Source organism: Mesorhizobium sp. M0208, from assembly GCF_040322015.1.
Classification (GTDB): Bacteria; Pseudomonadota; Alphaproteobacteria; order Rhizobiales; family Rhizobiaceae; genus Mesorhizobium.
Genome location: NZ_JAMYSP010000022.1, coordinates 1 through 109,619, shown reverse-complemented (window position 1 = coordinate 109,619; position 109,619 = coordinate 1). Strand labels below are relative to the sequence as shown.

The following is a 109,619-nucleotide window of genomic DNA, read 5'->3' as shown; positions in this document are numbered from 1 at the left end:
CCACACCCCCCTGCCCCCCGCCGCGCGGCCCGCCCCCTACAACATTGGTTCCCCCCCCCCCCCCCCTCCCCCCCCCCCCCCCCCCGGGGGCGGCCGGGCGCCCCGCCCCCCCCCCCCCCCCCGGTACTCAACGCTTACTTCAGTTCAACCTTGGCGCCGGCTGCTTCCAGCTGGGCCTTGAACTTGTCCGCGTCGGCCTTGGAAACGCCTTCCTTGACCGGCTTCGGAGCCGCCTCGACCAGGTCCTTGGCTTCCTTGAGGCCAAGACCGGTGATGGCGCGAACTTCCTTGATGACGTTGATCTTCTGAGCGCCTGCCTCGGTGAGGACGACGTCGAATTCCGTCTTTTCCTCGACAGGAGCAGCAGCGGCCGCAGCGCCGCCGGCAGCGGCAACCGCCACCGGAGCAGCGGCGGAAACGCCCCACTTTTCTTCAAGAAGCTTCGACAGCTCGGCCGCCTCGAGGACGGTCAGCTTCGAAAGGTCGTCTACGATCTTTGCCAGATCAGCCATTGCAATGTTCCTTCATAAGGTTCGAACGTGTGTTTGTGATAGCGAGGAACGGCCTCATGCCGCCTCGTCCTTCCGGGCGTAAGCGCCGATGACGCGCGCGACCGAGGCCGCAGGCGCATTGACGATCTGGGCGATCCGGGTTGCCGGCGTGGCGATCATGCCAACCAGCCTGGCGCGCAGCTCATCGAGCGACGGGAGTGTGGCGAGTGCCTTCACACCGTCGGCGTTGAGCGAGGTGGTGCCCATTGCGCCACCGAGAATGACGAGCTTGTCATTTCCCTTGGCGAAATCGGACGCGACCTTCGGCGCCGCAATCGGATCCTCCGAATAGGCGATCAGCGTCTGTCCCTTGAACAGCTCGATGATCGATGCGGAGTCCGTGCCCTGAAGAGCGATTTTGGCGAGACGGTTCTTCGCGACTTTGACGGTGCCACCGGCGGCGCGCATTTTCGACCGAAGGTCGTTCATTTGCGCGACGGTGATACCGGCGTAGTGGGCCACGACGACTGAACCAGCGCTTGAAAACGCATCATTCAGGCCCGTGACGAGTTCGCGTTTTTCCGCTCTGTCCACTGCCTATCTCCAGTTGACCCCTGCCCTCTACGAAGGACAGGCGTCGGGTTGCCTTTTGCCGGCCGGGCCATCCAGTAACGGATCTCCCGAACGACGCTCGAGGATCCTGCCCCCTTTCGCCACACCTGCCGGCTAGCCGGACGGTGCGCAGACAAAAGGCAAACACGGTTCGAACCTTTCATTGGAGCTTTCGCCCCTTTGTCCGGTCTTCACCCGTCTCATGCAGGCCCACATGAATTAAGGCCCACATCACCTAAGGCTTGGGGCCGCCTGCAATCTCGGACAGGATGTCCGGAAGCCTTTCGACTTCCGGTACCGGGCCACCGACAGGTCGGAGGCCCGGAATTCTTTCACGGATCAGCGTTTTAGCGGCCGATCCAATTGTTCGTATCAGGACGCTGCGAGCGTCGAGACATCGAGCTTGAGGCCCGGGCCCATCGTCGAGGTGACCGACACCTTCTTGACGTAGTTGCCCTTGGCCCCAGCCGGCTTTGCCCTGGTCACCGCGTCTGCGAAGGCGCGGACGTTTTCTTCCAGCGCCTTGACGTCGAACGACACCTTGCCGACGCCGGCATGAACGATGCCGGCCTTCTCGACGCGGAACTCGACGGCGCCGCCCTTCGATGCCTTGACAGCGGCGGCAACGTCAGTGGTGACGGTGCCGACCTTCGGGTTCGGCATCATGCCGCGCGGACCGAGCACTTTGCCGAGACGGCCGACCAGCGGCATCATGTCCGGCGTGGCGATGCAACGGTCAAAGTCGATCGTGCCCTTCTGGACGATGTCGACCAGGTCCTCGGCTCCGACGATGTCGGCGCCGGCGGCCTTGGCCTCTTCGGCCTTGTCGCCGCGCGCGAACACGGCGACGCGAACGCTGCGGCCGGTGCCGTTCGGCAGATTGACCACGCCGCGGACCATCTGGTCGGCATGGCGGGGATCGACGCCGAGGTTCATCGCGACCTCGACGGTCTCATCAAACTTCACCGAGGAGCGATCCTTGAGCAGCTTCAGCGCCTCACCCAAAGCGTAAGCCTTGTTGGGATCGATGCCTTCGCGGGTCTTCGATACACGCTTTGCAATCTTTGCCATGATCTCAGCCCACCACTTCCAGACCCATCGAGCGGGCGGAGCCCTCGACCATGCGCATGGCCGCCTCGACGTCGTTTGCGTTCAGATCCTTCATCTTCTGCTCGGCGATGGCGCGCACCTTGTCGCGGCCGATCGTACCGGCCTTGAGCTTGCCCGGCTCCTTGGAACCCGACTTCAGGTTGGCGGCCTTCTTCAGGAAATAGCTCACCGGCGGCGTCTTCATGACAAAGGTGAACGACTTGTCCTGGTAGTAGGTGATGACGACCGGAACCGGCGAACCCTTTTCCATTTCCTGGGTCTGCGCGTTGAACGCCTTGCAGAACTCCATGATGTTGATGCCACGCTGACCAAGCGCCGGGCCGATCGGGGGCGACGGCGTGGCCGATCCCGCGGAAACCTGGAGCTTGAGCTGGCCTGCAATCTTCTTAGCCATCTCTCTTCCTGCCTTTTCTCATGCCGGTCTTGCCGGCGGTTGCAGTCTGGTGGTGCGGTCCGCGCGGCCGGCTAAAGCCGCATTCGCCTCCCACCCGTTTTTGGCCGCGCGATCTCCGCGCCGCCTTCCCTGCCGCCGAAACCGGTGCAGGGATTTCGGATCAGCCCTTCTCGACCTGTCCGAATTCCAGATCGACCGGCACGGCGCGCCCGAAGATCGATACTTCCACCTTGAGCCGCGCCCGCTCTTCGTCCACTTCCTGGACGAAACCGTTGAACGACGCGAATGGTCCATCCGAAACGCGGATCGCTTCGCCGATCTCGAACGTCACCGACGGCTTCGGCCGCTCGACGCCTTCCTGAACCTGGTTCAGGATACGCTGGGCTTCGGCTTCGGTGATCGGCACCGGCTTGGAGTCGCCCAGGAAACCGGTGACCTTCGGCGTGTTCTTGACGAGCGAGAACACGGCATCGGTCAGATTGGCTTTCAGCAGCACATAGCCCGGAAAGAACTTGCGCTCGGCATCGACCTTGCGGCCGCGGCGGATCTCGACGACCTTCTCGGTCGGCACCACGATCTGCTCGATGTCGGCGGACAGGCCCTTCTGCTTGGCCTTGTTCTCGATGTCCTCGGCGACCTTCTTTTCAAAGTTCGAGTAGGCGTGGACGATGTACCACCGCGCGGTCATTTCAAGACTTCTCCGTAATCGCCGGACTTACTGTCCGAGGCCGAGGATTTTTTCGACCGCAAAGCCCATGGCCACGTCTGCGGTAAAGAAAAAGATCATCGCGATGACCGCGAACACAAGGACCATCACCGTCGAGATCATCGTTTCGCGCCGCGACGGCCAAGTGACCTTGGCGGTCTCCGCGCGAACCTGCTGGAGAAAGGTGAAAGGATTTGTGGTTTTCGAAGCCATATGCCGCTCTGTCTGCAAGACCCGTTGGCCGGGTCTCCTGGATGATCCCGCTGGCCGGGACGTGCCGCTTGAGCGTGCGTTCGCGCCGAATCAGCGCAATCATTTCGCCCATGCAAATCAGACGCGTAAAGCCGGCTTCCCAGCTCCACGCGTCGCGTGTCTGTTTCGTCTACATAAAACCGATTCTTGATCCACGCAAGTGGCAAGTGTCCGCTTTATGCCCAAACGCCGCCTCGGAACCATCCAGTCGTTCCGTCCCGGCTATGCGGCCCTTATGCCGCAACTTATGCTATATGGCAAGTCACAAGCCGGTTTTCAAAGGCCGCACTGCAAAAGAATCGTTTTAGGTATCCATTCGAAGAATGGCACGGGCAGCAGGGCTCGAACCTACGACCTGCGGTTTTGGAGACCGCCGCTCTACCAACTGAGCTATGCCCGTATGCGCATGTCGGCGCAGCAGGCGCTTCCTAAAAGCTTCCGCGCGCTCTGTAAAGAGCGACGTGCGCTACCCGGCCTTCATCTTCGAAAGTCCAGGCGTCCTCCCGGCCATTTCCCGTCGATCCGTTGATTGCTGACGATCAAGCCGACCCATGGACGCACGATTTTCGGGTCGGTCAGATTGATGTATTTTCCCACCAGCCCTTTCGCACCCTGGCGCCGGGCATCGATGAGCCCCTTGCGCACGCCATTATGCCAATCGAACAGCAGGTAAACCCTCTCTCCCGCCGTCTTCACCTCGCCCCGGCCAGACTTCCATTTATCCTCGGTATCGCCCGGGATCGTGGGATCGGCACCGCCGTTCCAACGGCTGGACCAGCTGCCTTCGATGGTGTCGTTGCGGTCGCGGTCGCTTTCGGTGCCCCAGGCCTCGGCATTTTCATCGCTTGGAGTTCCCTCCAGTTTCACGCCGGCGGCGAACGCCGACACCTCCTCGTCGTCGGGAGTGGGGACGTCCATGACGCCAAACGGATTTCGGATTCCGCGGTCGCTGTCAAAGACGCTGTTTGAATTTTTCTTGCCTTCCGATCTCATCGCAAAGCCTCCGGTTTTCAATGTGGCCGCGCCATTCGACGGCGACTTTAAACCGTTAGCCTGGAGGACCGAGACCTCCATAGCCACCCGTTTTCCTGGCCGGCAGGCTTTCGACCGATTCGCGCGCGGTCAGGTTCCCGAAGGCGGCTTGTAAGGCCCGCCCGGCACCCCCCAACCCCAGGCCGGCATTGGTTCCGTCTCGGGATCGCAGGTCGGGCCCTTGTTGGAATTCATCCTGGCCAGCCGCGATCCCCATTCGACATAGGCCATGAAAGCCGAGCGGAATTCGGGATCGTCAGGCAGCCCGATCTCGTCGGCGGCGTCGGCGAGAAGATTGATCCAGCGCCGGCGCTGCTCCTCGGTCAGATGCTTGCCGAGATGGTGCATCACCATCTCGCGATGGCCGCCATGCTTTTCGCTGTAGGTTTTCGGTCCACCGAAAACTTCGCCGATGAAGGCCGCGACGTGAGCGGGATGGTCCGGCGACATGTGCTTGAACACCGGCCCGACGATGGGATCCCGAGAGACGTTGTCGTAGAAGGTTTGGGTCAGGCGGTTCAGCGCTTCGGTGCCACCGGCCCATTCGAACAATGTCGGGGCATCCTGGCTCATTTGCGATCCCTCCCATGCTGGTCTTCAACCGCGCTGGACGATAGCGGAAGCACCGAGCGACCGCTCAACCTGCCTCGATGGGCAGTGCAAGGTTACGCTAAAGCTTCGCCGGAGTCTCTGCCTCGGCGCTGGCGGACGGCAGAACGCGGCAGTTGTCGGGCTTCGGCGACGGCTTGCAGATGGTGGCGCCCGTCAGCGCGTCCACCGATTGCGGCCCCGTCGTCAGTCCAACCTTCAGCATTAGGTCGGGTTCGAGCTGGCGCTCGACCGAGCGCTGCTCGAGCGCGGCGAATAGACCGGGACCAATCGCCATGTCCTCGAGATAGGGCTTAATTATCTGCTGCTGTCCCATCAGGTACATGCCGAGCCGCGCTTGCGGACCGACAAACCGTCTGACGCCGCCGGCAAGCATGAGCGCGCACGCCGAATCGCATACCGCTCCCGAATCGACGGTCAGGCCGGCATAGGCGCCCTCTTTAGCCAAGCAACTCCACTCTCCCGGGTCGCAGCCAACAAAATCGGTGCGGGCGACGGCGATGTCGAGCTTCTTTTCGTGGATAAGTCGCCCCACCGCCAGAGCACTGAACAGGTCGCCTCCTTGTGAGCTGACCACCACCGGCAGCCGTCGGTTGCCAAGCATGGCGAGCAACTGGCGCAGCTTCTGCGGGGTCTGAGGCGCAATCGCGCCTTCGGCCGAGATCCATTCCGGGCAGTTTGGATTGCAAAGCGGGTTGCTGCCGCGGACCAGGACGAAGCGCATGTCTGCGACCTCCTTCGGCCGCGGGGTTTCGAGCCCTGCGGGTGCAGGCTCGGCTTTCGCCACCACTTCGCCGGCCGGCTTCGTGATATTCGCCGGCGCCGGCACCTCCCTGCAACTCGCCGGCAACGGATCGGACGTGCATAGGGTTGGCGCGGTCAGCAGGTCGACGGCATCCCGGCTGGTGACGAGATTCATTTGCAGCATGTCGTAGGGAGCCAATTGCTGGATACCGCTGGCCGGTGTGCTTTTCATGGTCTCGAGCACACCCAGGCCGACGCCCATCTCCTTCAGATAGGCCGCCAGCTTCCGCTCCAGCGGCTTGTTCATCTCATAGGTCTTGTAGCTGCCGGCGTTCTTCCGGCTGACGACCCTGGTGCTGAGTATCTTCTTCTTGCCTTTCACCATGCGATAAGTGGTGCGGTACAGCAATTTCGTCCGGATATAGGTCGTGGTGATCTGATGGACGCCGAGAAAGGCCCATTCCCCGACCACGCGCCGGATGCCACCGGAAAACATCAACGGACAGGCGGAATTGCAGATGGCGCCATCGGCATAAGCATTGCCAAAATAACGGGCGCCCTTGCCGTCGTTTTCCTTGCAGTTCTTCACATCTGGCAGACAGCCGACGAAGCGGGTTTTGCCAACGGCGATATCGAGCTTGTTCTTGCGGATCAGGCGACCAAGTGTCAGCGCCGCTTCGACATTGCCGCCGGGGGAATCGACGACGATCGGCAGCTTTCGGCCGCCAAGCGCTTTCAGCGCGCGTTTGAACAGGGCCGGTGTGCCGGCTTCTATCGAGCCTTCCGCCGATATCCATTCCGGACAGGTCGGCTCGCAGCCCGGCGCGCTGCTGCGGACGACGACGAACCGCATCGTCGGGCCGAAATCCGGCGCGGATTTTTCCGGCGTGGATTTCTTTGCATCCGCTGCGAAGGCAGCGTGGCCCATGGCAAGCAACGACACCAGGCAGATCAGCCCTAGCGACCACCATGCCTGACTATGCAAACGGCGCCATGGAACCATTCGGGCAGCCCCCCTCGATGCAACCTATACTAGTTATGGCAGAGGCGCTTGCAACAGGATTTGAAGCAATGCGGTTAATCCATTGCCAGAATATCAGAATCAAAAGGGCGGCCCGAAGACCGCCCCTTTGCATCCGATCTCAACCGGCAGCGCCGGCGATTACTCTTTGATGGTGACGACGATGCCGGCACCGACGGTGCGGCCGCCTTCACGGATGGCGAAGCGCAGCTTCTCTTCCATGGCGATCGGCACGATCAGCTCGACATCGACGGTGATGTTGTCGCCCGGCATCACCATCTCGGTGCCTTCCGGCAGCGACACGATGCCGGTCACGTCCGTCGTGCGGAAATAGAACTGCGGACGGTAGTTGGTGAAGAACGGCGTGTGGCGGCCGCCCTCGTCCTTGGTCAGGATGTAGGCTTCGGCAACGAACTTCTTGTGCGGCTTGACGGTGCCGGGCTTGGCCAGGACCTGGCCGCGCTCGACGCCCTCACGGTCGACACCGCGCAGCAGCGCGCCGATGTTGTCGCCGGCCTGGCCCTGGTCGAGCAGCTTGCGGAACATCTCGACGCCCGTGCAGGTCGTCTTGGTGGTCGGACGGATGCCGACGATCTCCAGCTCCTCGCCGACCTTGACGACGCCGCGCTCGACGCGGCCGGTCACAACCGTGCCACGGCCCGAGATCGAGAACACGTCCTCGATCGGCATCAGGAACGGCTTGTCGAGCGGACGAACCGGCGTCGGGATGTAGGCATCGACCGCAGCCATCAGTTCGCGGATGGCGTCCTCGCCGATCTTCTTGTCGCTATCTTCAAGGGCGGCAAGCGCCGAACCCTTGACGATCGGAATGTCGTCGCCGGGGAACTCGTTCTTGGTCAAAAGCTCACGCACCTCGAGCTCGACCAGCTCGAGCAGCTCGGCGTCGTCGACCTGGTCGACCTTGTTCAAGAACACCACGATCGAGGGCACGCCGACCTGGCGGGCGAGCAGGATGTGCTCGCGCGTCTGCGGCATCGGGCCGTCGGCGGCCGACACCACCAGGATCGCGCCGTCCATCTGCGCGGCACCGGTGATCATGTTCTTCACATAGTCAGCGTGGCCGGGGCAGTCGACATGGGCGTAGTGGCGGTTGGCGGTCTCGTATTCGACGTGCGCCGTCGAGATGGTGATGCCGCGCGCCTTCTCTTCGGGCGCCGCATCGATCTGGTCATAGCGCTTGTATTCGCCAAAATACTTGGTGATCGCCGCCGTCAGCGACGTCTTGCCATGGTCGACGTGACCAATCGTGCCAATGTTCACATGAGGCTTAGTGCGCTCGAATTTACCTTTTGCCATAGTCTCTTTCCTTGGACGGCCTGGGGACGGCCTGGACCTTCAGTTCAGTCGAATGCGGGGCGATTAGCGACTAAGGCCGAAAAACACAAGTGCCTTGTCGCCGAGCGCGCTCGCCCGCCCGAACGCGTGATCCGGTTTCGGAGAATGTGGCGCGGATATAGGAACGAACAAGGGCAATTGGAATGGTTGTGGCGGCGGCTGACGGCTTTGACGGATTTACAGCCGGATCTGGCCCATTGCCGCCCTGGCGCCGGTCTGATTTCGTGGGCCGATGCATTTCATCCCGACTGCCATACGAGGCCCGCTGTTCATGGTCGTTTCGACCGGGTCCTACATCGTCAACGACACGATGATGAAGCTCGCAACCGCGGGACTGCCGCCCTATGAGGTGCTGTTCCTGCGCGGCGCTGCGGCAACATTGTGGGGCATTCCGCTGCTGTTCATGCTGGGCTATGGCAAGCAGATCCGGCTGATCCTCGACGCCAAGGTTTTGCGCAGGAACATGCTCGAACTGGGTGCGATCCTTTGCTACGTGGTGGCGCTCGCCAACATGCAGATCGCCGATTCGACCGCGCTCGGGCAGATCACGCCCTTGCTGATGCTGGTCGGCTCCTCGATGCTGTTTGGCGAACGGATCGGTGGGCTGCGCCTGGCGCTGATCGGGCTCGGCTTTATCGGCGCAGTGATGGTGGCACAACCGACAATGCAGGGGATTTCGGTCTATGCCCTGCTGGCGCTAGGCAATGCCGCCCTGTCCGCGGCGCGCGATCTGGCCGGACGCAAGGTCGCCGCCGACGTGCCGGGAATGGTTGTAGCTATTTCCGCGGTGATTGTCGTGCTCGCGGGCGCCGGCGTTGCGCATCTGGTTTCCGAGCAGTGGGTGGTGCCTGAAATCCGTCACCTGCTGCTGATGGGCGGCGCCGGACTGTTCCTGATCTTCGGCCACTTCTTCATCTTCATGGCCTATCGCGTCGGGCCGACCAGCGTGGTGGCGCCGTTCTACTATTGCTTTACCGTCTGGGCGGTGATTTCAGGCGTGGTGGTATTCCGGCAACTCCCGAATGCGCTGGCCATCTGCGGCATCCTGCTGGTGGTCGCCAGCGGGTTGACCATCGTCTCGCTCGACGAGCGCAAGCGCCGGTTGACCGTCGTCGCTTGAAACTGAAATCGGCCTGCACAATAGGAGGAGCGCGTGGCAAGCCCGGATGACAACCAGAATTCACGCAACCGCAGGCTTATCGGAAAGTGTCTGTGCGGCGCCGTTCAGTACGCGGTGGCAGACGGGTTCGTCTACGCCGCGAACTGCCACTGCTCGAACTGCCGGCGCACCACCGGCTCGGCGTTCAAGCCATTCGCCGGCATCGAGCGCGACAGGCTGAGCCTGACCAAGGGCGAGGACAATCTCACGATCTTCGGCGATGAAACCGGCCATGACGCGCACTGCAAGACCTGCGGCTCGTTGCTCTATTCGGTGGTCCGCGACGGTGCCTTCGTGCATGTCGCCATGGGAACCCTCGTCGACGAGCCGACCATCCGGCCGATGCAGCACATCTTCGTCGGCTCGAAGGCGAAGTGGTTCACGATCACCGACGATCTGCCGCAATACAGAGAACACGCGGTCGCCGGAGATGCCGGCGAATAGCTGACCGTTAGAAAACGCTCAACCAAATTATCGTTTCGTTTTCGCGTGGGCCGCCAAGGAAACTATACTGTGCTCCGTCACTGAACTTATGTCGCGGGGATTTCTGTGGCATTGCCGCCCGACTGGTTGCCCAATGTTGCGATGAAGCGCGTCATTTGCCACTGGACGGCCGGCTCGCATTCGGCCGGCGATACCGACAGGGATGCGTATCACATACTGGTCGAGGGGAATGGCCGCCTGGTCAGGGGCCGGCCTTCGATCGCGCTCAATTCGGGCCGGGTAAAACCGGGATATGCCGCGCACACGCTCAACTGCAACGGCGGCTCGATCGGGGTTTCGCTCTGCTGCATGGCCGGGGCGGAGGAAAGGCCGTTCGATGCCGGCGGCTATCCGATGACCAGGGCGCAGTGGGACGCGATGACCGCGGTTGTCGCCGAACTCTGCAAATACTACCGCATCAAGGTCACGCCCAAAACGGTGCTGTCGCATGCCGAAGTCGAGAGCAATCTCGGCATCGAGCAGCGCGGAAAATGGGATTTCACCCGGCTGCCCTTCGATCCGACGATCAGCGGCGCAAGCGCCTGTGGCGAGCGGCTGCGCCGCGACGTGACGGCGGCAATGGGCGCGATGCCAAATCTGCCGGTGAGGATTGGGCGCGATGCCGCATGGCAGCGACTGCTCGAGGAATTATGGCCGATCATGGTGAGAGGGCTGGAAGCCGGCCTCAACACGCTGATCCGCGAAATCCTCAAAAGGATCAGATAGGGGGTCGGCATTCACCCGAATGCCGACGCAACTGCCGGACGGCTTCTACAGTGCCCTCTTGCCGCTGAACTGATGATAGGCCCACAGGACAACCACGGCACCGACCACGGCGACGATCAGGCTATAGATGTTGAGCCCGGTAACGCCCGACGCGCCAAAGGCGCTGAAGATGAGCCCGCCGACGATGGCGCCGACAATCCCGAGCACGATGTCGAGCACCAGGCCTTGCCCGCTTTTATTGACGATCTTGCTGCCTATGAAGCCGGCGATGACGCCGAGAATAATCCAGCTTAATATTGACATTTTTCCTCTCTGTTCCCCGCACCCGATTACTTCCACATTATTAAGCAAAGCTCAAGCCAACTTGAAAATCATGATTACGGAAAGCTCAAACCGGCTTGAAATTCGCCATGGATGCGTCATTGTTGGAGACGGACGGGCAATTTGACATGGAGATCCACAATGGGACTGTTTGACAATGCCGTTCCCGGCGGCAACGTCGCCAAGCCGCTGATGATCGCGCTCGGCGCACTTTTGGTGGGAAAAATGCTGAGCGGTGGAAGTTCCGCCCAGCCGGAGGCGGCGCAGAGCCCTGCCCCCGTCCCGCCTGATACAACCGCATCCGCCGATGGCGGACTGCTCGGCGGTCTGGGCGGACTGCTCGACAAACTGAAGGATGCCGGCCACGGCAACGTCGCCAATTCGTGGGTCGGCACCGGTCAGAACCAGCCGATCAACCCCAACGATCTGGGCAGCGCTCTCGGGCCGCAAATCATTCAGGAGATCGCGCAAAGGACGGGCCTGAATCAGCAGGAATTGCTCCAGCAATTGTCCGCGGCCTTGCCGGGACTTGTCGACCAGCTGACGCCGAACGGGCAAGTGCCGCAGCAGAACCAGCTCGCGTCCATTTTCAGCAAATTCGCGAGCTGACGCCTGTCGCCCAACGCCGCCTGCGGTTCGGGACAACGATATGCGTAAAACACAGATTAAGATGCGCGTCCTTCTGGACGCGCATTGAACGCTCTGAACTATCGGCAACGCGCTTCGCTTGGCGCTGCCTGCTTCGGGATCGTGCGCGAGGTGCGCCGTGGCCTTGGGGAAAATCTGGAGCGGGTAGCGGGAATCGAACCCGCATATTCAGCTTGGAAGGCTGCTGCTCTACCACTGAGCTATACCCGCGCCTTTCAGTCAAGCATCGGATCCGCTCCGACGCTCGCGCTGCGTTCTAGGGCTTCCGGGCCGGCAGTGGTGGAGAGGGTTGGATTTGAACCAACGTAGGCATAGCCAACGGATTTACAGTCCGTCCCCTTTAACCACTCGGGCACCTCTCCAGTCTGCCGCCGGAGCCATGCAACGAGGCATCGACGCGTCGCGGCCGCCAAAGCAGCCTTTCCGCGCAGCGCCTTATGGCGGGAGCGTCCAAAACTGTCAACCGCAACAGCCCGGCAAAAAGCGCTGAATTTCACACCTCGCCCGACAAGCAGCTTGTGCGGCTGTATCCATGACCGGACGACACGGCTATAGAAGCCGGCCATGAGCAACGATAACAAATCCAAGACCCCTAAAGACACCCACTACGCCAAGCTGCGCCGCGCGCATCGCGACGAGAAGAGCGGCGGCGCGCCAGCGTTCAGGCCGCGCCAGCCGGTGCCGCCCGGCGAGAACCCGGCGGATGGGCTGGTGCGGCTCTACGGGCTGCACACGGTGCGGGCCGCACTCGACAATCCGCGCCGCAAAATCAAGAAGATGCTGGTGACGCGCAACGCTGCCGAGCGACTGGCAATCGCCGATCTCGGCGCTTTGCCCTTCAAGGCGGAACTGGTCGAACCAAGGGACATCGACAAGGTCACCGGCTCCGATGCCGTGCACCAGGGCGTGCTGATCGAGGCCGAGCCGCTGAAACCGAAACGCCTCGATGCGCTCGGCGACACCAGGCTGGTGCTGGTGCTCGACCAGATCACCGATCCGCACAATGTCGGCGCGATCCTGCGCTCGGCGGTCGCCTTCGGCGCCGGCGCACTGATCACCACGGCGCGCCACAGCCCGCAGGAATCCGGCGTGCTGGCAAAGTCGGCTTCCGGCGCGCTCGAACACATCGATCAGATCGAGGTGAAGAACCTCGCCGATGCGCTGGAGCAGCTGCACGAGGCCGGATTCCAGACGATCGGCCTGGATTCAGACGGGCCGGCGGAGCTCGAAACGAGCTTTGCCGGAGAAAAGATCGCGTTGGTACTTGGCGCCGAGGGCAAAGGCCTGCGCCAGAAAACGCGCGAGACGGTGACGACGCTGGCCCGGCTCGACATGCCCGGCGCCATCCGCTCGCTCAACGTGTCGAATGCCGCGGCGGTGGCGCTTTATGCGGCGAGGAAATTTTTGAAAGAGTGAATGGTGAATGGTGAATGGTGAATGGTGAATGGTGAATGGTGAGACTGTGCGTAAGTCGTGACCAATTTACTACCAACTACTCACCTATCTGCAACTGACTACCTATTCACTATTCACTATTCACTATTCACCCACTTCACATCCCGCCATTCGCTCCAGCGCCTTGACCAGCGCCGAATGATCCTCCTTTGACCCGCCATTCGCCGCGCACGAGTTGAACAATTGCTGCGTCGTTGAAGTGTTGGGCAGGGCGACGCCGAGCGCTTTCGCGCCTTCAAGGGCGAGATTCAGGTCCTTCTGGTGGAGTTCGATGCGGAAGCCGGGCGCGAAAGTGCGCTTGATCATACGCTCGCCATGCACTTCCAGGATGCGCGAGTTTGCGAGCCCGCCCAGCAGCGCCTGCCTGACCTTGGCCGGGTCGGCGCCGGCTTTCGATGCAAAAACCAGCGCTTCGGCGACGGCCTCGATGGTCAGCGCGACGACGATCTGATTGGCGACCTTGGTGATCTGGCCGACGCCGTTGGGTCCGACCAAAGTGATGTTCTTGCCTATCTTCTCGAAGATAGGCCTGGCGCGTTCGAAGGCTGTTTCCTCGCCGCCGACCATGATGGTCAGCGACGCCGCCTTGGCGCCGACCTCGCCGCCCGACACCGGCGCATCGAGATAGTCGCAGCCGACATCGTTGATCTTTTTTGCGAATTCCTTGGTCTCGATCGGCGAGATCGAGCTCATGTCGATGATCAGCTTGCCTCTTGTCAGCCCGGACGCGACGCCGTTTTCGCCGAACAGCACATCGGCCACCTGCGGCGTGTCGGGAACCATGGTGATGACAATGTCCGCCGTTTTCGCGACGGCGCTGTGGCCAGAGACGGTCTTCAGACCCTTGGCGACGAGATCGGCCGGCGGCTTCGAGCGATGATTGCTGGCGACGACGGTGTAGCCCGCATCGAGCAGATGCCCCGCCATCGGCGCACCCATGATGCCGAGGCCGATAAAGCCGATGGTGTCCATTGTTGTTCTCCGCTTCTTGTTAAGGCGGCGATGCGTAGCGTCTATGCCGCCGCCTGCCCGGCCAACTCCCGAAACCACCCCAGTCCGGCTTCCGTTCCGCCCTTCGGCTTGTATTCCGCCCCAACCCAACCGGAATAGCCGATGCGGTCGATGTGGCTGTACAGGAAGGGAAAATTGATCTCGCCCGTCCCCGGCTCATGACGGCCGGGATTGTCCGCAAGCTGGATATGCGCGATGCGGTCGAGGTTTGCCTCGATGGTACGGGCGAGATCCCCCTCCATGATCTGCATGTGATAGATGTCGTATTGCAGGAACAGGTTCTTCGAGCCGACGCGGTCGATCAGCGCCAGGGCCTGATCCGAGTAATTCAGGAAGAAGCCCGGAATGTCGCGGGTGTTGATCGGCTCGATCAGCAGCCTGATGCCGGCCTGCTCCAGCTTTTCCGCCGCGAAAGCCAGGTTTTCGGCAAACACGTCTTCCAGCACGGAGCGATCGACGCCCTGCGGCGCGATGCCGGCGAGGCAATTGACCTGCTCGCAGCCGAGCGCGTGCGCATAGGTGACGACCTTGGCAATGCCTTGCCGGAACTCCGGGATGCGGTCCGGCAGGATCGCAATGCCGCGCTCGCCCTTGGCCCAGTCGCCGGCAGGCAGGTTGAACAGGACCTGCGTCAACCCGTTCTTCTTCAACCTGGCCGCGACGACATCCGGCGCATGGTCATAGGGACCGATATACTCGACGCCCTTGAAGCCCGCGCGGGCAGCGGCATCGAAGCGGTCGAGAAAGTCATGCTCGCCAAAGAGCATCGAAAGATTGGCTGAAAACCGTGGCATGGCAGTAGTTCCTCATATGCGGCTTAATCGAGCATGACGATCGCCGTGGGGGCATCTTCATGGCGCTCGGCAAGCTCCTCGAATTCGGTGATCTTGTCGATTTCGGTGCCCATTGAAACATTGGTGACGCGCTCGAGGATGAATTCGAGCACCACCGGAACCTGGTGCTGGTTCATCAGGCGCTTTGCCTCTTCGAAGGCACCGGCGAATTCCTCCGGCCTGCGCACCCGGACTGCCTTGCAGCCCATCGCCTCGGCAACCGCGACGTGATCGACGCCATAGCCAGCTTCGGCATCGCCCTGTCGATTGACGTTCTCGAAGGCCAGGCTGACTTCGAAATCCATCGAAAACCCGCGCTGCGCCTGGCGGATCAGCCCGAGATAGGCGTTGTTCACCACGACATGGATGTAGGGCAATCTGTGCTGTGCGCCGGCCGCCAGTTCCTCGATCATGAACTGGAAATCATAGTCGCCGGACAATGCCACAATTGTGCGGTCCGGATCGGCGGCGCGAACGCCGAGCGCTGCCGGCAATGTCCAGCCGAGCGGTCCGGCCTGGCCGCAATTGATCCAGTTGCGCGGCTTGTAGACATGCAGGAATTGCGCCCCGGCGATCTGCGACAGGCCGATCGTGGTGACATAGGTGGTGTCGCGGCCGAACGCCTTGTTCATCTCCTCGTAGACGCGCTGCGGCTTCAGCGGCACCTGGTCGAAGTGGGTCTTGCGCTTCATCGTCTTCTTGCGCTGCCGGCATTCGCCGGCCCAGCCCGACCAGTCGCGCAATTTTCCGGCCGTCCTCCACTCGGTGGCGACGTCGAGCAGCATCTTAAGCGCTGCACCGGCATCCGAGACGACGCCAAGGTCCGGTGCGAAGACGCGGCCGATCTGCGTCGGCTCGATATCGACGTGGATGAACTTCTTGCCCTTGGTGTAGACATCGACCGAACCGGTGTGGCGGTTGGCCCAGCGGTTGCCGATGCCGAAAACGAGATCGGCCTCGAGCATCGTCGCATTGCCGTAGCGATGCGAGGTCTGCAGTCCGCACATGCCGGCCATCAGGCGGTGGTCGTCGGGGATCGCGCCCCAGCCCATCAGCGTCGGAATGACAGGCACACCAGTGACTTCGGCGAATTCTATCAACAGGTCCGACGCATCGGCGTTGATAATGCCGCCGCCAGCGACGATCACGGGCTTTTCCGCCGCGTCGAGCATCTTCAGCGCCTTCTCCGCCTGAGCGCGCGACATTGCCGGCTTGAACGGCACCAGCGGCTCGTAGGCATCGATGTCGAACTCGATCTCCGCCAGTTGCACATCGACCGGCAGGTCGACCAGCACCGGCCCCGGCCGCGACGAGCGCATCAGATGGAACGCCTTCTGCAGCGCCATCGGCACCAGATAAGGTTCCATGACGGTGACCGCCCATTTGGCCACGGGTGCGGCGATGGCCGCGATATCGACGGCCTGAAAATCCTCCTTGTTGAGACGCGCCCGCGGCGCCTGCCCGGTGATGCAGAGGATGGGGATAGAATCGGCGGCGGCCGAATAGAGGCCGGTGATCATGTCGGTGCCGGCCGGACCCGAAGTGCCGATGCACAGACCGATATTGCCCGATCTGGCGCGGGTAAACCCTTCCGCCATATGCGAGGCCGCCTCGACGTGCCGCGCAAGGATGTGGCGGATGGTGCCCCTCGCCTTCAGCGCCGAATAGAGCGGGTTGATCGCAGCACCCGGCACGCCGAAGGCACACGAGATGCCTTCCTTTTCGAGAACGAGAACCGCTGCGTCGACTGCGCGCATCTTGGCCATGTCAGCCTCCACGGAATTGTTGATGGCTGATGATGCCAGTGCGTCGATTATTTTTCAATTTTTTCAGAATATTTTTTCATTTCTAGGGAACGGCTCTTGCTGCTTGAATTGATTGGCCTTTCTGTTTTCCATAAATTAGCTTCGCCGGCGGATGAAAAACTTTTTCATTGCTTGTTGGGCGAACAGAGCGGAGAATGGCCTGATGGAAACCACCGAAAACCGGCCGCGCGGCCGGCCGCGCGCTTTCAACGGGCCGTCCGAGGCCGCCTCGGTGCAGTCGCTGGACCGGGCGCTGCGCATCCTGGCAATCGTCGCCGATGGCAGCGGCCTGTCGTTGAGCGAGATCGCCGCCGGTTCCGGCCTGCCGGCATCCACCGCCTACCGCATGCTGACGACGCTGGAGAACCATGGCATGGTCGAGTTCGAAGGCACCGACCAGCTGTGGTCGATCGGCGTCGAGACCTATCGCATGGGCGCAGCGTTCCTGCGCCGCCGCAAGCTGGTCGACCGCGCCCGTATCGTCATGCAGGAATTGATGGAGAAGACCGGCGAGACCGCCAATCTCGGCGTCGCCGAGGACGATTGCGTGGTCTTCGTCAGCCAGGTCGAGACGCACCAGGCGATCCGCGCCTTCTTCCGGCCGGGCACGCGAAGTTCCTTTCATGCCTCGGGCATCGGCAAGGCGGTGCTGGCGCATCTCGAGCCGGAGCGCGTTGCCACCATACTGCGCCAGGCCGGGCTGGAGCGCTTCACCGAAAACACGTTGTCCGACATCTCGGCGCTCGCCCGCGATCTGGTGACGATCAAGCTGCGCGGCTGGTCGGTCGATGACGAGGAGCGGCATCCAGGTATGCGCTGTGTCGCCGCCGCCATCTTCAACGAATTCGGCGAACCGATCGGCGGCGTCTCGGTCTCCGGGCCGACGGTACGGGTCACACCGGAGCGGCTGGCCGAAATCGGCCCGCTGGTGCGCGATGCAGCAGCGCAGGTGACTAGGATGATCGGCGGCCTGCCGACCCCTCCCGGCCTTGGCAGCGAACCGAGCGCATGGCAGCGCTGACCAGCGCCGAATGGTGCGACATCTGCCAGGATGGCCAGAGCTAGCCCCCGGGCACCGCGCTCTTGGTCGACAGGTCGTAGAAATCAAGCAGCATCGCCAGCCCAACTCCGCAGGCGGTGAAGATGAGGCCGGCAATGAAGATACGATTGGCGCGTTCATAAACGCGCCGTTGTAGAGACGTTATGTCGAGCAGCAACCGCAGCGCTCGTATCTGCAGGGCAATGCCGATCAAAATCGGCACGACGGCAGCCAGGTGATAGATTTCCCATGGTATCGGGTTGGCGGCCCAATGCGTGATGAAGCCCAGCGAGAACGCCAGCAGGATGCCGACGGTGGTGATTGTGCCGTTGCGGAAAACCGTCTCGATCGGCTCTTCGTTCGGATCGTGCTCGCCCAAGCGCCCTCTCTCCCTGTTTCGGCTCGGCAGTAGATTAGGCTGTCGGGAAATCCCTGTACATCGGCAAGAGTGTTGGTGAATGCTGAAGCGGCATCCGATCTCGCCTTAAGCGATGTTCGACAGGACAGAGAGGCTGACGGAGCGCGACTTTATTCCAGCTTGGGTTCCTCGCCCCACGGAGGTGGGGAGAGGAACCCAGGTCCTAAGAGGTCGGAGGAACAACCCCTCTGCCCTGCCACTCAGACACGCAGAAAAAGGGGCAGTGGGGGTGCCCCTTCTTCCGGTTGCCTGAAACGGTCGCCTCCTCTCAAGCTGGCATAGTGGCTCTCAAAGCCGGCAGCGATGGCGATAACCGTCGTAGCCGATATAGGTGTCCGAGTACGGGTCGTAGCTCTGGTAGCGATTGAGGCAGCGCCGGACGTGCCACGAGCCGCCGTCTTCCTCGATATAGACGGTGCGCGGCTGGGCCAGCGCACTGCCGAACAGGAAGCCGCCGACGCCTGCGGCAATACCGATGCCGAGGTGCTTGTGGTTTTGATGGGCGGCCGAAGGCTGACGGGTGCCGAGCAGTGTGCTGGCGGCGACGGCGGTGGCGATGACGCCGGAAACGAGTGTGCGTGTGAACATGACGATCTCCTTGCTTCGTTGACCGAGGCGATCCATCCGCCTCTTGATGATCTGTCGTCGCGGCAAGGACAAAGGTTCGAATCTTTTTTTCGATTTTCTTGGAGCGGCTTGGTTCGCCTGGGCCGAATTCGTGCTGGCGGCGAGTTCGACCTGCAAGAGATTGGCGAGGACGTTGGCTATGGCCAATCTCCCCCTTTGCGGTACGAGCGTTCACTCGTCGGGCTCATTGTCTTTGCGGTCGCCGCGTAGCTCGAAAGCGGTGTCCCCGTCGCCCTGTTGCGTCGCCGTTTGCGGTGCTCGAATAGGCGATGGCAGTCGAGAACCACATGCACCGTCGAGATCGGTGGTCTGTGCACATCGGGATACAGCCGCGCCAACCGCTCGCGTATCTTCGGTGCACCCCATGTCGGCTTGTCCTGCTTCGGTCGCACAATCAGCTTCTCGATTTGAAACGGAAGCTAATTGGCGTGGCGATACGGTCGCCGCGAGCGGTCCGTCAGCCCCTCCAGGCCACTGTCGTTGTAGCGCGTGAGGATCTTGTAGCCGGTCTTGCGCGAGATATCGAACTCCCGGCAAAGCACCGCCATCTTCTCGCCGTCCAGCAGCCGGGCGATGAACTTCAGCCGCTCTTCCATGACGTTACACTACTTCCAGGCACCTTGCTCTCCTTGCAAAGGGCCGAAAATGTAACCCATGTCTCCGGAACGAACTGTCACCCACTCTCGGGAAGGGCACCGCAGCAGAGGACGCACACGTCAACGGAACGGTCGAACCAAGCCATCTTTCTCCGGTTGCTGTGGCGCAACTGTCACAGCATAAAATGCGATGCTGCTGATTGTTCATCACAATAATAATTTAAGAGGGGTTTTATGCGGGCGATCATTTTTACGGCGGCGAGTTTTGTGGCTGCACTCACTACTTCCGCATTATCGGCGGATGCCGTGATGGAAGAGCCGGTAGCCACTTCTTTCAACTGGACGGGGGCCTATATTGGTCTGGAAGCCGGATATAGTTGGGCGAAATCAAAGGCTGATTATACCGCCTTTTTGGCGATTGATGCTCCGATGGACCCGAAGGGCTTCGTTGGCGGCATCTACGGAGGTTACAACTTCCAGTTACGCAATAGCGTGGTGCTCGGCATCGAAGGCGACATCAACTACGCGGATGTTCACGGGTCAACCCCAACCCTCGAGGGGGGCGTTCCGATTGCTGGCCAGAGCTTCGATGGGAAAGTTGACTGGACGGCGTCAATACGGGGTCGTGTCGGCTATAGTATCAATAGGTTTCTGCCCTACGTTACTGCGGGCGGTGCATTTGCTCACTATGATGTCGGGAACACTGCCGGCGGGGTAACAGAACATGCCTTCGACAGAACTTTGAGCGGGTGGACAGTAGGCGTCGGCGCGGATTATGCATTTACCGACAACCTTATCGGCCGTGTGGAATATCGCTACGCCGATTTCGGGACGAAGAGCGCTGGAGCCGTTCTCTTTGAGAACTACGACGTGGATCTGAAGACTAACGACCTTCGGATTGGCCTAGCCTATAAGTTCTGAATCAGATTCCTTCTTCTGTGGTTCGTTCGGCCCGTGGCGCGGACTTTTTGCGCCACAAGCACTCTCTTGGCAATGCAGATTTGGCAGGCTTCGTCAGCATAACGAATCACACGGTATCCCGTCGCTGCCCCGATTGGGCCTGCCGCCCCAAGGGCGTTCTCAAGATACCACCGTGCTTCGCCGCAAGAGGTGATTTGCGAACACGTTAACCGCGGCGACAGGATCAAGCCTGCGCGAGCACCGTCGGCCAGATGATCATTAGCGAGAATTGGCTTCGGTGCTCGGCACGACGCTTCGCATTTCGATTGTGTACCCCCCGCGCAATGACGAGCCACTCACGGACAAACGTGACAGTGCCGTCACCAAAACCGATCACCAATTGCCTCATAGTCCCTGTCTCACGCCTTTCGCATATCGCCCGCTTCCTTTGACATGACCAAACCTGGTGAGAAGCGGTGTTCACAGGCCACGGCCTTTAGCTCGGTCGCCTGGATGTAGGCCCAAGGCAGCAGGTCATCGATCTGCCTGTTCGGATGGCCGTTGACGATCCTGGTAAGTACGTCGGCGAGATAGTCGAGGGGCTCGACGCCATTGAGTGGTTTCGACTCCGCGATGATCCGTGCCTCGTCATCCACCGACCAATGACGCCGACCGCCGGCACCGTTGATCACCTCGAAACGCCGAGGCTGCCGCTCCGGGTCAAGCGTAAGGTCAAGTCGCAAAAGGGCGGCCGAAGCGGCCCTCTTGGGAAATTGGGGGCCTCCATCAGAGGAAAATGACCCCTTGCCGTGCCTATGGCGAGGAGTGCGCTTGAACATGATGATCTCCTGGATCTTTTGATCGAGGCGACCCATTCGCCTCTGACCCTCAGTCGGTGCGGCGCGGGAAAGGTGGAGATCAGAAGGAGCGAATAGCGAATAGCGAGCAGGGAAAGCCAGGAACGCCACGTACCACTCGCTACGTTGCTATTCGCTATTCACTATTCGCTACTCGCTCTTTTCACATCCCCGTGACATGGCGCAGCCAGAAGGCGAGCGCGATGAAGCCGATGATGGTGGTGACGCCGGTCCAGTCGACATTGGCCTTCTTCACATCTCTGATGATCTTCACCAGCAGCATCCAGGCCACGAAGATGATCGGGAGAATGATGACAAATCTGATCATGCGGCACCCCTGCTCGAAGCGATTGCACCGTTTCCATATGTAGGAAGCAATCAGGCGCTTTTCAGGATGCCCCTCGCCGACGGCCCATGTGACATGCCGGGCAAAACGGAGTTTTGTCTTTACTGGCGCAGCAAATATGTTAACCGGAGCGCCGTGCCCTTGTAGCTCAGCTGGTAGAGCAGCGGTTTTGTAAACCGAAGGTCGGCGGTTCGATCCCGTCCGGGGGCACCAGCACGGGCTTCTTGAGACCTCCGGGGCGCTTGATATCTGCTCATCCCCGATATCCACAGGCCGGGGCCGTCAGGATCGGTAGCACATCAGCTTCAACGCATATATTCCCTGGCGGAAACCATAGTTCCCTAGCGGAAAACCTAGGAGTTGTCGTTGGAGCAGAAACGCACGACCGCCCCCTTCGTCAGCGGCATGTTTGGTGGCGTTGTCGTCTTCGCCTTGGCGTTCGGCTTCCGTTTCCTGGTAAGTCCCGATCCTGATCCTGCATCAAGAGCAACCACAAGCCTTTCGGTACTGGCATTCGCCATTTGCTTCGGCGCGGCATTCCTTCGCGAGCATCGACGCCAGATTGCCGCCGCCAGAGAATTCTTAAGCCGCCCAAGATCGTATTAGGCTGAGGACTCATAAGCGAAGCGACGATCTGATGATCGCCAAAGCCATGCTCGACAAGAAGGCGCCGCTGGCACTTTCATCGGTATTGACGGGCTTTGGCGCCAGCGGCCTGGCGGAGAAACTCTACGAACATTTCAATATGCCGCAAAGGCGATAGTGAAGGCAGCTTGGAGGCAACGCCTCGCGCGGGCGAGGACAATCGCCAGCGCCGAATGTCGGAATTGGGCGCCAGCTCGGCGCATTTCATGGCGCCTCCCTCACGCCCAGGCATGAAGCTGTCCTTGTTGACTCGAGGAGTATTTGCATGCGTGGTCATTGCTTATGCGGCGCTATTGCCTTTGAAGTCGATGGCCCGGCACAGGCCTGCGTGGTCTGTCATTGTGAAAGTTGTCGGCGGCAATGTTCTGCGCCGATGACCACCTATATTGGCGTCTTGAACGGCCAATGGCGATGGCTGGGCAAGCTACCGAAGGTATTCAACTCTTCTCCCGGTGTGGAAAGAACATTTTGCGATCACTGTGGTACGCCGCTGTCCTTCCGCTCAAAGAACATGTCTGATGTCATGCATTTTTTTGCGGCGGCGATGGAGGAGCCAGAAAAATTTGCACCTACGCTGCATGTCGCTTTTGAGGAGAAGCTCCCTTGGTTGAAACTCGCCGACAATCTACCGACTCGTTTTGGGCCTGACTATACGAAAGATTAGGACGGTACGTACCGGGAGCGTCGGGATCGCCAGAAAGTTCCCGTGAAATTGCCGGCTTAGCCTGAACCAGAACAGGCTCAAGCATCTCCTACCAGGAGACGCCGAGCTCATTCCTGTCTTGCTTTTTGCTGGGCCATAGGTTCGTCCCGCCTCCCGACGGCCACTTAACAGCATTCGATTAAATTGCTCCAGTGTATATTAGCACTCGCTCAATTAAGCGCGCCGACAATGCCCGTGCGGCGGGCCAAAAACCAAAGGTGTTGTCATGCGTAGTGATTTCGCCGCGGCGCGCGAGCTTTTGGAGTGCGCACAAAACCGCCTCTGCGGCGCGGATGAAACGAGCCAACGCGTCAACCAGGCCCTCGACGCGCTGATTGAAGAAATAGCCATCGCGGAATTCAGCAAGGCGCCACTGACGGTCGTGCCGTTTCCGCGAGCGCGCCCGCCTAAGCATGTCCGATAGAGCGCTGATCGCCCGCGTTGACGAAGAGCCGGCAACTAGTGTTTCCGCAATCGCTCGTTCGAGCGGTCGTTGAACCGCCAACCCGTTAACCGTAAGCTTGCCGGCAGCGGTGCTCTGAAACCCGGAGCTGATCCATGTCACGCTGTGGAGATGTCTACGAGAACAAGGTGACCGGCGAATATGCGGTCATCCTGCGTGGCACCGAAGACCGCGGCCAGGGACCTGGCATCGCTCATCTGACCGCCCGACCGGGAGCCGCAGTGGTGGGCGAGCACTACCACCCGAACCTGACGGAGCGGTTTGCCGTCCTCGGCGGCCGGCTCGACGCTCGCATGGCCGGGAAGACTTTGTCCCTGGGGCCCGGCCAATCCGCCACGGTCGAAGCAGGCGTCGCACATGATTGGTGGAACAGCAGCAAAACCGAAGAAGCGCATGTGCTGGTCGAAGTCGACCGGGCGCCAGGTGCAGACAATGTCGACCCGAACCGTTTCGAGCTGCTGATCGGCATGCTCTTCGGCCTGGCCAATGCCGGCAAGGTGGACAGAAAAGGCAGGCCTTCGCCGCTTCAGGCAGCGGTCATCGCCAGGGAATTTGCCGACGTGATCGTCTTCACGCACCCGCCACCTGCTATTCAGCGAGTGGCGCTGGGGATCCTGGCGCCACTCGGCCATCTGCTTGGCTATCGCGCGATCGACCCCGGCTACTGCAAGCCGCACGGGCATGTCACGCCGGCGCCTGAAATCCTCGCTCGAGCAGGCCTACAGGCCGGGTGATCCGGGTCGATGCAGCGCGCCCGGCATTTTTTGTCGGCTGCCATACATAGGGCTCGCGGCAAGCTCAGGAAGCACTCGCGACCCGACCGGATATCGCGGCCCGGTCGAACGTGTTTCTCACCCTGACCGACTTGTAGACGTAGGCGACCCAGATCCCGGTCAGGACAAAAGAAACTGCGGGCATTACCAGCGCATCCCCTGCAAGCACCAAGCTCACAGGAGCGCTCATAACCGCTGAGATCCATGTCGTGTCCAGAATAAATACGATTGGTATTGCAAACCATTGATACAGGAACAGCTGCTTGAAACGGGAACTCCGCCGGAGCATTGCAACGAACACAACCAGCTGGAGCACCAGAAACGCCAGCAACAGGGCGACCTCGCCGTAGACCGCCAAGGCGCCGTTGGGGAGCGTCATTAGCTGTCGATAGCCCCCGCTCGAAGAGAACAGCTCAGCCAGCGTGCGGAAAGGTGCCAAGCACTGTCCAATCGCCAGCAGCATAAGCCAGCCTCCAAAACCGACGAGAGCCGAAGGATCCTGTAATGGCTTTGCGGCTGACCGAACGGCAAAGAAAACGGGCACGCCGATCAGCAGCAGCAGTATAGCCCAATGCCAGATGGAAATCCGCATCCAATCCCTCCCTTGATGCCCGTTAAGGTTGTAGCAGATTTCAATCTCAACTCAAGAGGCAATATCGAGTGGAGCGCTGCTTGCAAGATCCGTCAACACTATATTTCTGGCACGACACTTTCCGGCAGGATGCCATGTCGCGAACTCTGATCGTCGTTGGTCTCAGCATAGTCGCCATAGGCCTGCTGTGGCCTTGGTTGGCCCGCTCCGGCCTTGGCAGGCTGCCCGGCGATATCGTGATCGAGCGTGAGAACTTCAGGCTTTATGTCCCTATCACCACGGCGATACTGGTCAGCATCGTGCTCTCGGCCATTCTATGGCTGATCAACCGTTAGGCGATACTCCGGCTGCGGCGATTTGTGTTGCTGGTCCTACTCGCCCTTGATCGTCTTACACCCCAATCGCCGCCACCAATATCCGGTTCTGCCTGCGTATCGCCGTGCGCAATTCTGCAATCCTCGCCTCCTCGCGCTTCACGAACTCGATGAACATCATGTTCATGTTGTTGAAGATGAGTTCGCCGAGTGCGGGACCATCGATGTCGCGGCGCACCAGGCCGAGCGCCTGTAGCCTGGCGATCAGCGCGCGAATCTGCTCGGTCAGTGCCCGGTCGAGCGCCGTGTAGGCCTGGCCGAACGGGCTGTCCGGCAGTTGCGTCGAGATCGCCATCGCCTGCCGCCACATCTCCTTGCTGAGATAATGCAGCGAATGTTCGATATAGATGCCGAGCAGCGTATCGAGAGCGTCGCCGACATTGGCTGGCGGGTTGGCGACGACGCCGCGCCCGGCATTCAGCACCTCGTTGACCTCCATCGAAACGATCGCGCCGAGGATGTCGCCCTTGTTCTGGTAGTAGTTGTAGATCGTGCCGACCGAGACTTCGGCCTGCGCGGCGATAGTTTCGATCTTAGCGCCTTCATAGCCGGCATCGCGGAAAAGCGCCGCCGCCGCCTCGATGATGCGGCGGTGCCGATCCGCCTTCTGCCTTGCCCGCAATCCGCTCATAGCGGCTGTTTGCCACAAAAACAGAATTGACTCAATTTTAGAATTGGTTCAATTTTTTGCTACAAGCCAAAAAGGCAAGGGAGAACACTCGATGTCCGTCAATCCAAAGACCCCCAATCCAACCGTCAGGAATCCGCTTTCTTTTCTGAAGAGCTATCTCCAAGGCGCGTGCGCCGCCGCAGCACTGCTGCTGGCGGCTGGCAGCCTCGCTCAGGCGCAGGACCTCAACGCGCTGATCTGGTGCGATCACGCCGATCCGGCGCTGTTGCAGCCGTTCGAGGAGGCGAACGGCGTCAAGGTCAATGTCAAGGAGTTCGAAGGCACCGGCGCCGGCCTGGCCATCGTCGAACAGTCGCAGCCGGGCGACTGGGACGTGATGGTGATCGACAGCATCGACATACCGCGGGGCGTCGAAAAAGGCCTGTTCGAACCGCTACCGGAAGATAAGCTGCCGTTGGCCGATCTGTTTCCGCAGGTGAAGATGGATAGCTCCACCGTCGTCGACGGCAAGCGTTACGGCATCACCGAAAAGTTCGGCTACAACACGATCGGCTACAACAAGACCAAGGTCGACCCGGCCGACATGCAGTCGCTTGCCGCGCTGACCGGCGACAAATACAAGGGCAAGATCGCCATCTACCATTATTACCTGCCGGTCATCGGCATGGCCGCACTGGCGATCGGTAAGAAGACTGCGGAACTGACCGAATCTGACCTTCCCGCCATCAAGGAAGAGCTGCTCAAAATGAAGGCCAACGCCAAGCTGGTCGGCGAAGTGACCGCCAGCCAGACGGCGCTGGCGACAGGCGAGGTCGACATACTGGTCGGCGGCGGCGAATGGGTGACGGCTGGGCTGGCCAAGGAAAACCCTGCCCTCGACTTCTCTATTCCGAAAGAAGGCGCGGTGCTGTGGTCGCAGTCGCTGGCAATGTTCAAGGATTCCAAGAACAAGGATCTGGCGCTTAAATTCATCCAGTACATTATGAGCCCCGAAGGGCAGGCGCGGCTCGCCACCTCGTCCTGCTATTGGGGCATGCCGGCCAACAGCAAGGCGGCCCTGAGCGACGAGCAGAAGAAGATCCTGCGCTTCGACGAGCAGCCGGAATTCCTCGCCCGCGCCCAGGCCTATCCGGCGCCGAATGCCGATCTCGACAAGAAGATGCAGGACGTCTGGACCGAAATGCTGCAGGCGCAATGACCGGCTGCCGGTCGTGAACGCCGCCAACAGCGGGCGCGCCCTGCCCTGGGCGCTGGTCACGCCGGCGCTCGGCTGGACGTTGCTGTTCTTCGTGCTGCCCTTCGTCGCCATGGCGGTATCTAGCCTGACGGCGCACGAAGGCGGCGGCTTCACGCTGTCCAACTACAGCCAATTCTTTGCCAATCAGTCCTACTGGCAGGCGATGGTGAACTCGCTACAGGTCACAGCGATCGTCACCATTATCTCGGTGCTGCTTGCCTATCCCTTTGCCTGGATTCTGGCCGAACAGGTGCCGGAGCGCTGGCAGCGGCTGGCGCTGATGCTGGCGGTGCTGCCCTTCTGGACCTCCTATGTCGTGCGCTCCTATTCGTGGCTGCTGGTGCTGGCACAGAACGGCGTCGTCAACCGCGCGTTGACCGGCTCCGGCCTGTTCGGCGAACCGCTGCAACTCGCCAATACGCGTTTGGCCACCATCACCGGCTTCGTGCATTTCTTCGTCATGCTGTTGACGCTGACGATCTTCGCCAATCTGAAGCAGCTCAGCCCCAGCTACCGCAAGGCCGCCGCCGACCTCGGCGCCGGGCCGCTGCGGACTTTCCTGCATGTCGTTCTGCCGCTGACCTTGCCTGGCATCATGGTCGGTGCCTTCCTCACCTTTGTGCTGTGCATCGGCGACTACATCACGCCGCAGATCCTCGGCGGCAACAACGAGCTTTTGATGCCGCAGCTCGTCATGATGCAGATCGGCCGGCGCGGCGACTTTCCGCTCGCCTCGGCGCTGTCGATCATCCTGATGGCGGTGGTCACCATCGCCTACCTCGCCTGCGCCCGCTGGCTGAAGATCGAGCGGGCCTGACCATGCGCGCTTTCATCCGCCTCGTCTCCGGCCTTTACGCCATCGCAATCTACGGCTTCATATTTCTGCCGGTCGTCGTTCTGGTGCTGTTTTCGCTGCAGGCAACCTCGTTTCCGATCCCGCCCTTCACCGGGCCGTCGCTGCGCTGGTACGAGGCCGTGCTCGCCGACACGCGGCTGACTTCGGCGCTGGTCAATTCGCTGCTGGTGGCGGTCGTCTCCTCGGCTGTCGCCGTCACGCTCGGCTTTCTCTCCGCCTGGGGTTTTGCGCGCTTCGCCTTGCCGGGCTCGGGCCTGATGCGCGGGCTGATCACCTTGCCCTTGACCGTCAGCTATCTCATCATCGGCATGGGGCTGCTGGTGCTGTTCAACTGGACCGGCATACCGAAATCGCTACTTGCCGCCGGCATCGGCCATGTCGTGATCAACCTGCCGCTCTGCTTTGCCATCATCTACAGCCAGATGGGCGACCACCAGATCAATATCGAGCGCGCCGCGCGCGATCTCGGCGCCGCCGAATGGAAGGTGCTGCTTTTGATTACCGTACCCGTTATGGCGCCGGCGATCTTCGCCGGCTTCTTCCTGTCGATGACCTTCTCCTGGGACGAATTCGTCATCGCGTTCCTGCTGACGCGCTTCGACACGACGCTGCCGGTCGAGATCTGGAACCTGCTGCGCTCCGGCCTCAATCCCAAGACCAACGCCGTCGGCTCGCTGGTCTTCGCCGTCTCCATCGTACTGGTGGTATTGTTCGAGCTGATGCTGTTGCGGAGGAAGCCGGCATGAGTGCGCCACTGGTCGATATAAGCTCGGTCTCGCATCGCTTCGGCCAGCTCACCGTGCTGAAGAACGTCTCGCTGACGATCGAGCCGGGCAGCTACACGATCCTGCTCGGGCCATCCGGCTCCGGCAAGACGACGCTTCTGTCCATCCTCGGCGGCTTCGTCACACCGAGCGAAGGCAAGGTGCTGATCCGCGGCGAGGACTGCACCGCAGTGCCACCGGCGAAGCGGCCGACGACGACCGTGTTCCAGGATTATGCGCTGTTCCCGCACATGAGCGTCGGCAGCAACGTCGGCTTCGGTCTGCGCATGCAGGGTGTCGATGGCGCAACCCGGGCAGCAAGGGCACGCGAGGCGCTGGCGCTGGTTGGCCTCGCCACCGCCTTCGACAAGAAGCCGCATCAGCTTTCCGGCGGCCAGCGGCAGCGCGTGGCGCTGGCGCGCGCCCTGGTGGTCGAGCCGGCGGTGCTGTTGCTCGACGAGCCGCTCGGCGCGCTCGACCTGAAATTGCGCCGGCAGATGCAGGACGAGTTGAAGGCGATCCAGAAACGCGTCGGCACCGCCTTCATCCACGTCACCCACGACCAGGAAGAGGCGATGGCGCTGGCCGATCATTGCGTGGTGATGAATGACGGGCGCATCGAGGACGAAGGACCGCCCGAGCGTGTCTATGCACGGCCGGCGACGCGCTTTTCCGCGACCTTCATGGGCGAAAGCACGCTGATATCGGGAACGGTGACGGAGGCGAAGAGCGGCAAGCTCACCGTCACCACGAAGCTTGGGTCGCTCTCCGTGCCTGGCACATTGCCGGCCGGCTCGACCGTTGCGCTGGCCGTCCGGCCGGAGCATCTTATCCTCGGCGCAACCAGTGGCGGCGTGGCGCTTGGCACGGTCAAGGTGAGCGATGTCGTCTTTCAGGGCAGCTTCAAGCGTGTTCTGGGGACCTCCGCGACCGACCCGGCGCTGCATTTCATCGCCAAGGTTCCCTCGGCATCGGCCGTCCAGCCGGGCGACGTGGTCGCGGTATCGTGCGATGCTGGCGACATCATCCTGCTTGCGGACTGAACATGAGCACGCTTCCAACCATCGACGCCGGCCACTGGTACGAAACGATCCGCATGGGAGATGACGTGACGCTGATCCACGAGCCGTGGATCAAGCCGTTCTTCCGCTGCAACATCTGGCATGTGCGCGGCCGCGACAGCGATCTTCTGTTCGACACCGGCCTCGGCCATTTCAGCTTGCGGCGCCACGTGCCGCTGCTGACGGAGCGCAAGCTCACCTGCGTGGCCAGCCACACGCATTTCGACCATATCGGCTGCCATCACGAATTTCCCGACCGCTGCGTGCACCCGGCCGAGGCCGGGATCCTCGCCGACCCGCGCAACGAATGGACGGTTGCCGACCGCTATGCCACCGACGAGATGTTCGACGGCATGCCGCAAGGCTGGGACACGAAGCGCTACCGGATCCTGCCCGCACCGGCCGACCGGTTGCTCGAGCAAGGCGATATCCTCGATCTCGGCGACCGTGCCTTCGAGGTGATCCACACGCCCGGTCATTCACCCGGCGGCGTTGCGCTCTACGAAAACAGGACGGGCATCCTGTTTTCCGGCGACATCATCTATGACGGCCCGCTGATCGACGACGTCTATCACTCCGATATCGACGACTATGTCGAAACGCTGCTGCGCCTGCGCGATTTCGATGTCTCGGTCGTGCATGGCGGCCATTTCCCGAGCTTCGGGAGAGTCCGCTATCGCCAGCTTGTCGACGAGTATCTCGCGCAAAAGCGCCAGGCCGGCTGTCATCTGCTCGCCCGTTAAGGACCAGCGTAGTAACGTCAAAGCGCCCTTTGCGGACAGGGTGTCCCCGCCGCGTCGCCGCAGCGTGAGGCGGTGGGCTGCGGTCTAAAACTCTTCTCTTCCGACTGGCGCACCAGTTCCGCGAAAGCCAGGGCAAAACTTGCCAGCATCAGGAAGACGATAATCAAGCGTGCCAGCGGCAATAGATCGGCCTCGACTGGTTAGCCCCCACGCCGCCCGTCCGCTGCCGGCTAACATGATCGATCCGGCTTTACGAGGGCTTAAGGCGGGCCTTAACCATCACATCATTTTGTCCTCCGACACGATGCGCGAGTGCGCCATGTTCGGCCGCCATATCAAGACACCTCCCGCCCTTTGCAGAAATGCCCACCCATGCTAACCCGGCGCTGGCGCGGCCCAGCAACCGGTCGCCGCCAATCGGTCGCCAAACGGTCGTCGCCAATCGGTTGTCGTTGAGAGCCATGAGCAAAACCGCCAACCGTTTCGCCTTCGTCTCATCCGGTACAGCCGACGCCAATGCGGCGCTGGAAAGCCTTTCTGCGCGTTACGGCCAGGCATCCGTCGAAGAAGCCGGGATCGTCGTGGCGCTCGGCGGCGACGGCTTTCTGCTGCAGACCCTGCGTGAGACGATGAGCACGGGAAAGAAGGTCTACGGCATGAACCGTGGCACCATCGGTTTCCTGATGAACGAATACCGCGCCAGCGGCTTGACCGGGCGCATCGCGGCGGCCATTGCCGAAACGATCCGCCCGCTGGAGATGCAGGCAGTTACGGCGGAGGGCGAGACGATTTCGGCGCTGGCGATCAACGAGGTCGCGCTTTGGCGCCAGTCCTACCAGACCGCCAAGATCCGCATCACCGTGGATGGGCAAGAGCGGCTGGAGGAATTGCACTGCGACGGCGTGATGATTGCGACGCCGGCCGGCTCGACCGCATACAATCTGTCCGCGCACGGGCCGATCCTGCCGCTCGACGCTCCGCTGCTGGCGCTGACTCCGGTCAGCCCGTTTCGTCCGCGCCGCTGGCGCGGCGCGCTGCTCTCCAACAAGGCGAGTGTGCGTTTCGACATTCTGGAGCCGGAAAAGCGGCCGGTGAACGCCGCCGCCGACCACACCGAGGTCAAGGCGGTGACGACGGTCACGGTAAGGGAATCGCCGACGGCAACGGCGACGCTGCTGTTCGATCCCAACCATTCGTGGAACGAGCGCATTCTCGCCGAACAGTTCAGGTATTAAACGACAAAAGTAAAACCCGGCACGAGGCCGGGTCCAGTGCAACACAAAGTCTCGCCGCAACCGATCCTTACGATTAGAACTTGTAGTTCAGGCCGACAACTCCGGTGTGTATCCGGACCTTTGCCTCGACATTCTCGCCGCCGTCGACCGTATAATCGCCCTTGCCTAGATCGAAATACTTGTATTCGCCCTTGAGCGACCAGTGATCATTAAAGGCATATTCCAGGCCCGCACCCAGCGTCCAGCCTGCTTTGGTCTTCGTGGTATCGTTCGTCCCGACGGGACCACTGGTGCCAATCTCTATGGTTCCATAGCCGAGACCACCGGTACCGTAAATCAGCAGCCTGTCCATCGTGTAGCCAATTCGACCCCGCAACGAACCGAGCATCTTTACATCGGACTCGCAAGTGTAGGCTGGGTTTGGGCAAGATGTGTCCCCATCGATCTTGGCGGCCGCGATATCCGCCTCGATACCATAGACTATATTTCCGCTCTGGAAATTGTAGCCGGCCTGAACGCCGCCTAGAGCACCGCTGCCATCGTGATCAGCCGTCGCCCCGTTAAGGCTATATTCCCAGTCCACCTTGCTTTTGCCGCCGCCGACATGCGCGCCTAAATAAAAGCCCGTCCAGTTGTATGTTGACGCAACCGGCAACTCCACGACGTCGGCCGCCATCGCCGGCATCAAGGCAAGTGCCACAAATGCGGCAGAGAGAAGAATTTTTTTCATGATGTGGCCCCTCGACTAAGAAAAATGGATGAATCATTCGTGTCAAGGTTTCTGCTCCAACTCAAATCCTAAATGCAATTTTGCCGTGCAATCGGGATGAATGCAGCAAGGCGTTGCTGATCCGCAACACTTGCGCTGGTGCGGAAAAAACTGTTGCCTTCCTGGAAAGTCGGCATCGGCGATGCGGTAACCATCGCGATTAAGGTTACGACTTCACAATCGTGCCAATGCCGCCCGTTTGTGTTGACAAATCGTGGGCTTGCGCCTACCTGCAATACCAATCTTGCAGGCGCGCGGCGCTTGCCGCGACTGCTTACGTTGCGCCCCCGAACCAGCCAAAGACCGCCAAACTTGTCCTCAGACACCCAGATCGCTCAAGAAGCGTTGACCTTCGCAGACCTCGGCCTGTCGCCGAAGGTCCTTTCCGCAGTTACCGATGCCGGCTACACCGAGCCGACGCCGATCCAGGCTGGTGCTATCCCGCACGCCTTGCTCGGCAAGGACGTGCTAGGCATTGCCCAGACCGGCACCGGCAAGACGGCGTCCTTTGTCCTGCCGATGCTCACCCGGCTGGAAAAGGGCCGCGCCCGCGCCCGCATGCCGCGCACGCTGATCCTCGAGCCGACGCGCGAGCTCGCCGCGCAGGTCGAGGAAAACTTCGTCAAATACGGCAAGAACCACAAGCTCAACATCGCGCTGCTGATCGGCGGCGTGTCCTTCGACGAGCAGGACAAGAAGCTCGAGCGCGGCGCCGACGTGCTGATCGCGACGCCAGGCCGCCTGCTCGACCATCGCGAACGCGGCAAGCTCCTGCTCAACGGCGTCGAGATCCTCGTCATCGACGAGGCCGACCGCATGCTCGACATGGGCTTTATCCCCGATATCGAGCGCATCTGCGAAATGATCCCGTTCACCAGGCAAACGCTGTTCTTCTCGGCGACGATGCCACCGGAAATCACCAAGCTCACCGAGAAATTCCTGCACGCGCCGGTGCGCGTCGAAGTGTCGAAGGCAGCATCGGCCGCCACCAACATCACCCAGCGGCTGGTGAAATCCGGGCCAAAACCCTGGGACAAGCGCGAGACGCTGCGCAATCTGATGAAGGCCGAGGATGCCGAGCTGAAGAACGCCATTATCTTCTGCAACCGCAAGATCGAAGTGTCGGAGCTGTTCCGCTCACTACTGAAATATGATTTCGACGCCGGCGCTCTGCACGGCGACATGGACCAGCGCGCGCGCATGCAGATGCTGGCCAATTTCCGTGACGGCAAGCTGCGCTACCTCGTCGCTTCGGACGTCGCGGCGCGCGGCCTCGACATTCCCGACGTCAGCCATGTCTTCAACTACGACGTGCCGATCCACGCCGAGGATTATGTCCACCGCATCGGCCGCACCGGCCGCGCCGGACGCTCGGGCAAATCCTTCACCATCGCGACCAAATCGGACACCAAATACATCGACGCCATCGAACGGCTGATCGGCACCAAGATCGAGTGGCATGACGGCGACCTGTCGACAGTCGTCGCCAGCGAGGGCGGCGAGGACGAGGCCCCGCGCCGTGGCCGTGGTGCGCCACGCCGCGCCGGGCGCAAGGACGACGCCAAGGACAGGGGCGAGCGCAAGCCGCGTGAACGCCACGCCAAGCGCAGCGAAGAAGCAGAGCCGGGAGCGGTTAGCGAGGAACAGCCGGTCGTGGCCGAAGCCGCAGTCGCCGACATCGGCGAGCGGCGTACCCGCAAGGAGGCGATCCGCTCGGAAAACAGCGAGCGCCAGGCTTCACCTGAACGGAAGGCTTCGCCCGATCGCAACGAACGGCGCGCGCCGGAACGTGGCGACACCAGGCCGCAGCGCGAGCGCCCTGCCCGCCAGCGCCAGGAAGACAACGACGCGACCGTCGGCTTCGGCGACGACATGCCGGCCTTCATGCGGATCGTCGCCAAGGTCTGATATCCAGCTTGCGCGTCCCATGGCCGCGCGAAGCGTTGCCGCCAGTCAGTCCGGCAGGCCCGCCTTGCGAAGACCTTCGATATATCTGCTGCGATCGTCCGGTCGATAAAACGGCGGCAGCACCTCGGCGAGATTCGAGAGCCGCAGCGAGGGATCGACCTCGCAGACCCGGGCCATAATCTGCTGCGCTTCCGACAGGCGCCCCGCCAGGGCATGACTCGCCGCCACTACACGCATCGCGCTCACGCAGTTCGGTTGGTACCGTAGCGACTTTCCCGCCCAAGCGGCGGCGTCATCGTAGTGGCCGGCACAAAAATGAGCGAGCCCGGTGTTGAATTGCCAAGCGAACAGACGTGGATCCAATGGGCTTAGGCGCATGGCAAGCGCGGCGTGCTCGACGGCCTTGCCTGGCTCGCCAGAGCAAGCCTTGACCCAGCTGCTTAGGCCCCACGCGGCCGCTAGATTCGGGTTGAGAACGAGCGCGCGATCGATGCAAGCCGCACTGTCGTCAAGGTCGCCACCTACGTAGCCGAGGACGTATCCACCGAAGGAAAGCGCAATCGCATCGTCCCTTCCGAGTTCGACCGCTCTCCTGGCCAGTCGAGTAGCCTCGGCATTCTCTTTCGCGCGGTCGACCATCCAGCCGTTGCTTTTTCGGGTGGCGTAGCACCGCGCCGCCCGCGCATAGGCTGCGGCAAACTCCCGGTCACGGTCGATCGCTTTCATGAAGAGGCGCAAGGCATCGTCGATGGCCGATCTACTAGTGATCGTCCGGTCAAAGGCCGCCAGCCCGCGGAGGTAGTAATCATAAGCGTGAGGCTTTCTGTCGGCTTGCGTTTGGCACGCTCGATCTCAGCCTCCTCCATTTTCGGTGTGATTGCACCGACAATACTCGAGGCGACCTGGTCCTGCAGATCGAAGACTTCGGCGAGCGTCCCGTCAAAACGGTCGGCCCAGAGATAGGCCTCCGTCGAGGTGTCGATGAGCTGCCCGGCGATGCGCAGGCGGTCGCCCGCCCGGCGAACACTTCCCTCGACCACATAGCGCACGCCCAGCTCACGCCCGACCTGCTTTATGTCTATGGACCGTCCCCTGTAGGTGAAGCTCGAATTCCGTGCGACTACGAACAGGTGCCGAAAGTGAGCCAAGGCGGTGACAATGTCTTCCACCATGCCGTCGGCAAAATATTCCTGCTCGATATCACCGCTTAGGTTCTGAAACGGCAGCACCGCAATCGATGGCTGGTCGTCGCGCCTCGTCGGGACTGCCAGAACCGGCGCCAGTGATGCGGCGCCAGAGCTTGGCTCCGGCCGCTGATGTTCAGGTCGTTCACGGGACTGCAGGGAAGCCGCCAGCGAGCTTGTCTGCTCTTCAGGCTCGGCGTTCAGATGTTTCCTTAAAGCTGCCCGACACAGCTCGAACTGACGCAAGGCGGCGTTTTCGTGGCCTCGATGAGCGTGGATGCGGATCAGCGCCCGATGGGCTGCCTCCGCCGTCGGATCCGAGGCGAGCAATCTCTCCGCGAGCCCTTCGCAGGCCGTCTTTTCGGCTGAGCCGGGTGCGGGCAGCGCCAGGCTCAGCCGGTCGACCAATTGCAGCGCCTTGCGCTGATACTTGCTCAGATACGGTCCAAACCACTCGTCCAGTTCGTCAGGGATGGCTTGCCCGGCAAGCAGCTCGCCGCGGTAGAGATCGGCGGCGAAGGCGAGATCGGCGGTTCGGCCCTGCTCCAATTTCCTGTCGAAGATCGAGATGTCCGCCTCATCCGGACCGGCAATAAGTGCAACGGTTTCCTGATCCCCATAGATGTAGACGGCTGCATCCGAGCTGGCGGGGAACGTGCGCCTGATGTCGACTAGCGCTTGCCGCAAACTATTGCGGGCCTGCCCGTTGCTTCGCCCCGGCCAAAAGGCTTCGGAAAGCTGCTCGCGACCATGGCCGCGGCGGCCCGCGAGAACCAGGGCAGCAAAAAGGAGCGAAGTCTTGCGTGTGGCGAACCGGACAGGCCGGTGCTCCGGGGAAGTAACCTCCAGGCCACCAAGCAACCGGATGCGCACAAATCGTCTCCAGACTTTGACCGCGGCGACAGAATAGCATCTCGGTGGATCGATTTAACACCGATTTAACGGCGGCTCGTCGGACTTCTCCCAGTTGTTCACGCTCAGCCGAACAGGCCGAAAACGTCTGCGTGGCACGCTCCCATGCGCAAACTCGAAATGGGAGACCAAAACAATGGCTCACTCGGAAACTCGCGCCGCCCGCAGCATGTCCAAACGCTTGCTTGGGTCTAGCCTGAAAGGCGCAGCAATGATGATCGCTGCCTTCACGGGATGGCGGCGGACCGCCGCAAGACGGAGGGCACTGGCAGATTTGACGACCGATCAGTTGAAGGACATCGGTCATTCGGAGGTCCATCAACCCGCACTCGATGCCGCCACGGCTGTTCTAGTCACGAACTTGATGTCAATGAGGTAAGCTCGGCGTTGAGTTTGGTCTGCGCCTAAAGGTTCTTGAGTTCCAGGCGGGATGCCAACAGGTCCAGAAAAGCGCGGACTTTGGCCGAGGATGATCTGCCTTCCGGCCACACGGCGTGTATCGGCACCGGCACTGGCTCGAATTCGGTCAGAGCCAGTTCCAGGCGGCCGTCGTCCACCAGGTGTTTTACCTGCCAAAGCGGCGAGTAGCCCAAACCCAATCCGTGAACCGCGGCTGCATAGATCGATATCATCAAATTTGACCGGAAGGTGCCCGCGACCTTCACCGGCCGGGGCTTGCCTTCTATCTGAAACATCCATTCGCCTGGGCGGCCGTCAACGGTTCGTACGATGCATTCATGCTCGCGCAATTCGAGCGGATGGGCCGGTCGGCCGTGTTGCTGGAAGTAGGCAGGTGCGCCGAACACCACGCGCCGCAGTGCGCCCAGGCGCTTCGCACGTAAATTGGAATCCGGCAAATTGCCGATCCTTACCGCCAGATCGAGACCCTCGGCATCGAGATCGACAAATTCATCGGAAAGCTGGAGGTCAACCTCGACCCGGGGATATGTCCGCATATAGTCGGCGATAACCGGCACGAGGAAGTCCGGGCCGAACAGAACCGGGGCGCTCATGCGCAGGATGCCGGACGGCTCGGATCGTCGGTTGGCCGCCTGAAGCCTGGCTTCGTTAATCTCCTCGACGGCGGGTTTGATGCGCTGGAAAAAGGCCGCTCCGGCTTCGCTCGGCGTCGAGCGGCGTGTGGTCCTGTGCAGAAGCTCGACCCCGATCGATTCCTCCAATGTCGCCAGGGACCGGCTGACCGACTGCAGCGAACGGTTCAGCCGGCGTGCGGCAGCCGTCAGGCTGCCATGCTCGACAATGGCAATGAAGGCTTCGAAATCGTCTATCCGGCTCATCGCCTATTTCTCCCGAAAATCGGGATAAACTATCGCAAAATCGATGAATTGTAACGCAGTCCGCTAGATTTTATCTTCCCTGCACAGGCCGAAAGGCAGACTCGAGGGAAGGAGATCGTCATGCGAACACCCAGTCCAACCGTCCTGGTCGTAGGCGCCGCAGGCCGCGTTGCCGGTTTGGTGGTGCCTGAACTCGTCCGCCGCAATGCCAGGATTCGGGCGCTTGTTCGTGACGCCGCGAGTGCCGAAAAAGCCCGGAAAGCCGGCGCATCCGAGATCGCGATCGGAGATCTGCGCAACCATCAGAGCCTTGAGCAGGCCGTGAAAGGTGTCGACGGTGTCTTTCACATCGGACCGGCCTTTGCTGCCGACGAAGCCGCCATGGGGGTTGCCATGGTTGAGGCAGCGGCGCGAGCGGGCGTTCGAAAGTTCGTCTTTTCGTCGGTGATCCAGCCGACCAATACGAGGCTGGAAAACCATGCAAGCAAGGTACCCGTCGAAGCTGCCCTCTATTCGACGAACATGGAATACACCATTCTGCACCCGGCCAATTTCATGCAAAATATCGCGGCGGCCTGGCCGTCCGTCGTCGAGCACGGCGTTTTCGCCGAGCCGTTTCCAAGGACGGCGAAGCTCGCCCGCGTCGACTATCGCGATGTGGCTGAAGTGGCGGCAATCGCATTGACCGAAGCGCGTTTGTCCTATGCGACCCTCGAGCTGTGCGCCGACGGTATGCACAGCCGCGAAGAGGTCGTCGCCATGATGAGCGAAGCGCTTGGCCGGCCGGTTTCGGCGGGCGAGCCGACATTTCAGGACTGGGCGGCGAAGGCCCGCCTTCCCTATACCGACAGGCAGTTGCAGATGCTGGCCAAAGTACACAGCCACTACGCCAAATACGGCCTCGGCGGGAACAGCCTGACGTTGCGTGCCGTGCTTGGCCGCGAGCCGCGTTCGCTGCGAAGCTTCATTCGGGAACTGGCGCTGCAGACGGCATATGCCGCCTGATCGTCCTCACAATAACGCCTACGCATATTTTCTGATTAGGAGACTTCGATGCAAGCATCACCGGACCAAGCCTTCAAGTTGAAAAAGCTGCCGCCCTCCTACGGCGCGGTGGTGATGCCGTTGGTTCTTTCGATTCTGATGTCGTCGATTGTCTCGGCGGTTTCGACGGCAATCGGCGCAGGCTGGACCAACGGGTTTATAGCGGCCTGGAGCTATGCATGGGGCGCTTCATGGCTTGTTGCGTTTCCCAGTCTGCTGATTGTGCTTCCGATCGTGCGCCGGATCGTTGCCGCGATTGTCGATCAACCGGCCCGGTCCTGACATCACGAATGAAGGGTGCCGGCGGCCATAGGGCCGGCCTAGCCATTAGAGCGGCCCCTTGCGAGGCCGCTGCCGGTTTGTGCGCTTGCCTCAGGTAAGCGGCGACAGCTGGATCTCGACGCGGCGGTTCTGAGCCCGGCCGGCAGCGGTCGCGTTGGAGGCGATCGGACGCGTCTTGCCGAAGCCGGTGACGGCGAAGCGGCGGGAATCGACGCCCTGTCCGGACAGATAGTTGGCGACCGCCAAAGCACGGCGCTGCGACAGGTCGAAATTGTGCTCGTCGCTGCCGGTCGAGTCGGTGTGGCCGAACACGTCGACCGTGGTCTGGCGGAACTTTTTCAGCACAAGGGCCACTGAATTCAGCACCGGATAGAAACCGGCCTTCACCGCGTCCTGGTCGACGTTGAAGGTAATGTCGGACGGCATATTGAGGATGATCTGGTCGCCGGTGCGGGTGACGCTGACGCCGGTGCCCTGAAGCTGTCGGCGCAGTTCGGCCTCGTTCTGGTCCATGGTGGCACCGATGGCACCGCCGGCAAGCGCGCCGATGCCCGCGCCGATCAGCGCGTTGCGGCGGTCGTTACCGCCGGCTAGCATGCCGAGCCCGGCACCCGCCAAAGCACCGAGACCGGCGCCGGCAGCGGTGTTGGAAACCTTCTGTTCCCCGGTGTAGGGATCGGTGGTGCATGCGCTCACGAGCACAGCCGTCGCCACGACGGCGAGCACAATCTTTTTCATATGGTGGTCCCTCTCCATTCCACGGCCGCGCAACGGCGCACCGCATCAGCCCTTCCAGCGACTTGTAACATGAAATGCGGCGAAAAGCGGACCAGCAAAAGCCGTTGCCGCGGCTTTTCCCGGCCCAATTCCACACGCCTGCGGCGGCTCGTGCGACCACCGCAATTCGACCGGCTACCAGAGATTCTTGCCGTCGATGACCACCACTTCGACCGTGTCGAGATCGAAATCGTCGAACAGCCGCGAGTTCACGCTGATCTTCGGATTGTCGAAATTCGGCTCGCCTGTCGACCAGTCCGGCGTCTCGGTGAAGGTGCCACAGCCGCAGGTGGCGCAAAAACCGTGTTTTATGGTTTTCGATCCCCACAGGTAGAACGAAACATTCTCCGGCGGGCTGGTGAGTCTGAATTGCGATGGGGTGTAATAGGCCCACAACGAACCGCGTTTCGAACAGAAGGAACAGGTGCATCGCGTCACTGTCTGCGGCGCTTGCGAAACCTCGAATGTCGTCGCCTTGCAGTGGCAGCTTGCCTTGATGGTCATGAATTGGTCCCTCACAATGCCGCCGCCCGTACGGCAAAGGCAGCATAAAGAAACGCTCCTGACAACTGCCGGTCAGCAGGCCTGTGAGCCTGCGATGCACAGGTTAACAGTGCTGGAGTGCCGATCGAAGGCTCATCGATCCAAAGCCGCCGCACACCCTCGGGTCACCCGTCGGCAAGCTTTGGGCGTCATGCGCTAATAGGACGATGGCGGCACGAACAGGCAGATGGTCTTTCCGTCATTGGCACCGGCAACGGAGCACCAATGATATTCGCCGTCGGGCGAATTCTTGATCCGCTTGTCGCTATAGGCCACGACCTCCCCGGTTCCTTTGATGACATAGCCCTCCGGACGTTCGCTGATCGATGTCTGAGAGACCTCGCGGCAATCATAGCCCGAGCAGCAGGAGAACGGATAGCTCCAGCCTTGCGGCATGGCCGCGGTCGGTTTGGCATCATGCGCCAGAGCAGGCGCCGCAAATGGAATGGCGGCAGCAATCAAAACCACTGCCGCGACAAGTGAATTCAGGAGTCGGCGCGCCGTGCGGGCGACTGAGGCCGGTCTGGTTGTGAGAGCAGGCATGAGCGCAGTTCCTATCAACGGTTGTCAAGCATCTCGCTTGCCCGTTCCCGGAACGTGTCTTCCCAGTGGCCGGATCGTCAGGTCGCAGATACGCCGCGTCCGGCCATAAATGCTTTTTCCTCCCCAGCGCATGAATGCTGGGCTGATTCCTTGGCTGGCGCAAGCAATTGCTGTCGCAACCGAACGCCGACCTCTGCAGTCGGAACCAACCTGCCGCCCTGATTGACGAAACCTGGTCAAGCCCGGCAACGGGATCGCCAATAACGGGATTTGGCTCGCGCTGGTTCCAGGCTTGGCACCGGCGGCCGGCGACATCCGCGTCAAAAGCGGAAATCGATCTTGAAGAATCCGATGAAAAACAAAGTTGTAGAACGACAGGTAAGTGCGAATTGAGAGCTCGTCACTCTCGCGCGGTGGCCGTAACGCTCGCGTGATGAACCCACGTTCCTGCCGGATTGGTGCCCGGCGCCTCAGTCGATATCGGCCACCGTTTCGCCGGCGCCACCTTCGATCCGCTGCGACAGCGAGGCTTCCATGAAATCGTCGAGGTCGCCGTCGAGCACGCTCGACGGGCTGGTGCTCTCGACGCCGGTGCGCAGATCTTTCACCAGCTGATAGGGCTGCAGCACGTAGGACCGTATCTGGTGGCCCCAGCCAATATCGCTCTTCGACGCTTCGGTGGCGTTCGCCACCGCTTCGCGCCTCTTCAGCTCTTCCTCGTAAAGCCGCGAGCGCAGCATTTCCCAGGCCTTGGCCTTGTTCTTGTGCTGGGAGCGCTCGGCCTGGCAGGCAACCGCGATACCGGTGGCGAGATGGGTTATGCGCACCGCCGAATCGGTGGTGTTGACGTGCTGGCCGCCCGATCCCGACGACCGATACGTGTCGATACGGACGTCGGATTCGGAAACGTCGATGTCGATCGTATCGTCGATGACGGGATAGACCCAGACGCTGGCGAAGGAGGTGTGGCGGCGCGCATTGCTGTCATAGGGCGAAATCCGCACGAGACGATGCACGCCCGATTCCGTCTTCAGCCAGCCATAGGCGTTGTGGCCCTTGATCAGCAGCGTGGCGGACTTGATGCCGGCTTCTTCGCCGTCATGCACTTCAAGCACCTCGACCTTGAAGCGCCGGCGCTCGGCCCAGCGCGTATACATGCGCAGAAGCATCGAGGCCCAGTCCTGGCTTTCGGTGCCGCCGGCGCCGGCATGGACCTCCAGATAGCTATCGTTGGCGTCAGCCTCGCCCGACAGCAGCGTCTCGATCTGGCGCGCCTTGGCCTCGCCGCGCATCGAGCGGATCGCCGCTTCGGCCTCCGCGATGACGCCCTCGTCGCCCTCTTCCTCGCCAAGCTCGATGAGGCCGATATTGTCTTCCAGGGCCTGGGTGAGGCCTTTGACCGCGGCAATGCCTTCCTCGAGGCCCTGACGCTCGCGCATCAGCTTTTGCGCTTCCAGCGGCTCGTTCCAGAGGCTCGAATCCTCGGCACGGACGTTCAGGTATTCAAGCCGCTTTATGGCTTGGTCCCAGTCAAAGATGCCTCCTCAGCAGGGTGATTGCCTGCCTGATCTCGTCGACAATGTTTTGCGTTTCCGCGCGCATGGCTGGCTGTTCTGTCCTGTTGCTGGATGGCGGTTTGGTGGCGCGATACATAGGGACGGCACAGTCTCCTGTAAAGCGCCGGCCCTGTAATGTACCGGCCCCTGTAAAGCGGAATGGACCGGCTCGACCATCATCGTCAAGCCGGTCCGACCCGATGCAGCGATTATCAGTAGAGCCCGCCGCCGCCCGACTGGATGGCCTGGTTGGCCTGCGGCGACAGCGCCCCGCCGGTGGCGTTGGAGCCGTCCGCACCCATGCCGATCACCCAATAACTGTCGGCGGGACCGGTACCCGGCTTGAAGGCTTCGATGATGGTTCCGGCGTCGCCCGCGTTGGCTCGCATGCCGGTCTTGCGATTGATCGCAATCAGCTTCATGCCTTCCGGAACCTTGAAGTCGACATTGGGCGTGCCGTCCAGCGCCACGCGCATGAAATCCTTGAAGATCGGCGCGGCGAGGCCGCCGCCGGTCGCGCCCTTGCCAAGGCCTTTCGGCTGATCGTAGCCCATATAAAGGCCGACAACGAGGTTCGGCGTATAGCCGATGAACCAGGCATCCTTTTCGTCGTTGGTCGTTCCGGTCTTGCCGGCGATGTGACGGCCGAGCTCGTTGATGGTGGCGCCGGTGCCGCGTTGCACGACGCCCTCCATCATCGATGTGATCTGGTAGGCGGTCATCGGATCGAGCACCTGCTCGGAATTGTCGACCAGCTCCGGCTCTGGCTGGTTCTGCCACTCGGCGGCGTTGCAGTTCGAGCATCCGCGTTCGTCCTGCCTAAAGACGGTCTTGCCGTAGCGGTCCTGGATGCGGTCGATCAGCGACGGCTTGATCGACTTGCCGCCATTGGCCATGATCGAATAGGCCGACACCATGCGCATCACCGTCGTCTCGCCTGATCCCAGCGCCATCGGCAGATACGGCGCCAGATGGTCGTAGACGCCGAAACGCTCGGCATACTCCACGACCAGCTTCATGCCCATGTCGTTGGCAAGCCGCACCGTCATCAGATTGCGCGATTTCTCGATACCGGAGCGCAAGGTCGCCGGGCCGGCAACCGTTCCGTCGTAATTCTTGGGCGTCCAGGTCGTGTTGCCGCTCTGGATGGTGATCGGCCCGTCCATGATCACGGAGGCGGGCGTATAGCCATTGTCGAGGGCGGCCGAATAGACGATCGGCTTGAACGACGATCCGGGCTGGCGCATGGCCTGCGTCGCCCGGTTGAACTCCGACTGCGCGTAGGAGAAACCGCCGACCATGGCCAGGACACGTCCGGTATGCGGATCCATGGCGATCAGGCCGCCTTCCACTTCGGGAACCTGGCGCAAGCTGTAGCTGTTGTCCGAGCCCTCGTTCTTCTGCACGAAAATCACGTCGCCCGGCTTCAGCACGTCGGCCGGCGACTTCGCCTTGACGGTCCTGCCGTCGACGACGTGGCGCATGGCGAAGCTCATGTCTTCCTTGCTGACGGTGCCTTCGACGCGGTCCTTGACGATTTCACCGGAGATCTGGCGCGTCGGCTGCAGGCCGATGGACAGGCCGGTGGCAGAGCTGTCGAGCACGACGGCGAGCGACCATTCCGGCACGTCCTCCAATCGCTTGACGTTGCCGAGCGGCACGCCCCAGTCGCCGGAAATGTCGATGCTCGTGACCGGCCCGCGGTAGCCGCGCAACGTGTCGAACTTCATGAGACCGTTCTGCATGGCCTTGCGGGCAATCAGCTGCATCTTCGGATCGAGCGTCGTGCGGACGGAAAGGCCGCCTTCGTAGAGCGCATTCTCGCCATAGCGCGCGATGATCTGGCGACGCACTTCCTCGGTGAAATACTCCCCGGCGAAGAGATAGTTGCCGGTGCGGCGCGGCGTGACGCCGAGCGGCTCGGCCTTGGCCTTCTCGCCTTCTTCATGCGTGACGTAGCCGTTCTCGACCATCTGGTCGATGACCCAGTTGCGGCGCTCCAAGGCGCGATCGGCATGCTTGAAGGGATGGTAGTTGTTCGGCCCCTTTGGCAGGGAGGCGAGATAGGCGGCTTCGGCAACGGTGAGCTCGTTCACCGATTTGTCGAAATAGGTGAGTGCAGCACCGGCGACGCCATAGGCGCCGAAGCCGAAGAAAATCTCGTTGAGATAGAGCTCGAGAATGCGATCCTTCGAATAGGCCTGCTCGATGCGGAAGGCGAGGATCATCTCCTTGATCTTACGCTCGTAGGTCTGATCCGAAGACAACAGGAAGTTTTTTGCCACCTGCTGGGTAATCGTCGAGGCGCCGACCTGGCGCTTTCCCGAGCCAACATTCTGCAGGTTGACGACAATGGCGCGGCCAAGGCCGGTCACGTCGATGCCGGGGTGATTGTAAAAATTCTTGTCCTCGGCCGACAGGAAGGCCGCCTTGACACGATCCGGGATCGCCTGAATCGGCAGATAAAGCCGCCGCTCACGCGCATATTCGGCCATCAGCGCGCCATCCGACGCGTGGATGCGGGTCGTCACCGGCGGCTCGTATTTGGCCAGCACCTCATAATCGGGCAGGTCCTTCGACAAATGGCCGATATAGATCGCCACGCCCGCCGCGACCAAAAGGGCCAGCGTCGTGCCGATGCCGAAGAAATAGCCAATGAGACGAATCATACCCGCTCCAGTCCTTGGTTCGGGAATTTCCTAAACGAAGCCGCCCTTCACGCAAGCTTTCGGGACGATCCCAAACCGTAATCGCAAAATCCATGTCGCGACCATGTGGGCAAAATACGGCGGCGCGGGATTTCGGTTTCGAATGCCGGAAATAAAAGCACAGGGTGTTGTCGCCGTGCAACGCTGCTTCAGGTTGTGGGCGCCGGTGGGCATTTCAGCCTCCGGCCCCCGTTCCGCTTCTGGCCGAAGCAAACAGGGCAACGGCATTGGTTATGCTCTGGGTCGCCTTGTTGCGCCAATCGGCGCTGAGCAACTGCGCTTCGTCCTTGGCGTTCGACAGATAGCCGAGTTCGACCAGCACGGATGGAACGTCCGGCGCCTTCAGCACCTTGAAGCCGGCAGAACGCTGCGGGTTGTTGATCAGACCGACGCTGGTGGAAAGCTGGCCGACGAGAGTATGGGCGAAGCTCATCGAAAAATTATGCGTCTCGCGGCGGATCAGGTCGATCAGGATATCGGTCACTTCCTTGCTGTCGTCCTTGATCTCCATGCCGGCGAACTGGTCGGAAAGATTTTCACGGTCGGCAAGCGCCTGCGCCTCGGGATCGGAAGCCTTGTCGGACACGGTGTAGACGGTTGCACCGCGAATGCCCTTGAGGCTGATCGTGTCCGCATGGATCGAGATGAGCAGGTCGGCCTCATGCTGGCGGGCAATGCGCACGCGGTCGTCGAGCCGCAGGAACTCGTCCGTTTCGCGCGTCAGGAACACGTCGTATTTGCCGCTGGCGGCGAGCTTGTCGCGCAGTTCCATGGCAAAGGCGAGCGTCACGTTCTTTTCGACCGTACCGTTCAGGCCCTCGGCACCGCCGTCGATGCCGCCATGGCCGGGATCGACGACGACGGTGAAACGATGGCCCGGATTGGAGACCGGCCCGGTACCGACCCTGCCGGCCTTGTCGGCGGAGACCGTCGAGCCGGTCGTCAGCGCCTGATTAGCGAGCGCTGCGTCGAATTCTCGCTGCGAGGCCGCCGACATGTCGATGGCGATGCGGTAGCCGTTGCCGTCACCGTTCTTGAGCACGTCGAGATTGTCGACGGCGAACGGTCCCTTGCCGGTGAGAATCAGCCGCGATTTCCCCTCGCCGAGCTCGCCGTAACGCACGGCGCGGACAAGCCCGCGCGGCTTTACGTCCTTGGCATTGAGGGCGAATCTCGTGGCCGGCAGATCGATGACCAGGCGATCGGGGCCGCGCAGCAGGAACCATTTGATGTCGGGCTCGCGGTCGAAATTGATGACGATGCGCATCTTGGTGGCATCGCCGGCCATCTTGTAGCTTGTGGCAGCAAGCGGTGCGTCGGCAGCACGCGAAAGCGGCGAAAAGACCAGGCAAGCCAGGATCAGCGACAGCAGGCAGGCGGTGCGGAAGAACCAGCCTCCATGATGACGGCCCTTGTCTGCGAAGCTTGCCAGTCCCATCTTTCTACCAGTCGCTCCCGTTTTGGCGTCATGCCCGACCGCTTGTCGAAGGGCCCTGTTGCTTGTCAAAGTGCCGGCAGGCCGCGAACTCGATTAACGATTGGTATCCAGAGAAGGTTAACCAAGCCTTTTCATGGAAGGCTTGGGACCTGTGCTTCCGCTGCGGAACGGCTTTTTGCCGGCATCGGGAATCGGGGTTGCCTTCCAACCTGCCAAATCATAAAAGCGATGGTGGATCACTGCAATCCTGGAACCGTCCTCCTCCGCAGCTTCCTGCTACAGGTCAGACGCAAGACGGCTCCTTTCGCTTCAGGCGAAGAAGGCATCGGTGATCGCGACGATTTTCGCAGGCGTGCTCCCGTGGCGGGGGAATCGCCTGCGTGAGCAAAACGGCCGGGATTGTCCCGTGCCGGCTCTGTATGAGCAAACAAGCTGGTCCGGTTTTTCCCGGGCTTTGGTTCAAAAGGTTCTGCTGGTGACGATGGCTTCAAGCGCAATCATGGAAAGGTCCGCAACAAACCGCGCCACTACGGCTGCGGGCGGCACCGCCATGGCGCTCAGGCAGCGGCCGGCGGACGTTCAATTGTCCGGCACTCATGTTCCAGGTCCACGGCAGCGGGCATTGCCCCGCAAGCTGCGGCCGACGGCTGCCGGGAGGAAACGAAATAATGCCCAACAAAATGCTGATAGACGCCTCCCACCCGGAGGAAACACGCGTTGTCGTCGTTCGCGGTAACCGAATTGAAGAATTCGACTTTGAATCCCAGGACAAGAAGCAGCTCAAAGGAAATATCTATCTCGCCCGCGTAACGCGCGTCGAACCTTCCCTGCAGGCAGCCTTTGTCGAATATGGCGGCAACCGTCACGGTTTCCTCGCCTTCAGTGAAATACATCCCGACTACTACCAGATTCCGGTCGCCGACCGTCAGGCGCTGCTGCGTGCGGAAGCACAGGAAGCCCAGGACGAAGAGGACGAGGAAGCCGCCGAAGGCGAGGACCGCCAGAGCCGCGACCGTGGCAAGCGCGGACGCCGGCGCGGCGGCAAGAGCCGTGACCGCGGCGAGCACAGGCACGAGGCAGGCGCGTCCGACGGCGAGAACGGCGAAGGTGCCGTCGCAGAAAAGCTGGATGCCGCTACCGACAATGGCGAAACCATGTCCGACGTTGCTGGACAGAGCGAGGGTGCCGCCGGACAGAGCGATGAAGTCGCCGATCGCGGCGAGACCGAGCCGTCCGAAGGCGGTTCCAGTTCCATCGCTGCCAGCGTCGATGCCGACGTAATCTCGGAAGCCGTCCCGCAAGTCGAGCTAAGCGAAGCCGAGACGGGCGGGGCCGAGACAAGCGGCGAGGCAACCTCCGAAGACAATGATCGCGGCATGCTGGAAGAGGTGCAATCCTCGCATTCGGACGATCACGAGGTCGAATCGGTCGGCGCCGAAGACGCGCTGGAAGAAGTGCGCAACCGCCGCAAGCCGGTGCGCCGCCAGTACAAGATCCAGGAAGTGATCAAGCGCCGGCAGATCCTGCTGGTGCAGGTCGTCAAGGAAGAGCGCGGCAACAAGGGCGCGGCGCTGACCACCTATCTGTCGCTGGCCGGCCGCTATTCGGTGCTGATGCCGAACACGGCGCGCGGCGGCGGCATTTCGCGCAAGATCACCAATGCGCAGGACCGCAAGCGGCTGAAGGAAGTGGTCGCCGATCTCGAAGTGCCGCAGGGCATGGGTGTCATCCTGCGTACGGCCGGCGAAAGCCGCACCAAGGCAGAGATCAAGCGCGACTACGAATATTTGATGCGGCTTTGGGAAAACGTCCGCAATCTGACGCTGCAATCCACGGCCCCTGCCCTGGTTTACGAGGAAGGCAGCCTGATCAAGCGCTCGGTACGCGACCTTTACAACAAGGATATCGACGAGATCCTGGTTTCCGGCGAAGAAGGCTACCGCGAGGCCAAGGACTTCATGCGCATGCTGATGCCGAGCCACGCCAAGGTGGTTCAGCCGTTCCGCGACACGACGCCGATCTTTGTGCGCAACGGCATCGAAGCGCAGCTCGACCGCATGCTGCAGCCGCAGGTGACGCTGAAGAGCGGCGGCTACATCATCATCAACCAGACGGAAGCGCTGGTCGCCATCGACGTCAATTCGGGCCGTTCCACCAAGGAGCACTCGATCGAGGACACCGCGCTTCACACCAATCTGGAAGCTGCCGAGGAAGTCGCCCGGCAATTGAGGCTGCGCGATCTCGCCGGCCTCATCGTCATCGACTTCATCGACATGGAGGAGAACCGCAACAACCGCTCCGTCGAGAAGCGGCTGAAGGATCACCTCAAGAACGATCGTGCCCGCATCCAGGTCGGCCGCATCTCGCATTTCGGCCTGATGGAGATGTCGCGCCAGCGCATCCGTGCCAGCGTGCTGGAATCGACGATGAAGCCTTGCCCGCATTGCGGCGGCACCGGCCATGTGCGCTCCGATTCGTCGGTCGCGCTGATGGTGGTACGGGCAATCGAGGAATTCCTGCTCAAGGATTCGCGCAGCCACATCACGGTGCGGACGCCGGCAGCGACCGCACTCTATGTGCTCAATCACAAGCGCGGCACGCTGGTGGAATTCGAGCACCGCTTCGGTGTCACCATCACCATCGAAGCCGATGATACGGTCGGTGCACAACACTATGCCATCTTCCGCGGTGCGCTGGCCGAAAAGCCGGAAGGCTTCGTCGAGGCGCGCACCTTCCCGGCCTATGTCGAGCCGGAAGAACCCGAGGACGAGATCGTCATCGAGGAGGAAGACGAGGCACCGGTGCAGGCCGAGCAGCCACGCCTTGCGCCGCAGCCGCAGCAGCCAAGGTCCGGCGAGGACGGCGAAGGCCGCGATCGCAAGCGCCGCAAGCGCCGCAGACGGCGGGGCGGCAAGGATCGTGAACACGGGGATCGTGAACACGGGGATCGTGACCACCGGGACCGCGAACATGGCGCTGCTGTGGAAGGTGCTTCCGTTTCGGCGCCGACAGACGATGCGTTGGTAGCCGCCGGCGACCAAGGCGCCGAAGCGGGCCGTGAAGCGCCGGCCGGTGTTGCCGAAACGGCGGAAGCGGCGGACGACGGTCACGGCAAGAAGCGCCGGCGCGGCAAGCGCGGCGGCAAGCGCAATCGCCGTGAAGACGGCGAGGACAGCGTCGAAGCCAGCGCCGGCGAGCCAGCCGCCATGACGGACGGTGCCGGGGCGGAAGCAGAGCCCGTGACCGGCGAACCGGAAGGTGCCCCGCCGGCGGAAGAGCTTGCGGTGCTTGCTCCGGCGAACGACGACATGCCGAGCGCCGAAAAGCCGAAGAAGCCGCGCCGCGCCGCCAAGCCGAAGAAGGTTGCGGCGGAAGCAGTTGCCGAGATTGCGGTCGCCGAGACATCGGCTGCCGAGGCCGCCTCAGTGGCTTCCGGCGAGACCCCCGCGCCGGTGTCGCCGGAGACCGAAGTGGCGGCTGCCGAGGAAACGCCGAAGGTCCGGCCGTCGCGGCGCAAGCCCGTACCGGTGGATGCTCCGGTCGTCCCGGTCGTCTCCTCGATCGTTCCCGACGAGGCAAAGACCGAGGAAGCAAAGGCCGAAGACAAGCCAAAGCGTGCCGGCTGGTGGCAGCGGAAGGGTTTTTTCTAAGCCTTTGCGTGCATTAGCCAGACTTTCTGATTGGAAAAGTCCCGCGTCGCCGATCGGCTGCGCGGGATTTTTTTGCCCCAATTGCAGGCGACGACACTATGGTGCGAAGATCGACCAGTTCATTATCTTCGCCAGTTTTTCCAGCGCGATCGAGCCCAGCCTGGAATTGCCGTTGGCATTGAGGCCAGGCGACCAGACGGCAAGCGAGGCGACGCCCGGCACGATTCCCAATATGCCGCCGCCAACGCCGCTCTTGCCGGGAATGCCGACGCGGAAAGCGAAGTCGCCGGAGCCGTCATAGTGGCCGCAGGTCAGCATCATCGCGCCGATGCGGCGCGCGCGCTCTGCCGAGACGACGGAATGCCCGGTCGCCGGGTTCTTGCCGCCATTGGCGAGGAAGCGGCCGGCCAGGGCCAGTTGCCGGCAGCTCATGGCGATAGCGCAATGGTGAAAGTAAACGCCCAGCGCCAGTTCCGGCGCATGGTGGAGATTGCCGAACGATTTCATGTAATTGGCAAGCGCGAAATTGCGAAAGCCAGTGGCGCGTTCGGACGCCGCGACCTCACGGTCGACGATGATCGTGTCGTCATCGGCCAGGAACTGGATAAAGCGCAGGATCTCGCCGATCGCCTCGCGCGGCTGATGGCCGGCAAGCAGGATGTCTGAGACCACGATGGCGCCGGCATTGATGAATGGATTGCGCGGAATGCCGTTCTCGTGCTCGAGCTGGACGATCGAGTTGAACGGATTGCCCGAAGGTTCGCGCCCAACCCGCTGCCACAGCGCGTCGCCGACATTGCCGAGCGCCAGCGTCAGCGTGAACACCTTTGAGATGCTCTGGATTGAAAACGCCTCGTCGGCGTCACCCGCGGTCAGCACGCGGCCGTCATTGGTCACCGCGGCGATGCCGAATTTTTTCGGATCGATCTTGCCGAGCTGGGGAATATAGCTGGCGACGTCGCCGCGATCGGTACGCTCCGCCATTTCGGTGGCGACCTCGCGCAAGGCCTGTTCAAGCTGGGGCGCCTGTTCAAGTTGAGACGCCTGTTCAAGCTCCGGCATCGTCGCCCCCCGCTACTTCAGCCAGCGTTCGATACGCGCCATCGCCTCGACCATGTCGTCGTGGCTGCCGGCGTAGGAAAAGCGCATCGTGCGATGGCCCTGCAGCGGGTCGAAATCGCGGCCGGGCGTCGCCGCCACATGCGCCTCGGCCAGCATCCGGCGCGCAAACGCCATGCTGTCATTGGTGTGCCTGGTGACGTCGCAGAAGGCGTAGAACGCGCCGTCCATGGGCGCGGCCAAAGCAAAGCCGAGCTCCGGCAGGCGTTGCATCAGGAGCTCGCGGTTCCAGGCATAGCGCGCCTTCACCGCTTCCAGCTCTGGCGTCGCCTTGAACGCCTCGATCGCGGCAATCTGGGACAGCTCGGGCGGCGAGATGTAGAGGCTCTGGGCGATGCGCTCGACCGGCCGCACCAGCTCCTGCGGCAGCACCATCCAGCCGATGCGCCAGCCGGTCATGCAATAATATTTCGAGAAGGAATTGATCACCGTCACATCCGCGCCGAAAGAAAGCGCGGTCGTGTCTGGCGCCGCATAGGCCAGCCGGTGATAGATTTCGTCCGAGATTACGGCGATGCCGAGCTCTTGCGCCGTCTTGACCAGCGCCTCGAGATCGCCGGCGGGAATGACCGCGCCGGTCGGGTTGGCCGGGCTGGCGAACAGCACGCCCTTCAGAGGTTTTTCGCGATGCGCAGCTTGCAGGTGCTCGGCATGGAGATAGGCGGCGCCGTCCAACTCGATCTCGGCGATGTCGATGCCGAGCGCGGCCATGATGTTGCGATAGGCCGGATAGCCGGGGGCGGCGATGGCGACGCGATCGCCTGGATCGAACATCGCCAAAAAAGCAAGGTTGAAGGCAGCCGACGATCCGGTGGTGACAGCTATCCGCTCGGGCGAAACGTCAAGCCCGTAATGCTCGCCATAATGCGCCGCGATCGCCTTGCGCAGACCGGCGAGGCCCAGCGCGTCGGTATAGCCGATGCGGCCTGCTTTCAACGCATTGGCGGCCGCTTCGCGAACCCCGGCCGGCGCCGGATCGGAAGGCTGGCCGACGGCCATGGATACGACCGGCAGGCCCTTGGCTTTCAGCCGATTCGCCTCGGCCAGGATGTCCATGGCGTGGAACGGTTCGACCGCGCCGCGGCGCGAAAGCGAAACAACCATTTTTCAATCCACCACACTTGTCCGCGCGTGCCGGCCATGCTGGCCGCGCCGCACAAATGCCCGATTGGTGTGGGGATCACAAGTTCGGTAAGTTTAGGCTGCTGACTTTTCATCCTTCGCCCACTCGTCTACCAGTGGACCTGCCATGTTGAGCCGACCCAAATCGACGATCGCCAGGACAGCGCGCGCTTTCGCGACGCTTGCGCTTGCCGCGGTGGTCGCCATGGCCGGCTCGGTCGATGCATTTGCGCAGAATGTGCCGGTGGTGCGCGATGCCGAGATCGAAGCGCTGGTACGCGACTACGCGCGGCCGATCTTCAAGGCGGCCGGCCTATCGGGCGACGCCATCAACATCGTGCTGGTCAACGATCAGAGCTTCAACGCCTTTGTTGCCGGGCGCCGCATGTTCATCAATACCGGCGCGCTGATGACGGCCGAAACGCCCAACGAGATCATCGGCGTCATCGCCCACGAGGCCGGCCATATCGCCGGCGGGCATCAGCAGAAACTGCGCGAGCAGCTCGAGCGTGCCAAGACGATGGCGATACTGGCGACGCTGCTTGGCGCCGGCGCCATGGTTGCCGGCGCCACCAGCAACAGCCGCGGCCTCGCTGGGGCCGGCATGGGCGTGATGGCCGGCGGCGGCGAGATGGCGCAACGCAGTATCCTAGCCTATCAGCGCACCGAAGAGATGACCGCCGACCGTTCGGCAATCGCTTATCTGAATGCAACCGGCCAGTCCGGCATGGGCATGCTGAAGACGTTCGGCCGTTTCCAGAACGCATTGTCGCTCTCTGGCGCGCAAGTCGATCCCTATCGCATCAGCCATCCGATGCCGCAGGAGCGTATCGCCAATCTCGAAGTGCTGGTGAAGCAGAGCCCTTACGTCGATAAAGTCGACCCGCCGGCACTGCAGCAGCGCCACGATATGATGCGCATCAAGATCGCCGCCTACATGCAAGGCCAGGCGGCGGCGTCACGATTGATGCGCAAGAACCCCGGCAGCCTCGCCTCGCGCTATGGCGACGCGCAGATGACCTATCTTTTCGGCAATCTGGCTTCGGCGCTCACCAAGACCAACGCGTTGATCAAGGAACAGCCGAAAAACCCGTATTTCCAGGAATTGCGCGGCGACATCCTGATGAAGGCGAACCGGCCGAAGGATGCTGCCGACGCCTATGCCAAGGCGGTCAGCCTCGATCCGGCGCGATCCGGGCTGCTGCCGGTCTCTTACGGCCAGGCGCTGATGGCCATCGGCACGGCGGATTCGCTGAAGAAGGCGGTGGCGCAGATCAACACCGGCCTCGGACGGGATCGCGAAAACGCCGACGGATACCGCTATCTGGCACAGGCTTACGGGGAACTCGGCAACATCCCGGCCGCCGAGCTTGCAACCGCCGAAGGGCATTTCTATTCCGGCGACTACAAGAATGCGAAGATCTTCGCCATGCGGGCGCAGCAGAGCATGAAGCGGGGCGAGCCGGGCTGGCTTCGCGCGCAGGACATTATAAACTACGCACCATCAGGTAAGAAGAAGTGAACCTTTCGGACGCAGGCTGCGATACAGCCAAAGCGAGCGGACCAGAACACGGGCAAGAGGATCGAGGATCATGACCAGGGCAATTCTGCTGGGCACTACCGGAGTGGCAGCGGCTCTCGCCATGCTGGCGTTCGGCTTCGTCGCCGGCAATCCGCAGATGGCGAAGGCCGGCACGGCGCAGCTTGCCCAGACGGCGTCCTCGGATACCAAGCTCGACCGCACCGAAGTCGAAGGCATCGTCCGCGACTATCTCCTGAAGAACCCGGAAGTGCTTCTGGAGGCACAGCAGGCACTCGAGGCCAAGCAGAAGGAAGAACAGCGCGTCGCCAGTCTCGGCGTCATCAAAGACGCCAAGGACCAGATCTTCAATTCCTCCTTTGACGGTGTTGTCGGAAATCCGAACGGCAAGGTCACCATCGTCGAATTCTATGATTATAATTGCGGCTACTGCAAACGCGCCATCGAAGACATGCGCGCGCTGACCAAGGCCGATCCGGACCTGCGCTTCGTGCTCAAGGAATTCCCGATCCTCGGCCCGGATTCGCAGAAGGCGAGCGTCGTCTCGATGGCCTTCCACTTGCTGAAGCCGGAGAAATACGGCGAATTCCACAACGCGCTGCTCGGCGGCCAAGGACGCGCCACCGAGGCGGCGGCAATCAAGGTGGCGCTGTCGCTCGGCGCCGACGAGACGGCGCTGCGCGAAAAGATGAAGGACCCGAGCATCACCGAGGCCTTCTCCAAGACCTATGATCTCGCCACCAAGCTCGCAATCACCGGAACGCCGTCCTACGTGGTCGGCAACGAGGTTGTGTTCGGCGCGCTTGGCCAGGAAGTGCTGGCCGAAAAGATCGAGGCGGCGAAGGCGGCGCTCTGATTAGCGTTCGGGTTTCGATTAGGGCTACGGGTTTCCGGCGCGGGCCGTTTTCCGGCTGTTGTGGACGGAGAAAGAACGCACTTGCGCTCTTTTCGCCAGCGTCTATGCCCATTATAGAGGGTCCGGCGCGCCGGCTTAGCCGCGCCGGGAAAGGTCGGCATTTTTTGAAAACGGTTTTCGTCCTGAACGGCCCCAATCTCAACGCGCTCGGCAAGCGCGAGCCGGGCATCTATGGCGGCAAGACGCTTGCCGCGATCGCCGACGACTGCAAGCAGGCAGGTGCCGCACTTGGGCTGGAGATCGATTTCCGCCAGTCGAACCATGAGGGCGACCTCGTCGACTGGATCCAGGAGGCCGCCGACAAGGCCGCCGCAATCGTCATCAATCCGGGCGCCTACGGCCATACCTCGATCGCCATTCACGATGCCATCCGCGCCGTCGCGCCGCTGCCGGTGGCTGAGGTGCATCTCTCCAACATCCACGCGCGGGAACCATTCCGCCACGTCTCCATGGTCGCGCCGGTCGCCGTCGGCATGATCTGCGGGTTCGGGCCGCTCGGCTACACGCTGGCGCTGCAGGCGCTGGCTGCACGCCTATGACCGGCCAACAAACAGAAGGCTCGAAAATGTCGATAAAGAAGAACGGTGTTGACCAGCAGCTGATCCGCGATCTGGCGGGCATACTGAACGACACCAACCTGACCGAGATCGAGGTCGAGCTGGGCGATCTGAAGGTGCGCGTCTCGCGGCAGGCGCCGGCCGTCCATGCTGTCGCCGCAGCGCAGCCGGCCCACGCGCCGGCAGCCGCGCAGCCCGCGGCAGCCGCCGTGCCGGCGGCGCCCGACGTGTCGAAGAACGCCGTCGCCTCGCCGATGGTCGGCACAGCCTATCTGGCGCCGTCGCCCGACGCCAAGGCGTTCATCGAGGTCGGACAGAAAGTCAAGGAAGGCCAGACGCTGCTGATCATCGAGGCGATGAAGACGATGAACCAGATCCCCTCGCCGCGCGCCGGCACGGTGACGGCGATCCTGTTCGAAGACGCGCAGCCGGTCGAATATGGCATGCCGCTTGTCGTGATCGAGTAGAGCCGGGAACAGGCGAAAGATGTTCCAGAAAATCCTCATCGCCAATCGCGGCGAAATCGCCCTCAGGGTGCTGCGCGCCTGCAAGGAGCTCGGCATCCAGACGGTGGTGGTGCATTCGACCGCCGACGCCGACGCCATGCATGTGCGTCTCGCCGACGAGAGCGTCTGCATCGGCCCGCCGCCGTCGCGCGACAGCTATCTCAACATCCACCAGATCGTCGCCGCCTGCGAGATCACCGGCGCCGACGCAGTGCATCCCGGCTACGGTTTTCTGTCGGAGAACGCCAAGTTCGCCGACATCCTCGCCGCGCACAACATCACCTTCATCGGCCCGACCGGCGACCATATCCGCATTATGGGTGACAAGATCGAGGCCAAGCGCACGGCAAAGCGCCTCGGCATCCCCGTGGTGCCCGGCTCCGACGGTGCGGTCACCGAGGACAAAGAAGCCAAGCGCATTGCCGCCGCGATCGGCTACCCCGTGATCATCAAGGCGTCGGCCGGCGGCGGCGGGCGCGGCATGAAAGTGGCGCATAGCGAGGCCGACCTCGAGGTGGCGCTGCAGACGGCACGCTCGGAGGCGGGTGCGGCCTTCGGCGACGACGCCGTCTACATCGAGAAATATCTGCAGAAGCCGCGCCATATCGAAGTGCAGGTGTTCGGCGATGGCGCCGGGCGCGGCGTGCATTTCGGCGAGCGCGACTGCTCGCTGCAGCGCCGCCACCAGAAGGTCTGGGAAGAAGCGCCCTCGCCGGCGCTCAATGCCGAGGAGCGCGCGCATATTGGCGGCGTCTGCGCCAGGGCGATCGCCGATCTCGGCTATTCCGGCGCCGGCACCATCGAATTCCTCTATGAGGACGGCGAGTTCTATTTCATCGAGATGAACACGCGCCTGCAGGTCGAACATCCGGTGACCGAGGCGATCACCGGCATCGATCTCGTGCACGAGCAGATCCGCGTCGCCTCGGGCGGCGGGCTTTCGGTGCGCCAGGAGGATATCCGCTTCCACGGCCATGCCATCGAATGCCGCATCAACGCCGAGGATCCGCGGACCTTCACCCCCTCGCCGGGCACCATCACCCACTTTCACACGCCGGGCGGCCTCGGTATCCGCGTCGATTCCGGCGTCTATTCGGGCTACAAGATCCCACCCTACTACGACAGCCTGATCGGCAAGCTGATCGTGCACGGCCGCAACCGCGTCGAGTGCATGATGCGGCTGCGGCGCGCGCTCGACGAATTCGTCGTCGACGGCATCAAAACGACGCTGCCGCTGTTTCGCGACCTCGTTGGCAACGCCGACATCGCCAATGGCGACTACGATATCCATTGGCTGGAAAAATACCTGGCCGAAGGCGAGTGATACAGGGGCGAAGCGATGACTCGTCCCTACGCACCCGGTTATCGCATCCCGACCGACCTTTTGCTCAAAGCCTATGCCTCCGGCGTCTTCCCGATGGCCGAAAGCGCCAATGACCCCGAAGTATTCTGGGTGCGGCCGGAGACGCGCGGCATCATTCCGCTCGACGGGTTCCACATACCGAAAAGCCTGAGAAAGACGATTCGCAAGAACCTGTTCGAGTTCCGCATCGATTTCGACTTCGAGGCGACGATCGAGGCCTGCGCCGAAAGGCGCGAGGAACGCCGGTCGACCTGGATCAACGCGCCGATCCGCGAAGCCTATATCGAGCTGCATCGGATGGGCCATTGCCATTCGGTCGAGGCCTGGCACAACGACCGGTTGGTCGGCGGGCTCTACGGCGTATCGCTCGGCCGCGTGTTTTTCGGCGAGAGCATGTTCGCCAGGGAGACCGACGCGTCAAAGGCCTGCCTGGTTCACCTCGTCGAACGCCTGAAGGCGCGCGGCTTTGCACTGCTCGACACGCAGTTCACCACCGAGCATCTCAAACGCTTCGGCGCAATCGACGTGCCGCGCGGCAAATACGAGAAGATGCTGGCCGAGGCGCTGAAGGGCGAGGCCTCGTTTTTTCCATAACCTGGAATGGCTCATCATTTCAAAGAAACGCAATTCCGGACGGCAAGCCGTTCACACTCTTCCTGGAATTGCTCTATCGGCCGCTCAGCTTTTTGCTGCCGTCGGCAGCGGCGTCTGTGCGTGAAACATCATTTTCCAGCCATTGACGCGGTGGACATAGCCAGTACTGACCAGCGCCGCATAGGCTTCGCCATTTTGCCGGGTCGCACGCGCCTCGTAGGTCAGCATGACGATGTCGCTGCCCGGCTCGATGATGCCCTTGAGGTCGATGTCGAGATCGCGCCAGCGGTTCGGGTCCGTGGCGGTTTCGGCCAGATCGGTATTGCTCATCACCCGCGCCATCTGCGGGAAGGCCACCAGGCATTCGGTATCGGCATTGGCCTTGAAGTAGTCGGCGTCGCCGCTCCAGAATCCCCTTTCGATGTCGAGAAGTTCGTTCTTGTTGGCCATCATCATGGCAACCTCCTCCGTAGAGAGGCACCAACGCTCGGGGAACGCGGCGGTTCCGCGGGGCGCGGTATCCGCCGCGCGCTGACAGATTCTAGTTGGTTTTGGGGGCGGCGGGTGCCGGCACGTCGGACTTCTGCTTGCAGCCCTTCAGCCAGATATCATAGACGGCATGCTCGACGGCGTTGATCCCGGGGCTTTCGGCAAACATCCAGCCGGTGAAGATACGGCGTATCTTCCGGTCGAGCGTGATCTCGTCGACCTCGACGAACGAATCCGTCTTCGGCTCTTCGTTTTCGGGCCGTGAATAGCAGATGCGCGGCGTCACCTGCAAAGCGCCGAACTGCACCGTCTCGTCGATATAGACATCGAAGGTGATGATCCGGCCGGTGATCTTGTCGATGCCGGCGAATTCAGCGACGGGATTGGTGAGGCGTTCGGATACTGCCGGTGCTGCAGGCGCCACCGACGCGTCAGGCGCAGGCGGCGCCAATTCCTGCGCAGCAGCAAGCGCCGCCATGGAAGCGAGAACGACCGCGGTTAATCCGCCCGTCAAAATTCGGCTGAACATGCTCATGCAAGGTCCGGTGATTTGCGCCCGGGTGATTCTCTTAACGCCAAGGCTAGTTGCTGCTGTCGGATCAGCAAGCAACTAAACAGTAATTGTGGCGACAAAGGACCGCCCGCGTGGGGACCGCCTCCGTGGGGGACTGCGGCCTGTCGCGGCGATCGATCACGAACCGGGCGTCCAGGCGTCGTAGTCGCCCGTCACCTGCGGACGATGCCGGTTGGTCAGCACCGAGCCCTTCGGCCGATAGGCTGCGGGGCTGCCGGTGAGGTTCGGCACATGCGGCTTTTGCCAGTCGCGTGGCTTGTAGTCTTCGCTTGGCGGCGGAACGTCTACACGGTGATGGATCCAGCCATGCCAGCCGGGCGGAATCGCCGAGGCTTCCGAATAGTCGCGGTAGATGACCCAGCGGCGGGTGCGGCCTTCCGAATCGACGCCGCCCTCATAGTAGACGTTGCCGACCTCGTCCTGCCCGACCTTCTTGCCATGCCGCCAGGTGTGAAAGCGCGTTCCCAATGTCTGGCTGTTCCACCAGGTGAAAAACTGCAGAAGGAAAGTCTTCATCCAAATCCTCGTGGCAAGTCCTTGTGGCAAGTCCTCGCGGCGGCTGCGGCGCCTGTTCCTGCTTATGGCGTCACGGCATTGCGAAGGCAAGGGTCTTGCCGCAACCGGCGAGCAAAATGGCTGACGGAAAAGCGATACGTTCACGCTATTTTCGCGGCCGTCCGAAGCAGATCAAATAAGTTGTTGGTAACCTTACGCAGCGTTATTCTAGCAGTTGATGCTTCGTTGCCTAGGACGGCAAATGAGAGGGGTTTATGTCATCGCTGGCGCGCACGGCCGGTCGCGCATTGCCGCAGGTCGTTGAGGCGATCTACGATTCGATTGCCGACGTCGACCGCTGGCAGGCGACACTCGAGGCCATCTGCAATCTGGCGGAAGGCCGGCTTGCCATGCTCGCCGTCATCGACACGATCAGCAGCTCTGCGCGGTTTTCGGTGTCCTGCGGCGATCCCGCAGTTCTTGAGCCGTTGAAGCATGACTACGGCTCGCAAGTACCGTTCTATGCGGCGGTTCCCAAGATGGAGATCGACGTGCCCTTCACCGTCGATTCGATCTACACCCTGCAAGGCCCGGATACGCGACAGAGATGGCTCGAAAGCCGCATCGTGCGCGAATGGGTACAACCCAACCGGCTGGATGATTTCTTCTGGGTGGCGTTGATGAAGCGGCCGACCCGGATCGGCACGCTAATGGTGGTGACCGACAAGGACAGACGCCAGATTTCCCGCGAGGATCTCGAGCTTGTCTGCCTGCTGGCGCCGCATGTGCGGCGCGCAGTGACCATCGGCGACCTGTTCGAGGCCGAGCGGCGAAAGGCCGAAATCTTCCGTTCCATCATCGAAAGCCTCGACCATCCGGTGCTGATCGTCGCCGAAGACATGACCATCATCTTCGCCAACCCGTCAGCCGAAGCGCTGCTCGCCGAAAACATTTCGGTCGCTTGCGTGCGCGGACAGCTTTCATTCACCTATGCCAACGCCAATGCCGCAATCGGCCGTGCCGTCCATCTCGGCACGCGCGACGAATTCGCACTCGGACCTTGCGGCATTAACATTCCGCTGGCCAAGACGGCTGTTCCGGCGGTGGCCCATGTTATGCCGCTGGCGCGGCGTGAAATCTCGACGCGCATCTCGCAGCGCGCCGCCGCAGCGATCTTCATCGCCGCGGCCGGTTCGACACCGACCCCGGCGCTGGATGCCATTGCGGCGCTGTTCGGACTGACCGCGGCAGAAAGGCGAGTCGCCGGTCACGTTGCCGCCGGCCTGACGCGAAAGGAAATCGCCGCGGCCGGCGGCGTCTCGGACGGCACCGTCAAGTCGCAGTTGGCGACGATCTTCGACAAGACCGGCACCGGCGATCAGCGCGAGCTCGAACTCTTGATGCGCGAATTGTCACCGCCGTTGCGCTCCAGTTGATTTGCGCAGATTCTCGAACCGGCGGTGGTCCAAAGGACTCGGTCGGTAAGTTTTTCAAACTTTGACACCATCGTCGGCAAAATCTGGGAAACGAAACCCGGCATCGTTGCAATTCGGCCAAAATCGTGGTGCGGTCGTTCGCGGTCCAGAAACGCGGCACTCTGCTCGGCTGGAAAGAAAATGGTTTCTGGCGCGGATCTCGATCTTTGACACCGACATCTACCGAGCGGCTGCTCCCCTACCTCTTTTTGCTTGGGCTGATCGTAATCGCAGTCGCTTTCCGGCCACTGCTGCCCGTCGACGAAACGCGATATCTCAGCGTCACCTGGGAAATGTATCTGAGCGGACAGATCTTCGTCCCGACCATGAATTTCGCGCCCTATCTGCAGAAACCGCCGCTGCTGTTTTGGCTTATCGACCTTGTCTGGAAGATTTTCGGCGCCAGCCGGCCGGCCGCGATGCTGGTCATCTTCGCCGCCTCCTCGCTCGTCATCTGGCTGACGACGGCTTTGGCAAAGACCCTGTTTCCGGGCCGCGACGACATCGCACGGCGCATCCCCTGGCTGGTTGCTGGAAGCTGCGTGTTCGTCATCTATTCGACGCTGATCCTATTCGACCTGTTGCTGACGGTCTTTGTGCTCGCCGCGCTGTTGTCGTTGATTGCCTTTGCCCGGAGCGGCAATCGCTGGCAGGCCGTTCTGGCCGGGCTGTTCATCGGCATGGGCGTGCTGACGAAAGGCCCGGTGGTGCTGATCCATATCGGCGCGCCCATCCTGTTCTACCCGTTCTGGCGCGACCGACGGGCGGGACTGACGACACCGAACTTCCTCGCTGGAGTGGGCCTGGCAGTGCTTGCCGCGCTGATTCCGGTGGCGATCTGGCTGGTGCCGGCGACGATCCTGACAAAGGGCAGTTTCGTCTATGATCTGGTCTGGAACCAATCGGCGGGGCGCGTCACCGGCAATTTGCGCAATTCGCACGGCCGGCCGTTCTATTTCTATCTGCTGCTGCTGCCGGTCATGTTCATACCGTGGATCTTCATACCCGAGGTCTGGCGGTTGAAGCTGCGCACGCGGATGTGCAGCCTGATCGAGACGAAGTCGCCGGATCTGCGCGCCTTGCGCCTGCTGTCGTTCTCGTTCGTTGCCGTGTTGCTGGCGTTCAGCGCGATATCCGGCAAGCAGCCTCACTATGTCGTGCCGATGTTGCCGTTCGTGACCATCCTGTTCGGCTATTTCATGGCGGAGATCCCGCTCGCCAGGCTGAAAAGCTCGGCCGTCGTCATGCTTGTCATTTTCGGCATCGGCCACGCGGTGGCATCGGCAACCGCGTTCAAACGCTATGACCTGACGCCGCTCGCCAACTTCATCGACGAGCGAAAGGATGCGGACTGGGCCGTGGCTTTCGACTATCAAGGCGAAGTCGGCTTCCTGGCCGGGTTGCAAAGGCCGTTCGAAAGCACCGACAAACCGGAAGAATGGCTTGGCTCGCATCCCAGCGGCTATGTTATTGACAAGGTTTCCAAGGATCCCGGCACTGCAGGGCAAATCGCGTTCCGGCTTCGCGTCGAACGCGGCTATCTCGTCGTGCTGAAGGGACAGCATTGACGATCGTCACCGGTATGCGAGTTCGTCCCCCGCGCGGGAGATGAAGGCGTTGCTGCTTCGTGGTTCCATCGCTCGATAGAACCGGGAGGTATTCATGCGCAAACTCATCTCGACGACGCTTTTTGCCTTATCGCTCGCTGTGGCCGGCCTTGCCGCCGGTCCGGCATGGAGCTTCAAATGTCAGTCCGGAACGATCGGGCAAGGCAGTTGCTCCTGCTCCGGGACCGCCGACTGCACCGATATGCGGCATTCCAAAATGTGCAAGGGCGACCTGAACTGCGGTTCGGGCAAGTGCTCCTGCACGGCTGCATTGGTAGTCGACCCCGGCCCGAAAACCCCCAAGCCCAAGGTCGTCGCGCCGAAGGCGACAACCAAAGGCGTCGTGAAGCAGTAGATGTCCGACCCGAAAGGACGGCGGCTCGACGTCGCTGGGCCGGCCCGATGTTTCGCGGTTCATCCCCCGTGCGGGCGATGAACCGCTATCGAAGAAGTGCTGGCGTCTAGCCGGAGGGTGGTTTCCAACCAGAGAGCGAGGATACCATGTTGAAAACCTGCATGATGCTGTTCTTCTGCCTGATGGCGGCCACCGCGGCCGCCCAGCCGCCGCCTTCGGGGCCGCCGGTTCCTAGTGCGGCACTTGCCCCATGCAACGCCACACAATCGAACAGGCCCTGCAAAGCCGAACTCGGCGTGTTCCTGATCACCAACACCGTCCGCAACCTGGCGCAAGCCAAGGTCGACGCCACCAACGCACAGCTGGCCGCCCAGGGACGATCGTCGCGCGCATCGATCGAATCGCTGAAGCAATGGCGGCCGTCGCGCTTTGCGACGCAGATGCTGAACCAGCCGAACAGCTGGTTTGTCAAAGTTCCTTACATCCTGACCATCAAAGTCTCGATCCCTGTGACCTCCGACCGCCACATCGGCATTCCCATAGACGTCAACGTCTTCTGCAGCGGCTGGCAGACCGATTCCAGCCAGGTCATCATCCGCTCGCAACCCGGCCCGGCGAGCTTCGAGGGCGGCAACATCCTCGAGGACGTTTTCAACGTCGGCAATTACATCGACGCGCAGGTACGCAACTCGTTTTCGGCACCCCTACCGGTGACGACGCCGGTTCCAAATTCGAAATGCTCGGCAATAGACGGCTCCGATGCCGGCACGCAGGCTACCGGCGATGATCTCATCTTCTGGACGGTGCCGCGGCGCAACCTGGTGGTGACGGACGCCATAGCCAAGCCGACGGTTGAAGTCACCTTCGACAGCCTCACACGCCTGTCAGCCCGCGACTTCCACAACAATGTCGTCTATGCGGAATCCGAGGCTATAAACCTCAACCTCTACGCCAATGAGGACGGCCTTCAGAAGGCGCTGACCATGCGCGAAGGCGACGCGGCTGCGCTGAACCTTCCCGCAGTACGGCTCGACGCGCGAAAATACGATTCGCTGGTCGTCATCGGCAATGTCGACCAGCCGCCGAACGATCCCAGAGACAGCGCCTTCGCAGTAGCGGCCAAGACTGCGGGATTCGATGCCGGTTCCAAGATCATGCTGATCCCGAAGTGGTATTCGAGGCCGCCGGACCAGTTCAATCCCAAGCCTACATGGATCAGAGTTCCCGCCTATGAGCTGCACTATACGGTGCGCTATCTCAACAGCGGCGAGCTGGCCGTCGATGGTGGAACCAGTACGGTCCGGCCCCCAAAAGTCGCCGTTCCGATAAAGACGCTCATCAAGCCGAAAACGCCCTGACGCGGCCGCTCGCGGATGGCGGCGGCGGTTCAGACCGCTGCCGCCATCCCCCGCGCGGCAGATGCGGCAGCGCTGGCTTCATGGCCTGATCTTGCGGGAACAAACCCGCCGCTGCGCCACGAGCGAGCGGCGCCATCGATGGAGGTGCACGATGCTGCACTTTCCCCACACCATGCCCGCCGTCCGGATCATTGCGGCAATCTCGCTGCTTGCCTTCCCGAACTTCCTGCCGCCGGTCACGATCCCGGCGAACGCGCTGCCGGTCAGCCAATCCTGCCGGATCACCACCTATTACAAGACGGCGGCAAAGGCGACGGAGGTTGGCGTGCGCTCGACGTGCCAGGGCGTTAAAAAATGGGGCGTCACCTCGAAATATTACGAGGTCGAAAAGATCGAAGCCGCTACGCCCCCGCACACGTCGGGCGGCGGCGGCAGCCTGCCGTGCGAGTTTCTCGCCGCCGGCTGCTTCAACCTGCCCGTGAAACGCAACTGAGCGCCAGGCGAACGAGCTAGCCGATCGCCTTCTCCAAAACCAGCGCCGGCAATCCTGAGGCGCCGCCGCAATCGGCCGTGTTGCCGGCGGGCGTGAACCCTCTCGAGCGGTAAAAGGCAACGGCCGGAGCACTTGCTTCCTCGACCTCGACGCGCAGCGTTCGGGCCTCCGGAAAGCTGGCCTCGATCTCGTCCAGCAGGGCCTGGCCGATGCCTTGCCTCTGCCAGGCCGGATGCACGTAAAGCTGGTTCAGCATGACGACCCCGGCATCCGTCGTGGCGGCCGCGAAAGCCATGCCACCGATGCTTTTGCCGTCGTCCGCGACCAGGAATTCCGAGTTCGGTCGTGTCAACCGCGCTTTGAGCGCGGCGATCGAATGCCATTCGTCGGTGATTTCGGTGACCCGCGCCGCGCCGTAGATGGCGTCATAGGTGGCGTGCCATGTCTCCACCAGCAATGCGCGCACCGCCGCAAGATCGCGCTCGCTGGCGGTGCGGACGAACATCCTATTCGATCCCGAGCTTGGCCTTGACCAGCTCGTTGACCACCTGCGGGTTGGCCTTGCCGCCGGTCGCCTTCATCACCTGGCCGACGAACCAGCCGGCCATGGTCGGCTTGGCGCGCGCCTGTTCGACCTTGTCCGGGTTGGCGGCGATCACCTCGTCCACCGCCGTTTCGATAGCCCCGGTATCGGTGACCTGCTTCATGCCGCGGCTTTCGACCAGCTGACGCGGATCGCCGCCCTCGTTCCAGACGATCTCGAACAGATCCTTGGCGATCTTGCCGGAGATGGTGCCCTCCTTGATCAGATCGATGACCGCGCCGAGCTGATCGGGCGAAACCGGAGCATTTTCAATACTCTTGCCGGCTCTGTTCAACGCACCCAGCAAATCGTTGATGACCCAGTTGGCGGCAAGCTTGCCATCGCGACCAGCGGCCACCTTCTCGAAATAGTCGGCGACCGCCTTTTCCGATACCAGGATCGAGGCGTCGTAGGTCGACAGGCCGAGCGAGGAGATCAGCCGTGCCTTCTTGGCGTCCGGAAGTTCAGGCAGGTCCTTTGCCAGCGCATCGACATAGGCCTGGTCGAATTCCAGCGGCAGAAGGTCGGGATCCGGGAAATAGCGATAGTCGTGCGCTTCTTCCTTGGAACGCATCGAGCGCGTTTCGCCCTTATTGGGATCGAACAGCCGCGTTTCCTGGTCGATCTTGCCGCCGTCCTCCAGGATGGCGATCTGGCGGCGCGCCTCGGAGTCGATGGCCTGGCCGATGAAACGGATCGAGTTGACGTTCTTGATCTCGCAGCGCGTGCCGAATTCACCGCCAGGCCGGCGTACCGAGACGTTGACGTCGGCGCGCAGCGAGCCTTCGTCCATGTTGCCGTCGCACGTGCCGAGGTAGCGCACGATGGTGCGCAGCTTGGTGACATAGGCCTTGGCTTCATCGGCGGAGCGCATATCCGGCTTCGAAACGATCTCCATCAGCGCCACGCCGGAGCGGTTGAGATCGACATAGGACATCGTCGCATGCTGGTCGTGCATCGACTTGCCGGCATCCTGCTCCAGATGCAGGCGCTCGATGCCGACCTCGATATCCTCGAACTCGCCCTGCCGGTCGGGGCCGACGGAGACGATCACCTTGCCCTCGCCGACGATCGGTTGCTTGAACTGCGAGATCTGGTAGCCCTGCGGCAGGTCGGGGTAGAAATAGTTTTTCCTGTCGAAGACCGATTTGTGGTTGATCTGGGCCTTCAGGCCCAGACCGGTACGGATCGCCTGCTTGACGCATTCCTCGTTGATCACCGGCAGCATGCCAGGCATCGCCGCATCGACCAGGCTGACATTGGCATTGGGCGCGGCGCCGAAAGTGGTCGAGGCGCCGGAAAACAGCTTTGCCTGCGAGGTCACCTGCGCGTGGACCTCGAGGCCGATGATGATCTCCCAGTGGCCGGTGGCGCCGGGAACCAGGCGCTTGGCGTCGGGCGTGCGGGTATCGATGATGCTCATAAGGGCCTGCATATTGGAATTGCGGATATGCGGAACGCATATTTTGGTGTGCAACTTCGCTAGTGCAAACCGCTTCGCGAGACAAGCGCCAAGCCGCAGGTGCCGACGCGGCACAGGCCCGCAGCTGCCGCGATGGACTGCTATAGCAGCTTGAAAAATTCAAATGGCCGGCAACCCGGCCGCCGCCGCCTCATGCCGTGGCGATATAGGCCCTGATCTCCTCGGCCTCGCGCTCGACATCCTCGATGCGCCGCTTGACCACATCGCCGATCGACACGATGCCGTCGAGCAGCCCGTTCTTTTCCACCGGCAGATGGCGGAAGCGACCCTTGGTCATGATCTCCATCACCTCGTTGACGGTGTGGTTCTCATTGCAGATCTTCACCTTGGGCGTCATCGCCGAGCGGATGGCAAGGTCGAGCGCCGCGGCTCCCTCCTTGGCGAGAACCCGCACCACATCGCGCTCGGAAAGAATGCCGACGATCTTGTGATCGCCGTTGGTGATGACCAGCGCGCCGATCCTGTGTTCGGAAAGCATGCGGATGGCTTCGCTGAGCTTTTCGTTCGGCCCGAGCGTCACCACGTCGTGGCCTTTCGCCTCGAGAATTGCCTTAACAGTCATGGCGTCCTCCTCTGCATTTCCTGCCGGCTCCTGCCCTGGCCGGCTTTCCCTAGGATGAACATGGTGCGCCGCGATCGGTTGCTTTTCAAGTGCGGAGGTCTCAGCTCTCCGGCTCCTCCGTCTGCCGGGGCACCTGCTCTCGCCGATCAAAAAACCGCAGGCCGAAGAAGCCGGCAACAAAGCCGCCAATATGGGCTTCCCAGGCGATCTGGCCGTCAATGCCGGGCGCCAGGCCGAAGAGGCCGGTCGCCAGGTTGATCACCATCCACATGGCGAGAAAGGTGACGACGCCGCGCGAGCGGAGGACCGCCGCCATCGGTAAGGGCCGGCCAGCGAAGGCGGCCCTGCCCGACGAGCGGTCGATGCGGAAGCCGTAGCGCGCCGCCGCGCCCATCATGCCGGAAATCGCGCCGGAGGCGCCGACCAGCGGTGCGTCGCCAAGCGGGTGCATGGCCCAGAACAGCGCCACCGCCGCCAGTCCGGTGGCGGCGAAGAACAGGCTGAAGCGCAGCGCGCCGAAGCGGTTGGCCAACGGTGAGCCGAAGGCCGCAAGCCACACCATATTGATGGCAAGATGGGCAAAGCCGCCATGCAGGAAGGCATAGGTAAAAGGGCTTGAAAACGCGAAGAAATCCAGGTCGAAGCGGCCGGAATAGCGAATCGGCACGAAGGCAGCCCGGACAAGCAGTTCGAAGTCCTGGTCGTCGGTCAGCCAATAGACCCGGATCAGATGGACCGCGACGCAGATGCCGATCACCGCCAGCACCACGGGCGGCAGGTTGAACACCGGCTCGCGGCGCTGCTCCGGTTCGCGGGCGACAGGCCCACCCTGGCCCTGCTCGATCTCCGGTGGGCTTTCTGGGTCACTCATATGGCTTGCACTCAGTCGCTGGATTGGACTTCGCGAGCATGTAGATCACGGCCAACCGAATCACAAACGGCGAATCAGCAGGCCCGAATCGAAAAAGAAGCCGTCCAAGGTTTCCCTTGAACGGCTGGTCGAGCCCCCTTGCTCCCCCTGAACTCTTGACTGAAGTGCTGCCGATCGTCGCAAAACGACCGCTTCTGGAGTGGTTTTTGTGTGCCACAGGGCTGGCAGGCGCGCAACGTAAACTAGTTGTTAACCTTAACCGCCCCGACCCGTGAACAAGTATTAACGATGCTGGCACGCATCCTGCTCCGCAACGCATGTAGGTCTTCGGAGGGCGCCCTTCTGTTCACCGATAGGACATCTGAAGACAGAATGCGCGGAGCAGCATTAGCATGAACCAGACCGGATCGATCACGCTGTTCCATTATTGGAACCGGTTGCGTGACGGACGCCCTGCCCCGAAGCGCTCGGAAGTCGAACCGGCCGACATCAAGTCGCTGCTGGCCGACACGTTCATCCTGGAAAAGGACACGCGCGGCGAAGCGGTGTTCCGGCTCGCCGGCACCAGGCTTTGCGCAGTCTATGGCCGCGAATTAAAGGGATTTTCATTCCCTTCGCTGTGGCGCGAAAAGGACCAGCGGCTGATCTCGAAGCTCACCGACGGCGTCTTCGACCTGAAATCGGCGGCCCTCATTACCTATGAGGGTTTCAGCCGCAATGGCCGCTCCAACAGGTTTGAGCTGCTCGCGCTGCCGCTCGACGGCGGGGTCGAGAGCCCGCGCTGCCTCGGCGTGATAAGCGCCGTCGAAAAGCCCTTCTGGCTGGGCGCGGACCCGGTTTTCGACGCGTTGATCGATTCGATCCGTGTCGTCGATCCCGACAAGGAGCCGGTGTTCCTGAAGAACCGGCCGGCGATGGAGGTTCCCTCGCTCGCCCCGTCGGAATTCGACCCGCCCGAGACGATTTCGGCGCTCGGCCAGGCCCGCCGCATCCGTCACCTGGTCGTCTTCGACGGCGGACGCGAGGAATGATGCCCAAAGCTTAAAGCAACAGCGCCGGATTTTCCCCTTTGTTAACCTGCTTTGTTGTAGTTTTCCGCTGAAATTCCCCGCATCCATGCGCGGAATGCCGAACGGGGTATGGCAGTGATGAGGTCAGCGGCGGTCGACCATGCACCGTCCCAAGCTGAAAGGCGTAACTTTCAGCGCGTCCGCGTGAAGATTTACGGACGCTTCATGCTGGAAGACCGCACCGAACATCCCTGCCAGGTAGTCGACATGTCGCCCGGCAACGTTTCGCTGCGCACCGAGCGCGCCGGCCTGGCTGGCGAAAAGGTCATTGCCTATATCGATCATATCGGACGCATCGAGGGCGTCATTACCCGCACTTTGCAGGATGGCTTTGCGATGACCGTCATCGCGTCGGAGCGCAAGAGGGACAAGCTCGCCGCGCAACTGACCTGGCTTGCCAACAAGCACGAGCTCGACCTGCCGGAAGACCGTCGCCATGAACGCGTCGCGCCGCGCAACCCGACGAGCGTGCTGCAGCTTGCCGACGGACGCCAGTACCAGTGCCGCATCATCGACCTGTCGCTGTCGGGCGCGGCGATCGAGATCGACGTCAAGCCGGCCATCGGCGTCCAGGTGACGCTGGGCACCATGCGCGGCCAGGTGGTGCGCCATTTCGAAGATGGCATCGCCATCGAGTTCGCCGTCATCCAGCGCCCCGAAACGCTTGATACCGAATTCAGCTCACCGCGCGGCTGACGCGGAAGCGTTAGCGCCATCGGGAAGCGAGGCTGGCGACCTTCGCGCCCCCTCGTCCCGCCATCTTAGCTGTTCGAACGGGGCGACGAAGCATGGGAACGCACCCGGCTGGAATCCATAAACAATTCTATACTCAATTGTATCCAATTTTAGGTTTATTCTATTGGCGTTTTACTTAATGTCTACTTCGCGCTTTTGCGTCAAATAAATCCAGCCGTGTCATTGTCTCCTCAAACGGGGAGACGGAATAATGAACAGGATGAGGGGCAAGCTGTTGCTGGCGGCAATAGCGATGCAGCTTTTCGGCTGGGGGATTGCAAACGCGGCGGAGCCGGCCTTCATGCACACCGGCGGCCGCACCACACAGCCGGTCGGTCACTACGAATTGTGCCAGCAGCTTCCGCGGGAATGCAATCAGAGGACGCCTGACCGGGCGCCCGTCGAGCTCACCCGAAAGCTGTGGGCGACGATCGTCAAGATCAACAATTCGGTCAACAGCAAGGTCGCGCCGCGCACCGACATGGAAATGTGGGGCAAGGAGGAAGTCTGGTCCTTTCCCAATAACGGCTTCGGCGACTGCGAGGACTATGCGCTGGAAAAGCGCCGCGAGCTGATGAGCATCGGCGTGCCGGCCGGCGATCTGCTGATGACGGTCGTGCGCCAGCGCAACGGCGACGGCCATGCTGTGCTGACCGTGCGCACCAGTCTTGGCGAGTTCATCCTCGACAATCTCCAACCCAAGGTGCTGTCCTGGACCAATACCGGCTACACCTACCTGAAGCGCCAGTCCGAGCGGAATTCCGGCGCCTGGGTGACGATCAACGACGGCCGCTCCGACGCGGTCGCCAGCGTCCGCTGAGGACGCAATGCATGTCGCCCAAAAGCGCGTAGCGGTTTTGGGATAACGACATGCATAAAACAGAGGTTAAGTGCGTCGCATGACTTCGCGCTTTAGGAGAAACCCGGTCGAGTCCCCACCCTCCCCGTCCCCAACGACCGGGTTTAAGGAGCCGGCCCCGTCCCCGGGCCGGCTCCACCATTTCTGGCGGAACAACATTTCGATACAGTTATCTCGGCTTTGCCTCCAACTGCGCTTCGTCATCCAAGCTGTCTCACGATCGTTTGTGGGATACGAGCTGCCGTTTGCCGTCCAAACGCTGTTACTTGCCCCTGATACGGAACGCGTCGACAAAGGCGGAAAACGCCGGAGAGGGATGGCGTCGGCTTGGATAGTACAGGTGGTAACCCTGGAACGTCGGGCACCATTTGGTCAGGACTTCCTGAAGAAGGCCCCTCTCAATGTGTGGCAGGACGAGTTCGCGCGGTAGATAGGCCAAGCCCACTCCGTCAAGCGCGGCCTGGATCGCCGGCCCCATGTTGTTAAGCGTCAGTTGCCCCTCGACCCGAGCACTGAACTCGCGCGCTCCTTCCCGCAATTCCCATGCATAGACCGATCCTGACGTCGGCAGCCGGTAGTTGATGCAGTTATGGTCGGTCAGCTCCTGCGGCGTCTGCGGCGGTGTCCGGTGGGCGAAGTAACGGGGTGAGCCGACGACAGTGTAGGTCACGTCGGCTCCGATGCGCACGGCTACCATGTCCCGGGCAATGGACTCGCCCAGCCGAACACCGGCGTCGAACTGGCGCTCGACGATGTTGGTGAAGGCGTTATCGACCACCAGCTCGACATTGACATCGGGGAAGTCGCTCAGGAACTTTGGCAGCCGGGCGCGGAAGACAATGTCGACCGAATCGTCGGTGCACACCAGGCGAATGTTGCCGGACGGCCTGTCGCGCAGGACGCCGAGAGCGCTGACCTCGGCCGCGATGCCTTCGAAATGCGGTTCGATGCCTTCCTTGAGGCGTTGACCGGCCGCCGTCGGGGCCACGTCGCGCGTGGTGCGAGACAGAAGACGGACGCCAAGCCGCGACTCCAGCGACTTGATGGTGTGGCTAAGGGCCGAAGGAGTGACGCCGAGCTTGGCGGCTGCTCGGGTGAAGCTCCGCATCCGGGTGATCTCCAGAAACGCGCGCATTTCGGCGAACTCGTCGCGTGGCATTGATGAGCCTCATTCACAACCACATCAAAATTATACCCGCTAGTCGCATTTGGCCAGCCCGACTACTTAGTTCGGGAACGGACAGGAGACTGCCTTATGACCATCGATTTCGCACTGGACGAGGCCGCCGCTGCTGACAGCGCGACGACCCCGTGGTCTGCGGTAGTCTGCCTTTCGCTGCTGACCTTCCTTCTGGTCGGACTGGAGTTCCTGCCGGTGAGCCTGCTCACCCCGATCGCTCAGGATCTGGCCGTCTCCGGGGGTCAGGCAGGCCAGGCAATCGCGGTATCCGGATTCTTCGCCGTGGTTATCAGCCTCTTCGGCAACTCGCTGTTGCGAAACGTCGATCGACGGACGGTGGTTCTGCTCTATACGGCAGTGCTGGCCGCATCGAGCCTGGCGGTGGCGCTTGCTCCCAACTTCCTGGTCTTCCTGGCCGGGCGGGCGCTGGTCGGCATCGCGATCGGCGGTTTCTGGTCATTGTCGACGGCCATTCTGGCTCGCCTGGCCGCGGGACCCGACCTGCCCAAGGCCATTGCCTTGCTCCAAGGCGGCACCGCCTTCGCATTGGTGATCGCTGCGCCCGTCGGCAGCCTCCTCGGATCGCTGATCGGATGGCGGGGAACCTTCTTCGTCACTGTCCCCATCGGCCTCGCGGCGCTCGTGTGGCAGTTGGCCGTTCTCCCGAAGTTGCCACCGATGGAGACCGCCTCGGTGTCGAGCATGTTCGGCCTGCTGCGGAATCGCAGATTCGCCATCGGCATGGGCGCGACCGGGCTCGCTTTCATCGGGCAGAACGCGCTCTCGATCTATCTGCGGCCGTTTCTGGAAAACGTGACGGGCCTCGAGGTGAGCACCCTCTCAATAGCTTTGTTGGGCGTCGGCCTCGGTGGCCTGGCGGGACTGTCGATCATCGGCCTCATCCTCCGGCGGCACCTCACAGCCGTGCTGATCGGGCTGCCGAGTGCACTCGCGGTCTTCGCTCTACTGCTGATTGCGTTTGGACCGTTTGCAGGCGCCACGGCCGGCCTGCTGGTTCTTTGGGGATTTTTCGCGACTCCGATCCCGGTGGCATGGAACACCTGGATGACCACGCTCATCCCTGAAGACCTGGAGGCCGGGGGCGGACTGCAGGTTGCCCTGATCCAGCTCGCGATCGCGGGCGGCGCTATCGCGGGAGGCCTGCTGTTCGACGCGGCCGGCTGGTGGAGCGCCTTCCTTCTCGCGGCCGCCCTGCTCACCGGCTCGGCCTTGCTCGCCGCCTCGGCCGGGCTCCGAACCTGAACTCTTTCAATTCTTGTCTAGGAGAATCTCATGTCCGAAGGAATCGAGAACAAGGTCGTCGTCATCACCGGTGCCAGCAGTGGCCTCGGTGAAGCGACGGCACGCCATCTTGCCGCACGAGGCGCTTCCGTGGTCCTGGGTGCACGCCGGTCACACCGCATCGACGCCCTTGTCCAGGAACTGACCGCCGCTGGGCACAATGCCAAGGCCGTCACCACGGACGTCACCGACAGCGACCAGGTCCAGCATCTGGTGAATACGGCGGTCCGGGAATTCGGCCGTATCGACGTGATGCTGAACAATGCGGGCCTCATGCCGTTGGCCCCGCTCGAACGGCTCAAGATCGACGAATGGGACCGGATGATCGACATCAACATCAAGGGCGTCCTTTACGGCATCGCGGCCGCACTTCCGTACATGAAGGAGCAGCGATCGGGGCACATTATCAATGTCTCGTCCGTATACGGCCATGTGGTCGACCCGGGTGCGGCGGTCTATTGCGCCACCAAGTTCGCCGTGCGTGCGCTGTCCGAGGGCCTGCGGAAAGAGGTGAAACCCTACAACATCCGCACCACGGTGATCTCGCCGGGCGCTGTCACCACAGAGTTGCTTGAGCACATCAGCGAGAAGGATATCCAGCAGGACACCAGGGACTTCGTGAGCAAGATCGCCGTGGGGCCAGATACGTTTGCCCGCACGGTCGCCTTCGCGATCAACGAGCCGGACGATGTCGATATCAACGAGATCTTGTTCCGGCCGACCGCCCAGCCGGTTTGACTTGGAAGGGGCTATGCTTTCGGTATCCCAAGGCCGGCTCCACCATTTCTGGATCGGCTAGACCTTCTTCAGCCCAGCCCTGAATCGCCTGCCGTTGGCCACATAATGCGCGGCCGAGGCGCGCAGCCTGGCGATTGCGGCTTCGTCGAGCGTCCTGACGACACGCGCGGGCGAGCCGACGATCAGCGAATTGTGGGGGAATTGCTTACCTTCGGTGACCAGCGCGCCGGCCCCGACCAGCGAGTTGTTACCGATCTTCGCGCCGTTCAGCACGACGGCGCCCATGCCGATCAGGCTGTTGTCGCCGATCGTGCAGCCATGCAGCAAGGCACGGTGGCCGATCGTGCAGCCTTGGCCGACGGTCAACGGAAAGCCGGCGTCGGTGTGCATGATTGTATGCTCCTGCACGTTGGTGTCGGCGCCGACGACGATCGGTTCGTCGTCGCCGCGGATAACGACGCCGAACCAGAAGCCGGCATTGCGGCCGACCCTGATATTGCCGATCAGCGTGGCATCGGGCGCGATCCAGTTGCTGTCGACGTCCTCGAAGGCGGGCGCTTTTCCGTCAATCGCGTAGATCGGCATTGCTGTCTCCAGATCGTCTCACACCGACAAGCTGCCAGACCCTAGAAGCGAAGCCGCCCATGACGCAATGGCGATCACCACCATGCCCAGCGCCAGCGCCCAGATGGTCGCCGTACAGCCGCAGGAGATCAGCGCCAGCACCGAAATGCGACGCTCGCGCCAGGCGTCCAGCGCCTCATTGGCGAACATCAGCGGTCCGGCGCAAGCCGTCGCGGCGAGCGAGCGCAACATGTGCTTCGACGACACATAGGGCTGGACGAAGGCAAGCTTGCGGCCGGCGATCAGCTCCATCGCCGATCCGGCCAGGCCGCAAGCCGTCAGCCCAGCCATAAAACTGAATATGATTTGTGCGACCGGCCCCATCTTTACTCTCCGTTTACCATGAAATCGCACAGTCGCCCGCAAAAGCTGCGAAGCAAGAGCCGTGCCGCGCCGAGATGTGCCGTTCAGGTACACCCGACGGGACGGCAGACGAGGGTCGCGATGAAGCAGGCAGCCGCCACACAGGGCCAGCAACTCAGCGTCGTCGATTCGACGCTGATGAAGCGGGTGTTTTATGCGTTCGCGACGCTGGCGGTGCTTTCGGTGGCGATCAGCCTTGGCGGCAGATGGTTAGGCCGGTCGATTGCCATGGCCGGGTACACCGACGACACCAGGGTCCACAAGGTCGTCATCGGCAACAACATCATCGCCGTGCCGGGCAATGTCATCCGCTTTGCCCAGGCCCGGCGCGACGGCATCGCCTCGCGGCTCGACCTCTATCTGCGCTATCCCGAGATGGACGGCTACAGCGAGGCTGCCCGCAACGACTTCAACCACACCGGACCCAGCAAGGACATCGTCTTCCTGTCGTTCGAGCCGCAGATGATGTTGCGCGACATGAGCGGCCGCTTCGCGCCGATCTACAGTGCGCTGATTGCCAAGCCGGGTACGCCCGGCCCTGGCGGCACGACGCTTTACGCCTTCAGCGAAAAGTCAGGCTATCTCAACGAAGTGCTGGCGGTCGCCGACCGCCCCGGCAAGGATCCGTTTGTCGCACGCTGCCTGAGCGGCCCGAGCGCGGACGAATCGCTAGCGCCCTGCGAGCGCGACATCCTGGTCGGCGACAATCTCAGCCTCACCTACCGCTTCCCCCGGGAATTCCTTGGCGACTGGCAGGCGCTCGACGCGGCGATTTTGGGCGAGGCAGCGCGTGTGCTGAAGACCGGGCGGTAAGCAACGAAACGAGCCGTTCCGTAGCGATACTTCGCGCCCCTCTCTGTCCTGCCGGACATCTCCACGAGAGGGTAGATCGGCCGTCATCTTGGCTTTCGCCAATCTCCAATGTTGCAGGAAGAGTGCAGCGCCAAGGCTGCCAATCTCCCCCCAAGTGGGGGAGATGGCCGGCAGGCCAGCGGGAGGCGCTGTCCCGCCGGCGTCTTGCAAGGTTCCGTACCGCCGCTGCGCTTGAGGCGTAGCGGCCAGCTAAATCTCCGGCTCAGGCCAGATCGATGTCGAGGATCGCCATCGAGAAATTATAGTCGCCGTCGTCCTCGTCCTTGAAGACGATGCCGAGGAACTCGTCGCCGACATAGACCTCGGCCGAATCTTCCTTGCGCGGCCGCGCCTTCACTTCGAGTTTTGGGTTCTGGAAGGTGCGCTTGAAATAGGCGTCCAGCTTTCTGATTTCGTCCGGCTTCAACAGTCTTCTCCGATCGTCGCTTGCTAAAGTGCGTCGCGTCTGAAGAGATCGATGCGACGCGCTTCGAATCTTGCTTCATCCATGTCGCTATCCCAAAACCGCTGGGCACTTTTGGGCGACATGCATTGGTGAGCGCGCTTCTGGCACGTCGACAATGGCCATGTAAAGGCAAGCCGGCATAGGGGGCAGGAATTCAGCCCCTGCCCGAGCACTCAGATGTCGAAGCTGACGACGTGGTCCATCGTCTGCGATGGCAACAGCTGGTCCATCTGCCGCGACGGCTGATCGCAGCCGGTCTCGCCGACGACGCGGGCCGGCACGCCGGCAACCGTCTTGTTGTGCGGCACCGGCGACAGCACCACCGAGCCGGCCGCGATCTTCGAGCAATGGCCGATCTCGATGTTGCCGAGGATCTTGGCGCCGGCGCCGATCAGCACGCCGTAGCGGATCTTGGGGTGGCGGTCGCCGCCGGCCTTGCCGGTGCCGCCCAGCGTGACGCCGTGCAGGATCGACACGTCGTCCTCGATCACCGCCGTCTGGCCGACGACGAGGCCGGTGGCGTGGTCGAGGAAGATGCCCTTGCCGATGCGGGCGGCCGGATTGATGTCGGTCTGGAACACCGAGGACGACCGGCTCTGCAAATACAACGCGAAATCCTGGCGGCCCTGGTTCCACAGCCAATGCGCCAGCCGGTGCGTCTGGATGGCATGAAAACCCTTGAAGTAGAGCACCGGCATGATGAAGCGGTCGCAGGCCGGATCGCGGTCGTAATAGGCCTGGATGTCGACGCGCACCGTCGTCGACCAATCCTTGTCGTCGGCCGCCATTGCCTTGAATGTCTGGCGAATGAGGTCGGAGCCAATGTCCTGGTGGGCGAGGCGCTCGGCCAGCCGGTGAATGACCGCTTCTTCCAGGTTTTCCTGGTTGAGGATGGTCGAATAGAGGAACGCCGCCAGCAGCGGATCGCGGTTGACCGCTTCCATCGCTTCATCGCGGATCGAACGCCAGATCGGATCTACCGGCTGCACCATGGTGGGACGAGAAATCGTAACGCTGTTCATCTGATGTCTCCGGCCATCCAATGTCTCGGCCATCCACTGTCTCGGTTGCGGCTTGCCTATTCTCCGGCCGCACCTATAAGCCAGATCATAGCACGGGTGAACTCAATTTTCCTTAGTGCTTCGTCAAATGGATTTGGTTGGCGGAATTTCAAGCAGCCATGGAAAACGCAACCTTGATCGACGAGACCCTGAAGCGCGAGCTTTCCGCGCTCTATGAGGCCCAAGATCGCCACTACCACGACCTTGGCCATATCGAGGCGATGCTGGCGCTGGCCAATGATTACAAGGCGTTGCTGCACGATCCTGAAGCAGTCGAAGCGGCGATCTGGTTCCACGACGCGATCTACGACAGCCGCGCCAAGGACAATGAGGCGAGGAGTGCCGCACTTGCCGAGGAGAAGCTCGCCGGCCGCGCCGACGCACAACGCATCGGTCGCATCGCGGCGATGATCACTGCAACTGCCAGCCACGAATTGCCGCCCCTTGGCGATCAACATTCGGTTCGTGACGCGGCGCTGTTCCTCGACATGGACCTGGCGATCCTGGGTGCCGCGCCCGACGTGTTCGACGCCTACGAACAGGCGGTTCGCCGCGAATACCAGTGGGTCGACGAGCCGATGTGGCGGGCCGGCCGTGCCGCGGTCCTGAAGGGCTTCCGCGCGCGTCCGCATATCTTTCACAGCGAGGAATTCCGCCGGCGCTTCGAAACGCGGGCCAAGCAAAACATTGCACGCTCGCTCAGGGCGCTCGACAATCGCCCAGGCGGATCGTAGGTCGACGCGTCGCTCGCTGGCCCGCCGGAGGTTTGCCCGAAATCAGGTGAATGCGCCAAAAGTCGATGCCATTCCCCACAACATGAACACCCCAGCCGCCAGCGACGCACCATTGACCACGATGCCAGCCAGGCCGAGCACACGATTGTCGTTTGGGCGACCAACGGCCATCAACCCGAAGACCACTCCCGTAAGATGTGCCAAAGGCCCGGCCAGAAAAAATACCGCAGCGAAGAAGCCCGTCGCACTGTTCTGGAGCAGCGGAGACGCGTCGCTCGGCATTGCTATCAACGCGGTGATCGCCATCGCCCCTGCCGCTAAAGCAGCCAGCGCTAGAACAACGGACCATTCGCCGAACGTGCTTTTTGCAATGACGCCCGGCAAAGCGGCGTCGGTCCTTCCCCATTGTGCCATGATACCCCCTTGCCCTCCGTTCAGCGCATGGCGGGTTTGAACCGATCCACACGTCGCGCTTATTTACTCCTGTATCGTTGCAAAACCGCTAAGGACCCCAGCTTCAGGCGCAATGGCCGCTTTGGGAGCCGTCCATCAACGCGGATGCTCGGCATAAAACTCCAGCACGCGCTGCTTGAAGGTCTTGTCGCCGACCGCCAGCATATGGTCGCGGCCTTCGATGTGAAAAGCCCTGGCGTTGGGCATCAGAGCGGCGAGTTCATCCGGCGAGCCGCCGATGTCGTCCTTGGTGCCGACGGCGATCAGCGTCGGCTGGGCAATGCGGGCAATGTCGGCCTCGCTCAGCAATTCGCGCGAGGTGGCGATGCAGGCGGCGAGAGCCCGGCGATCACTGCGGGTCTGATCGGCGAAGGCGCGGAACGAGCGGCCGCGCGGGTCGCTGGTGCCTGCCGGATCCTCGGCCAGGAGGGCATCGGCTATCGGATCCCAGTCGCCAACGCCGTCGACCATGCCGACGCCGAGACCGCCGAAGACCAGCGTCGCCACCTTGTCCGGGTTGGAGAGCGCCAGGAACGCCGATATGCGCGCGCCCATCGAATAACCCATGACATGGGCGCGTTCGATGCCGAGATGGTTCAAAAGCGCTGCCGCGTCGGACGCCATTTTTGCCGGCGTGTAGTCGGCTTCGTCATAGCTCTTCGACGACGAGCCATGGCCGCGATTGTCGAAGGCGATCGCACGGTAGCCGGCATCGTTCAGCGTCTTGAACCAGCCGGGCGACACCCAGTTGACGTAATGGCTCGAGGCAAAGCCGTGGATCATCAGCACCGGATCGCCCTGCCCCGATGCCGGTTGGCGGTCAAGGAAAGCAAGGTCGAAACCATCATGGGAGAAGAACTGCATCGGCCGAAGATCCTGCCCGTTCGTTCAGTCGGAATCGACACTCGGCGCGTCGCCCTTGTCGGGCGGCGGCATGGCCGGCCCCGGCGCCGTGCCGATGGCCGGATGGCGCAGCAGGTCGCCGTCCTTAATGCCCTTTTTGGCGGCGGTGCCTGCCTTGAGCTCGAGCACGAAGCGCACCGGTTCGTCCGGCGAGATGATCGCCTCCGACTGCGGCTCGCCTTGCTTGATCGCCCGGATCCGGCCGTCCTGGCCGACGAAGATCAGGTCGAGCGGCATCGGCGTGTTCTTCATCCAGAAGCTCACATCCTGCGGCGCACCGAACACGAACAGCATGCCGTGATTGTCGGCCATGTGCCGGCGGAACATCAGGCCGGCCTCGCGCTCGGCGGGCGTGTCGGCAATTTCGACGCAGAAAGAACGCTCGCCGGCCTTCGTCACCGCGACCAGCGGCGCCGGGTCGACGGGAAGGATCATCGCCTTGCCGTCGGCCAAACTCGGTTGCTGAAAATAGAAGAAGGCGCTTGCGGCGACGATGAGGAAAATCCCGGCGCAGAGCGCGCCCGCCGTCAGCCGGTTCCTGTGAGCCATATGAAATCCTCGACCGGAACTAATGCGAGACCGGCAAGGTACCCATATCGGGGTGAATTTCGGCAGCCATAAGGCCTTTGTCGCCGCGTCCGAAGCGGACCAGCACCACCTGGCCCGGGCGGAGTTCGGTGATGCCGTAGCGGCGCAGCGTCTCCATGTGGACGAAAATATCCTCGGTGCCCTCGCCCCGGGTCAGAAAGCCGAACCCTTTGGTGCGGTTGAACCATTTCACCAGCGCCCGTTCGAGGCCGCTTTCCGGCGTCACCGCGACATGGGTGCGCTGCTCCTGCATCTCCGCCGGATGGATCGCCGTGGTGACATCCATCGAGAGCACGCGGAAGGCCTGCAGCCCGCGCTCGCCCTGCTTGACCAGGCAGACGACGCGGGCGCCTTCAAGCGCGGTCTGAAAACCGTCCTTTCGAAGGCATGTCACGTGGAGGAGGATGTCGCCCGAAGTACCATCATCGGGAAGGATGAAACCGTAGCCCTTGGCCACGTCGAACCATTTGATGGCGCCGGCGACTTCGACGAGATCGGCCGTATCGGCGCTCTCATCCCGCTTCAACGCATCGTTACCGGCCCCGTCCCGCCCCATGAAAGAGGCCTTTTCCCCCATAAGAACGCCCCCTTTTTCAAGAAACACTGCAACTGATTCTTGGTATCAGATTAACACCGCCGCTTCCGGTGTGTGCAAGACCTGACGTGCCTTTTTTCACGGTTCCGTACAGGAATAGCGGATTTGCCGTTTGCCGGCGCTGGCAAGCGTGGCCGATTGCCCTTTGGCCGGGCCGCCCCTATGGTGCGCCGCAACGCAACATAAGGAGGAAATCATGCGCTATCTGCACACCATGGTCCGCATCGCCGATATCGATGCTTCGCTCGATTTCTACTGCAACAAGCTTGGCCTCAAGGAGGTGCGCCGCCATGAAAACGAGCAGGGCCGCTACACGCTGATCTTCCTCGCCGCGCCCGAAGACGAGCAGAGCGGCATCTCCGAAAAGGCGCCGCTGATCGAGCTGACCTACAATTGGGACCCGGAAGACTACAAGGGCGGCCGCAATTTCGGCCATCTTGCCTATGAGGTCGACGACATCTACGCCACCTGCCAGCGGCTGATGGACAATGGCGTTACCATCAACCGGCCGCCGCGCGACGGCAACATGGCGTTCGTCAAATCGCCGGACGGCATCTCGATCGAGCTGTTGCAGAAAGGTCCGGCCAAGCCGAAGGCCGAGCCGTGGGCGTCGATGCCGAACACCGGCAGCTGGTAACCGATCACGCTATCTTGAGCGGACGCAGGCGGGCCCCGGTTCGGTTTTCGCGTCCGCCTTCCCAAGGAGAATTCATTCATGCCGGCCAGCCATGTCGACGTCGCCACCGAACATGCCAGCCGCTATCTGCAGCAGCTGTGCAAACATTGGGCGCACAAGTTTCCCGTCGAATTCGACCCGAACCACGGCACCATCGATCTGACGCTCGGCCGCACGGTTCTCGATGCGGACCCGGCTGCGCTGCACATTGCGGTGACGACCGATGAAGCCGGCTCGCTCGAGCGCCTGGAAACGGTCGTCGCCGAGCACATCAAGCGCTTCGCCTTCCGTGAAGAGCTGGCATTCGACTGGAAACGCGCTCCGGCCGCGTAGACGACCTGTCAACCGCGGGCCTTGGCCATCTCGAGCAGCATCAGCACGGTGCGCCAGTTGCGCGCCGTGCAGTGCACCTTCAGAACGCGCGGGATGAGATTGGCAAAGACCGATTTGCCGAGGCCGTCGGGCGCATGCAGGTAGAGCACGTCGCCCTTGATCTCGAAGCGTTCGGGCCCGGTGCATTTTTCCGCCAGACGGGCCACCTCCTCGGCGGTCGGCCGGCGCTCCAGCGCATAAGCATGCAGCTTGGTCGGCTCGCCGGCCACTTCCGGATAGGGATTGTCCGCCGCCAGCCGCTCGAGCCAGCCGAGATCGCGCACCATGATGCGCGAATGGAAGCCCCATTTCTTCTCGAATTCCGCTTCCAGCCGCCTGGTCAGCATCGCCGCATCGCCGTCTGGCGACCGGAACACGGCGTTGCCGCTCTGCACATGGGTGGCGATATCGGAGAAGCCGAGCTGCTCAAAAAATGACCTGAGTTCCGCCATCTTGACGATGCGATTGCCGCCGACATTGATGCCGGAAAACAGCGCGATAAAAACGTTCGCCGGGGCGTTCGGAAGATCGTTGCTGCTCATATAATGAACCCGGCGAGCGTCTCGTTGTCGGTGATGTCCTGGTAGTGGACGCTCTCGGCGTCGAAATTCGCCTTGAGCAGGTCGAAATTGCGGCGGTCCTTGGTTTCGATGCCGATCAGCACCGAGCCGAAATTGCGCGCCGATTTCTTCAGATATTCGAAGCGGGCGATGTCGTCGTCGGGGCCTAGCAATTCGAGGAAATCGCGCAACGCGCCGGGCCGCTGCGGAAAGCGGATGATGAAGTATTTCTTCAAGCCCTCGAAGCGCAGCGCCCGTTCCTTCACATCCGGCAGCCGCTCGAAATCGAAATTGCCGCCGGACACCACGGCGACGATGGTCTTGCCCCTGATTTCCTTTTTGGAAAAATCCTTGAGCGCATCGATCGCCAGCGCACCGGCCGGCTCGAGCACGACGCCTTCGACATTGAGCATTTCGATCATGGTCGCGCAGAGCCGGTTTTCCGGGATCAGCCGTACGGCATCGGCAGCAAACTCCTTGAGGTGGCGCAACGGCTCGCGGCCGATCTCGGCCACCGCCGCTCCGTCGACGAAATTGTCGACCTTGGCGAGCTTGACGCGCTTTCCGGCGGCAAGGCTCTCGCTCAGGCTTGGGGCGCCGGCCGGCTCGCAAAAGACGAAACGTGTTTCACGCAGCTGGTCGGCGAAATAATGGGTGACGCCGGCGGCAAGGCCACCGCCGCCGACCGGCAGCATAATGATGTCGGGCATGCGCGCGCCGGGCATCTGGCCTGATATCTCGTAGGCGACGGTCGCCTGCCCTTCGATGATGTCCTTGTGGTCGAAAGGCGGCACCATGTGCGCGCCGGCAGTTTCGGTGAATTCGAGTGCCGCGCGGTAGCAGTCGTCGAAAAAATCGCCGACCAGCCTGATCTCGACGAACTCGCCGCCGAACAGCCGCGTCTTGTCGATCTTCTGCTGCGGCGTGGTCACCGGCATGAAGACGACGCCCTTCTTGCCGAAATGGCGGCAGACGAAGGCAAAGCCCTGCGCGTGATTGCCGGCCGAGGCGCAGACGAACAGCTCGGCAGCGTTGCCGGCGGCAAGCGTCTTGCGGAAGAAGTTGAAGGCGCCGCGGATCTTGTAGGAGCGCACCGGCGTCAGGTCCTCGCGCTTCAGCAGCACCCGCGCGCCGCTCTTCTTCGACAGATAGTCGTTTTCCTGCAGCGGCGTTTCCGGAAAGATCTCGCGGATCGCGGCAGCGGCGGCAGCGACGCGAGAGGAGAAACTGGTCATGGCAAGAGCACCCCACAGGCTAGCCGAATTCGGTCCCGCTATTGCATATCCGGCTTCACGAAGCCATTGTCCGGCCACCCTGAAAGGGTGTTCCCAAAACCTCGTTGGCCGTTAGGAGCGTCTGTTCATGCCTGTCGCATCGGTGGCCCAGAAAACCGTGTCGCTGCCGGAGTTCGGCGAGCCGACGGTGATGCCGCTGGTTCCGCGCGCCACCTATGAGGCCCGCATCGCGGCACTGGTTGCACGCGGCGGCGAAGCGGGGTTCGACGCGTTCGTCGTCTATGGCGACCGCGAACATGCCGCCAATGTCGCCTATCTCTGCGGCTACGATCCGCGCTTCGAGGAGACGCTGCTGGTCATCGTTCCCGGCAAGCCGCCGAAACTGCTGGTCGGCAATGAGGGCTGGGGCTATGCCGAGATCTGCGACGGGCCGTACGAGCGCGTGCTCTACCAGACCTTTTCGCTGCCGGCGCAGCCGCGCGACCGCTCGCAGGCGCTTCCCAACATTCTTGCCGATTGCGGCCTGAAAGCCGGCCAGCGCATCGGCGCCATCGGCTGGAAACCGTTCGGCCCCGGCGATGTCGGTTTTGGTGAAACGACGCTCGACCTGCCGTCCTTCATCGCCGACACGCTACGCACGCTTGCCGGCGACAGGGGGGTGATCGTCAACGCTGCGAACCTTTTGATGAACCCTGCCGACGGCCTGCGCGCCATCAACGAGGCCGACCAGCTGGCCGCGTTCGAATTCGCCGCGACCTATTCCTCGCAAGGGCTGCGTAACGTCCTGCAAGGCATCGAACCCGGCATGACCGAATTGCAAGCGGCGCGGCTGATGGGCATCAACGGCCTGCCGCAATGCTGTCACCCGATGCTGTCGGCCGGCAGGCGCGCGGCCTATGGCCTGCCAAGCCCGCGCCTCGAAATCATCAAGCGCGGCGACCCGATCACCATGGCCTACGGCATCCATGGCTCGCTCAACGCCCGCGCCGGTTTTCTGGTCGAGGGCGCGGCCGAACTTCCAAGGGGCATCCAGGACTATGTCGAGAAACTGGTCGCGCCCTATTTCTGCGCCGTCGTCGACTGGTACGAGACGGTCGGCATCGGCGTTCCCGGCGGCGCGCTGTGGCAGGCGGTGCACGACCGGATCGGCGATCCGTTCTTCGGCGTGTCGCTCAATCCCGGCCATCTCATCCATATCGACGAATGGATGCATTCGCCGTCATTCTCCGGCTCCGACATCAGGTTGAGGTCGGGCATGGCCTTGCAGGTCGACATCATCCCGGCGACCGGCACCGATTATTTCACCACCAACATCGAGGACGGGATCGCGTTGGCAGACGACGCGCTGCGCGAAGAGATCGCCGCGCGCTATCCCGAAGCCTGGCGCCGCATCGAGGCGCGCCGCGCCTTCATGACCGACGTGCTTGGCATAAGACTGAAGCCGGAGGTGCTGCCGTTTTCCAATATCCCGGCGTTCCTGCCGCCGTTCTGGCTTTCGCGCAACAGTGCGATGGCCGTCGCGAGGCACTGAGCGCATTTCGGCATCCGCGACTTACTTCTGCCGCACTTCGCCTGTCCGGGAGGGGCGGCGGAGGTGGATGGGCCTTTGGTCAGGCCGGAGTGGAATTGCTTAAGTGCCCTTGAAGACGATTTGCATCATTGTCCTTGCAGCGCTGCTCGCCGGCTGCGGCGGCCGCCAAACCGAGGAACTGCTCGGCAGCGCCATGATGGCGGTGCCGGTGACGGAAATCGCCGGCAACCACTCGATCTTCATCGCAACGACGCGCAAGCGCTCCGACGATCCCAACAAGGTCTTCGACGGCGAGCGGTCGGCGACGCTGAACTATGCCCGCGTCAACGTCACCGTCCCCGGCATCCACAAGACAGGCCAGATCGAGCGGCGCTCGCGCGGCAAGTCGGACGATCCGGCCAAATACTTCATGGCTTCCGAGGTCGTCGGCTACGATACCCAGCCGAAATTCTCCAGCGCGCTCAGCGCCGACATCGCGGCGCGCGGCGGCCGCGTCATGGTCTTCGTCCACGGCTACAACACCGGCTTCGACGACGCGGTCTACCGCGTCACCCAGATCACCCATGATTCCGGCTATCCTGGCACGCCGGTGCTATTTTCCTGGGCGTCGGGCGCCAAGACCACCGACTATGTCTACGACAAGGAAAGCGCCAGCGTTGCCCGCGACCAGCTGGAAGTGACGCTGAGAATGCTGGCGCAGACCGGCGCGCGGCGCATCGACATCGTTGCCCATTCGCTGGGGACCTGGGTCACCATGGAGGCGCTGCGCCAGCTCGCCATCACCGGCGACCGCGATCTCGGCGGCAAGCTCGGCGACGTCGTGCTGGCCTCGCCCGACATCGACGTCGACGTGTTCAAGAGCCAGATGCGCCGCTACGGCAAGCCGGACAAGCCGTTCATCCTGCTGCTCTCCGACGACGACCGGGCGCTCAGGCTGTCCGGCCTGATCGCCGGCGCGCGGCCGCGCGTCGGCGACTACAAGGACGCCGCCGACCTTGCCAGCTATGGCGTGTCGGTCGTCGACCTCTCCAGCGTCAAGGGAGCCGACCGCTTCAACCACACCAAATTCGCCGACAATCCGGAATTGGTGCAGTTGATCGGCCAGAAGCTGCGCGAGGATGACGGGTTTGCCAGCGACCGCGAGGTGACCGACCGCATCGCCTCGGTCGGACAATAGCTGCATTGCGCGGCAGTCGTTGTTGACCATTGCCGCACCATCGGAACAGTTTGAACTGGACCGTGCCGGCCTCTGCCTCTATCGAATAGGCAAGACGTCTCCGGCTCGACGTCGCCTTTGCGGGAGCCCGCGTGATCGTGCCTTCGAAGATCTTTCTCGTCGTTGCGTTCGCGCTCGCGCTGGCAGGCTGCGCCGGTCAGAACACGCACGATCTGCTCAACAAGACGACGATCACCGTGCCTGCTTCGGACATTGCGGCGACGCACAAGATCTTCGTCGCCACAACCCGGCAAAGGGCAACGAAGGAGCCCCGGCAGGTGTTCGACGGCGACCGTTCGCCGACCACCAGCTTTGCCAGCGTCGAGGTGACGGTGCCCAAGATCCACCAGCTCGGCGCCATCGAGCGGGTCAAGGGCTCGGCCAACAGCAATCCGGCGAAGGATTTCACGGCGACCGGCGTCACCTTCTACGAAGGCGCGCCGCAGTTCGCCAAGGCGGTCGGCGCCGACATCGCGATGCGCGGCGACCGGGCGCTGGTTTTCGTGCACGGCTTCAACAACGGGTTCGACGACGGCATCTACCGGCTGACGCAGATCGCGCATGACACGAAATACCCCGGCACGCCGGTGCTGTTTTCGTGGGCGTCGAGCGGCAAGACGACCGGCTACATCTACGACAAGGAAAGCGCCAATGCGGCGCGCGACGATCTCGAAGCGACGCTGCGCATGCTCGCCAAGAGCCGCGCCAAGAGCATCGACATCATTGCCCATTCAATGGGGACCTGGGTGACGATGGAAGCGTTGCGCCAGCTTGCGATCACCGGCGACCGCGACCTCGGCGGCAAGCTCGGCTACGTCATCCTGGCTTCGCCCGACATCGACGTCGACGTGTTCAAGAAGCAGATGATCCGCTACGGCAAGCCCGACAAGCCGTTCGCCGTGCTGCTTTCGGGCGACGACCGGGCGCTCAGGCTGTCGACCCTGATCTCCGGCGACAAGCCGCGCGTTGGCGACTATGGCGACGCGGCCGACCTCGCCAGCTATGGCGTCTCGGTGGTCGACCTGACCAAGACCAAGGGCGGCGACCGGCTGAACCACGCCAAATTCGCCGACAACCCGTTCCTGGTGCAGCTGCTCGGCGACCGCCTGCGCGCGCCGGCCGGCCTCGCCTCCGATGAGACCGCGCCGGCCCAGCTCGACAATCTCGGCCAGGGCCTCGGCAAGGCCGTCGGCTCGGTCGCCGAAATCGTCATCACCACGCCGTTCAAAGTGCTGACCATCGCCACCGGCGGGTGAGCGATCGCTGTCGATCGGCCTGCAGCCGCTAATCGCCGACGCTGGCGATTAAACCTAAGCCACCATGCCTTCGTCATCCTAGGGCGGAGCGAACGCGAAGCGGAGCGCAGACCCTGGGATCCATGCCGTTACATCTGCCGAAGATTGCAGCGGTTCGGAATGGCTTGTATCCGCAACAGCGTCAGTTACCTTTCGGCATCGCTGGATTGCCTGCCGGAGCCAAGAGGCGTTCGATTCTGATCCGCCTTCGTGCGCCACAGATGTAACGGCATGGATCCCAGGGTCTTCGCGACGTCGCTTCGCTCCTGCTCCGCCCTGGGATGACGAAGCGACGGATGTTCGGCTAATCTTCAGGGTACGCGATTTACCCCTGAAGGGACCACCGGAAGCGCAGAAAATTGCCATTTGCAGGCCGGCATATCGACAGCGCTAAACGAACAAATCAACCTTCTGAAAAGTCGTCACGTCGATCAGGCCGACGTCGGAAATCCTGAGCTCGGGGATGACGACCAGCGCCAGCAGCGAGTGCTGCATGTAGGCGTTGTTCAGCGAGCAGCCCATCTGGCGCATGGCGTCGCTGAGTTTGTCCGCCTTGGCGGCGACGATTTCCGCCCGCTCGTCCGACATCAGCCCGGCGATCGGCATTTCGACCAGCGCCAGTTCCTTGCCTTTGGAGAACAGCACGACGCCGCCGCCGACCTCGCCCAGCCGGTTCACGGCCAGAGCCATGTCCTGCTTGTTGGTGCCAACGACGATGATGTGGTGGGCATCATGCGCCACGCTGGAGGCCATGGCGCAGTCGCCGATATAGCCGAAGCCGGAGACGAAGGCGTTGGTGACGCCGCCGGTGCCCTTGTGGCGTTCGACCAGCGCGATCTGGCAGACATCGTTGCGGCGATCCATGGCAACCAGCCCGTCCTCGACAGCAAGATCGGCCTCCAGCGCCCGCGTCGGCGCCTGGTTTTCGATGACGCCGATGACCCGCACCCGCACTTCGTTGGCGCCCATGGGTGCCGCGATGTCGAAATCGCCTGTCTTGAGCTTCTTGCCGAGCTTGATGGTGTTCTTCGCCGTCCGCGGATAATTGTAGGCCGGAATGTCGATTTCGAGCTTGCCGCCCTTGGCCAGCCTGACGCCGCGGCCATAGACCTCGTCAATGGTCATTTCGGCGAGGTCGGAGACGATCAGCAGATCGGCGAGCCGTCCCGGCGCTATCGAGCCGATCTCGCGCTCCAGCCGGAAATGCTGGGCGGTGTTGAGCGTAGCCATCTGGATCGCAGTCACCGGCTTCAAGCCCTGGCTGATGGCGTGGCGCACGACCCGGTCCATATGGCCTTCGTGCACCAGCGTACCGGAGTGGCTGTCGTCGGTGCACAGGATGAAGTTGCGCGGGTCGAGCCCGCTCTCCGTCACCGCCTTGATCTGCGAGGCCACGTCATACCAGGCCGAGCCCAGCCGCAGCATCGCCTTCATGCCCTGGCGGACGCGGGCGATGGCATCCTCGGCGCGCGTGCCTTCGTGGTCGTCCTCGGCGCCGCCGGCGACATAGCCGTGGAACGGCAGGCCGAGATCGCGCGAGGCATAATGCCCGCCGACAGTCTTGCCGGCCCTCACCGTCGCCGCGATCTCGCCCGACATCACCGGATCATTGGCGGCGACGCCCGGAAAATTCATCACCTCGCCGAGCCCGATAATGTTTTCCCAGGTCATCGCCTCGGCAACATCGGCGACGGTCAGCTCAGCGCCGGCATGCTCCAGCCCCGGTGCCGACGGCACACAGGACGGCATCTGCACATGCACGTTGACCGGCATGGCGACCGCCTCGTCATGCATCAGCCGCACGCCCGGCAGGCCGAGCACGTTGGCGATCTCATGCGGATCGATGAACATCGATGTGGTGCCGTGCGGGATCACCGCGCGGCAGAATTCCGTCACCGTCACCATGCCGCTCTCGACATGCATATGCGCGTCGCAAAGCCCCGGCACCAGATAGCGGCCGCCGGCATCGACCACCTTAGTGCCCTGGCCGATGGCATGGCCGGCGTTCGGCCCGCAATAGGCAAAGCGGCCGCCGGCAATGGCAATGTCGGTGCCGGCGATGATCTCGCCCGAATGGACGTTGACCCAGCGCCCGTTGCGGATGACGAGATCGGCGGGTTTGCGACCCATAGCGACATCGACCAGATGCGTCGCCATCTCAGCCCAGGGTTTTGGTTTCGTCGCATTGGCGGTCTTCGGCATCAACAGGCTCCTCTTTGCCCGACTGTGCCAAGCCGCGAGGATTTTGACCAGCGAGGAAGTAAGCGCGGACGGCGAAGTTGCAGCTCTCCCCCCTTGAGGGGGAGATGTCGCCGAAGGCGACAGAGGGGGTCGCCGATCCACGCGCGACGACCCCCTCTGGCCTACCGGCCATCTCCCCCTCAAGGAGGGAGATTGATGCGCCACGGCTTTCGCCAATCGCCAAGGGCATTTTGTGCCGGCCGCAGCAACTTTGTTCTTGCTTTGTGCCGGCAGCTATGCTACTAATTTGGCTATGGTGCTAATTGGCTCCAACGACCCGCCCGCCGAGGCGGGTTTTTTGTTTTAGCGTCGTTCATGGCAAAATGGCCCAAGCGGAATATGATTCCGGCTAATCAGCTTTCGCCGCGTTAGCGGATCTTACTGAATCGACGGTCGCGGAGTGTGACGCACTCCATCGTTCTAGCCTTCGGCCGGTTCAATCAATTCGATCCCGAACTGTCACTTCTTGCTTGGATCGTCTGCCGGGTTGACGTAGGTGATCTTGAATGGCCCCTCGCCATGAACCTGGATGATCGTATCGCTTGTCGTCCAGGCGAAGTGATTCATTCCGGCCGGCGCGACGCCGAAGCCGCCAGCAGTCAGTTCGACACCTTTCGCCTCGTCGAGCTTATCGCCCATTCCAATATGGAAGTTGCCGGAAAGCACCGTTACGTATTCCGTGGTGGGATGATTATGTGCGGCAATTTTGTAGCCGGCGGGTGTCTTCAACCGCAGCACATAGGCGCCGTCCTTTGAGGGATCTCCAGCGACAACAGCCATTTCCGCGCCAGCGGGAATGACAGCTGGAGCAGGACCCCATTTGATGTCTTTGGCGTTCATCGGCATCTCGTCAGCAGACAGAGGCGCCGTCCCGACAAGCAGCAGTGCCAGGGCAGAGGCAAGCTTGAGCATGACAATCTCCCAGTGTCTGTAGACGACTGCGTCGAGTATCGGCGCGCCGATCCACTTGCCGATTGGAGTCTATCAGAGCAGAGCGCCCGAACGCATCCTGCGAACGGGGGACACGCATTCGCGGTAGCCTCGGAAGCTGCCGCTAGAAAACATTTCCAGGTGAAACGATTTTGTTTGTATCTCCGTGGGTGATTGGCCCTCGCTAGCGTCCAGTGCCAGATTTGTCGATGGCAGAAGACGGCTTGACGACCTTTGGCTGGCGGCTGAAAAGGGCTGACCTGCGGACGTGGCGGAATTGGTAGACGCAAGGGACTTAAAATCCCTCGATCTCTGATCGTACGGGTTCGATTCCCGTCGTCCGCACCAGATTTGGACTTGAAAGGACAGATCGAGAGCGGGTCATTTCGCGGGACTGCAATTGCCGACCGCTCGCTTATTGAGCTTGCCAGACTTCAGGTCTGACAGTTGCGGAATGGATGCATCAAATCCAGCGTATTTTTCGTAGACGTTCCTGTCCAACGAGATTTGCCGTCCGGCGGCGGTAAAAGCGACCATCCCTGTACTACCGACATAAGCTTGCGCTGCTCGCATTCTGCAGAAGTATTTTTTCTCGCCGTTGGAAACGAACCAGCCCAGTGAGCCTGACGCACCTCGCGACAGCTTGCCGGTCTTGTATCCTTTGCCCTGCAGGTTGGAGTAGGATTCAGCGTGTGAGGGGGCAATCGATGCCAAGAGAAAGACAGCCGTCGAAATCGCGCCCAACCACTTCGGCAAGTTTTTGATAATCATGGATCTGTTCCCCTCAGCTGCATCTCAGCCCGTTGCGGCAAGGAATTAAAGCCGTTCACCTCCCGATCGGGTTCAGCTTCAAATGCTGGATTAAAATAATCGTCTTGGCGTCGATGATCCGACCATCGTGGATGGAGGCCAGCGCCTCGTCGAGCGGCATTTCCAGAACCTCGATGTCTTCGCCTTCGTCATGCGCGCCGCCGCCGGCCGAAATGCGGTCGGCGGGCGAATAGCGGGCGACGAAGAACCAGAGCCGCTCGGTCACGCTGCCGGGGCTCATATAGGGCGAAAACAGCCGCTGCACGTCCTTCAGGCGGTAGCCGAGTTCCTCCTCGGCCTCCTTGCGGATGCAGGTTTCGGGATCGTCTTCGTCGAGCAGGCCGGCACAGGCCTCGATCAGCGGCTCCTTGTGGCCGGTGACGTAGGCGGGGTAGCGGAACTGCCGCACCAGAAGCACCGTCGACCGCTCGGGATCGAAAGGCAGGATCACCGCACCGTCGCCGCGATCGTAGGTCTGGCGGGTGTGCGTTTCCCATTTGCCGTCGCGCCGGCGATAGTCGAAGACGGTCTTTTTCAGAACCGCCCATTCGTCGGAAAGCACTTCCTCCGAGCGGATGCGAATGCGATCTTCCATGGTCGACTCCCTGCTGCCGCGGCAAGGCGTAGCCGCGAACGCCCGTTCGTGCAATCGGTCCACCAATTGGTCCAGTGCGCCGGTTCACCCTCTCGTGTCTGGCGCTGGCACAATCGGCTGCATAAATAGCGGCAACCCTTTCCGGAGTTTTTTATGACCTCATCGCTTTTCCAGCCGATCACCCTCGACGGCCTGACCTTCCCCAACCGCATCGCGGTCGCGCCGATGTGCCAGTATTCGGCCGAGGACGGCTCGGCCAGCGATTGGCACCTCTATCACTGGATGAACCTGGCGATGTCCGGCGCCGGCATGGTCACCGTCGAGATGACCGATGTCGAACGGCGCGGCCGCATCTCGCATGGCTGCCTCGGCCTCTATTCCGAGGACAACGAGGCGGCGGCGCGACGCACGCTGGATGCAGCCAAGCGGGTCGCGGCGCCGGGCACGAAGTTCGGCACGCAGCTTGCCCATGCCGGCCGCAAGGCCTCCAACCGGAAACCCTGGGAGGGCGGCGGACCGCTGAACGCCGATCAGGACCCGTGGCCGATCGTGTCGGCCTCGGCGATCGCCTACGACACCGGCTGGCAGGTGCCGCGGGCGCTGGAGGACGACGAGATCCTGCAAATCATCGAACGCTTCGCCGAAGCGGCACGGCGGGCGGAGCGGGCCGGCTTCGACTTCATCGAGCTGCATGCCGCGCATGGCTATCTGATCTTCCAGTTCCTGTCGCCGCTCTCCAACCGGCGCACTGACCGCTGGGGCGGCTCACTGGAAAACCGCATGCGTTTCGCCGTCGAGATCGCCAAGGCGGTGAAGAAGGCGGTGCCCAGGCTGATGCTCGGGGCGCGTCTGTCGATCAAGGAATGGGTCGATAGCGGCTTCGAGGTCGAGGATGCGATCGGAGTGGCAAAGGCGCTGAAGGAAGCCGGCGTCGCCTATCTCTGCTGCTCGAGCGGCGGCAACTCGCCATTGCAGAAGCTGCCCTCCGGGCCCGGCTACCAGGTGCATCTGGCCGAAGCGGTGCGCAAGGCCGTCGGCATTCCGACGCGGGCCGTCGGCCTGATCGACGATCCGAAACAGGCCGAGGCGATCGTCGCCGACGGCCGCGCCGACATGGTGGCGCTGGCGCGTGCCTTCCTTGCCGATCCGCGCTGGGGCTGGCGCGCCGCGGCCACCTTCGGCGAAAAAATCCACCCGGCGCCGCAGCTTGCCCGCTCGGTGACGACGATGCAGCACTGGATGAAGGCGGCGACCTGACGGCGGGTTCGTCTCGCTGGACGGGCCAGCACAGCTTCGCATTGATCCTCTGCCGGTGTAGAGTAGCCGGGGCCGCGGCTGGGCGCGGCGGGTTGGGGGAGCAGAGACATGCCGTTCAGGGGGAATTCCATTGCGGCTGCTGCCGCGGTGCTGGCCGGGCTGTCGTTCGCCGCACCGACGCCGGCCGGGGCGCAATATTGCGAAGGCACGGTGCACGGCCTTTCCAGGCACTACAATCTGGCGACGGGAAGCGGCTTTCTCGCCGTTCGAGCCCGACCGAACTCGTCGTCGCGCATGATCGGGCAATTATTCAACGGCGACCAAACCGAGATCTTCGACCGCCGCGGAAGCTGGTACAAGGTCGATATCGGCGGCCGCACCGGCTGGGCGAATGCACGCTGGCTGCGCAACGACTGCGGCTATTGAGCTATTTTCGCCTGAGCTAAAATAGCAGTTGCAACCAAATCGGCCGCTCCGCGTTGGCGGCGATGATGGACAGCAAGCCATTTGAAAAGCCGGTCGTGGTCGAACTCGGCCATGTCGGCAAATATCGGCAGATCCGCAGCGCCCAGGAGGCGGCGGAGTGCCTGATGACGGTCTGGCCACTCAATCGCGGGCCGCGTCATCGTGATGCCCTCGACACTTGCCTAAAAGTGCTGGAAGGTTATCGTTCGACGGCGGATGCGCGCCGGGCACTGATCGAAGCCGCCAGGGAATCGGACGTGCTGGTGCCAGACGACAGGCTGCCAGACGACAGACTGGCCGACGATAGGCTGCATTGAGGCAACGGGCTTTCAACCGGAGGGTTTCATGGCGAAACTGACCTACAAGATCGTCGAGCATGACGGAGGCTGGGCCTACAAGGTCGGCTCGACATTCTCCGAAACGTTCCCCACCCATCAGGATGCCTTGCGCGCCGCCGAGATCGCTTCGGCCGAACAGCAGGTCGCCGGCAATACGGACGGCATCCAGTACGAGGACGCCGACGGCAAATGGCATGACGAGCTCGCCGACGGCCGCGACCGGCCGCAGACCGAGGTTTCGGATTAGAGTGTGCCGACATCCAGGGTGATGCCGGCGTGCTTTACAGGTCGGTTTGGTAGCGCTACCGTCTCACATCGCGCGTGACCGGGGAGGAGCCTGGGCGCCGTCGCGGGCCAGGCAGGAAAGCGGTTTCCTTCGAAGTCGTTGCGGGAATCAATCGGGAGGAGATCGATGGCGTCTGTCGCGATCGGCGATGTTTACAAATCATTTGGGACCGTCGAGGTCCTGCACGGGGTCAGCGTCGATATAAACGACGGCGAGTTCGTCACGCTGGTCGGGCCTTCGGGTTGCGGAAAGTCGACCCTTCTCAGGATGATCGCCGGCCTGGAGAAGATCTCGCGCGGCCAGATCGCGATCGGCAAACGTGTCGTCAACAACGTTGCGCCAAAGGAGCGCGACGTCGCCATGGTCTTCCAGAACTATGCGCTCTACCCGCATATGACGGTCGCCGAGAATATGGCGTTCTCGCTGATGCTCAAGGGCGTTCCCAAGACGGAGAGCGATGCCGGCGTGCGGCGCGCGGCCGAAATCCTGGGACTGGTGCCGCTGCTCGACCGTTATCCCCGCCAGCTTTCCGGCGGCCAGCGCCAACGCGTCGCCATGGGGCGGGCGATCGTGCGCGACCCGCAGGTTTTCCTGTTCGACGAGCCGCTGTCCAATCTCGATGCCAAGCTCCGGGTGCAGATGCGCGCCGAGATCAAGGAATTGCACCAGCGCCTGAAGACGACGACGGTCTACGTCACCCACGACCAGATCGAGGCGATGACCATGGCCGACAAGATCGTCGTCATGCATGACGGCATCGTCGAACAGATCGGGCCGCCACTCGAGCTCTATGACCGGCCGAACAACCTCTTTGTCGCCAGCTTCATCGGGTCGCCCGCCATGAACATGCTCAGGGGCGAGATCGTAAGCGACGGCTCGCCCTCGTTTCGCGGCGCCGGAGGGATTTCGGTCCCGTTGGCCTCGGCACTTTCCATGGGCAATGGTGAGCCGGTCGTGCTAGGGATACGGCCCGAGCATTTACGGCTGTCCGACAATCAGGGCATTCCGGTCACCGTCGTGGTGGTCGAGCCGACAGGGTCCGAAGTGCAGCTCATCGGCCGAACCGCCGGCGGCGAGGAGATCGTCGCCAATTTCCGGGAACGGCATTCCTTCACGCCGGGCGAAACCATCCGGCTTACGGCCGAGCCTGGCCTCATCCATCTCTTTCACGGCAAAACCGGACAGCGGTTCGAAACACCCATCGAGCAGTAGGACGGCAAGGACAATAAGCAGGAGGAAGCGAACATGAAATTCACCAGACGTGACGTGATCCGCACCACCGCCGGCGCGGCGGCGGGAGCCTTGGGAAGCCGGTTCATCGGCTCTCCCGCCTTTGCTCAGGAGGGGTTGAAATACAAGCCCGAGGACGGCGCCAAGCTCAGGCTGCTGCGCTGGTCGCCTTTCGTGCAGGGCGACGAGGATCAATGGCTGGCCAACACCAAGCGCTTCACCGAAGCGACCGGCGTCGAGGTCCGCGTCGACAAGGAAAGCTGGGAGGACATTCGCCCCAAGGCGGCGGTCGCCGCCAATGTCGGCTCCGGCCCGGACCTGATGTTCGTCTGGTTCGACGACCCGCACCAATATCCCGACAAGCTGCACGATGTGACGGAACTGGGCGAATATCTCGGCTCGAAATATGGCGGCTGGCACGATGGACCGCACCAATATGCGACACGGCAAGGCAAGTTCCTCGGCCTGCCGCTGGCGACCATCGGCAATGCCATCGTCTATCGCGAAAGCTGGGTGAAGGAAGCCGGCTTCTCAGAATTTCCAAAGGACACGGCAGGCCTGCTCGAGCTTTGCAAGGCATTGCAGGCGAAGGGGCACCCGGCCGGCTTCACGCACGGCCACGGCGTCGGCGACGGCAACAACTACGCGCACTGGCTGCTGTGGAGCCATGGCGGCCAGATGGTCGACGAGAACAGCAAGGTGACGATCAACAGCCCCGAGACGCTGAAGGCGATCGAATACGCGCAGCAACTCTACAAGACCTTCATTCCCGGCACCGAAAGCTGGCTCGACGTCAACAACAACCGCGCCTTCCTGGCCGGCGAATTGAGCGTCATCGCCAATGGCATTTCGGCCTACAACACCGCCAAGATCAACAAGGACAAGGATCCGAAGCTGGCTGAAATAGCCAAGGACATCCGCACCACCAACCTGCCGATCGGCCCGGTCGGAAAATCCGTCGAGCTGTTCCAGGTGACCACGGCCGTGATCTTCGACTACACGCCCTACCCCAACGCGGCCAAGGCCTACCTGCAGTTCATGTTCGAGGATCCGCAAATGTCGCAGTGGATCACGTCGTCGGCAGGCTATTGCTGCCAGACGCTCAAAGCCTTCGACAACAACCCGGTGTGGACGGCCGATCCGAACAATGCCGCTTACGCCAAGGCCTCGGCGACGCTGCGGCCCAACGGCTATGCCGGCCCGCTCGGTTATGCCTCGGCGGCGACCATGGCCGACTATGTGCTGGTCGACATGTTCGCCAAGGCGGTGACCGGCCAGGCGACGCCGCAAGAGGCGATGGAAGAGGCCGAAAAGCGCGCCAACCGCTACTATCGCGTTTGAGCCGGCTCGGCCGGGCAGCCATGCTGCCCGGCTTCGAATCGCGCATGGCCGCCCGGCCGTTTACGAAACCTTAGAGGAGCCGACCCATGGCCGTGACCTCCGCCGCCGTTCAGCCGCGGCCCTCGATCTTGTCTCGCATCCTGGCGACCTTGGCCGATAGCCGAAACGCGCTTGGCTTCGGCTTCATGCTGCCGGCGGCGGCACTGCTGCTGGTCTTCCTGACCTATCCGCTCGGGCTCGGCGTCTGGCTCGGCTTCACCGATGCTCGCATCGGCCGCCCCGGCATCTTCATTGGCATCGAGAATTACGAATATCTGTGGGATGACGCCGTCTTCTGGCTCTCCGTTTTCAACACCTTGCTTTATACGATCAGCGCCTCGATCCTGAAGTTCGTGCTCGGCCTCTGGCTGGCGCTTATCCTCAACCAGAACCTGCCGTTCAAATCGTTCTTCCGCGCGATCGTCCTGCTTCCCTGGGTGGTGCCGACGGTGCTGTCGGCGATCGCCTTCTGGTGGATCTACGATTCGCAGTTCTCGATCCTGTCCTGGGCGCTTATGGAAATGGGCCTGATCGACCATCGCATCAATTTCCTCGGCGATCCCGAGAATGCGCGGGCTTCGGTCATCGCCGCCAATGTCTGGCGCGGCATTCCTTTCGTCGCGATCACGCTGCTTGCCGGCCTGCAGACGATTCCGCAGTCGCTCTACGAGGCCGCCACGCTCGACGGCGCCAGCCGCTGGCAATTGTTCCGCTATGTGACGCTGCCGCTGCTGACGCCGATCATCGCCATCACCATGACGTTTTCGGTGCTGTTCACCTTCACCGATTTCCAGCTGATCTATGTGCTGACGCGCGGTGGGCCGGTGAACGCCACGCACCTGATGGCGACTCTGTCGTTCCAGCGCGGCATTTCCGGAGGCCAGCTTGGCGAAGGCGCCGCGATCGCAGTCGCCATGATCCCGTTCCTGCTGGCGGCGATCCTGTTCAGCTACTTTGGCCTGCAACGGCGCAAATGGCAGCAGGGCGGCGGAGATTGACATGACCGCGATCGAAACGAGTAAACGCCCGAAACTCGACGAAGGCGGCATGGGCTACCTGCAGAGCGTGCCGCGCCGCGTGGTGACGGTCTATCTGCCGTTGCTGATATTCGTCATCGTGCTGTTGTTTCCGTTCTACTGGATGACGATCACGGCGGTTAAGCCCAATCTCGAGATGACCGATTACGCCAATTTCAACCCGTTCTGGGTGGTGCATCCGACGCTCGAGCATATCCGCTACCTGCTCTTCGAGACGTCCTATCCGGGCTGGCTGCTCAACACGATCATCATCTCGACCGCCGCCACCTTCCTGTCGCTGCTGGCTGCGGTGTTCGCTGCCTATGCGATCGAGCGCTTGAGGTTCTCCGGGGCGCGTCAGGTCGGCCTCGCGGTGTTCCTCGCCTATCTCGTGCCGCCTTCGATCCTGTTCATTCCGCTGTCGGTGATGGTGTTCAACCTTGGGCTTTACGACACGCCCTTCGCTCTCATCCTCACCTATCCGACCTTCCTGATCCCGTTCTGCACATGGCTGTTGATGGGTTACTTCCGCTCGATCCCGTTCGAGCTGGAAGAATGCGCGCTGATCGACGGGGCGAGCCGCTGGCAGATCCTCACCAAGATCGTGCTGCCGCTGTCGGTGCCGGGCCTGATTTCCGCTGGCATCTTCGCATTCACGCTGTCATGGAACGAGTTCATCTACGCCTTGACCTTCATCCAGTCGTCCGAAAACAAGACTGTGCCGGTCGGCGTGCTCACAGAGCTGGTGCGCTCGGACGTCTATGAATGGGGGGCGCTGATGGCGGGAGCGCTGATCGGCTCGCTGCCGGTGGTGGTGCTCTATTCGTTCTTTGTCGAGCACTATGTTTCCTCGATGACCGGAGCCGTGAAGGAATAGCCGATATCCTGATTAGGTTCGGAGGTATTCCCGGCGGCCGGGATGCGCGGGGCGGCACCCTGCCGGCCGATACCGCGTCCGGGAGGGTGTCAGCTGCCGGTGTCGGACTTCGGCGCAAATGCGCGGTCGGCAATGCGTTCGATGAAAGCGACGACCCGTTCCGGCTCGACGAATTGCGGCATGTGGCCAAGCCCCTCGACCGGCTCGAAATCGAGCCCGCTGATCTTTTCCATCACCGGCCAGCCGTGGATACCGATGCCCAGCACGCGGTCGGAAGCACCAAACAGAATGCCGGCCGGCATGGTGATTTCACCATAGCGTTGCTCGATGCGGCCAAGGTCATGCGCGATGGCCACGACATCGGTCGATGTTGCGTAGAAATGGCTTGGCCTCAGTCCGCACCAGCCGCCGCCCTCGACCATATAGTCGGCCGGTGCCGTCTGTGGCGCGAAGATGAAGGCCAGCGTGCGTTCTGCATCTTTGAGAGCCGCCGGGATCGCCACCGTATGAGCCATGATCCGGCGCCGCAGGGGCCAGTTGATGTATAGCGGGCCGAACTTCTCGCGCGCGTCCGGCTCCATATGGGTCAGCGGCGCCAGCAAGGCGACACCGGAAATCGCCTCGGGATGCTCGACAGCCAGCGTCAGTGCGATGGCGCCGCCCAGCGAATGGCCGACGACCAGAGGCTTCTCCAGCCCAAGCGCCTCGATAAAGCGCCGCACGATCTCGGCCTGCTCGGGCAGCCGCCCGCTGGCGCCCCTGGCCCGCACCGAATAACCGGAACCCGGACGGTCGAGCGCAATCAGCCGATAGTTCGGGCCGAAAATTCCGAACAGCGTGTGACGGAAATGATGAAGCTGCGCGCCGAGGCCGTGCAGGAAGACGATCGGCCGCCCCTCGCCCGTCTCGACATAATGAATGCGGTTGCCGTCGATCTCGATGAATTTCCCGCTGGCCGGCACCAGCCTTTCGGCTTTCGCCGCGATCCGCCGTGTCGCCAGCAGAGGATAGGCTGCCACGACGAGCACCAGCAGAACCAGCGCGCCGGGCAGCCATGGAAGAATCGGTACCGGCATGTCTTGCTCAAGGCTCCAAACCGGCACGCAGCATCACCCGCCGAAGGGTCCACTGCAAGGGAGGTGGCACAGGTGGATCCGTCGTTTGGCGGCATTGCCGCCGGCCGTCCGCCGCGCTATCTCAGGCGACCCGTTTGCCGGAGCCTGCCATGACCGAAATCGTCACCGCCGCCATGCTCGTCATCGGCGACGAGATTCTGTCCGGCCGCACCAAGGACAAGAACATCGGCCACCTCGCCGATATCATGACGGCGATCGGCATCGACCTGAAGGAAGTGCGCATCGTTGGGGACGAGGAAGACGAGATCGTCGCTGCGGTGAATGCGCTGCGCACCCGCTACACCTATGTCTTCACCACCGGCGGCATCGGCCCGACGCATGACGACATCACCGCCGATTCGGTTGCCAAGGCCTTTGGCGTGCCATGCGAATACGACGCCAGGGCCTACGCCCTGCTGGAGGCAAGCTATGCTGCCCGCGGCATCGAATACACGGAAGCGCGCAAGCGCATGGCGCGGATGCCGCGCGGGGCAGACCACATCGACAACCCAGTGTCGGTTGCGCCGGGCTTTCGCATCGGCAACGTCCATGTCATGGCCGGCGTGCCGGCGATTTTCCAGGCGATGCTCGACAATGTCGTGCCGACGTTGCGGGCCGGCACCAAAATGCTGTCGGCCACCGTGGAATGTCCGTTCGGCGAAGGCCTGATCGGCCGGCCGCTGGGCGACATCCAGAAGGCGCATCCGGAAACGATCATCGGCTCCTATCCGAAATATGGCGACGGCAAATTCTGGACGGAACTGGTGGTGCGCGCCCGCAGCCAGCAGGCGCTGGACTCCGCACGCGCCGACGTAGAGGCTATGGTGGCGGGTTTGATCAAGGCAAACAAGCCGGGCTGATCGGCGTGACGGAACCAAGCATCGCGCAGTGACGTTTGTCACGATGGGATCGCCGTAAGGAGTGAGGGACTGCCATGCGATTCAAGACCATCGTCGCCATACTGCAGAACGAACAGGACGCCGAGCGCGTGCTCGACTGCGCGATCCCGCTGGCCAGCCGGTTCCAGAGCCATCTGATCGGCATTCATGCCGAGGCGCTGCCCGTGCCCTACACCTCGGCCACCGGCTTTCCGGACACCGAGTTCCTGCAGGTTTCGGCCGACATGAACCGGGAGCGCGCCGAGAAGTTGCAGGCCGCCTTTCACAATCGCATCGAGAATTCCGGCCTGTCGTTCGAATGGCGCAGCCTCGAGAGTTTTTCCGGCGACAGCGCGCTGACCGGCATCTCGACCGTTCGCACCGCGGACCTGATCATCGCCGCGCAGCGCGAATCGGGCAGCGACCCGAGCGCCGACGTCGACACGCTGGTCTACGATGCCGGCCGGCCGGTGCTGGTGGTGCCGCATTCGGGTCCGCTGGTGACCAGCTTCAAGCATGTGCTGCTCGCCTGGAACGGCAGCAAGGAAGCCGCGCGTGCGGCCTTCGATGCCCTGCCCTTCATCATCGAGGCTGAAAAGACGGACATCGTCGTCATCGACCCGCCGGATACGCTCGACGAGGCGCCGGAAACGGCCGGCGCAGAGATCGCCGCCTCGCTGTCCAGGCACGGCGCGACCGTCAGCGTCTCGGTGCTGAGGTCCGGCGGCGCCTCGGTCGACGACATCATCCAGACCAGGGTCGCCGAAACGGGTGCGGACCTGCTCGTGCTCGGCGCCTACAGCCATTCCTGGCTGCGCCAGCTGCTGTTCGGCGGGGTCACGCGGACGGTGCTGCGCACCGCACCGGTGGCGGCTTTCCTGTCGCGGTAGCTTCACAGGGATAGCTTTCCACTCCCCTTGCCAAGCCCAAGCCTTTCCAGTTAATTCCGCGCGCATTCCATAGTGTCTGCGCGCGATGCGCGCTTTGCGGAGTGCGCGAAGATGTCCCTGCCCGAAAAAGCCTTCCCGGTCTCCTGGGACCAGTTCCACCGCGATGCGCGCGCGCTCGCCTGGCGGCTTGCCGGCGCCAACAAGGGGCAATGGAAGGCGATCGTCTGCATCACGCGCGGCGGCCTGGTTCCGGCCGCCATTATTTCGCGCGAGCTTGGCATCCGCGTCATCGAGACGGTCTGCGTCGCGTCCTACCACGACTACACCAGCCAGGGGCAGCTGCAGGTGCTGAAGGAGATCACACCAGCGCTGCTCGCCGATGATGGGGCCGGCGTGCTGATCATCGACGACCTCACCGATACCGGCAAGACGGCGGGCATCGTGCGCGCGATGATGCCCAAGGCGCACTTCGCCACCGTCTACGCCAAGCCGAAAGGCAGGCCGCTGGTCGACACCTTCGTCACCGAGGTCAGCCAGGACACCTGGATTTATTTTCCGTGGGACATGGGCTTCACCTACCAGAAGCCGATCGCCGACGACCACGCCGGCTGATTCGCGGCACCGCCGCTTATTGCAACCAGCCCGCCCAAGGCACCATCCGCAGCCGAGAAATGCCGGCGTGATGCTCGCGCGGCCGCCCCATTTGGGCGAGACCGGCGCAAATCGGCAGAATCTCGCTGGTCCATGAAACATTTTTTACTTTTATTGCTTATAATTAGCCGTAAGATTCATGAGACGGCAAATGATTCTGGAAGCTGGGGCAAGCTTCTCCGATGTTGACGAGGCCAACGACGCACAACCATCTGGCCGAAAGGGTCCAGCGACTCTTCGGCGCGGTGCCGTCCCGCCTGCAGGTTGCAGCGTTGCCTTGGCGCGATAGCGGGGACGGCGTCGAAATCATGCTGATCACCAGCCGCGACACCGGCCGTTGGGTGCTTCCCAAGGGCTGGCCGGAAGCGAAGGAGCCGCTTTGCGAAGCGGCGGCGCGCGAAGCCGGCGAGGAGGCCGGGCTGCGCGGCACGATCTCGCATCAAGAGGCCGGCCGCTATTTCTACGCCAAGGTGCTGGATTCCGGCGAGGAAGTGCCGTGCGAGGTTCTGGTGTTCCCGCTGCAGGTCGACAAGGTCGCCGACCGGTGGAAGGAAAAGCGGGCACGCACCCGCAAGTGGGTCAGCGCCGCCGAGGCTGTGGGCATGGTGCATGAACCGGACCTTCGCCAGATCATCGCCCATTTCTGCGCCGATCCACGCCGGTTCTCCTGAGCCCGAGCGGCGCATAGCCGCGGTCAGGTGCCGCGAACGCCATCGCCGAAGCACCTCCGCGCGGCGCCGAACCTTCCTCGCTGCGCTCCGCTTCTATCCCCGTTATCCACATATGTGACACACAAGATGTTGGGGTCATAAAAGCTACGCAAACGAATCCTTGACGGCGCAAAACGAGTCGCCTTTTATAGGCCATGCGCTCCTGTTGAGAGTGCGACCGGAAAAGTTTCGAGGCCGGTCTTTTTCCCGGAATATGTGCGTTTTGATCCGCATTCCCGCCTGTTTACGAGGCCGGCGGAGGCGTGGGATTTTGAAGCCTTGGGGGGCGAAAGGGGAGGATTGTCGGGCTTGAATAAATTGTCTGTTAACACTATATTTAGTGTTTGCAGATAGGTTCGACGCTAGATAATGTGAATTTCCCTCGACCGAGGGCGTTACAAAAAGTTTTCAGTTTTTGAGGGACCCACAGGGTCCGTGAGCATGTTGGACAGCGGCCTCGCAAGAGGTTCGACCGGCAGGGCGGCGGAGACTGTGAAGATGAGAGCCGGGGTTTTCGAACGCCGGCAGACGGCGGGCATGCGCGTTTCGTCAAGAGGGCAGAAATCCTCGGGAAAAGCGCTATATGTAGACAAAAGGGACCGGACCAATGCGCATCGAGCGTCGTTTCACCAAGCCAGGACAATCTGCCTATGCGGAGATCGAATTCCGCAAGGCGCTTTCCGAGATCAAGAATCCGGACGGGTCGGTGGTGTTCCGCTTGGACAACATCGACGTGCCGGCGCAGTTCTCCCAGGTTGCCGCCGATATCCTGGCGCAGAAATATTTCCGCAAAGCCGGCGTGCCCGCACGGCTGAAGAAGGTCGAAGAGACGCAAGTTCCCTCCTTCCTGTGGCGCTCCGTGGCCGACGAGGCTGAACTGGCCAAGCTGCCGGAAGCCGAGCGCTACGGTTCCGAGACCGACGCCCGCCAGGTCTTCGACCGGCTTGCCGGCACCTGGACCTATTGGGGCTGGAAGGGCGGCTACTTCAAGTCGGAGGAAGACGCGCGCGCCTTCCGCGACGAGCTCGCCTATATGCTGGCCACCCAGCGCGTCGCGCCGAATTCGCCGCAATGGTTCAACACCGGCCTGCACTGGGCCTATGGCATCGACGGTCCGAGCCAGGGCCATTTCTATGTCGACCCGTTCACCGGCAAGCTGACCAAGTCGAAGTCTTCCTACGAGCATCCGCAGCCGCATGCCTGCTTCATTCAGGGCGTGCAGGACGACCTCGTCAACGAGGGCGGCATCATGGATTTGTGGGTCCGTGAGGCGCGCCTGTTCAAATATGGCTCCGGCACCGGCTCGAACTTCTCGTTCCTGCGCGGCGAAGGCGAAAAGCTGTCGGGCGGCGGCCGCTCGTCGGGGCTGATGAGCTTCCTCAAAATCGGCGACCGCGCGGCGGGTGCCATCAAATCGGGCGGCACGACGCGCCGCGCCGCGAAAATGGTCATCGTCGACGCCGACCACCCCGATATCGAGGAGTTCATCGACTGGAAGGTCAACGAGGAGCAGAAGGTCGCCTCGCTGGTCACCGGCTCGAAGATCGTCAAGAAGCATCTCGAAGCGATCATGAAGGCCTGCATCAACTGCGAAGGCAATGGCGACGATTGCTTCGATCCGGCGGTCAACACCGCGCTGAAGCGCGAGATCAAGGCGGCCAAGAAGGACGCGGTGCCGGAGAACTACATCTATCGCGTCATCCAGTTTGCCAAGCAGGGCTACACCTCGATGTCGTTCAAGACCTACGACACCGACTGGGATTCGGACGCCTATCTCACCGTTTCCGGCCAGAATTCCAACAATTCGGTGTCGCTGAAGGACGATTTCCTGCGCGCCGTCGAGCAGGACGGCGACTGGCATCTCACCGCCCGCAAGGACGGCAAGGTGCTGAAGACGCTGAAGGCGCGCGATCTCTGGGAAAAGATCGGCTATGCCGCCTGGGCGTCGGCCGATCCGGGCCTGCATTTCAACACGACGATGAACGACTGGCACACCTGCGCCTCGGCCGGTGCGATCCGGGCGTCCAACCCGTGCTCGGAATACATGTTCCTCGACGACACCGCCTGCAATCTGGCCTCGATCAACCTACTGCCCTATCGCAACGCCGACGGCACCATCGACATCGCTGCCTACGAGCACACGGTGCGACTGTGGACCATGGTGCTTGAAATCTCCGTCATGATGGCGCAGTTCCCGTCGAAGGAGATCGCCAAGCTTTCCTACGAGTACCGTACGCTCGGCCTCGGCTACGCCAATATCGGCGGCCTGCTGATGACCTCGGGCATTCCTTACGATTCCGACGAGGGCCGCGCCATTTGCGCCGCCCTCACCGCGATCATGACCGGCACCGCCTATGCCACTTCGGCTGAAATGGCCGCCGAGCTCGGCGCCTTCCCCGACTACGACCGCAATGCGCAGAACATGCTGCGTGTCATGCGCAACCACCGCCGCGCGGCCTACGGCGAAAGGGACGGCTACGAGAAGCTTGCCGTCAACCCGGTGCCGCTGGTCGCCTCGGATCTCAAGCAGCAGGAGCTTGCCGACCATGCCAAGGCCGCCTGGGACCGCGCCATCGAGCTTGGCGAGGAGCATGGCTACCGCAACGCACAGGCAACGGTGATCGCACCGACCGGCACGATCGGCCTGGTGATGGATTGCGACACCACCGGCATCGAGCCCGACTTCGCGCTGGTGAAATTCAAGAAGCTGGCCGGCGGCGGCTATTTCAAGATCATCAACCGCGCCGTGCCGGAAGCGTTGCGCACGCTTGGCTATTCCGAGAGCCAGATCGCCGAGATCGAGGCCTATGCCGTCGGCCACGGCAATCTCAACCAGGCGCCGGGCATCAACCCCGGCTCGCTCAAGGCAAAAGGCTTTACCGACGAAAAGATCGCGGCACTCAATGCGGCATTGAAGTCGGCCTTCGATATCAAGTTCGTCTTCAACCAGTGGACGCTGGGCGCCGACTGGGTGAAGGAGACGTTCGGCTTCACCGACGAGCAGCTCAATGATTTCTCGTTCGAGATGCTGCCGGCGCTGGGTTTCTCGAAGAAGGACATCGAGGCCGCCAACATCCATGTCTGCGGAGCGATGACGCTGGAAGGCGCGCCGTTCCTGAAGGCCGAACACCTGCCTGTGTTCGACTGCGCCAGCCCGTGCGGCAAGATCGGCAAGCGCTCGCTGTCGATCAACAGCCACATCATGATGATGGCGGCGGCACAGCCCTTCATTTCCGGTGCCATTTCCAAGACCATCAACATGCCGAACGACGCGACGGTGGAGGACGCCAAGGGCGCCTACATGCTGTCATGGAAGCTGGCGCTGAAGGCCAACGCGCTCTATCGCGACGGCTCGAAGCTGTCGCAGCCGCTCAACGCCTCGCTGCTTGCCGACGTCGAGGACGACGAGGACGAAGCGGTCGAGCAGCTGATCGCGGCACCGGCCGCGCAGCGCGCCGTGCAGGTGACAGAGAAGATCGTCGAGCGCGTCGTCGAGCGTCTCTACCGCGACCGCGAGAAACTGCCGAACCGCCGCAAGGGCTATACCCAGAAGGCGGTCGTCGGCGGCCACAAGGTCTATCTCAGGACCGGCGAATTCGATGACGGCCGCCTCGGCGAGATCTTCATCGACATGCACAAGGAAGGTGCCGCCTTCCGGGCGATGATGAACAACTTCGCCATCGCCATCTCGCTCGGCCTGCAATATGGCGTGCCGCTCGAGGAATTCGTCGAAGCCTTCACCTTCACCAAATTCGAGCCGGCTGGCATGGTGCAGGGCAACGACGCCATCAAGAACGCCACGTCGATCCTCGACTATGTGTTCCGCGAACTCGCCGTCTCCTATCTCGGCCGCCACGACCTCGCCCATGTCGACCAGTCGGATTTCGACAAGACCGCACTCGGGCGCGGCATCAACGAAGGCAAGGCGACGCCATTCTCCAAGGGCCTGACCCGCGGCGCCTCGCCGGTCAAGCTGGTGTCGGGCATGGGCGCCGAGCCGAAAGGCTTTGCCGGTTCGGGCTCCGGGACTCCAGCCCGTACCGCCCCGACCGCCTTCTCCGGCTCCAACGTGCTGACGCTGAAGCCGGCCAGCGACGAAGCCATCGCCTACAAGCGCGACTACGAGGAGCGCGCCAGGGAACTGGTCGAGGACATCGTCTACGCGGAAGCGTCCGACCCGACGGAGCTGTTCACCGACGAGGCCGCCAAAGAAGCCGCCGAAGCAAAAGCGCTCGCTGCCAACCGACGCCAGCAATCACTGATGCAGGGCTACACCGGCAACGAATGCTCGGAGTGCCATAACTTCACGATGGTGCGGAACGGCACTTGCGAGAAGTGCGATACTTGCGGGGCTACGAGCGGATGTAGCTGAGATAGCTGATAGGCAAGTTCATCGCTTGGAGGTGGGTTGACGGCAACCCACCTCTAACGGCCAAAGCAAGCCAATTGCCACCACCCGATCAGGCACGCCCGATGCCTAGCTACTCAAAGCTCGCGACGTTGCTCGTGCGGTCGTTCAAACGCTGTGCTCGGCCCTAACCCGATACGCGGGTCAGTAGTCCCAGACAGCCGGCACGCAACGAAAGACATCGCCGTCCACCGCCACATGGCAGATAGACGGGAACGGCAGGTGAGTGGCCACCAGCGGCTCGCGGGTCGCCGCCAGCTCCCGCAAAAGATTGATCCGGACGCGGGCCGCCTCCTCGGGGTCGTGTTCGAAGCCGTTGTGCCAGTCGGGTTGGTCGAACCCGACCTGGAACACGGCGTCGCCGGCGAAGGTCAGCCGATCGCCGCCGGACGCTAGGCGGACCACGCTGTGCCCGGGGGTGTGGCCGCCGGTGAGCGTGACGACCACCCCCGGCGCCACCTCATGCTCCGTCTCAAACGGCCGCAACTGGCTGTGGTAGTCGTTCACGAACCGCTTGGCCGCCCGCCGCAGCGCATCCGGGAACCCCGTTGGCATGGAGACGCGGGAGAAATCGGGCGACTCCCAGAACTTGAGCTCGGCGGCCGCCACGTGAATCCGCAGATCCGGACGCAGCCGGTCCTTCACCCCGTCGATGAGCAGCCCGCCAATGTGGTCCATGTGCATATGGGTCAGCACCACGTCGGTGACGGATGCGAGATCGATGCCGGCGGCCTCCAATCGCGAGACCAACCGCCCGGCCCTCGGCAAGTGCAAGTCCGGGTCCATCCCCAGCCCGGCGTCCACGAGTATGGTCCGGTCGCCGCTGCGTACGACGACCACGTTCAGCGGCCACTCGAGCACGTCCGGCGGCAGGAACATGTCGTCCAGCCAGGCCTCCCGGAGGGCCGGGTCGACGTTGTATGCCATAACCGGCGCTGGTATCGGCAGCACTCCATCGCTGACCACCAGCACGTCGATGTCGCCGACCTGCAGCGCGTAGCGCGACGGAACCAATTCGGGCTCCGGTCTACCGTTGCTGTGCTTGGCGTTCAGGCTGTCGGCGCAGTGCTGGATCGAAGGGTGTGAAATGTTGTCCAAGCTCATGTTTGTCTCCTGCTGACCAGTCGTGCGGGTTTTTGTTTCTGCCTGCGACATGATGCGCTCCTGTTTTGCGTGATCGAGACGTGTGGGTCACAAGCCACGTCGGGGACCCTATGGGGAAGCGTGTCGGCTATCGAGCTACACCTGAGGATGGGGCAGCCTGTGCTCTCAGTGGACCGCAGCGAGGATTTGGTGGTGAAGAGGCTGGCATGAGGGAGTAGACGCTCTCGCCCACCGAACCGCGCCCCGCGCTCAGCGTTGACTCGAAGCCGTCCTCAATATCCGTGACGATGTGCTCATTAGAGCAGGAAAGATCTCAGGAGGAGCTGCTGTTCAACTACGTCGGTGTAGATGATCGGCCGCTGGCCATAATGACATTTCCAACCGAAGAGGTCGCGCAATGCGTTACGTGGCAGTCATCGAAAAGCCGGAAACAATTTTTCCGCTTAGCTGCCGGACCTACCCGGCTGCATTGCGATCGGTGCTCGAGGTGGAAAAACCGAAATTCGCGACGCAATACGCTTTCACATCGAAGGCCTCGCGCGCCGATGGACTGGATGTGCCCAAAGGTGTCAGCCTGGCTCGTCTTTGTGAGCTCCGCCCCCTTGTTTGGGGTTTCGGCGGCGGTTTCGGCCCGGGCGGCCGGGCTGCGGGCGCACCTATCCCGTGATGGCGGCCCATCGGCGCATGTTGAAGGCGATCGCCGCCAATGTCACCTGGGCGGTGGCCTT

116 protein-coding genes, 5 tRNA genes and 3 pseudogenes are annotated in these 109,619 nt (G+C 62.3%); 64 read left to right on the top strand and 60 right to left on the bottom strand.

Going from position 1 to position 109,619, the window contains the following annotated elements:
- Positions 1-134: 134 nt before the first annotated feature.
- The 11 genes from rplL to tuf form a co-directional block, all read right to left on the bottom strand.
- On the bottom strand, positions 135-512 hold the full coding sequence (gene rplL / locus NKJ17_RS21705) for a 50S ribosomal protein L7/L12 (protein WP_140752948.1): 378 nt from the start codon (positions 510-512) through the stop codon (positions 135-137).
- Between the two features lie 54 nt (positions 513-566).
- Positions 567-1,085: a 50S ribosomal protein L10 gene (gene rplJ, locus NKJ17_RS21700; RefSeq protein WP_008875657.1), complete on the bottom strand. Its 519-nt coding sequence runs from the start codon at positions 1,083-1,085 to the stop codon at positions 567-569.
- A 390-nt stretch (positions 1,086-1,475) separates the two neighbouring features.
- Positions 1,476-2,174 (bottom strand): 50S ribosomal protein L1, encoded by a 699-nt coding sequence (gene rplA / locus NKJ17_RS21695; protein ID WP_254817142.1) that lies wholly within the window; start codon positions 2,172-2,174, stop codon positions 1,476-1,478.
- 4 nt (positions 2,175-2,178) lie between these two features.
- Positions 2,179-2,607, bottom strand: a complete 429-nt coding sequence (rplK, locus tag NKJ17_RS21690) for a 50S ribosomal protein L11 (RefSeq protein WP_254817141.1) — start codon at positions 2,605-2,607, stop codon at positions 2,179-2,181.
- 160 nt (positions 2,608-2,767) lie between these two features.
- Positions 2,768-3,295 (bottom strand): transcription termination/antitermination protein NusG, encoded by a 528-nt coding sequence (gene nusG, locus NKJ17_RS21685; protein ID WP_006333333.1) that lies wholly within the window; start codon positions 3,293-3,295, stop codon positions 2,768-2,770.
- A gap of 27 nt (positions 3,296-3,322) precedes the next feature.
- Entirely contained in the window at positions 3,323-3,526 is a 204-nt protein-coding gene (gene secE / locus NKJ17_RS21680; protein WP_023680439.1) for a preprotein translocase subunit SecE, read from the bottom strand.
- Positions 3,527-3,889: 363 nt separating this feature from the next.
- Positions 3,890-3,965, bottom strand: a tRNA-Trp gene (locus NKJ17_RS21675).
- A gap of 77 nt (positions 3,966-4,042) precedes the next feature.
- A complete protein-coding gene (locus NKJ17_RS21670) occupies positions 4,043-4,639 on the bottom strand; it encodes a hypothetical protein (RefSeq protein WP_352509927.1) in 597 nt (198 codons plus the stop codon).
- Between the two features lie 48 nt (positions 4,640-4,687).
- Positions 4,688-5,170: a group II truncated hemoglobin gene (locus tag NKJ17_RS21665; RefSeq protein WP_352509926.1), complete on the bottom strand. Its 483-nt coding sequence runs from the start codon at positions 5,168-5,170 to the stop codon at positions 4,688-4,690.
- Between the two features lie 97 nt (positions 5,171-5,267).
- Complete coding sequence (locus NKJ17_RS21660; protein ID WP_352509925.1) at positions 5,268-6,953, bottom strand: COG3904 family protein; 1,686 nt, start codon at positions 6,951-6,953, stop codon at positions 5,268-5,270.
- 159 nt (positions 6,954-7,112) lie between these two features.
- Positions 7,113-8,288, bottom strand: a complete 1,176-nt coding sequence (gene tuf / locus NKJ17_RS21655) for an elongation factor Tu (protein WP_254817137.1) — start codon at positions 8,286-8,288, stop codon at positions 7,113-7,115.
- A gap of 271 nt (positions 8,289-8,559) precedes the next feature.
- On the opposite strand from tuf, the gene NKJ17_RS21650 reads away from it, so the two are divergent.
- The 3 genes from NKJ17_RS21650 (at position 8,560) to NKJ17_RS21640 (ending at position 10,695) form a co-directional block, all read left to right on the top strand.
- Entirely contained in the window at positions 8,560-9,447 is an 888-nt protein-coding gene (locus tag NKJ17_RS21650) for a DMT family transporter (protein ID WP_352509811.1), read from the top strand.
- 33 nt (positions 9,448-9,480) lie between these two features.
- Positions 9,481-9,930: a GFA family protein gene (locus NKJ17_RS21645; protein ID WP_352509812.1), complete on the top strand. Its 450-nt coding sequence runs from the start codon at positions 9,481-9,483 to the stop codon at positions 9,928-9,930.
- A gap of 105 nt (positions 9,931-10,035) precedes the next feature.
- Positions 10,036-10,695: a peptidoglycan recognition protein family protein gene (locus tag NKJ17_RS21640; RefSeq protein WP_352509813.1), complete on the top strand. Its 660-nt coding sequence runs from the start codon at positions 10,036-10,038 to the stop codon at positions 10,693-10,695.
- Positions 10,696-10,740: 45 nt separating this feature from the next.
- Here the strand turns inward: NKJ17_RS21640 and NKJ17_RS21635 are convergent, their stop codons facing one another.
- Positions 10,741-10,998: a GlsB/YeaQ/YmgE family stress response membrane protein gene (locus NKJ17_RS21635; RefSeq protein ID WP_023717513.1), complete on the bottom strand. Its 258-nt coding sequence runs from the start codon at positions 10,996-10,998 to the stop codon at positions 10,741-10,743.
- A 159-nt stretch (positions 10,999-11,157) separates the two neighbouring features.
- On the opposite strand from NKJ17_RS21635, the gene NKJ17_RS21630 reads away from it, so the two are divergent.
- Positions 11,158-11,625: a YidB family protein gene (locus NKJ17_RS21630; protein WP_352689936.1), complete on the top strand. Its 468-nt coding sequence runs from the start codon at positions 11,158-11,160 to the stop codon at positions 11,623-11,625.
- Between the two features lie 175 nt (positions 11,626-11,800).
- On the opposite strand, the gene NKJ17_RS21625 is transcribed toward NKJ17_RS21630, so the two are convergent.
- Together NKJ17_RS21625 and NKJ17_RS21620 are read right to left on the bottom strand one after the other, a co-directional pair.
- Positions 11,801-11,874, bottom strand: a tRNA-Gly gene (locus NKJ17_RS21625).
- A gap of 67 nt (positions 11,875-11,941) precedes the next feature.
- A tRNA-Tyr gene (locus NKJ17_RS21620) sits at positions 11,942-12,026 on the bottom strand.
- 202 nt (positions 12,027-12,228) lie between these two features.
- Between NKJ17_RS21620 and NKJ17_RS21615 the strand changes: the two genes are divergently transcribed.
- A complete protein-coding gene (locus NKJ17_RS21615; protein WP_352689935.1) occupies positions 12,229-13,080 on the top strand; it encodes a TrmH family RNA methyltransferase in 852 nt (283 codons plus the stop codon).
- Positions 13,081-13,203: 123 nt separating this feature from the next.
- Here the strand turns inward: NKJ17_RS21615 and NKJ17_RS21610 are convergent, their stop codons facing one another.
- Genes NKJ17_RS21610 through gcl form a run of 3 tightly spaced genes read right to left on the bottom strand, consistent with a single transcriptional unit; the run spans position 13,204 to position 16,729 of the window.
- Positions 13,204-14,136 (bottom strand): 2-hydroxy-3-oxopropionate reductase, encoded by a 933-nt coding sequence (locus NKJ17_RS21610; protein WP_352689938.1) that lies wholly within the window; start codon positions 14,134-14,136, stop codon positions 13,204-13,206.
- Positions 14,133-14,924, bottom strand: coding sequence for a hydroxypyruvate isomerase (gene hyi, locus NKJ17_RS21605; protein WP_352509818.1), 792 nt, complete (start codon positions 14,922-14,924; stop codon positions 14,133-14,135). Before hyi ends, NKJ17_RS21610 begins: the two co-directional genes overlap by 4 nt.
- Before the next feature lie 23 nt (positions 14,925-14,947).
- Positions 14,948-16,729 carry a glyoxylate carboligase gene (gcl, locus tag NKJ17_RS21600; protein ID WP_352509819.1) on the bottom strand — a complete coding sequence of 594 codons (1,782 nt, stop codon included), beginning with the start codon at positions 16,727-16,729 and terminating at the stop codon, positions 14,948-14,950.
- Positions 16,730-16,931: 202 nt separating this feature from the next.
- Between gcl and bhcR the strand changes: the two genes are divergently transcribed.
- Entirely contained in the window at positions 16,932-17,789 is an 858-nt protein-coding gene (bhcR, locus tag NKJ17_RS21595) for an HTH-type transcriptional regulator BhcR (RefSeq protein ID WP_352689934.1), read from the top strand.
- Positions 17,790-17,829: 40 nt separating this feature from the next.
- Here the strand turns inward: bhcR and NKJ17_RS21590 are convergent, their stop codons facing one another.
- Positions 17,830-18,186 carry a hypothetical protein gene (locus NKJ17_RS21590; RefSeq protein ID WP_352477490.1) on the bottom strand — a complete coding sequence of 119 codons (357 nt, stop codon included), beginning with the start codon at positions 18,184-18,186 and terminating at the stop codon, positions 17,830-17,832.
- Between the two features lie 327 nt (positions 18,187-18,513).
- The gene (locus NKJ17_RS21585; RefSeq protein ID WP_352509821.1) at positions 18,514-18,813 is read right to left on the bottom strand and encodes a BA14K family protein; all 300 of its coding nucleotides are present in this window, start codon (positions 18,811-18,813) and stop codon (positions 18,514-18,516) included.
- Between the two features lie 18 nt (positions 18,814-18,831).
- Between NKJ17_RS21585 and NKJ17_RS21580 the strand changes: the two genes are divergently transcribed.
- Positions 18,832-19,062, top strand: a complete 231-nt coding sequence (locus tag NKJ17_RS21580; protein WP_352509822.1) for a hypothetical protein — start codon at positions 18,832-18,834, stop codon at positions 19,060-19,062.
- Between the two features lie 2 nt (positions 19,063-19,064).
- On the opposite strand, the pseudogene NKJ17_RS34095 reads toward NKJ17_RS21580, so the two are convergent.
- Positions 19,065-19,448, bottom strand: a pseudogene (locus NKJ17_RS34095) (helix-turn-helix domain-containing protein); the annotation flags it as partial.
- Between the two features lie 234 nt (positions 19,449-19,682).
- Here NKJ17_RS34095 and NKJ17_RS21570 point away from each other — a divergent pair.
- The gene (locus tag NKJ17_RS21570; RefSeq protein WP_352689933.1) at positions 19,683-20,369 is read left to right on the top strand and encodes an outer membrane protein; all 687 of its coding nucleotides are present in this window, start codon (positions 19,683-19,685) and stop codon (positions 20,367-20,369) included.
- Between the two features lie 464 nt (positions 20,370-20,833).
- Here the strand turns inward: NKJ17_RS21570 and NKJ17_RS21565 are convergent.
- Positions 20,834-20,983, bottom strand: a pseudogene (locus NKJ17_RS21565) (transposase domain-containing protein); the annotation flags it as partial.
- 385 nt (positions 20,984-21,368) lie between these two features.
- Positions 21,369-21,533, bottom strand: coding sequence for a hypothetical protein (locus NKJ17_RS21560; RefSeq protein ID WP_352509826.1), 165 nt, complete (start codon positions 21,531-21,533; stop codon positions 21,369-21,371).
- Positions 21,534-21,688: 155 nt separating this feature from the next.
- On the opposite strand from NKJ17_RS21560, the gene NKJ17_RS21555 reads away from it, so the two are divergent.
- The 6 genes from NKJ17_RS21555 to NKJ17_RS21530 all read left to right on the top strand — a co-directional run bounded on the left by NKJ17_RS21555 (position 21,689) and on the right by NKJ17_RS21530 (position 24,096).
- Positions 21,689-21,764: transfer RNA gene (locus NKJ17_RS21555), tRNA-Thr, on the top strand.
- Between the two features lie 153 nt (positions 21,765-21,917).
- Positions 21,918-22,157, top strand: coding sequence for a hypothetical protein (locus NKJ17_RS21550; protein ID WP_352509827.1), 240 nt, complete (start codon positions 21,918-21,920; stop codon positions 22,155-22,157).
- Positions 22,158-22,188: 31 nt separating this feature from the next.
- Positions 22,189-22,314, top strand: a complete 126-nt coding sequence (locus NKJ17_RS21545) for a hypothetical protein (protein ID WP_302894114.1) — start codon at positions 22,189-22,191, stop codon at positions 22,312-22,314.
- Positions 22,315-22,461: 147 nt separating this feature from the next.
- The gene (locus NKJ17_RS21540; protein ID WP_352508546.1) at positions 22,462-22,860 is read left to right on the top strand and encodes a GFA family protein; all 399 of its coding nucleotides are present in this window, start codon (positions 22,462-22,464) and stop codon (positions 22,858-22,860) included.
- 265 nt (positions 22,861-23,125) lie between these two features.
- Positions 23,126-23,323, top strand: a complete 198-nt coding sequence (locus tag NKJ17_RS21535; RefSeq protein ID WP_352689932.1) for a hypothetical protein — start codon at positions 23,126-23,128, stop codon at positions 23,321-23,323.
- 134 nt (positions 23,324-23,457) lie between these two features.
- Positions 23,458-24,096 carry a cupin domain-containing protein gene (locus NKJ17_RS21530; RefSeq protein WP_352689931.1) on the top strand — a complete coding sequence of 213 codons (639 nt, stop codon included), beginning with the start codon at positions 23,458-23,460 and terminating at the stop codon, positions 24,094-24,096.
- 64 nt (positions 24,097-24,160) lie between these two features.
- On the opposite strand, the gene NKJ17_RS21525 is transcribed toward NKJ17_RS21530, so the two are convergent.
- A complete protein-coding gene (locus NKJ17_RS21525; RefSeq protein ID WP_352689930.1) occupies positions 24,161-24,727 on the bottom strand; it encodes a DUF2569 family protein in 567 nt (188 codons plus the stop codon).
- A 134-nt stretch (positions 24,728-24,861) separates the two neighbouring features.
- Here NKJ17_RS21525 and NKJ17_RS21520 point away from each other — a divergent pair, with 134 nt between their 5' ends.
- On the top strand, positions 24,862-25,062 hold the full coding sequence (locus tag NKJ17_RS21520) for a DUF2905 domain-containing protein (protein WP_254817120.1): 201 nt from the start codon (positions 24,862-24,864) through the stop codon (positions 25,060-25,062).
- Positions 25,063-25,117: 55 nt separating this feature from the next.
- Here NKJ17_RS21520 and NKJ17_RS21515 read toward each other — a convergent pair whose 3' ends face one another.
- Complete coding sequence (locus NKJ17_RS21515) at positions 25,118-25,732, bottom strand: TetR/AcrR family transcriptional regulator (RefSeq protein WP_254817119.1); 615 nt, start codon at positions 25,730-25,732, stop codon at positions 25,118-25,120.
- 91 nt (positions 25,733-25,823) lie between these two features.
- Between NKJ17_RS21515 and NKJ17_RS21510 the strand changes: the two genes are divergently transcribed.
- The 6 genes from NKJ17_RS21510 (at position 25,824) to NKJ17_RS21485 (ending at position 31,628) form a co-directional block, all read left to right on the top strand.
- On the top strand, positions 25,824-26,930 hold the full coding sequence (locus NKJ17_RS21510; RefSeq protein ID WP_352689929.1) for a polyamine ABC transporter substrate-binding protein: 1,107 nt from the start codon (positions 25,824-25,826) through the stop codon (positions 26,928-26,930).
- Positions 26,931-26,943: 13 nt separating this feature from the next.
- Complete coding sequence (locus NKJ17_RS21505; RefSeq protein ID WP_502896212.1) at positions 26,944-27,786, top strand: ABC transporter permease; 843 nt, start codon at positions 26,944-26,946, stop codon at positions 27,784-27,786.
- 2 nt (positions 27,787-27,788) lie between these two features.
- Positions 27,789-28,571 carry an ABC transporter permease gene (locus NKJ17_RS21500; RefSeq protein WP_352689928.1) on the top strand — a complete coding sequence of 261 codons (783 nt, stop codon included), beginning with the start codon at positions 27,789-27,791 and terminating at the stop codon, positions 28,569-28,571.
- Positions 28,568-29,632, top strand: a complete 1,065-nt coding sequence (locus NKJ17_RS21495; protein ID WP_352508552.1) for an ABC transporter ATP-binding protein — start codon at positions 28,568-28,570, stop codon at positions 29,630-29,632. The genes NKJ17_RS21500 and NKJ17_RS21495 overlap by 4 nt, the downstream gene beginning before the upstream one ends.
- 2 nt (positions 29,633-29,634) lie before the next feature.
- Positions 29,635-30,393, top strand: a complete 759-nt coding sequence (locus tag NKJ17_RS21490; protein ID WP_352508553.1) for an MBL fold metallo-hydrolase — start codon at positions 29,635-29,637, stop codon at positions 30,391-30,393.
- 461 nt (positions 30,394-30,854) lie between these two features.
- On the top strand, positions 30,855-31,628 hold the full coding sequence (locus NKJ17_RS21485; RefSeq protein ID WP_352508554.1) for an NAD kinase: 774 nt from the start codon (positions 30,855-30,857) through the stop codon (positions 31,626-31,628).
- 73 nt (positions 31,629-31,701) lie between these two features.
- Here NKJ17_RS21485 and NKJ17_RS21480 read toward each other — a convergent pair whose 3' ends face one another.
- Together NKJ17_RS21480 and NKJ17_RS21475 are read right to left on the bottom strand one after the other, a co-directional pair.
- A complete protein-coding gene (locus NKJ17_RS21480; RefSeq protein WP_352477471.1) occupies positions 31,702-32,358 on the bottom strand; it encodes an outer membrane protein in 657 nt (218 codons plus the stop codon).
- 68 nt (positions 32,359-32,426) lie between these two features.
- Complete coding sequence (locus NKJ17_RS21475) at positions 32,427-32,723, bottom strand: hypothetical protein (RefSeq protein WP_352508556.1); 297 nt, start codon at positions 32,721-32,723, stop codon at positions 32,427-32,429.
- Here NKJ17_RS21475 and NKJ17_RS21470 point away from each other — a divergent pair.
- Positions 32,710-34,305 (top strand): DEAD/DEAH box helicase, encoded by a 1,596-nt coding sequence (locus NKJ17_RS21470; RefSeq protein WP_352508557.1) that lies wholly within the window; start codon positions 32,710-32,712, stop codon positions 34,303-34,305. The genes NKJ17_RS21475 and NKJ17_RS21470 overlap by 14 nt on opposite strands.
- Positions 34,306-34,350: 45 nt before the next feature.
- Here the strand turns inward: NKJ17_RS21470 and NKJ17_RS21465 are convergent.
- Positions 34,351-36,362 (bottom strand): annotated as a pseudogene (locus tag NKJ17_RS21465) (BTAD domain-containing putative transcriptional regulator).
- Between the two features lie 175 nt (positions 36,363-36,537).
- Between NKJ17_RS21465 and NKJ17_RS21460 the strand changes: the two are divergent.
- Positions 36,538-36,780 carry a YjiS-like domain-containing protein gene (locus tag NKJ17_RS21460; RefSeq protein WP_352689927.1) on the top strand — a complete coding sequence of 81 codons (243 nt, stop codon included), beginning with the start codon at positions 36,538-36,540 and terminating at the stop codon, positions 36,778-36,780.
- A 25-nt stretch (positions 36,781-36,805) separates the two neighbouring features.
- Here NKJ17_RS21460 and NKJ17_RS21455 read toward each other — a convergent pair whose 3' ends face one another.
- The gene (locus tag NKJ17_RS21455; RefSeq protein WP_352508558.1) at positions 36,806-37,699 is read right to left on the bottom strand and encodes a LysR family transcriptional regulator; all 894 of its coding nucleotides are present in this window, start codon (positions 37,697-37,699) and stop codon (positions 36,806-36,808) included.
- Positions 37,700-37,819: 120 nt separating this feature from the next.
- On the opposite strand from NKJ17_RS21455, the gene NKJ17_RS21450 reads away from it, so the two are divergent.
- Positions 37,820-38,704, top strand: coding sequence for an NmrA/HSCARG family protein (locus NKJ17_RS21450; RefSeq protein ID WP_352508559.1), 885 nt, complete (start codon positions 37,820-37,822; stop codon positions 38,702-38,704).
- A gap of 48 nt (positions 38,705-38,752) precedes the next feature.
- Positions 38,753-39,025, top strand: a complete 273-nt coding sequence (locus NKJ17_RS21445) for a DUF2798 domain-containing protein (RefSeq protein ID WP_352508560.1) — start codon at positions 38,753-38,755, stop codon at positions 39,023-39,025.
- 90 nt (positions 39,026-39,115) lie between these two features.
- Here NKJ17_RS21445 and NKJ17_RS21440 read toward each other — a convergent pair whose 3' ends face one another.
- From NKJ17_RS21440 to NKJ17_RS21415, 6 genes are all read right to left on the bottom strand, one after another.
- Positions 39,116-39,763 carry a YiaD family glycine zipper/OmpA-like lipoprotein gene (locus tag NKJ17_RS21440; protein WP_254817106.1) on the bottom strand — a complete coding sequence of 216 codons (648 nt, stop codon included), beginning with the start codon at positions 39,761-39,763 and terminating at the stop codon, positions 39,116-39,118.
- A 174-nt stretch (positions 39,764-39,937) separates the two neighbouring features.
- Entirely contained in the window at positions 39,938-40,306 is a 369-nt protein-coding gene (locus NKJ17_RS21435; RefSeq protein ID WP_254817105.1) for a GFA family protein, read from the bottom strand.
- A 195-nt stretch (positions 40,307-40,501) separates the two neighbouring features.
- On the bottom strand, positions 40,502-40,888 hold the full coding sequence (locus NKJ17_RS21430; RefSeq protein ID WP_352508561.1) for a hypothetical protein: 387 nt from the start codon (positions 40,886-40,888) through the stop codon (positions 40,502-40,504).
- Between the two features lie 470 nt (positions 40,889-41,358).
- Positions 41,359-42,490, bottom strand: a protein-coding gene (gene prfB / locus NKJ17_RS21425; protein WP_254817103.1) for a peptide chain release factor 2 whose coding sequence is annotated in 2 segments (ribosomal slippage) — positions 41,359-42,423 and positions 42,425-42,490 — 1,131 coding nt in all. Because the reading frame shifts where the segments join, the coding sequence is not laid out codon by codon here.
- Between the two features lie 166 nt (positions 42,491-42,656).
- On the bottom strand, positions 42,657-45,113 hold the full coding sequence (locus NKJ17_RS21420) for a penicillin-binding protein 1A (RefSeq protein WP_352508562.1): 2,457 nt from the start codon (positions 45,111-45,113) through the stop codon (positions 42,657-42,659).
- A gap of 214 nt (positions 45,114-45,327) precedes the next feature.
- The gene (locus NKJ17_RS21415) at positions 45,328-46,590 is read right to left on the bottom strand and encodes an N-acetylmuramoyl-L-alanine amidase (protein ID WP_352508563.1); all 1,263 of its coding nucleotides are present in this window, start codon (positions 46,588-46,590) and stop codon (positions 45,328-45,330) included.
- Between the two features lie 668 nt (positions 46,591-47,258).
- Between NKJ17_RS21415 and NKJ17_RS21410 the strand changes: the two genes are divergently transcribed.
- Positions 47,259-50,240: a ribonuclease E/G gene (locus tag NKJ17_RS21410; RefSeq protein WP_352689926.1), complete on the top strand. Its 2,982-nt coding sequence runs from the start codon at positions 47,259-47,261 to the stop codon at positions 50,238-50,240.
- Between the two features lie 96 nt (positions 50,241-50,336).
- Here the strand turns inward: NKJ17_RS21410 and NKJ17_RS21405 are convergent, their stop codons facing one another.
- Both NKJ17_RS21405 and NKJ17_RS21400 read right to left on the bottom strand, forming a co-directional pair.
- Positions 50,337-51,302 (bottom strand): glutaminase, encoded by a 966-nt coding sequence (locus NKJ17_RS21405; RefSeq protein ID WP_254817099.1) that lies wholly within the window; start codon positions 51,300-51,302, stop codon positions 50,337-50,339.
- Between the two features lie 12 nt (positions 51,303-51,314).
- Positions 51,315-52,463: a pyridoxal phosphate-dependent aminotransferase gene (locus NKJ17_RS21400; RefSeq protein WP_352508565.1), complete on the bottom strand. Its 1,149-nt coding sequence runs from the start codon at positions 52,461-52,463 to the stop codon at positions 51,315-51,317.
- A gap of 145 nt (positions 52,464-52,608) precedes the next feature.
- On the opposite strand from NKJ17_RS21400, the gene NKJ17_RS21395 reads away from it, so the two are divergent.
- The 6 genes from NKJ17_RS21395 (at position 52,609) to aat (ending at position 57,957) form a co-directional block, all read left to right on the top strand.
- Positions 52,609-54,003: a M48 family metalloprotease gene (locus tag NKJ17_RS21395; RefSeq protein ID WP_352508566.1), complete on the top strand. Its 1,395-nt coding sequence runs from the start codon at positions 52,609-52,611 to the stop codon at positions 54,001-54,003.
- Between the two features lie 70 nt (positions 54,004-54,073).
- Entirely contained in the window at positions 54,074-54,877 is an 804-nt protein-coding gene (locus NKJ17_RS21390; RefSeq protein ID WP_352508567.1) for a DsbA family protein, read from the top strand.
- Between the two features lie 164 nt (positions 54,878-55,041).
- Positions 55,042-55,476 (top strand): type II 3-dehydroquinate dehydratase, encoded by a 435-nt coding sequence (gene aroQ, locus NKJ17_RS21385; RefSeq protein WP_031211260.1) that lies wholly within the window; start codon positions 55,042-55,044, stop codon positions 55,474-55,476.
- A 26-nt stretch (positions 55,477-55,502) separates the two neighbouring features.
- Positions 55,503-55,961: an acetyl-CoA carboxylase biotin carboxyl carrier protein gene (gene accB / locus NKJ17_RS21380; RefSeq protein WP_352477448.1), complete on the top strand. Its 459-nt coding sequence runs from the start codon at positions 55,503-55,505 to the stop codon at positions 55,959-55,961.
- A 19-nt stretch (positions 55,962-55,980) separates the two neighbouring features.
- Entirely contained in the window at positions 55,981-57,324 is a 1,344-nt protein-coding gene (gene accC / locus NKJ17_RS21375; protein ID WP_352477446.1) for an acetyl-CoA carboxylase biotin carboxylase subunit, read from the top strand.
- A 15-nt stretch (positions 57,325-57,339) separates the two neighbouring features.
- Entirely contained in the window at positions 57,340-57,957 is a 618-nt protein-coding gene (gene aat / locus NKJ17_RS21370) for a leucyl/phenylalanyl-tRNA--protein transferase (protein WP_352477444.1), read from the top strand.
- Positions 57,958-58,041: 84 nt separating this feature from the next.
- Here the strand turns inward: aat and NKJ17_RS21365 are convergent, their stop codons facing one another.
- The 3 genes from NKJ17_RS21365 to NKJ17_RS21355 form a co-directional block, all read right to left on the bottom strand.
- Positions 58,042-58,410: a hypothetical protein gene (locus NKJ17_RS21365; protein ID WP_352508588.1), complete on the bottom strand. Its 369-nt coding sequence runs from the start codon at positions 58,408-58,410 to the stop codon at positions 58,042-58,044.
- Between the two features lie 88 nt (positions 58,411-58,498).
- Entirely contained in the window at positions 58,499-58,981 is a 483-nt protein-coding gene (locus tag NKJ17_RS21360; RefSeq protein ID WP_352508568.1) for a DUF2155 domain-containing protein, read from the bottom strand.
- A gap of 156 nt (positions 58,982-59,137) precedes the next feature.
- A complete protein-coding gene (locus tag NKJ17_RS21355; protein ID WP_254817092.1) occupies positions 59,138-59,536 on the bottom strand; it encodes an NADH:ubiquinone oxidoreductase subunit NDUFA12 in 399 nt (132 codons plus the stop codon).
- A 254-nt stretch (positions 59,537-59,790) separates the two neighbouring features.
- Between NKJ17_RS21355 and NKJ17_RS21350 the strand changes: the two genes are divergently transcribed.
- The 5 genes from NKJ17_RS21350 to NKJ17_RS21330 all read left to right on the top strand — a co-directional run bounded on the left by NKJ17_RS21350 (position 59,791) and on the right by NKJ17_RS21330 (position 64,803).
- Entirely contained in the window at positions 59,791-60,951 is a 1,161-nt protein-coding gene (locus NKJ17_RS21350; RefSeq protein WP_352508569.1) for a helix-turn-helix transcriptional regulator, read from the top strand.
- Positions 60,952-61,157: 206 nt separating this feature from the next.
- Positions 61,158-62,558, top strand: coding sequence for an ArnT family glycosyltransferase (locus NKJ17_RS21345; RefSeq protein WP_352689925.1), 1,401 nt, complete (start codon positions 61,158-61,160; stop codon positions 62,556-62,558).
- Positions 62,559-62,652: 94 nt separating this feature from the next.
- On the top strand, positions 62,653-62,952 hold the full coding sequence (locus tag NKJ17_RS21340; RefSeq protein WP_352508571.1) for a hypothetical protein: 300 nt from the start codon (positions 62,653-62,655) through the stop codon (positions 62,950-62,952).
- Positions 62,953-63,098: 146 nt separating this feature from the next.
- A complete protein-coding gene (locus tag NKJ17_RS21335; protein ID WP_352508572.1) occupies positions 63,099-64,310 on the top strand; it encodes a hypothetical protein in 1,212 nt (403 codons plus the stop codon).
- A 151-nt stretch (positions 64,311-64,461) separates the two neighbouring features.
- Complete coding sequence (locus tag NKJ17_RS21330; RefSeq protein ID WP_352508573.1) at positions 64,462-64,803, top strand: hypothetical protein; 342 nt, start codon at positions 64,462-64,464, stop codon at positions 64,801-64,803.
- A 16-nt stretch (positions 64,804-64,819) separates the two neighbouring features.
- Here the strand turns inward: NKJ17_RS21330 and NKJ17_RS21325 are convergent, their stop codons facing one another.
- The 4 genes from NKJ17_RS21325 to NKJ17_RS21310 form a co-directional block, all read right to left on the bottom strand.
- Complete coding sequence (locus NKJ17_RS21325; protein ID WP_352508574.1) at positions 64,820-65,308, bottom strand: GNAT family N-acetyltransferase; 489 nt, start codon at positions 65,306-65,308, stop codon at positions 64,820-64,822.
- 1 nt (position 65,309) lies between these two features.
- Entirely contained in the window at positions 65,310-66,809 is a 1,500-nt protein-coding gene (gene gatB, locus NKJ17_RS21320; RefSeq protein ID WP_352508575.1) for an Asp-tRNA(Asn)/Glu-tRNA(Gln) amidotransferase subunit GatB, read from the bottom strand.
- A gap of 190 nt (positions 66,810-66,999) precedes the next feature.
- On the bottom strand, positions 67,000-67,431 hold the full coding sequence (locus tag NKJ17_RS21315) for a CBS domain-containing protein (RefSeq protein WP_023717464.1): 432 nt from the start codon (positions 67,429-67,431) through the stop codon (positions 67,000-67,002).
- 100 nt (positions 67,432-67,531) lie between these two features.
- A complete protein-coding gene (locus NKJ17_RS21310) occupies positions 67,532-68,302 on the bottom strand; it encodes a rhomboid family intramembrane serine protease (protein ID WP_352508576.1) in 771 nt (256 codons plus the stop codon).
- A gap of 392 nt (positions 68,303-68,694) precedes the next feature.
- Here NKJ17_RS21310 and NKJ17_RS21305 point away from each other — a divergent pair, with 392 nt between their 5' ends.
- The 3 genes from NKJ17_RS21305 to NKJ17_RS21295 all read left to right on the top strand — a co-directional run bounded on the left by NKJ17_RS21305 (position 68,695) and on the right by NKJ17_RS21295 (position 70,927).
- Complete coding sequence (locus NKJ17_RS21305; RefSeq protein ID WP_352689924.1) at positions 68,695-69,333, top strand: PAS domain-containing protein; 639 nt, start codon at positions 68,695-68,697, stop codon at positions 69,331-69,333.
- A 117-nt stretch (positions 69,334-69,450) separates the two neighbouring features.
- Positions 69,451-70,068, top strand: a complete 618-nt coding sequence (locus NKJ17_RS21300; RefSeq protein ID WP_254817716.1) for a PilZ domain-containing protein — start codon at positions 69,451-69,453, stop codon at positions 70,066-70,068.
- Between the two features lie 259 nt (positions 70,069-70,327).
- On the top strand, positions 70,328-70,927 hold the full coding sequence (locus NKJ17_RS21295) for a transglutaminase-like cysteine peptidase (RefSeq protein ID WP_352689937.1): 600 nt from the start codon (positions 70,328-70,330) through the stop codon (positions 70,925-70,927).
- A gap of 301 nt (positions 70,928-71,228) precedes the next feature.
- On the opposite strand, the gene NKJ17_RS21290 is transcribed toward NKJ17_RS21295, so the two are convergent.
- On the bottom strand, positions 71,229-72,125 hold the full coding sequence (locus NKJ17_RS21290; RefSeq protein ID WP_352689923.1) for a LysR family transcriptional regulator: 897 nt from the start codon (positions 72,123-72,125) through the stop codon (positions 71,229-71,231).
- Positions 72,126-72,221: 96 nt separating this feature from the next.
- Here NKJ17_RS21290 and NKJ17_RS21285 point away from each other — a divergent pair, with 96 nt between their 5' ends.
- Together NKJ17_RS21285 and NKJ17_RS21280 are read left to right on the top strand one after the other, a co-directional pair.
- Entirely contained in the window at positions 72,222-73,409 is a 1,188-nt protein-coding gene (locus NKJ17_RS21285) for an MFS transporter (protein ID WP_352689922.1), read from the top strand.
- A gap of 30 nt (positions 73,410-73,439) precedes the next feature.
- Positions 73,440-74,186: an SDR family oxidoreductase gene (locus NKJ17_RS21280; protein WP_352689921.1), complete on the top strand. Its 747-nt coding sequence runs from the start codon at positions 73,440-73,442 to the stop codon at positions 74,184-74,186.
- Positions 74,187-74,243: 57 nt separating this feature from the next.
- On the opposite strand, the gene NKJ17_RS21275 is transcribed toward NKJ17_RS21280, so the two are convergent.
- Positions 74,244-74,771: a gamma carbonic anhydrase family protein gene (locus NKJ17_RS21275; protein WP_352689920.1), complete on the bottom strand. Its 528-nt coding sequence runs from the start codon at positions 74,769-74,771 to the stop codon at positions 74,244-74,246.
- A gap of 18 nt (positions 74,772-74,789) precedes the next feature.
- Complete coding sequence (locus NKJ17_RS21270; RefSeq protein WP_352689919.1) at positions 74,790-75,134, bottom strand: DUF6949 family protein; 345 nt, start codon at positions 75,132-75,134, stop codon at positions 74,790-74,792.
- A 120-nt stretch (positions 75,135-75,254) separates the two neighbouring features.
- Here NKJ17_RS21270 and NKJ17_RS21265 point away from each other — a divergent pair, with 120 nt between their 5' ends.
- The gene (locus tag NKJ17_RS21265) at positions 75,255-75,986 is read left to right on the top strand and encodes a hypothetical protein (RefSeq protein ID WP_352689918.1); all 732 of its coding nucleotides are present in this window, start codon (positions 75,255-75,257) and stop codon (positions 75,984-75,986) included.
- A 262-nt stretch (positions 75,987-76,248) separates the two neighbouring features.
- On the opposite strand, the gene NKJ17_RS21260 is transcribed toward NKJ17_RS21265, so the two are convergent.
- Together NKJ17_RS21260 and cysE are read right to left on the bottom strand one after the other, a co-directional pair.
- Entirely contained in the window at positions 76,249-76,452 is a 204-nt protein-coding gene (locus NKJ17_RS21260; protein ID WP_023674799.1) for a DUF3126 family protein, read from the bottom strand.
- A gap of 212 nt (positions 76,453-76,664) precedes the next feature.
- On the bottom strand, positions 76,665-77,513 hold the full coding sequence (cysE, locus tag NKJ17_RS21255; protein ID WP_254817710.1) for a serine O-acetyltransferase: 849 nt from the start codon (positions 77,511-77,513) through the stop codon (positions 76,665-76,667).
- A gap of 158 nt (positions 77,514-77,671) precedes the next feature.
- Between cysE and NKJ17_RS21250 the strand changes: the two genes are divergently transcribed.
- Positions 77,672-78,286 (top strand): HD domain-containing protein, encoded by a 615-nt coding sequence (locus tag NKJ17_RS21250; protein WP_352508584.1) that lies wholly within the window; start codon positions 77,672-77,674, stop codon positions 78,284-78,286.
- Positions 78,287-78,328: 42 nt separating this feature from the next.
- Here NKJ17_RS21250 and NKJ17_RS21245 read toward each other — a convergent pair whose 3' ends face one another.
- The 4 genes from NKJ17_RS21245 to NKJ17_RS21230 form a co-directional block, all read right to left on the bottom strand.
- On the bottom strand, positions 78,329-78,700 hold the full coding sequence (locus NKJ17_RS21245; protein WP_352689917.1) for a hypothetical protein: 372 nt from the start codon (positions 78,698-78,700) through the stop codon (positions 78,329-78,331).
- Between the two features lie 135 nt (positions 78,701-78,835).
- Entirely contained in the window at positions 78,836-79,603 is a 768-nt protein-coding gene (locus NKJ17_RS21240) for an alpha/beta fold hydrolase (RefSeq protein WP_352509413.1), read from the bottom strand.
- Positions 79,604-79,627: 24 nt separating this feature from the next.
- Complete coding sequence (locus tag NKJ17_RS21235; RefSeq protein WP_352689916.1) at positions 79,628-80,191, bottom strand: DUF192 domain-containing protein; 564 nt, start codon at positions 80,189-80,191, stop codon at positions 79,628-79,630.
- A 19-nt stretch (positions 80,192-80,210) separates the two neighbouring features.
- Entirely contained in the window at positions 80,211-80,807 is a 597-nt protein-coding gene (locus tag NKJ17_RS21230; protein ID WP_502904049.1) for a cold-shock protein, read from the bottom strand.
- A gap of 214 nt (positions 80,808-81,021) precedes the next feature.
- On the opposite strand from NKJ17_RS21230, the gene gloA reads away from it, so the two are divergent.
- Together gloA and NKJ17_RS21220 are read left to right on the top strand one after the other, a co-directional pair.
- Positions 81,022-81,462 carry a lactoylglutathione lyase gene (gene gloA / locus NKJ17_RS21225; RefSeq protein ID WP_352509416.1) on the top strand — a complete coding sequence of 147 codons (441 nt, stop codon included), beginning with the start codon at positions 81,022-81,024 and terminating at the stop codon, positions 81,460-81,462.
- Positions 81,463-81,540: 78 nt separating this feature from the next.
- A complete protein-coding gene (locus NKJ17_RS21220) occupies positions 81,541-81,834 on the top strand; it encodes a DUF2218 domain-containing protein (protein ID WP_254817703.1) in 294 nt (97 codons plus the stop codon).
- 8 nt (positions 81,835-81,842) lie between these two features.
- Here the strand turns inward: NKJ17_RS21220 and NKJ17_RS21215 are convergent, their stop codons facing one another.
- Both NKJ17_RS21215 and ilvA read right to left on the bottom strand, forming a co-directional pair.
- Entirely contained in the window at positions 81,843-82,415 is a 573-nt protein-coding gene (locus NKJ17_RS21215) for a DUF1697 domain-containing protein (RefSeq protein ID WP_352509418.1), read from the bottom strand.
- The gene (gene ilvA, locus NKJ17_RS21210) at positions 82,412-83,668 is read right to left on the bottom strand and encodes a threonine ammonia-lyase IlvA (RefSeq protein ID WP_352509419.1); all 1,257 of its coding nucleotides are present in this window, start codon (positions 83,666-83,668) and stop codon (positions 82,412-82,414) included. The genes NKJ17_RS21215 and ilvA overlap by 4 nt, the downstream gene beginning before the upstream one ends.
- 127 nt (positions 83,669-83,795) lie before the next feature.
- Here ilvA and NKJ17_RS21205 point away from each other — a divergent pair, with 127 nt between their 5' ends.
- The 3 genes from NKJ17_RS21205 (at position 83,796) to NKJ17_RS21195 (ending at position 87,671) form a co-directional block, all read left to right on the top strand.
- Positions 83,796-85,199 carry an aminopeptidase P family N-terminal domain-containing protein gene (locus NKJ17_RS21205; RefSeq protein ID WP_352689915.1) on the top strand — a complete coding sequence of 468 codons (1,404 nt, stop codon included), beginning with the start codon at positions 83,796-83,798 and terminating at the stop codon, positions 85,197-85,199.
- A 103-nt stretch (positions 85,200-85,302) separates the two neighbouring features.
- Positions 85,303-86,376: an alpha/beta hydrolase gene (locus NKJ17_RS21200; protein ID WP_254817699.1), complete on the top strand. Its 1,074-nt coding sequence runs from the start codon at positions 85,303-85,305 to the stop codon at positions 86,374-86,376.
- A gap of 131 nt (positions 86,377-86,507) precedes the next feature.
- Entirely contained in the window at positions 86,508-87,671 is a 1,164-nt protein-coding gene (locus tag NKJ17_RS21195) for an alpha/beta hydrolase (RefSeq protein ID WP_352689914.1), read from the top strand.
- Between the two features lie 429 nt (positions 87,672-88,100).
- On the opposite strand, the gene ade is transcribed toward NKJ17_RS21195, so the two are convergent.
- Together ade and NKJ17_RS21185 are read right to left on the bottom strand one after the other, a co-directional pair.
- On the bottom strand, positions 88,101-89,912 hold the full coding sequence (ade, locus tag NKJ17_RS21190) for an adenine deaminase (RefSeq protein WP_352689913.1): 1,812 nt from the start codon (positions 89,910-89,912) through the stop codon (positions 88,101-88,103).
- A gap of 498 nt (positions 89,913-90,410) precedes the next feature.
- Positions 90,411-90,863 (bottom strand): cupin domain-containing protein, encoded by a 453-nt coding sequence (locus NKJ17_RS21185; protein WP_352689912.1) that lies wholly within the window; start codon positions 90,861-90,863, stop codon positions 90,411-90,413.
- 280 nt (positions 90,864-91,143) lie between these two features.
- Here NKJ17_RS21185 and NKJ17_RS21180 point away from each other — a divergent pair.
- Positions 91,144-91,229 (top strand) — tRNA-Leu (locus NKJ17_RS21180).
- A gap of 33 nt (positions 91,230-91,262) precedes the next feature.
- Here NKJ17_RS21180 and NKJ17_RS21175 read toward each other — a convergent pair.
- Complete coding sequence (locus NKJ17_RS21175) at positions 91,263-91,652, bottom strand: hypothetical protein (protein ID WP_352477405.1); 390 nt, start codon at positions 91,650-91,652, stop codon at positions 91,263-91,265.
- Positions 91,653-91,707: 55 nt separating this feature from the next.
- Positions 91,708-92,286 (bottom strand): NUDIX domain-containing protein, encoded by a 579-nt coding sequence (locus tag NKJ17_RS21170; RefSeq protein WP_352689911.1) that lies wholly within the window; start codon positions 92,284-92,286, stop codon positions 91,708-91,710.
- 153 nt (positions 92,287-92,439) lie between these two features.
- Between NKJ17_RS21170 and NKJ17_RS21165 the strand changes: the two genes are divergently transcribed.
- The 8 genes from NKJ17_RS21165 (at position 92,440) to NKJ17_RS21130 (ending at position 99,135) form a co-directional block, all read left to right on the top strand.
- Entirely contained in the window at positions 92,440-93,543 is a 1,104-nt protein-coding gene (locus NKJ17_RS21165; RefSeq protein ID WP_352689910.1) for an NADH:flavin oxidoreductase/NADH oxidase, read from the top strand.
- A gap of 108 nt (positions 93,544-93,651) precedes the next feature.
- On the top strand, positions 93,652-93,969 hold the full coding sequence (locus tag NKJ17_RS21160; protein WP_352689909.1) for an SH3 domain-containing protein: 318 nt from the start codon (positions 93,652-93,654) through the stop codon (positions 93,967-93,969).
- Between the two features lie 62 nt (positions 93,970-94,031).
- Positions 94,032-94,325, top strand: coding sequence for a DUF982 domain-containing protein (locus NKJ17_RS21155; protein WP_352620647.1), 294 nt, complete (start codon positions 94,032-94,034; stop codon positions 94,323-94,325).
- Between the two features lie 28 nt (positions 94,326-94,353).
- On the top strand, positions 94,354-94,593 hold the full coding sequence (locus NKJ17_RS21150; RefSeq protein WP_023674770.1) for a DUF2188 domain-containing protein: 240 nt from the start codon (positions 94,354-94,356) through the stop codon (positions 94,591-94,593).
- 165 nt (positions 94,594-94,758) lie between these two features.
- Positions 94,759-95,844 carry an ABC transporter ATP-binding protein gene (locus NKJ17_RS21145; RefSeq protein ID WP_352689908.1) on the top strand — a complete coding sequence of 362 codons (1,086 nt, stop codon included), beginning with the start codon at positions 94,759-94,761 and terminating at the stop codon, positions 95,842-95,844.
- A 33-nt stretch (positions 95,845-95,877) separates the two neighbouring features.
- The gene (locus NKJ17_RS21140) at positions 95,878-97,203 is read left to right on the top strand and encodes an ABC transporter substrate-binding protein (RefSeq protein WP_254817688.1); all 1,326 of its coding nucleotides are present in this window, start codon (positions 95,878-95,880) and stop codon (positions 97,201-97,203) included.
- A gap of 86 nt (positions 97,204-97,289) precedes the next feature.
- On the top strand, positions 97,290-98,240 hold the full coding sequence (locus NKJ17_RS21135; RefSeq protein WP_254817687.1) for a carbohydrate ABC transporter permease: 951 nt from the start codon (positions 97,290-97,292) through the stop codon (positions 98,238-98,240).
- Position 98,241: 1 nt separating this feature from the next.
- On the top strand, positions 98,242-99,135 hold the full coding sequence (locus NKJ17_RS21130) for a carbohydrate ABC transporter permease (protein WP_352477400.1): 894 nt from the start codon (positions 98,242-98,244) through the stop codon (positions 99,133-99,135).
- An 89-nt stretch (positions 99,136-99,224) separates the two neighbouring features.
- Here the strand turns inward: NKJ17_RS21130 and NKJ17_RS21125 are convergent, their stop codons facing one another.
- A complete protein-coding gene (locus NKJ17_RS21125) occupies positions 99,225-100,211 on the bottom strand; it encodes an alpha/beta fold hydrolase (RefSeq protein WP_352689907.1) in 987 nt (328 codons plus the stop codon).
- A gap of 149 nt (positions 100,212-100,360) precedes the next feature.
- On the opposite strand from NKJ17_RS21125, the gene NKJ17_RS21120 reads away from it, so the two are divergent.
- From NKJ17_RS21120 to NKJ17_RS21100, 5 genes are all read left to right on the top strand, one after another.
- Positions 100,361-101,110 carry a competence/damage-inducible protein A gene (locus NKJ17_RS21120; protein ID WP_352689906.1) on the top strand — a complete coding sequence of 250 codons (750 nt, stop codon included), beginning with the start codon at positions 100,361-100,363 and terminating at the stop codon, positions 101,108-101,110.
- A 74-nt stretch (positions 101,111-101,184) separates the two neighbouring features.
- On the top strand, positions 101,185-102,018 hold the full coding sequence (locus tag NKJ17_RS21115; protein WP_352689905.1) for a universal stress protein: 834 nt from the start codon (positions 101,185-101,187) through the stop codon (positions 102,016-102,018).
- Positions 102,019-102,129: 111 nt separating this feature from the next.
- Complete coding sequence (gpt, locus tag NKJ17_RS21110; protein ID WP_006200882.1) at positions 102,130-102,630, top strand: xanthine phosphoribosyltransferase; 501 nt, start codon at positions 102,130-102,132, stop codon at positions 102,628-102,630.
- Positions 102,631-102,851: 221 nt separating this feature from the next.
- Entirely contained in the window at positions 102,852-103,340 is a 489-nt protein-coding gene (locus NKJ17_RS21105; RefSeq protein ID WP_352689904.1) for an NUDIX hydrolase, read from the top strand.
- Positions 103,341-103,986: 646 nt separating this feature from the next.
- Entirely contained in the window at positions 103,987-107,751 is a 3,765-nt protein-coding gene (locus NKJ17_RS21100) for a vitamin B12-dependent ribonucleotide reductase (protein ID WP_352689903.1), read from the top strand.
- Between the two features lie 180 nt (positions 107,752-107,931).
- On the opposite strand, the gene NKJ17_RS21095 is transcribed toward NKJ17_RS21100, so the two are convergent.
- Complete coding sequence (locus tag NKJ17_RS21095; RefSeq protein ID WP_292657726.1) at positions 107,932-108,942, bottom strand: MBL fold metallo-hydrolase; 1,011 nt, start codon at positions 108,940-108,942, stop codon at positions 107,932-107,934.
- 355 nt (positions 108,943-109,297) lie between these two features.
- Here NKJ17_RS21095 and NKJ17_RS21090 point away from each other — a divergent pair, with 355 nt between their 5' ends.
- Complete coding sequence (locus NKJ17_RS21090) at positions 109,298-109,558, top strand: hypothetical protein (protein ID WP_352689902.1); 261 nt, start codon at positions 109,298-109,300, stop codon at positions 109,556-109,558.
- Positions 109,559-109,619 lie beyond the last annotated feature (61 nt).

Coding starts and splice junctions, on each gene's coding strand:
- NKJ17_RS21350 (WP_352508569.1), top strand. CDS start 59,791: ATGTCATCGCTGGCGCGCACGGCCGGTCGCGCATTGCCGCAGGTCGTT.
- NKJ17_RS21140 (WP_254817688.1), top strand. CDS start 95,878: ATGAAATTCACCAGACGTGACGTGATCCGCACCACCGCCGGCGCGGCG.
- NKJ17_RS21120 (WP_352689906.1), top strand. CDS start 100,361: ATGACCGAAATCGTCACCGCCGCCATGCTCGTCATCGGCGACGAGATT.
- NKJ17_RS21315 (WP_023717464.1), bottom strand. CDS start 67,431: ATGACTGTTAAGGCAATTCTCGAGGCGAAAGGCCACGACGTGGTGACG.
- NKJ17_RS21485 (WP_352508554.1), top strand. CDS start 30,855: ATGAGCAAAACCGCCAACCGTTTCGCCTTCGTCTCATCCGGTACAGCC.
- NKJ17_RS21650 (WP_352509811.1), top strand. CDS start 8,560: ATGCATTTCATCCCGACTGCCATACGAGGCCCGCTGTTCATGGTCGTT.
- ilvA (WP_352509419.1), bottom strand. CDS start 83,668: ATGACCAGTTTCTCCTCTCGCGTCGCTGCCGCCGCTGCCGCGATCCGC.
- NKJ17_RS21240 (WP_352509413.1), bottom strand. CDS start 79,603: ATGCAGTTCTTCTCCCATGATGGTTTCGACCTTGCTTTCCTTGACCGC.
- gatB (WP_352508575.1), bottom strand. CDS start 66,809: ATGAGCATCATCGATACCCGCACGCCCGACGCCAAGCGCCTGGTTCCC.
- NKJ17_RS21360 (WP_352508568.1), bottom strand. CDS start 58,981: ATGAGCATGTTCAGCCGAATTTTGACGGGCGGATTAACCGCGGTCGTT.
- ade (WP_352689913.1), bottom strand. CDS start 89,912: ATGCCGAAGACCGCCAATGCGACGAAACCAAAACCCTGGGCTGAGATG.
- hyi (WP_352509818.1), bottom strand. CDS start 14,924: ATGCCACGGTTTTCAGCCAATCTTTCGATGCTCTTTGGCGAGCATGAC.
- NKJ17_RS21455 (WP_352508558.1), bottom strand. CDS start 37,699: ATGAGCCGGATAGACGATTTCGAAGCCTTCATTGCCATTGTCGAGCAT.
- NKJ17_RS21660 (WP_352509925.1), bottom strand. CDS start 6,953: ATGGTTCCATGGCGCCGTTTGCATAGTCAGGCATGGTGGTCGCTAGGG.
- NKJ17_RS21300 (WP_254817716.1), top strand. CDS start 69,451: ATGAGGTCAGCGGCGGTCGACCATGCACCGTCCCAAGCTGAAAGGCGT.
- NKJ17_RS21495 (WP_352508552.1), top strand. CDS start 28,568: ATGAGTGCGCCACTGGTCGATATAAGCTCGGTCTCGCATCGCTTCGGC.
- NKJ17_RS21265 (WP_352689918.1), top strand. CDS start 75,255: ATGAAGCAGGCAGCCGCCACACAGGGCCAGCAACTCAGCGTCGTCGAT.
- bhcR (WP_352689934.1), top strand. CDS start 16,932: ATGGAAACCACCGAAAACCGGCCGCGCGGCCGGCCGCGCGCTTTCAAC.
- NKJ17_RS21365 (WP_352508588.1), bottom strand. CDS start 58,410: ATGATGGCCAACAAGAACGAACTTCTCGACATCGAAAGGGGATTCTGG.
- NKJ17_RS21670 (WP_352509927.1), bottom strand. CDS start 4,639: ATGGAGGTCTCGGTCCTCCAGGCTAACGGTTTAAAGTCGCCGTCGAAT.
- tuf (WP_254817137.1), bottom strand. CDS start 8,288: ATGGCAAAAGGTAAATTCGAGCGCACTAAGCCTCATGTGAACATTGGC.
- NKJ17_RS21185 (WP_352689912.1), bottom strand. CDS start 90,863: ATGCTCAAGCTTGCCTCTGCCCTGGCACTGCTGCTTGTCGGGACGGCG.
- NKJ17_RS21410 (WP_352689926.1), top strand. CDS start 47,259: ATGCCCAACAAAATGCTGATAGACGCCTCCCACCCGGAGGAAACACGC.
- NKJ17_RS21235 (WP_352689916.1), bottom strand. CDS start 80,191: ATGGCTCACAGGAACCGGCTGACGGCGGGCGCGCTCTGCGCCGGGATT.
- NKJ17_RS21450 (WP_352508559.1), top strand. CDS start 37,820: ATGCGAACACCCAGTCCAACCGTCCTGGTCGTAGGCGCCGCAGGCCGC.
- NKJ17_RS21535 (WP_352689932.1), top strand. CDS start 23,126: ATGCGTAGTGATTTCGCCGCGGCGCGCGAGCTTTTGGAGTGCGCACAA.
- NKJ17_RS21515 (WP_254817119.1), bottom strand. CDS start 25,732: ATGAGCGGATTGCGGGCAAGGCAGAAGGCGGATCGGCACCGCCGCATC.
- NKJ17_RS21270 (WP_352689919.1), bottom strand. CDS start 75,134: ATGGGGCCGGTCGCACAAATCATATTCAGTTTTATGGCTGGGCTGACG.
- NKJ17_RS21480 (WP_352477471.1), bottom strand. CDS start 32,358: ATGAAAAAAATTCTTCTCTCTGCCGCATTTGTGGCACTTGCCTTGATG.
- NKJ17_RS21160 (WP_352689909.1), top strand. CDS start 93,652: ATGCCGTTCAGGGGGAATTCCATTGCGGCTGCTGCCGCGGTGCTGGCC.
- aat (WP_352477444.1), top strand. CDS start 57,340: ATGACTCGTCCCTACGCACCCGGTTATCGCATCCCGACCGACCTTTTG.
- gloA (WP_352509416.1), top strand. CDS start 81,022: ATGCGCTATCTGCACACCATGGTCCGCATCGCCGATATCGATGCTTCG.
- NKJ17_RS21665 (WP_352509926.1), bottom strand. CDS start 5,170: ATGAGCCAGGATGCCCCGACATTGTTCGAATGGGCCGGTGGCACCGAA.
- NKJ17_RS21100 (WP_352689903.1), top strand. CDS start 103,987: ATGCGCATCGAGCGTCGTTTCACCAAGCCAGGACAATCTGCCTATGCG.
- secE (WP_023680439.1), bottom strand. CDS start 3,526: ATGGCTTCGAAAACCACAAATCCTTTCACCTTTCTCCAGCAGGTTCGC.
- NKJ17_RS21170 (WP_352689911.1), bottom strand. CDS start 92,286: ATGGAAGATCGCATTCGCATCCGCTCGGAGGAAGTGCTTTCCGACGAA.
- gcl (WP_352509819.1), bottom strand. CDS start 16,729: ATGGCCAAGATGCGCGCAGTCGACGCAGCGGTTCTCGTTCTCGAAAAG.
- NKJ17_RS21105 (WP_352689904.1), top strand. CDS start 102,852: ATGTTGACGAGGCCAACGACGCACAACCATCTGGCCGAAAGGGTCCAG.
- NKJ17_RS21135 (WP_254817687.1), top strand. CDS start 97,290: ATGGCCGTGACCTCCGCCGCCGTTCAGCCGCGGCCCTCGATCTTGTCT.
- NKJ17_RS21145 (WP_352689908.1), top strand. CDS start 94,759: ATGGCGTCTGTCGCGATCGGCGATGTTTACAAATCATTTGGGACCGTC.
- NKJ17_RS21395 (WP_352508566.1), top strand. CDS start 52,609: ATGTTGAGCCGACCCAAATCGACGATCGCCAGGACAGCGCGCGCTTTC.
- accC (WP_352477446.1), top strand. CDS start 55,981: ATGTTCCAGAAAATCCTCATCGCCAATCGCGGCGAAATCGCCCTCAGG.
- NKJ17_RS21500 (WP_352689928.1), top strand. CDS start 27,789: ATGCGCGCTTTCATCCGCCTCGTCTCCGGCCTTTACGCCATCGCAATC.
- NKJ17_RS21325 (WP_352508574.1), bottom strand. CDS start 65,308: ATGTTCGTCCGCACCGCCAGCGAGCGCGATCTTGCGGCGGTGCGCGCA.
- NKJ17_RS21245 (WP_352689917.1), bottom strand. CDS start 78,700: ATGGCACAATGGGGAAGGACCGACGCCGCTTTGCCGGGCGTCATTGCA.
- NKJ17_RS21530 (WP_352689931.1), top strand. CDS start 23,458: ATGTCACGCTGTGGAGATGTCTACGAGAACAAGGTGACCGGCGAATAT.
- NKJ17_RS21420 (WP_352508562.1), bottom strand. CDS start 45,113: ATGATTCGTCTCATTGGCTATTTCTTCGGCATCGGCACGACGCTGGCC.
- NKJ17_RS21155 (WP_352620647.1), top strand. CDS start 94,032: ATGATGGACAGCAAGCCATTTGAAAAGCCGGTCGTGGTCGAACTCGGC.
- NKJ17_RS21280 (WP_352689921.1), top strand. CDS start 73,440: ATGTCCGAAGGAATCGAGAACAAGGTCGTCGTCATCACCGGTGCCAGC.
- NKJ17_RS21250 (WP_352508584.1), top strand. CDS start 77,672: ATGGAAAACGCAACCTTGATCGACGAGACCCTGAAGCGCGAGCTTTCC.
- NKJ17_RS21290 (WP_352689923.1), bottom strand. CDS start 72,125: ATGCCACGCGACGAGTTCGCCGAAATGCGCGCGTTTCTGGAGATCACC.
- NKJ17_RS21220 (WP_254817703.1), top strand. CDS start 81,541: ATGCCGGCCAGCCATGTCGACGTCGCCACCGAACATGCCAGCCGCTAT.
- NKJ17_RS21520 (WP_254817120.1), top strand. CDS start 24,862: ATGTCGCGAACTCTGATCGTCGTTGGTCTCAGCATAGTCGCCATAGGC.
- NKJ17_RS21355 (WP_254817092.1), bottom strand. CDS start 59,536: ATGAAGACTTTCCTTCTGCAGTTTTTCACCTGGTGGAACAGCCAGACA.
- NKJ17_RS21635 (WP_023717513.1), bottom strand. CDS start 10,998: ATGTCAATATTAAGCTGGATTATTCTCGGCGTCATCGCCGGCTTCATA.
- NKJ17_RS21130 (WP_352477400.1), top strand. CDS start 98,242: ATGACCGCGATCGAAACGAGTAAACGCCCGAAACTCGACGAAGGCGGC.
- NKJ17_RS21510 (WP_352689929.1), top strand. CDS start 25,824: ATGTCCGTCAATCCAAAGACCCCCAATCCAACCGTCAGGAATCCGCTT.
- NKJ17_RS21215 (WP_352509418.1), bottom strand. CDS start 82,415: ATGAGCAGCAACGATCTTCCGAACGCCCCGGCGAACGTTTTTATCGCG.
- NKJ17_RS21445 (WP_352508560.1), top strand. CDS start 38,753: ATGCAAGCATCACCGGACCAAGCCTTCAAGTTGAAAAAGCTGCCGCCC.
- NKJ17_RS21540 (WP_352508546.1), top strand. CDS start 22,462: ATGCGTGGTCATTGCTTATGCGGCGCTATTGCCTTTGAAGTCGATGGC.
- NKJ17_RS21205 (WP_352689915.1), top strand. CDS start 83,796: ATGCCTGTCGCATCGGTGGCCCAGAAAACCGTGTCGCTGCCGGAGTTC.
- NKJ17_RS21430 (WP_352508561.1), bottom strand. CDS start 40,888: ATGCCTGCTCTCACAACCAGACCGGCCTCAGTCGCCCGCACGGCGCGC.
- rplA (WP_254817142.1), bottom strand. CDS start 2,174: ATGGCAAAGATTGCAAAGCGTGTATCGAAGACCCGCGAAGGCATCGAT.
- NKJ17_RS21460 (WP_352689927.1), top strand. CDS start 36,538: ATGGCTCACTCGGAAACTCGCGCCGCCCGCAGCATGTCCAAACGCTTG.
- cysE (WP_254817710.1), bottom strand. CDS start 77,513: ATGAACAGCGTTACGATTTCTCGTCCCACCATGGTGCAGCCGGTAGAT.
- NKJ17_RS21115 (WP_352689905.1), top strand. CDS start 101,185: ATGCGATTCAAGACCATCGTCGCCATACTGCAGAACGAACAGGACGCC.
- NKJ17_RS21570 (WP_352689933.1), top strand. CDS start 19,683: ATGCGGGCGATCATTTTTACGGCGGCGAGTTTTGTGGCTGCACTCACT.
- NKJ17_RS21415 (WP_352508563.1), bottom strand. CDS start 46,590: ATGGGACTGGCAAGCTTCGCAGACAAGGGCCGTCATCATGGAGGCTGG.
- NKJ17_RS21440 (WP_254817106.1), bottom strand. CDS start 39,763: ATGAAAAAGATTGTGCTCGCCGTCGTGGCGACGGCTGTGCTCGTGAGC.
- NKJ17_RS21390 (WP_352508567.1), top strand. CDS start 54,074: ATGACCAGGGCAATTCTGCTGGGCACTACCGGAGTGGCAGCGGCTCTC.
- NKJ17_RS21305 (WP_352689924.1), top strand. CDS start 68,695: ATGAACCAGACCGGATCGATCACGCTGTTCCATTATTGGAACCGGTTG.
- NKJ17_RS21295 (WP_352689937.1), top strand. CDS start 70,328: ATGAGGGGCAAGCTGTTGCTGGCGGCAATAGCGATGCAGCTTTTCGGC.
- accB (WP_352477448.1), top strand. CDS start 55,503: ATGTCGATAAAGAAGAACGGTGTTGACCAGCAGCTGATCCGCGATCTG.
- NKJ17_RS21165 (WP_352689910.1), top strand. CDS start 92,440: ATGACCTCATCGCTTTTCCAGCCGATCACCCTCGACGGCCTGACCTTC.
- nusG (WP_006333333.1), bottom strand. CDS start 3,295: ATGACCGCGCGGTGGTACATCGTCCACGCCTACTCGAACTTTGAAAAG.
- NKJ17_RS21630 (WP_352689936.1), top strand. CDS start 11,158: ATGGGACTGTTTGACAATGCCGTTCCCGGCGGCAACGTCGCCAAGCCG.
- NKJ17_RS21615 (WP_352689935.1), top strand. CDS start 12,229: ATGAGCAACGATAACAAATCCAAGACCCCTAAAGACACCCACTACGCC.
- rplL (WP_140752948.1), bottom strand. CDS start 512: ATGGCTGATCTGGCAAAGATCGTAGACGACCTTTCGAAGCTGACCGTC.
- NKJ17_RS21330 (WP_352508573.1), top strand. CDS start 64,462: ATGCTGCACTTTCCCCACACCATGCCCGCCGTCCGGATCATTGCGGCA.
- NKJ17_RS21310 (WP_352508576.1), bottom strand. CDS start 68,302: ATGAGTGACCCAGAAAGCCCACCGGAGATCGAGCAGGGCCAGGGTGGG.
- NKJ17_RS21095 (WP_292657726.1), bottom strand. CDS start 108,942: ATGTCGCAGGCAGAAACAAAAACCCGCACGACTGGTCAGCAGGAGACA.
- NKJ17_RS21405 (WP_254817099.1), bottom strand. CDS start 51,302: ATGCCGGAGCTTGAACAGGCGTCTCAACTTGAACAGGCGCCCCAGCTT.
- NKJ17_RS21285 (WP_352689922.1), top strand. CDS start 72,222: ATGACCATCGATTTCGCACTGGACGAGGCCGCCGCTGCTGACAGCGCG.
- rplK (WP_254817141.1), bottom strand. CDS start 2,607: ATGGCTAAGAAGATTGCAGGCCAGCTCAAGCTCCAGGTTTCCGCGGGA.
- NKJ17_RS21400 (WP_352508565.1), bottom strand. CDS start 52,463: ATGGTTGTTTCGCTTTCGCGCCGCGGCGCGGTCGAACCGTTCCACGCC.
- NKJ17_RS21175 (WP_352477405.1), bottom strand. CDS start 91,652: ATGATTATCAAAAACTTGCCGAAGTGGTTGGGCGCGATTTCGACGGCT.
- NKJ17_RS21490 (WP_352508553.1), top strand. CDS start 29,635: ATGAGCACGCTTCCAACCATCGACGCCGGCCACTGGTACGAAACGATC.
- gpt (WP_006200882.1), top strand. CDS start 102,130: ATGTCCCTGCCCGAAAAAGCCTTCCCGGTCTCCTGGGACCAGTTCCAC.
- NKJ17_RS21340 (WP_352508571.1), top strand. CDS start 62,653: ATGCGCAAACTCATCTCGACGACGCTTTTTGCCTTATCGCTCGCTGTG.
- NKJ17_RS21150 (WP_023674770.1), top strand. CDS start 94,354: ATGGCGAAACTGACCTACAAGATCGTCGAGCATGACGGAGGCTGGGCC.
- NKJ17_RS21335 (WP_352508572.1), top strand. CDS start 63,099: ATGTTGAAAACCTGCATGATGCTGTTCTTCTGCCTGATGGCGGCCACC.
- NKJ17_RS21230 (WP_502904049.1), bottom strand. CDS start 80,807: ATGGGGGAAAAGGCCTCTTTCATGGGGCGGGACGGGGCCGGTAACGAT.
- NKJ17_RS21275 (WP_352689920.1), bottom strand. CDS start 74,771: ATGCCGATCTACGCGATTGACGGAAAAGCGCCCGCCTTCGAGGACGTC.
- NKJ17_RS21525 (WP_352689930.1), bottom strand. CDS start 24,727: ATGCGGATTTCCATCTGGCATTGGGCTATACTGCTGCTGCTGATCGGC.
- NKJ17_RS21435 (WP_254817105.1), bottom strand. CDS start 40,306: ATGACCATCAAGGCAAGCTGCCACTGCAAGGCGACGACATTCGAGGTT.
- NKJ17_RS21560 (WP_352509826.1), bottom strand. CDS start 21,533: ATGATCAGATTTGTCATCATTCTCCCGATCATCTTCGTGGCCTGGATG.
- NKJ17_RS21125 (WP_352689907.1), bottom strand. CDS start 100,211: ATGCCGGTACCGATTCTTCCATGGCTGCCCGGCGCGCTGGTTCTGCTG.
- NKJ17_RS21585 (WP_352509821.1), bottom strand. CDS start 18,813: ATGTTCACACGCACACTCGTTTCCGGCGTCATCGCCACCGCCGTCGCC.
- NKJ17_RS21545 (WP_302894114.1), top strand. CDS start 22,189: ATGATCGCCAAAGCCATGCTCGACAAGAAGGCGCCGCTGGCACTTTCA.